The organism is Mesorhizobium sp. WSM3860 (assembly GCF_002294995.1).
Classification (GTDB): Bacteria; Pseudomonadota; Alphaproteobacteria; order Rhizobiales; family Rhizobiaceae; genus Mesorhizobium.
This window is the reverse complement of record NZ_NSGF01000002.1, coordinates 286,756-399,327: the sequence shown is the minus strand read 5'-3', so window position 1 is coordinate 399,327 and position 112,572 is coordinate 286,756. Positions and strand designations below refer to the sequence as shown.

The 112,572-nt window shown below is 64.1% G+C and carries 109 protein-coding genes, 1 tRNA gene and 2 pseudogenes (2 of these 112 cut by a window edge); 59 read left to right on the top strand and 53 right to left on the bottom strand.

Features of this window, described 5'->3' with window-relative positions:
- Together pheT and CK220_RS05825 are read left to right on the top strand one after the other, a co-directional pair.
- A protein-coding gene (pheT, locus tag CK220_RS05830; RefSeq protein WP_095810608.1) for a phenylalanine--tRNA ligase subunit beta crosses the window boundary here: on the top strand, positions 1-2,345 show its 3' portion. The gene continues 64 nt to the left of window position 1, outside the view; only the last 2,345 of its 2,409 coding nucleotides appear in the window; the start codon falls outside the window, past its left edge; its stop codon occupies positions 2,343-2,345.
- A 39-nt stretch (positions 2,346-2,384) separates the two neighbouring features.
- On the top strand, positions 2,385-2,987 hold the full coding sequence (locus tag CK220_RS05825) for a nucleotidyltransferase family protein (RefSeq protein WP_095810607.1): 603 nt from the start codon (positions 2,385-2,387) through the stop codon (positions 2,985-2,987).
- A gap of 249 nt (positions 2,988-3,236) precedes the next feature.
- Here the strand turns inward: CK220_RS05825 and CK220_RS05815 are convergent, their stop codons facing one another.
- Positions 3,237-4,232 (bottom strand): aldo/keto reductase, encoded by a 996-nt coding sequence (locus tag CK220_RS05815; protein ID WP_095810606.1) that lies wholly within the window; start codon positions 4,230-4,232, stop codon positions 3,237-3,239.
- A 96-nt stretch (positions 4,233-4,328) separates the two neighbouring features.
- On the opposite strand from CK220_RS05815, the gene CK220_RS05810 reads away from it, so the two are divergent.
- From CK220_RS05810 to CK220_RS31800, 7 genes are all read left to right on the top strand, one after another.
- Positions 4,329-5,219 (top strand): LysR family transcriptional regulator, encoded by an 891-nt coding sequence (locus CK220_RS05810; protein WP_095810605.1) that lies wholly within the window; start codon positions 4,329-4,331, stop codon positions 5,217-5,219.
- A 294-nt stretch (positions 5,220-5,513) separates the two neighbouring features.
- On the top strand, positions 5,514-6,083 hold the full coding sequence (locus tag CK220_RS05805; RefSeq protein ID WP_095810604.1) for a cytochrome b: 570 nt from the start codon (positions 5,514-5,516) through the stop codon (positions 6,081-6,083).
- Between the two features lie 67 nt (positions 6,084-6,150).
- Entirely contained in the window at positions 6,151-6,726 is a 576-nt protein-coding gene (locus tag CK220_RS05800) for a YceI family protein (protein ID WP_095810603.1), read from the top strand.
- A gap of 298 nt (positions 6,727-7,024) precedes the next feature.
- A complete protein-coding gene (locus tag CK220_RS05795) occupies positions 7,025-8,011 on the top strand; it encodes a Gfo/Idh/MocA family oxidoreductase (protein ID WP_095810602.1) in 987 nt (328 codons plus the stop codon).
- Positions 8,012-8,044: 33 nt separating this feature from the next.
- On the top strand, positions 8,045-9,703 hold the full coding sequence (locus tag CK220_RS05790) for an FAD-binding dehydrogenase (protein WP_095810601.1): 1,659 nt from the start codon (positions 8,045-8,047) through the stop codon (positions 9,701-9,703).
- Between the two features lie 171 nt (positions 9,704-9,874).
- On the top strand, positions 9,875-11,068 hold the full coding sequence (locus CK220_RS05785; protein WP_095810600.1) for a caspase domain-containing protein: 1,194 nt from the start codon (positions 9,875-9,877) through the stop codon (positions 11,066-11,068).
- Between the two features lie 55 nt (positions 11,069-11,123).
- The gene (locus CK220_RS31800; protein WP_176478997.1) at positions 11,124-11,288 is read left to right on the top strand and encodes a hypothetical protein; all 165 of its coding nucleotides are present in this window, start codon (positions 11,124-11,126) and stop codon (positions 11,286-11,288) included.
- Positions 11,289-11,304: 16 nt separating this feature from the next.
- Here the strand turns inward: CK220_RS31800 and CK220_RS32345 are convergent.
- A pseudogene (locus CK220_RS32345) lies at positions 11,305-11,400 on the bottom strand (NUDIX hydrolase); the annotation flags it as partial.
- Positions 11,401-11,830: 430 nt separating this feature from the next.
- On the opposite strand from CK220_RS32345, the gene CK220_RS05775 reads away from it, so the two are divergent.
- Positions 11,831-13,477 (top strand): ATP-dependent Clp protease adaptor ClpS, encoded by a 1,647-nt coding sequence (locus CK220_RS05775; RefSeq protein ID WP_245428982.1) that lies wholly within the window; start codon positions 11,831-11,833, stop codon positions 13,475-13,477.
- A gap of 102 nt (positions 13,478-13,579) precedes the next feature.
- Here CK220_RS05775 and CK220_RS05770 read toward each other — a convergent pair whose 3' ends face one another.
- Entirely contained in the window at positions 13,580-14,485 is a 906-nt protein-coding gene (locus tag CK220_RS05770) for a LysR substrate-binding domain-containing protein (protein WP_095810598.1), read from the bottom strand.
- A gap of 204 nt (positions 14,486-14,689) precedes the next feature.
- Here CK220_RS05770 and CK220_RS05765 point away from each other — a divergent pair, with 204 nt between their 5' ends.
- Entirely contained in the window at positions 14,690-15,988 is a 1,299-nt protein-coding gene (locus CK220_RS05765) for an FAD-binding oxidoreductase (protein ID WP_245428979.1), read from the top strand.
- A 197-nt stretch (positions 15,989-16,185) separates the two neighbouring features.
- Here CK220_RS05765 and CK220_RS05760 read toward each other — a convergent pair whose 3' ends face one another.
- From CK220_RS05760 to CK220_RS05745, 4 genes are all read right to left on the bottom strand, one after another.
- Positions 16,186-16,956, bottom strand: coding sequence for a nuclear transport factor 2 family protein (locus CK220_RS05760; protein ID WP_095810596.1), 771 nt, complete (start codon positions 16,954-16,956; stop codon positions 16,186-16,188).
- Between the two features lie 185 nt (positions 16,957-17,141).
- Positions 17,142-17,567: an Rrf2 family transcriptional regulator gene (locus CK220_RS05755; protein WP_095810595.1), complete on the bottom strand. Its 426-nt coding sequence runs from the start codon at positions 17,565-17,567 to the stop codon at positions 17,142-17,144.
- A gap of 226 nt (positions 17,568-17,793) precedes the next feature.
- A tRNA-Arg gene (locus CK220_RS05750) sits at positions 17,794-17,870 on the bottom strand.
- 199 nt (positions 17,871-18,069) lie between these two features.
- Entirely contained in the window at positions 18,070-19,563 is a 1,494-nt protein-coding gene (locus tag CK220_RS05745) for a HAMP domain-containing sensor histidine kinase (RefSeq protein ID WP_095810594.1), read from the bottom strand.
- A gap of 256 nt (positions 19,564-19,819) precedes the next feature.
- On the opposite strand from CK220_RS05745, the gene rpmH reads away from it, so the two are divergent.
- The 3 genes from rpmH to yidC are packed head-to-tail and all read left to right on the top strand — an operon-like array spanning position 19,820 to position 22,156.
- A complete protein-coding gene (rpmH, locus tag CK220_RS05740; protein ID WP_008833937.1) occupies positions 19,820-19,954 on the top strand; it encodes a 50S ribosomal protein L34 in 135 nt (44 codons plus the stop codon).
- Positions 19,955-19,970: 16 nt separating this feature from the next.
- A complete protein-coding gene (gene rnpA / locus CK220_RS05735) occupies positions 19,971-20,324 on the top strand; it encodes a ribonuclease P protein component (protein ID WP_095810593.1) in 354 nt (117 codons plus the stop codon).
- 14 nt (positions 20,325-20,338) lie between these two features.
- On the top strand, positions 20,339-22,156 hold the full coding sequence (gene yidC, locus CK220_RS05730) for a membrane protein insertase YidC (RefSeq protein WP_095810592.1): 1,818 nt from the start codon (positions 20,339-20,341) through the stop codon (positions 22,154-22,156).
- Positions 22,157-22,494: 338 nt separating this feature from the next.
- On the opposite strand, the gene CK220_RS05725 is transcribed toward yidC, so the two are convergent.
- Genes CK220_RS05725 through CK220_RS05715 form a run of 3 tightly spaced genes read right to left on the bottom strand, consistent with a single transcriptional unit; the run spans position 22,495 to position 25,614 of the window.
- On the bottom strand, positions 22,495-24,036 hold the full coding sequence (locus tag CK220_RS05725) for a DHA2 family efflux MFS transporter permease subunit (protein ID WP_095810591.1): 1,542 nt from the start codon (positions 24,034-24,036) through the stop codon (positions 22,495-22,497).
- Positions 24,033-25,325 (bottom strand): HlyD family secretion protein, encoded by a 1,293-nt coding sequence (locus CK220_RS05720; protein ID WP_095810590.1) that lies wholly within the window; start codon positions 25,323-25,325, stop codon positions 24,033-24,035. Before CK220_RS05720 ends, CK220_RS05725 begins: the two co-directional genes overlap by 4 nt.
- A complete protein-coding gene (locus tag CK220_RS05715) occupies positions 25,318-25,614 on the bottom strand; it encodes a hypothetical protein (RefSeq protein ID WP_095810746.1) in 297 nt (98 codons plus the stop codon). Before CK220_RS05715 ends, CK220_RS05720 begins: the two co-directional genes overlap by 8 nt.
- A 120-nt stretch (positions 25,615-25,734) precedes the next feature.
- Here CK220_RS05715 and CK220_RS05710 point away from each other — a divergent pair, with 120 nt between their 5' ends.
- From CK220_RS05710 to yihA, 3 genes are all read left to right on the top strand, one after another.
- Positions 25,735-26,055, top strand: coding sequence for a hypothetical protein (locus CK220_RS05710; protein WP_095810589.1), 321 nt, complete (start codon positions 25,735-25,737; stop codon positions 26,053-26,055).
- Between the two features lie 96 nt (positions 26,056-26,151).
- On the top strand, positions 26,152-26,802 hold the full coding sequence (locus tag CK220_RS05705; RefSeq protein ID WP_095810745.1) for a CatB-related O-acetyltransferase: 651 nt from the start codon (positions 26,152-26,154) through the stop codon (positions 26,800-26,802).
- 19 nt (positions 26,803-26,821) lie between these two features.
- Positions 26,822-27,457: a ribosome biogenesis GTP-binding protein YihA/YsxC gene (gene yihA / locus CK220_RS05700; protein WP_095810744.1), complete on the top strand. Its 636-nt coding sequence runs from the start codon at positions 26,822-26,824 to the stop codon at positions 27,455-27,457.
- A 74-nt stretch (positions 27,458-27,531) separates the two neighbouring features.
- Here yihA and CK220_RS05695 read toward each other — a convergent pair whose 3' ends face one another.
- Both CK220_RS05695 and CK220_RS05690 read right to left on the bottom strand, forming a co-directional pair.
- Entirely contained in the window at positions 27,532-29,982 is a 2,451-nt protein-coding gene (locus CK220_RS05695) for a DNA translocase FtsK (protein WP_095810588.1), read from the bottom strand.
- Positions 29,983-30,194: 212 nt separating this feature from the next.
- Positions 30,195-30,893, bottom strand: a complete 699-nt coding sequence (locus CK220_RS05690; protein ID WP_095810587.1) for a TetR/AcrR family transcriptional regulator — start codon at positions 30,891-30,893, stop codon at positions 30,195-30,197.
- A gap of 135 nt (positions 30,894-31,028) precedes the next feature.
- On the opposite strand from CK220_RS05690, the gene CK220_RS05685 reads away from it, so the two are divergent.
- Positions 31,029-32,213: an HlyD family secretion protein gene (locus tag CK220_RS05685; protein ID WP_095810586.1), complete on the top strand. Its 1,185-nt coding sequence runs from the start codon at positions 31,029-31,031 to the stop codon at positions 32,211-32,213.
- Positions 32,214-32,333: 120 nt separating this feature from the next.
- A complete protein-coding gene (locus CK220_RS05680) occupies positions 32,334-33,929 on the top strand; it encodes a DHA2 family efflux MFS transporter permease subunit (RefSeq protein ID WP_095810585.1) in 1,596 nt (531 codons plus the stop codon).
- A gap of 93 nt (positions 33,930-34,022) precedes the next feature.
- Here the strand turns inward: CK220_RS05680 and msrB are convergent, their stop codons facing one another.
- The 4 genes from msrB to CK220_RS05660 all read right to left on the bottom strand — a co-directional run bounded on the left by msrB (position 34,023) and on the right by CK220_RS05660 (position 36,741).
- Positions 34,023-34,520 carry a peptide-methionine (R)-S-oxide reductase MsrB gene (gene msrB / locus CK220_RS05675; protein ID WP_095810584.1) on the bottom strand — a complete coding sequence of 166 codons (498 nt, stop codon included), beginning with the start codon at positions 34,518-34,520 and terminating at the stop codon, positions 34,023-34,025.
- A gap of 195 nt (positions 34,521-34,715) precedes the next feature.
- The gene (locus tag CK220_RS05670) at positions 34,716-35,273 is read right to left on the bottom strand and encodes a fasciclin domain-containing protein (protein WP_095810583.1); all 558 of its coding nucleotides are present in this window, start codon (positions 35,271-35,273) and stop codon (positions 34,716-34,718) included.
- Between the two features lie 209 nt (positions 35,274-35,482).
- Positions 35,483-36,205 carry an anti-sigma factor gene (locus CK220_RS05665; protein ID WP_176478996.1) on the bottom strand — a complete coding sequence of 241 codons (723 nt, stop codon included), beginning with the start codon at positions 36,203-36,205 and terminating at the stop codon, positions 35,483-35,485.
- Positions 36,202-36,741 carry a sigma-70 family RNA polymerase sigma factor gene (locus CK220_RS05660; protein ID WP_095810581.1) on the bottom strand — a complete coding sequence of 180 codons (540 nt, stop codon included), beginning with the start codon at positions 36,739-36,741 and terminating at the stop codon, positions 36,202-36,204. The genes CK220_RS05665 and CK220_RS05660 overlap by 4 nt, the downstream gene beginning before the upstream one ends.
- Before the next feature lie 176 nt (positions 36,742-36,917).
- Between CK220_RS05660 and CK220_RS05655 the strand changes: the two genes are divergently transcribed.
- Positions 36,918-38,414 carry an amidase gene (locus tag CK220_RS05655; RefSeq protein WP_095810580.1) on the top strand — a complete coding sequence of 499 codons (1,497 nt, stop codon included), beginning with the start codon at positions 36,918-36,920 and terminating at the stop codon, positions 38,412-38,414.
- A gap of 204 nt (positions 38,415-38,618) precedes the next feature.
- Positions 38,619-39,512 (top strand): acetylglutamate kinase, encoded by an 894-nt coding sequence (gene argB / locus CK220_RS05650; RefSeq protein WP_095810579.1) that lies wholly within the window; start codon positions 38,619-38,621, stop codon positions 39,510-39,512.
- A gap of 6 nt (positions 39,513-39,518) precedes the next feature.
- Here the strand turns inward: argB and bchE are convergent, their stop codons facing one another.
- Complete coding sequence (gene bchE / locus CK220_RS05645; RefSeq protein WP_095810578.1) at positions 39,519-41,087, bottom strand: magnesium-protoporphyrin IX monomethyl ester anaerobic oxidative cyclase; 1,569 nt, start codon at positions 41,085-41,087, stop codon at positions 39,519-39,521.
- A gap of 324 nt (positions 41,088-41,411) precedes the next feature.
- On the opposite strand from bchE, the gene CK220_RS05640 reads away from it, so the two are divergent.
- Entirely contained in the window at positions 41,412-42,482 is a 1,071-nt protein-coding gene (locus CK220_RS05640) for a class I SAM-dependent methyltransferase (RefSeq protein ID WP_095810577.1), read from the top strand.
- A 128-nt stretch (positions 42,483-42,610) separates the two neighbouring features.
- Here the strand turns inward: CK220_RS05640 and CK220_RS05635 are convergent, their stop codons facing one another.
- Both CK220_RS05635 and CK220_RS05630 read right to left on the bottom strand, forming a co-directional pair.
- Positions 42,611-44,590 carry an EAL domain-containing protein gene (locus CK220_RS05635; RefSeq protein ID WP_095810743.1) on the bottom strand — a complete coding sequence of 660 codons (1,980 nt, stop codon included), beginning with the start codon at positions 44,588-44,590 and terminating at the stop codon, positions 42,611-42,613.
- 385 nt (positions 44,591-44,975) lie between these two features.
- Positions 44,976-45,452, bottom strand: a complete 477-nt coding sequence (locus CK220_RS05630; protein ID WP_067003023.1) for an Lrp/AsnC family transcriptional regulator — start codon at positions 45,450-45,452, stop codon at positions 44,976-44,978.
- A 141-nt stretch (positions 45,453-45,593) separates the two neighbouring features.
- Here CK220_RS05630 and phhA point away from each other — a divergent pair, with 141 nt between their 5' ends.
- Positions 45,594-46,427 carry a phenylalanine 4-monooxygenase gene (gene phhA / locus CK220_RS05625; protein WP_095810576.1) on the top strand — a complete coding sequence of 278 codons (834 nt, stop codon included), beginning with the start codon at positions 45,594-45,596 and terminating at the stop codon, positions 46,425-46,427.
- A gap of 163 nt (positions 46,428-46,590) precedes the next feature.
- On the opposite strand, the gene CK220_RS05620 is transcribed toward phhA, so the two are convergent.
- On the bottom strand, positions 46,591-47,082 hold the full coding sequence (locus tag CK220_RS05620) for a MarR family transcriptional regulator (protein ID WP_095810575.1): 492 nt from the start codon (positions 47,080-47,082) through the stop codon (positions 46,591-46,593).
- A gap of 96 nt (positions 47,083-47,178) precedes the next feature.
- Between CK220_RS05620 and CK220_RS31795 the strand changes: the two genes are divergently transcribed.
- Positions 47,179-47,346: a hypothetical protein gene (locus CK220_RS31795; protein WP_176478995.1), complete on the top strand. Its 168-nt coding sequence runs from the start codon at positions 47,179-47,181 to the stop codon at positions 47,344-47,346.
- 76 nt (positions 47,347-47,422) lie between these two features.
- Here the strand turns inward: CK220_RS31795 and CK220_RS05610 are convergent, their stop codons facing one another.
- The 3 genes from CK220_RS05610 to CK220_RS05605 all read right to left on the bottom strand — a co-directional run bounded on the left by CK220_RS05610 (position 47,423) and on the right by CK220_RS05605 (position 49,960).
- Positions 47,423-48,862 carry a GMC family oxidoreductase gene (locus CK220_RS05610; protein ID WP_095810573.1) on the bottom strand — a complete coding sequence of 480 codons (1,440 nt, stop codon included), beginning with the start codon at positions 48,860-48,862 and terminating at the stop codon, positions 47,423-47,425.
- Positions 48,859-49,032, bottom strand: coding sequence for a hypothetical protein (locus tag CK220_RS31790; RefSeq protein WP_176478994.1), 174 nt, complete (start codon positions 49,030-49,032; stop codon positions 48,859-48,861). The genes CK220_RS05610 and CK220_RS31790 overlap by 4 nt, the downstream gene beginning before the upstream one ends.
- 166 nt (positions 49,033-49,198) lie before the next feature.
- Positions 49,199-49,960, bottom strand: coding sequence for a GGDEF domain-containing protein (locus tag CK220_RS05605; RefSeq protein WP_095810572.1), 762 nt, complete (start codon positions 49,958-49,960; stop codon positions 49,199-49,201).
- Positions 49,961-50,110: 150 nt separating this feature from the next.
- On the opposite strand from CK220_RS05605, the gene CK220_RS05600 reads away from it, so the two are divergent.
- On the top strand, positions 50,111-50,818 hold the full coding sequence (locus CK220_RS05600) for a pyrimidine 5'-nucleotidase (RefSeq protein WP_067003034.1): 708 nt from the start codon (positions 50,111-50,113) through the stop codon (positions 50,816-50,818).
- A gap of 66 nt (positions 50,819-50,884) precedes the next feature.
- Here the strand turns inward: CK220_RS05600 and CK220_RS05595 are convergent, their stop codons facing one another.
- Positions 50,885-51,724 carry an LOG family protein gene (locus CK220_RS05595; protein ID WP_095810742.1) on the bottom strand — a complete coding sequence of 280 codons (840 nt, stop codon included), beginning with the start codon at positions 51,722-51,724 and terminating at the stop codon, positions 50,885-50,887.
- A 143-nt stretch (positions 51,725-51,867) separates the two neighbouring features.
- Between CK220_RS05595 and dapD the strand changes: the two genes are divergently transcribed.
- From dapD to CK220_RS05580, 3 genes are all read left to right on the top strand, one after another.
- Positions 51,868-52,722: a 2,3,4,5-tetrahydropyridine-2,6-dicarboxylate N-succinyltransferase gene (gene dapD, locus CK220_RS05590; protein ID WP_095810571.1), complete on the top strand. Its 855-nt coding sequence runs from the start codon at positions 51,868-51,870 to the stop codon at positions 52,720-52,722.
- Between the two features lie 70 nt (positions 52,723-52,792).
- On the top strand, positions 52,793-53,155 hold the full coding sequence (locus tag CK220_RS05585) for a DUF805 domain-containing protein (RefSeq protein WP_095810570.1): 363 nt from the start codon (positions 52,793-52,795) through the stop codon (positions 53,153-53,155).
- Entirely contained in the window at positions 53,148-53,525 is a 378-nt protein-coding gene (locus CK220_RS05580; protein WP_095810569.1) for a DUF805 domain-containing protein, read from the top strand. Before CK220_RS05585 ends, CK220_RS05580 begins: the two co-directional genes overlap by 8 nt.
- 94 nt (positions 53,526-53,619) lie before the next feature.
- On the opposite strand, the gene CK220_RS05575 is transcribed toward CK220_RS05580, so the two are convergent.
- Positions 53,620-54,648, bottom strand: coding sequence for a 2-dehydropantoate 2-reductase (locus CK220_RS05575; protein ID WP_095810568.1), 1,029 nt, complete (start codon positions 54,646-54,648; stop codon positions 53,620-53,622).
- 119 nt (positions 54,649-54,767) lie between these two features.
- Here CK220_RS05575 and dapE point away from each other — a divergent pair, with 119 nt between their 5' ends.
- Both dapE and CK220_RS05565 read left to right on the top strand, forming a co-directional pair.
- Positions 54,768-55,967, top strand: a complete 1,200-nt coding sequence (gene dapE / locus CK220_RS05570; RefSeq protein ID WP_095810567.1) for a succinyl-diaminopimelate desuccinylase — start codon at positions 54,768-54,770, stop codon at positions 55,965-55,967.
- 2 nt (positions 55,968-55,969) lie between these two features.
- Positions 55,970-56,575 carry a transporter gene (locus tag CK220_RS05565; protein ID WP_095810566.1) on the top strand — a complete coding sequence of 202 codons (606 nt, stop codon included), beginning with the start codon at positions 55,970-55,972 and terminating at the stop codon, positions 56,573-56,575.
- Here CK220_RS05565 and truA read toward each other — a convergent pair.
- The 4 genes from truA to def are packed head-to-tail and all read right to left on the bottom strand — an operon-like array spanning position 56,572 to position 59,359.
- Entirely contained in the window at positions 56,572-57,360 is a 789-nt protein-coding gene (gene truA / locus CK220_RS05560; protein ID WP_095810565.1) for a tRNA pseudouridine(38-40) synthase TruA, read from the bottom strand. The genes CK220_RS05565 and truA overlap by 4 nt on opposite strands.
- Before the next feature lie 24 nt (positions 57,361-57,384).
- Positions 57,385-57,891, bottom strand: coding sequence for an N-acetyltransferase (locus CK220_RS05555; protein ID WP_095810564.1), 507 nt, complete (start codon positions 57,889-57,891; stop codon positions 57,385-57,387).
- Entirely contained in the window at positions 57,888-58,823 is a 936-nt protein-coding gene (fmt, locus tag CK220_RS05550) for a methionyl-tRNA formyltransferase (RefSeq protein ID WP_095810563.1), read from the bottom strand. The genes CK220_RS05555 and fmt overlap by 4 nt, the downstream gene beginning before the upstream one ends.
- Before the next feature lie 5 nt (positions 58,824-58,828).
- Positions 58,829-59,359, bottom strand: a complete 531-nt coding sequence (gene def / locus CK220_RS05545) for a peptide deformylase (RefSeq protein ID WP_095810562.1) — start codon at positions 59,357-59,359, stop codon at positions 58,829-58,831.
- A 103-nt stretch (positions 59,360-59,462) separates the two neighbouring features.
- Here def and CK220_RS05540 point away from each other — a divergent pair, with 103 nt between their 5' ends.
- Positions 59,463-60,713, top strand: coding sequence for a DNA recombination protein RmuC (locus tag CK220_RS05540; protein ID WP_095810561.1), 1,251 nt, complete (start codon positions 59,463-59,465; stop codon positions 60,711-60,713).
- A 170-nt stretch (positions 60,714-60,883) separates the two neighbouring features.
- On the opposite strand, the gene CK220_RS05535 is transcribed toward CK220_RS05540, so the two are convergent.
- Both CK220_RS05535 and CK220_RS05530 read right to left on the bottom strand, forming a co-directional pair.
- Positions 60,884-61,288, bottom strand: coding sequence for a GFA family protein (locus CK220_RS05535; RefSeq protein WP_095810560.1), 405 nt, complete (start codon positions 61,286-61,288; stop codon positions 60,884-60,886).
- 30 nt (positions 61,289-61,318) lie between these two features.
- On the bottom strand, positions 61,319-62,278 hold the full coding sequence (locus CK220_RS05530; protein WP_095810559.1) for a cation diffusion facilitator family transporter: 960 nt from the start codon (positions 62,276-62,278) through the stop codon (positions 61,319-61,321).
- A 250-nt stretch (positions 62,279-62,528) separates the two neighbouring features.
- Here CK220_RS05530 and CK220_RS32765 point away from each other — a divergent pair, with 250 nt between their 5' ends.
- Positions 62,529-62,654 carry a hypothetical protein gene (locus CK220_RS32765; RefSeq protein WP_082953831.1) on the top strand — a complete coding sequence of 42 codons (126 nt, stop codon included), beginning with the start codon at positions 62,529-62,531 and terminating at the stop codon, positions 62,652-62,654.
- Positions 62,655-62,846: 192 nt separating this feature from the next.
- On the top strand, positions 62,847-63,161 hold the full coding sequence (gene sugE, locus CK220_RS05520) for a quaternary ammonium compound efflux SMR transporter SugE (protein ID WP_095810558.1): 315 nt from the start codon (positions 62,847-62,849) through the stop codon (positions 63,159-63,161).
- 65 nt (positions 63,162-63,226) lie between these two features.
- Here sugE and CK220_RS05515 read toward each other — a convergent pair whose 3' ends face one another.
- Positions 63,227-63,655, bottom strand: coding sequence for a DUF6481 family protein (locus CK220_RS05515; RefSeq protein ID WP_095810557.1), 429 nt, complete (start codon positions 63,653-63,655; stop codon positions 63,227-63,229).
- Between the two features lie 226 nt (positions 63,656-63,881).
- Here CK220_RS05515 and CK220_RS05510 point away from each other — a divergent pair.
- The 11 genes and pseudogenes from CK220_RS05510 (at position 63,882) to CK220_RS05465 (ending at position 74,310) form a co-directional block, all read left to right on the top strand.
- A pseudogene (locus CK220_RS05510) lies at positions 63,882-64,935 on the top strand (LLM class flavin-dependent oxidoreductase).
- 91 nt (positions 64,936-65,026) lie between these two features.
- Positions 65,027-66,196 carry an AI-2E family transporter gene (locus CK220_RS05505; RefSeq protein ID WP_095810556.1) on the top strand — a complete coding sequence of 390 codons (1,170 nt, stop codon included), beginning with the start codon at positions 65,027-65,029 and terminating at the stop codon, positions 66,194-66,196.
- A 200-nt stretch (positions 66,197-66,396) separates the two neighbouring features.
- Positions 66,397-67,233: an arylamine N-acetyltransferase gene (locus CK220_RS05500; protein WP_095810555.1), complete on the top strand. Its 837-nt coding sequence runs from the start codon at positions 66,397-66,399 to the stop codon at positions 67,231-67,233.
- A 3-nt stretch (positions 67,234-67,236) separates the two neighbouring features.
- The gene (locus tag CK220_RS05495) at positions 67,237-68,235 is read left to right on the top strand and encodes an LLM class flavin-dependent oxidoreductase (protein WP_095810554.1); all 999 of its coding nucleotides are present in this window, start codon (positions 67,237-67,239) and stop codon (positions 68,233-68,235) included.
- Between the two features lie 31 nt (positions 68,236-68,266).
- Positions 68,267-68,635, top strand: a complete 369-nt coding sequence (locus CK220_RS31305; RefSeq protein WP_141245094.1) for a hypothetical protein — start codon at positions 68,267-68,269, stop codon at positions 68,633-68,635.
- Positions 68,623-70,539 carry a molecular chaperone DnaK gene (gene dnaK / locus CK220_RS05490; protein WP_095810553.1) on the top strand — a complete coding sequence of 639 codons (1,917 nt, stop codon included), beginning with the start codon at positions 68,623-68,625 and terminating at the stop codon, positions 70,537-70,539. Before CK220_RS31305 ends, dnaK begins: the two co-directional genes overlap by 13 nt.
- A 220-nt stretch (positions 70,540-70,759) precedes the next feature.
- Complete coding sequence (gene dnaJ, locus CK220_RS05485) at positions 70,760-71,890, top strand: molecular chaperone DnaJ (protein WP_095810552.1); 1,131 nt, start codon at positions 70,760-70,762, stop codon at positions 71,888-71,890.
- 122 nt (positions 71,891-72,012) lie between these two features.
- Positions 72,013-72,618 carry a phospholipid N-methyltransferase PmtA gene (gene pmtA / locus CK220_RS05480; protein ID WP_095810551.1) on the top strand — a complete coding sequence of 202 codons (606 nt, stop codon included), beginning with the start codon at positions 72,013-72,015 and terminating at the stop codon, positions 72,616-72,618.
- A 75-nt stretch (positions 72,619-72,693) separates the two neighbouring features.
- The gene (locus tag CK220_RS05475) at positions 72,694-73,290 is read left to right on the top strand and encodes an NADPH-dependent FMN reductase (protein WP_095810550.1); all 597 of its coding nucleotides are present in this window, start codon (positions 72,694-72,696) and stop codon (positions 73,288-73,290) included.
- On the top strand, positions 73,290-73,991 hold the full coding sequence (pyrF, locus tag CK220_RS05470) for an orotidine-5'-phosphate decarboxylase (RefSeq protein WP_095810549.1): 702 nt from the start codon (positions 73,290-73,292) through the stop codon (positions 73,989-73,991). Before CK220_RS05475 ends, pyrF begins: the two co-directional genes overlap by 1 nt.
- Before the next feature lie 31 nt (positions 73,992-74,022).
- Positions 74,023-74,310, top strand: coding sequence for a DUF1330 domain-containing protein (locus CK220_RS05465; RefSeq protein WP_095810548.1), 288 nt, complete (start codon positions 74,023-74,025; stop codon positions 74,308-74,310).
- Between the two features lie 90 nt (positions 74,311-74,400).
- On the opposite strand, the gene CK220_RS05460 is transcribed toward CK220_RS05465, so the two are convergent.
- The 6 genes from CK220_RS05460 to CK220_RS05435 form a co-directional block, all read right to left on the bottom strand.
- Positions 74,401-75,465: a D-alanine:D-lactate ligase-like protein gene (locus CK220_RS05460; protein WP_095810547.1), complete on the bottom strand. Its 1,065-nt coding sequence runs from the start codon at positions 75,463-75,465 to the stop codon at positions 74,401-74,403.
- A gap of 94 nt (positions 75,466-75,559) precedes the next feature.
- A complete protein-coding gene (locus CK220_RS05455; protein ID WP_176478993.1) occupies positions 75,560-76,432 on the bottom strand; it encodes an SMP-30/gluconolactonase/LRE family protein in 873 nt (290 codons plus the stop codon).
- Positions 76,432-77,070, bottom strand: coding sequence for a 2-dehydro-3-deoxy-6-phosphogalactonate aldolase (locus tag CK220_RS05450; protein WP_095810545.1), 639 nt, complete (start codon positions 77,068-77,070; stop codon positions 76,432-76,434). Before CK220_RS05450 ends, CK220_RS05455 begins: the two co-directional genes overlap by 1 nt.
- A complete protein-coding gene (locus CK220_RS05445; RefSeq protein ID WP_095810544.1) occupies positions 77,067-78,002 on the bottom strand; it encodes a 2-dehydro-3-deoxygalactonokinase in 936 nt (311 codons plus the stop codon). Before CK220_RS05445 ends, CK220_RS05450 begins: the two co-directional genes overlap by 4 nt.
- Positions 77,999-78,766, bottom strand: a complete 768-nt coding sequence (locus CK220_RS05440) for an SDR family oxidoreductase (RefSeq protein ID WP_095810741.1) — start codon at positions 78,764-78,766, stop codon at positions 77,999-78,001. Before CK220_RS05440 ends, CK220_RS05445 begins: the two co-directional genes overlap by 4 nt.
- Before the next feature lie 154 nt (positions 78,767-78,920).
- Positions 78,921-80,270 (bottom strand): EAL domain-containing protein, encoded by a 1,350-nt coding sequence (locus CK220_RS05435; RefSeq protein ID WP_095810740.1) that lies wholly within the window; start codon positions 80,268-80,270, stop codon positions 78,921-78,923.
- A 252-nt stretch (positions 80,271-80,522) separates the two neighbouring features.
- Between CK220_RS05435 and CK220_RS05430 the strand changes: the two genes are divergently transcribed.
- The 4 genes from CK220_RS05430 (at position 80,523) to CK220_RS05415 (ending at position 84,589) form a co-directional block, all read left to right on the top strand.
- Positions 80,523-81,530: a glycosyltransferase gene (locus CK220_RS05430; RefSeq protein ID WP_095810543.1), complete on the top strand. Its 1,008-nt coding sequence runs from the start codon at positions 80,523-80,525 to the stop codon at positions 81,528-81,530.
- The gene (locus tag CK220_RS05425; RefSeq protein ID WP_095810542.1) at positions 81,530-81,904 is read left to right on the top strand and encodes a GtrA family protein; all 375 of its coding nucleotides are present in this window, start codon (positions 81,530-81,532) and stop codon (positions 81,902-81,904) included. Before CK220_RS05430 ends, CK220_RS05425 begins: the two co-directional genes overlap by 1 nt.
- A gap of 67 nt (positions 81,905-81,971) precedes the next feature.
- Positions 81,972-82,913, top strand: coding sequence for a glutathione synthase (gene gshB, locus CK220_RS05420; protein ID WP_095810541.1), 942 nt, complete (start codon positions 81,972-81,974; stop codon positions 82,911-82,913).
- A gap of 146 nt (positions 82,914-83,059) precedes the next feature.
- A complete protein-coding gene (locus CK220_RS05415) occupies positions 83,060-84,589 on the top strand; it encodes a YifB family Mg chelatase-like AAA ATPase (protein ID WP_095810540.1) in 1,530 nt (509 codons plus the stop codon).
- 59 nt (positions 84,590-84,648) lie between these two features.
- On the opposite strand, the gene CK220_RS05410 is transcribed toward CK220_RS05415, so the two are convergent.
- The 10 genes from CK220_RS05410 to lepA all read right to left on the bottom strand — a co-directional run bounded on the left by CK220_RS05410 (position 84,649) and on the right by lepA (position 96,806).
- Positions 84,649-85,077 (bottom strand): hypothetical protein, encoded by a 429-nt coding sequence (locus tag CK220_RS05410; RefSeq protein WP_095810539.1) that lies wholly within the window; start codon positions 85,075-85,077, stop codon positions 84,649-84,651.
- A gap of 201 nt (positions 85,078-85,278) precedes the next feature.
- Entirely contained in the window at positions 85,279-87,441 is a 2,163-nt protein-coding gene (locus tag CK220_RS05405; RefSeq protein ID WP_095810538.1) for a malate synthase G, read from the bottom strand.
- Positions 87,442-87,716: 275 nt separating this feature from the next.
- Positions 87,717-89,738, bottom strand: a complete 2,022-nt coding sequence (locus CK220_RS05400) for a hydantoinase/oxoprolinase family protein (protein ID WP_095810537.1) — start codon at positions 89,736-89,738, stop codon at positions 87,717-87,719.
- A gap of 469 nt (positions 89,739-90,207) precedes the next feature.
- Positions 90,208-90,555 carry a hypothetical protein gene (locus CK220_RS05395; RefSeq protein WP_095810536.1) on the bottom strand — a complete coding sequence of 116 codons (348 nt, stop codon included), beginning with the start codon at positions 90,553-90,555 and terminating at the stop codon, positions 90,208-90,210.
- 200 nt (positions 90,556-90,755) lie between these two features.
- Complete coding sequence (locus CK220_RS05390) at positions 90,756-91,265, bottom strand: hypothetical protein (RefSeq protein ID WP_095810535.1); 510 nt, start codon at positions 91,263-91,265, stop codon at positions 90,756-90,758.
- 4 nt (positions 91,266-91,269) lie between these two features.
- Positions 91,270-91,782 carry a hypothetical protein gene (locus tag CK220_RS31785; protein WP_176478992.1) on the bottom strand — a complete coding sequence of 171 codons (513 nt, stop codon included), beginning with the start codon at positions 91,780-91,782 and terminating at the stop codon, positions 91,270-91,272.
- Positions 91,783-92,216: 434 nt separating this feature from the next.
- Positions 92,217-92,708: a hypothetical protein gene (locus CK220_RS05380; RefSeq protein WP_141245092.1), complete on the bottom strand. Its 492-nt coding sequence runs from the start codon at positions 92,706-92,708 to the stop codon at positions 92,217-92,219.
- Positions 92,709-93,197: 489 nt separating this feature from the next.
- Complete coding sequence (locus CK220_RS31295) at positions 93,198-93,899, bottom strand: hypothetical protein (RefSeq protein WP_141245091.1); 702 nt, start codon at positions 93,897-93,899, stop codon at positions 93,198-93,200.
- Positions 93,900-93,909: 10 nt separating this feature from the next.
- The gene (locus CK220_RS05365) at positions 93,910-94,902 is read right to left on the bottom strand and encodes a hypothetical protein (protein WP_095810531.1); all 993 of its coding nucleotides are present in this window, start codon (positions 94,900-94,902) and stop codon (positions 93,910-93,912) included.
- A gap of 98 nt (positions 94,903-95,000) precedes the next feature.
- On the bottom strand, positions 95,001-96,806 hold the full coding sequence (gene lepA, locus CK220_RS05360) for a translation elongation factor 4 (RefSeq protein WP_095810530.1): 1,806 nt from the start codon (positions 96,804-96,806) through the stop codon (positions 95,001-95,003).
- Between the two features lie 372 nt (positions 96,807-97,178).
- Between lepA and CK220_RS05355 the strand changes: the two genes are divergently transcribed.
- The 4 genes from CK220_RS05355 to msrA all read left to right on the top strand — a co-directional run bounded on the left by CK220_RS05355 (position 97,179) and on the right by msrA (position 100,529).
- Positions 97,179-98,243, top strand: a complete 1,065-nt coding sequence (locus CK220_RS05355; protein ID WP_095810529.1) for a pilus assembly protein TadG-related protein — start codon at positions 97,179-97,181, stop codon at positions 98,241-98,243.
- Between the two features lie 250 nt (positions 98,244-98,493).
- Positions 98,494-99,186: a DUF1223 domain-containing protein gene (locus tag CK220_RS05350; RefSeq protein WP_095810528.1), complete on the top strand. Its 693-nt coding sequence runs from the start codon at positions 98,494-98,496 to the stop codon at positions 99,184-99,186.
- A 76-nt stretch (positions 99,187-99,262) separates the two neighbouring features.
- Positions 99,263-99,508: a hypothetical protein gene (locus CK220_RS05345; protein ID WP_095810527.1), complete on the top strand. Its 246-nt coding sequence runs from the start codon at positions 99,263-99,265 to the stop codon at positions 99,506-99,508.
- A gap of 295 nt (positions 99,509-99,803) precedes the next feature.
- Positions 99,804-100,529 (top strand): peptide-methionine (S)-S-oxide reductase MsrA, encoded by a 726-nt coding sequence (gene msrA, locus CK220_RS05340; RefSeq protein WP_095810526.1) that lies wholly within the window; start codon positions 99,804-99,806, stop codon positions 100,527-100,529.
- 215 nt (positions 100,530-100,744) lie between these two features.
- Here msrA and CK220_RS05335 read toward each other — a convergent pair whose 3' ends face one another.
- Together CK220_RS05335 and CK220_RS05325 are read right to left on the bottom strand one after the other, a co-directional pair.
- Complete coding sequence (locus CK220_RS05335) at positions 100,745-101,749, bottom strand: cytochrome d ubiquinol oxidase subunit II (RefSeq protein ID WP_095810525.1); 1,005 nt, start codon at positions 101,747-101,749, stop codon at positions 100,745-100,747.
- Positions 101,750-102,062: 313 nt separating this feature from the next.
- Positions 102,063-103,424: a cytochrome ubiquinol oxidase subunit I gene (locus tag CK220_RS05325; RefSeq protein ID WP_095810523.1), complete on the bottom strand. Its 1,362-nt coding sequence runs from the start codon at positions 103,422-103,424 to the stop codon at positions 102,063-102,065.
- A 261-nt stretch (positions 103,425-103,685) separates the two neighbouring features.
- On the opposite strand from CK220_RS05325, the gene CK220_RS05320 reads away from it, so the two are divergent.
- Positions 103,686-104,612: an ABC transporter ATP-binding protein gene (locus CK220_RS05320; protein WP_095810522.1), complete on the top strand. Its 927-nt coding sequence runs from the start codon at positions 103,686-103,688 to the stop codon at positions 104,610-104,612.
- A 14-nt stretch (positions 104,613-104,626) separates the two neighbouring features.
- Positions 104,627-105,388 carry an ABC transporter permease gene (locus CK220_RS05315; RefSeq protein ID WP_095810738.1) on the top strand — a complete coding sequence of 254 codons (762 nt, stop codon included), beginning with the start codon at positions 104,627-104,629 and terminating at the stop codon, positions 105,386-105,388.
- A 272-nt stretch (positions 105,389-105,660) separates the two neighbouring features.
- Here the strand turns inward: CK220_RS05315 and CK220_RS05310 are convergent, their stop codons facing one another.
- Positions 105,661-106,698, bottom strand: a complete 1,038-nt coding sequence (locus tag CK220_RS05310) for a phosphatidylglycerol lysyltransferase domain-containing protein (protein WP_095810521.1) — start codon at positions 106,696-106,698, stop codon at positions 105,661-105,663.
- A 229-nt stretch (positions 106,699-106,927) separates the two neighbouring features.
- Here CK220_RS05310 and CK220_RS05305 point away from each other — a divergent pair, with 229 nt between their 5' ends.
- From CK220_RS05305 to phnN, 5 genes are read left to right on the top strand one after another with little or no spacing between them, the layout of a single operon-like run.
- Positions 106,928-107,446: a MarR family transcriptional regulator gene (locus tag CK220_RS05305; RefSeq protein WP_095810520.1), complete on the top strand. Its 519-nt coding sequence runs from the start codon at positions 106,928-106,930 to the stop codon at positions 107,444-107,446.
- Complete coding sequence (locus CK220_RS05300; RefSeq protein WP_095810519.1) at positions 107,430-108,146, top strand: GNAT family N-acetyltransferase; 717 nt, start codon at positions 107,430-107,432, stop codon at positions 108,144-108,146. The genes CK220_RS05305 and CK220_RS05300 overlap by 17 nt, the downstream gene beginning before the upstream one ends.
- A gap of 58 nt (positions 108,147-108,204) precedes the next feature.
- Positions 108,205-108,912 carry a DUF1045 domain-containing protein gene (locus CK220_RS05295; protein ID WP_095810518.1) on the top strand — a complete coding sequence of 236 codons (708 nt, stop codon included), beginning with the start codon at positions 108,205-108,207 and terminating at the stop codon, positions 108,910-108,912.
- 32 nt (positions 108,913-108,944) lie between these two features.
- Positions 108,945-110,084, top strand: a complete 1,140-nt coding sequence (locus tag CK220_RS05290; RefSeq protein WP_095810517.1) for an alpha-D-ribose 1-methylphosphonate 5-triphosphate diphosphatase — start codon at positions 108,945-108,947, stop codon at positions 110,082-110,084.
- On the top strand, positions 110,081-110,707 hold the full coding sequence (gene phnN / locus CK220_RS05285) for a phosphonate metabolism protein/1,5-bisphosphokinase (PRPP-forming) PhnN (protein ID WP_176478990.1): 627 nt from the start codon (positions 110,081-110,083) through the stop codon (positions 110,705-110,707). The genes CK220_RS05290 and phnN overlap by 4 nt, the downstream gene beginning before the upstream one ends.
- Positions 110,708-110,768: 61 nt before the next feature.
- On the opposite strand, the gene CK220_RS05280 is transcribed toward phnN, so the two are convergent.
- Both CK220_RS05280 and CK220_RS05275 read right to left on the bottom strand, forming a co-directional pair.
- Positions 110,769-111,764 (bottom strand): ABC transporter permease, encoded by a 996-nt coding sequence (locus CK220_RS05280; protein ID WP_067323934.1) that lies wholly within the window; start codon positions 111,762-111,764, stop codon positions 110,769-110,771.
- Positions 111,761-112,572, bottom strand: partial view of a sugar ABC transporter ATP-binding protein gene (locus CK220_RS05275; protein WP_095810736.1) — the 3' portion only. The gene runs 754 nt beyond the window's last position; only the last 812 of its 1,566 coding nucleotides appear in the window; its start codon lies beyond the right edge, outside the window; its stop codon occupies positions 111,761-111,763. The genes CK220_RS05280 and CK220_RS05275 overlap by 4 nt, the downstream gene beginning before the upstream one ends.

The window sequence follows — 112,572 nt, the reverse complement described above, 5'->3', positions numbered from 1 at the left end:
TCGAGCGGCTGACGGCGATCGGCCTCGAAGTCGAACATGTCGACGACAAGGCGGGCCTAAAACCCTTCGTCATCGCCAAGGTACTGACGGCTGTACAGCATCCCGACGCCGACCGGCTGCGCGTGCTTGGCGTCGATACCGGCGACGGCAAGCCGCCGGTGCAGGTGGTGTGCGGGGCGCCCAACGCCCGCGCCGGCCTGATCGGCGCCTTTGCAGCGCCCGGGACCTATATTCCCGGCATCGACGTGACGCTATCCGTCGGCAAGATCCGCGGCGTCGAGAGCCATGGCATGATGTGCTCCGAACGCGAGCTGCAGCTTTCGGACGAGCATACCGGCATCATCGACCTGCCCGAAGACGCACCGGTCGGCACCAGCTTCGCCGCTTACGCGCTTCTCGACGATCCGGTCATCGAGATCAACCTGACGCCGAACCGCCCCGATGCCACCAGCGTCTACGGCATCGCGCGCGATCTCGCGGCGAGCGGCCTCGGCCGGCTCACCGGCGGCGCGATCATGCCGCATGCTGGCGACGGCATGTGCCCGGTGAAGGTCAAGATCGAGGCGCCGGAACTCTGCCCCGGCTTCGCGCTGACGCTGGTGAAGGGCGTCAAGAACGGCCCGTCGCCGAAATGGCTGCAGCAGCGGCTGATCGGCATCGGGCTTCGGCCGATCAGCGCCCTGGTCGACATCACCAACTACGTCACCTTCGACCGCGGCCGGCCGCTGCATGTGTTCGACGCGAAGAAGGTCACCGGCAACCTTGTGGTGCGCCGCGCCAGGGACGGCGAAAAGGTGCTGGCGCTCGACGGGCGCGAATACACGCTGACGCCGGAGATGTGCGTGATCGCCGACGACAACGGCGTCGAATCGATCGCCGGCATCATGGGCGGCGAGCATTCGGGCTGCGACGAAAACACCACCGACGTGTTGATCGAGTCGGCGCTCTGGGACCCGATCACGACGGCCCGCACCGGCCGCACGCTCGGCATCATCAGCGATGCGCGGTACCGCTTCGAGCGCGGCGTCGATCCTGAGTTCATGGTGCCCGGCGTCGAGCTGGCGACCAAGCTGGTGCTGGAATTCTGCGGCGGCACGCCGACGGAAATCGAGGTGGCGGGCTATGCCGGCCACAAGCCGAAGATCATTTCCTTCCCGCTGTCGGAAGTGAAGCGGCTGACCGGCATCGAGGTGCCGAAGGAAGAAGCGCTCGGCATCCTGACCCGCCTCGGCTTCGAGCCGCAGGGTTCAGGTGAGGTCGTCAAGGTGGAGGTGCCATCCTGGCGGCCGGATGTCGACGGCAAGGCCGACCTTGTCGAAGAGGTGATGCGCATCCACGGCGTCGACAACATCGCGCCGCAGCCGCTGACCTCGCATGACGCCGTCAACGGCAGGATCCTGACCACGCTTCAGATCCGCACCCGGTCCGCCAAGCGCGCGCTCGCCGTGCGCGGCATGATGGAGGCGGTCACCTGGTCGTTCATCCCGGCAAAGCACGCCGAGCTGTTCGGCGGCGGCCAGAACGGGCTAAAACTCGCCAATCCGATCGCCGCCGACATGTCCGACATGCGGCCTTCGCTACTGCCCGGGCTGATCAGCGCCGCCCAGCGCAATGCCGACAAGGGCATAGGCGACGTGGCGCTGTTCGAGGTATCCGGCACCTATGAGGGCGACTTGGCCGACCAGCAGCGGCGCGTCGCCGCCGGCGTGCGGCGGGGCACCGCCAAGCTCGACGGCTCGGGCCGCAGCTGGGCCGGCAATGCCGGGCCGGTCGGCGTGTTCGACGCCAAGGCGGACGCGATCGCGGCGCTCGAAGCCTGCGGCGCGCCGGTCGACCGGCTGCAGATCGAGCCCGGCGGCCCGGCCTGGTATCATCCCGGACGCTCCGGCACGATCAAGCTCGGGCCGAAGACCGTGCTCGGCACTTTCGGCGAGTTCCATCCGAAGACGCTCGAAGCGCTTGACGTTGCCGGACCGATCTGCGGCTTCGAGGTCTATGTCGATGCCGTGCCGGAGCCGAAGGCCAAGCCGACGCGCACCAAGCCGAAGCTGGAGCTTTCGCCCTTCCAGGCGGTGAAGCGCGACTTCGCCTTCGTCGTCGACAGGACGGTCGAGGCCGGCACGTTGATGCGCGCCGCTCTAGCCGCCGACAAGAAGCTGGTCACCGGCGTTTCGGTGTTCGACGTCTTCGAGGGCGCCTCGCTGGGTGCGGCCAAGAAGTCGATCGCCATCGAAGTGTCGATCCAGCCGGTCGAGAAGACGCTGACCGACGAGGATTTCGAGGCGCTGGCCAAACGCATCGTCGAGAGCGTCAACAAGCAGACGGGCGGCGTGCTCAGAACGTGAGGCATTGCGGAACGATGGCGAATCGCCCTCCAAAGGGCGATGCACCATCTCCGCTATTCGGGCCTGCCTTTCGAAGAACAACGCGCGGCCTTTCTCGAAATCGTCGCGGCGGACCCGCTGCTTGCCAAAACACTGGCGCGGGTGCGTGAACTGGCGCTGCCGGGCTGGCTGGTGGTTTCCGGCGCGCTCTACAACAGCGTCTGGAACCACCTGACGGGCAGGCCGCCGGGCTACGGCATCAAGGATGTCGACCTGTTCTATTTCGACGGCACCGATCTCTCCTACGAGGCCGAGGACGCGGTCATCCGCCGGGCGGCGCAGCATTTCGAGGGCTTGCCGCTGCCGGTCGAGGTGCGTAACCAGGCACGCGTGCATCTATGGTATCCGGCGAAGTTCGGGCAGGCATGCCCGCGCTACGCGAGCGCGAGTGAATCCGTCGGCTATTTCGCCTCGAAGACGCATGCGGTGGGAGTGCGGTTTGATGCAGACGGGGCGTTGGAGCTGGTGGCGCCGTTCGGGCTGGATGACCTTTTTTCATTCCGCATCACACCGAACCGGGTGCTGGATAATCGGCGGACGCATGAGGCGAAGGGGGCGCGTGCAAAGGAGACCTGGCCCGAGATTAGCGTGGTGCGTTGGTGAAGGATTGAAATCTCGGCGCGAGGCACCCCGCTCTGCCCTGCCGGTCATCTCCCCCGCAAGGGGGGAGGTTGGCGGCTTCGTCGGCGGCACCCGTCTTGCAGCGTTGGCGATTGGCGAAAGCAAGGGCGACATCTGATCTCCCCCCTTGCGGGGGAGATGTCCGGCAGGACAGAGGGGGGTGCCTCGCGCCTACCTCTCAACAGATGGGGCGCTGAGCGCCGGGCCGCGCCGAAGCGCCCCTTTTTTCACTCACCCGTTCACCAGCGCCAGCAATTCCTCCGGGTAGCGCTTGCCGACCACCTTGTCGGGCGACAGCGCATCACCGATCGCCGCCACTTCTGCGGCGCTGAGCTCGATCGCGGCGGCCGCCGTGTTCTGCTCCAGGTGGCGGATCTTGCGTGCGCCGGGGATCGGCACGATGAAATCGCCCTGGTGCAGCACCCAGGCGAGCGCGAGCTGCGCGGAGGTCACGCCTTTCTCGGCCGCCAGCTTCTCCAGCATGGCGATGACGGCGTTGTTGGCTTCCATGGCTTCGGCCTGGAAGCGCGGCAGAGTCAGGCGCCAGTCGCCGGCACCGAGCGCGTCGGGCTTGCCGAGCGTGCCGGTGAGCAGGCCGCGGCCGAGCGGGCTGTAGGGGACAAAGCCGATGCCGAGCTCGCGGCAGACGGCGAAGACCTCGTCCTCGGGGTCGCGGCTCCACAGCGAATATTCGCTCTGCACGGCGGCGATCGGGTGCACGGCATGCGCCCGACGCAGCGTCGCGCCGCTCACTTCCGACAGACCCAGCGCCCGCACCTTGCCCTCGCGCACCAGCTCGGCCATGGCGCCGACGGTGTCCTCGATCGGCACGTTCGGGTCGACACGGTGCTGATAATAGAGATCGATGACGTCTGTGTTCAAGCGCTTCAGCGAGGCTTCCGCCACCGCCCTGACGTGCTCGGGGCGGCTGTCGACGCCGATCATGCGGTCGATGCCCGAACCGTGCTCGGATATCTTGAAGCCGAATTTGGTGGCGATCGTCACCTTCTCACGCACAGGCTTCAGCGCCTTGCCGAGCAGGATCTCGTTCTCATAGGGGCCATAAACTTCGGCCGTGTCGAAGAAGGTGACGCCGATCTCGACGGCGCGGCGCAGCGTGGCTATCGCCTCGGCCTCCGGCTGGCCGCCATAGACAAAACTCATGCCCATGCAGCCGAGGCCGACGGGGAAGACTTCAAGTTCGGTTCCAAGCTTGCGGGTTTGCATGGCGCATCTCCTTGTTGCGATGGAGATGAAATAGCGCCTGGACCTCCGTTCGATAATCATGTCTCTTTCGCACAGCTCGCTCTATAAGATAGATCAATGAACCGGACGAACCTTTCCCAGCTGGCCGTTCTCGCCGCGGTCGCGCAAAGCGCCAGCTTTCGCGGCGCTGCCCGCGAGCTCGGCATCGCGCCATCGGCGGTCAGCCATGCGGTGGCGAGCCTGGAGGCGCGGCTCGGCGTGCGGCTTCTGGCGCGCAGCACGCGCAGTGTCGCCCCAACCGAGGAAGGGGCGCAGCTGTTGGAGCGCTTGCGGCCGGCATTGTCCGAGATCGACCTGGCGCTGGAAACGGCGGTCGAGGCGCGCGACCGGCCGGCGGGCAATCTGCGGCTGACCGTGCCGCGCACGGCCGCGCATCTGGTGCTGACGCCACGGCTCGCCGCCTTTGCCGCCGCCTATCCCGAGATCGTGCTGGAGCTCGTCATCGAGGACCGCTTCACCGACGTGGTCGAAGGCGGCTTCGACGCCGGCGTGCGGCTCGGCGAAAGCCTGCAGCGCGACATGATCGCGGTGCGCATCGGGCCGAACATCCGCGGTGCGGTGGTCGGCGCGCCGTCCTACTTCGCGACGAAGCCGAAACCGCGCCATCCGCGCGAGCTCGCCGACCATCGCTGCATCCGCTTCCGCTTCTCCAGCGGCGTCCTTTACCGCTGGGAATTCGAGAAGGAAGGCGAGGAGATCGAAATCGCCGCGCAAGGGCCGCTGATCCTCGACGAGGACCATCTGATCGCGCAGGCCGCCCTCGACGGCGCCGGGCTCGCCTTCGTCTTCGAGGACTATGTGAAGGCACCGCTCGCCGATGGCCGGCTGATCCGCGTGCTGGAGGACTGGTGCCCCACCTTCGACGGCTTCTTTGTCTACTACCCAAGCCGCCGCCAAATGCGGCCGGCGCTCAGGGCTTTTGTGGATTTCTTCAAGGTGAGCGGGTAGGGACGCGGCGGAACGTTAATAGAAAACCTATCAGACCTCGGTGCCGCCCCTCATCTGCCTGCCGGCATCTTCTCCCCGTAAGTGACGGGGAGAAGGGGCTGGCCGCGACCTCACCGCTCTCCTGCAACGATGGCGATTGGCGAAATCGTCGATGATCGAGTCTTTCTCCCCGTCACTATACGGGGAGAAATGCCCGGCAGGGCAATGAGGGGCGGCGCCGGCGTCTGGGATTGTGCCTAAAGAATAACACAGGGCGCCTCGGAAGAAAGCTGAACTCGACAGCGTTCGCCTCCCATGCAGCCCCTTACCAACACCGCCACCCGCTATGGCTGGGCGATGATCATCCTTCACTGGCTGATCGGCATCATCTTCATCGGTCAGTTCGTGCTCGGCTTCGTGATGATGCGGATCGACAGCCAGAGGATGTCCTTCGAGCTGATCCAGCTGCATAAGTCCTTCGGCGTCCTGCTGCTTGGGCTGGTCATCCTGCGCATCGCCTGGCGTGTCGGCAATGCGGCGCCAGCGCTCCCGCCTTCGGTCGGAACAGTGGAGCGCAAGGCAGCGCCGCTGGCGCATTTTGCGCTCTATGCCTTGCAGGTCGGCCTGCCGCTCTCCGGCTGGGCGCTGGTCTCGGTCTCGACGCTGGAAATCCCGACCATGCCGTTCAACCAGTTTGTCATGCCCGACCTGCCGCTCGCCGAATCCGACGCCGCGGAAAGCTTCTGGTCGGCTGCGCATTGGTATCTCGCCTACGCCGGCATGGCGCTGGTCGCTTTGCATATCCTTGCTGCGATGCGCCACCATTTCCTGCTGCGCGACAGCGTGCTCACGCGCATAATCACGCCTTCGTCAGCCCGGGAATAGGGCCGGCCGCCCGTTCGTTGGTGGCGGGAAGACAGCAATGCGCTGGCTCAGGATAGGACAGATTTCCATGCATGCGCGCATCCTCGGATTGGCGGCCTTTGCCGCTTGCCTTGCCGTGCCCGTTTACGCCGCGGTGGCGCTCAGCGACGCCGCCGGCAGCTATACGATCAGCCCGGCGGGCTCCAGCATCCGCTTCACCATCGGCAAGGCCGGCGGCGGCGGCTTCGACGGCGCCTTCGGCCGCTTCAAGGGCACGATCCGCATCGACAATGCCGATGTCGGGCGCTCGAAGGTCGACCTCACCATCTATCCCGAAAGTGTCGGCACCGGACAGGGCCGCATCGACGCCTTCCTGCGTTCCGACGCCGTGTTCGACAGCGCCAACAATCCGGAGATTCAGTTCCGCTCGACAAGCGTGACCCGCACCGGCGACACGACAGCCGTGGTCGCCGGCCGGCTGACGGCGCGCGGCAAGACGTTTTCGGAAAAGTTCACGGCCGAGCTCGATGGGCTGAAGTCAGGAACCATCAAGTTCCATGTTACCGACAAGGTGCTGAGATCGCGCTACGGCATGGATGTCGGCACGCCGATTTATTCCAACGTCGTCGACTTCGACATGACGCTGACGGGGAGAAGGGGTTGAGCACAGCCTCTTTCCTCGCCCCCGCAACGCGGGGGAGAGGTGGCTCGGGCGAAGCCCGAGACGGAGCGGGCGACGCCGTTGGCGACGGCAGAGCCCTTTGAGAGCTGGGTGCCATGAAGCGACGCCTACGGACGCTGATCGGCGAACGCCAGCTCCCTACGAAGGCCCCTCTCCGTCCCGACTTCGCCGGGCCACCTCTCCCCACTTCGTGGGGCGAGGAAAGGAGCGTATGCTTCATTGGCTTTTCCGCCGCTTTCAGGCAAACCTCATCGTCTGTAAATCGACATGGAGAAACACAATGTTCCGATGGGGTGTTCTGTCGACGGCCAAGATCGGCCGCGAGCAGCTTTTGCCGGCGATCGTGGATTCGGAAAACGGCGTGCTGTCGGCGATCGCTAGCCGCGATCTGGCGAAGGCTCGCGCCCTGGGCGAACGTTTCGGCGCGCAACATGCCTTCGGCTCCTATGAGGAACTGCTCGCTTCCAAGGAGGTCGACGGCGTCTATATTCCGCTGCCGACCTCGCAGCATGTCGAATGGACGGCAAAGGCGATCGAGGCGGGAAAACATGTGCTGGTCGAGAAGCCTCTTGCGCTCGACGCCAAGGACATCCCGCCGCTGATCAGGCTGCGCGACGAGAAGAAGGTGCTGGTCTGCGAGGCCTTCATGGTCGTCTACCACCCGCAGTGGATCAAGGTGCGCGACCTCATCGCCAGCGGCGCGATCGGCCGGCTGCGCCACGTGCAGGGCGCGTTTTCGTATTACAATGTCGACCCCACGAACATGCGCAACCAGCTCGATCTCGGCGGCGGCGCGCTGCCCGACATCGGCGTCTACCCGACCGTGTCGACGCGCTTTTCGACCGGCAAGGAACCGCTTCGCGTGCAGGCCACCATCGAGCGCGACAAGACCTTCGGCACCGACATCTATTCCTCGATCCGGGCTGATTTCGGCGACTTCGAACTGTCCTTTTACCTCTCGACGCAGATGGCGGCGCGGCAGGTGATGGTGTTCCACGGCGAGAAAGGTTTCATCGAGGTCTTTGGTCCGTTCAACGCCGGGCTCTACGACCACCACCGTATCGAACTGCACAACCAGAACCACACCGAGGCGCAGGTATTCCGCTTCCCAGGCACCCAGCAGTACCGGCTGGAATGCGAGGCCTTCGTACGCGCGGCCCAGGGCGGCAAGGACCGTGTCTTCACGCTGGAGGAGTCGGTCCTCAACCAGAAGGTCATCGACGCCGTCTTCCGCGCCGGCGACAAGGACGGCTGGGAGCCCGTCTGACACGCCGTCGGAAGGACGCTGGGGGGAACGAAGATGGCTGACGACGCGGACGTCATCGTTGTCGGCGCGGGGCTGGCAGGCCTCGTCGCCGCGGCAGAACTTGCCGACGCCGGCAAGAAAATCATCATCGTCGACCAGGAGCCCGAGCAATCGCTGGGCGGCCAGGCCTTCTGGTCGTTCGGCGGGCTTTTCCTGGTCGATTCGCCCGAGCAGCGGCGCATGCGCATCCGCGATTCCCACGATCTCGCGCTCGAGGACTGGATGGGCACCGCCGCCTTCGACCGCCCTGAGGATTTTTGGCCGCGCAAATGGGCTGAAGCCTATGTCGGCTTCGCTGCCGGCGAGAAGCGCTCCTGGCTGATCGAGCGCGGGTTGAAATTCTTCCCCGTCGTCGGCTGGGCCGAGCGCGGCGGCGGCAATGCCAGCGGCCACGGCAATTCGGTGCCGCGCTTCCACATCACCTGGGGCACCGGGCCCGGCGTGCTCGAACCCTTCGTGCTGCGCGTGCGCGAGGCGCAGAAGCGCGGACTGGTGCAGTTCAAGTTTCGCCACCGGGTCAACGAGCTGACCCGGACCGGCAAGGCGGTTACCGGCGTCAGCGGCGATATCCTGGAGGCGAGCACTGTCGAGCGCGGTCACAAGAGTTCTCGCGCCGTGGCCGGCGCCTTCCAATTCCACGCCCAGGTCGTGATCGTCGCTTCCGGCGGCATCGGCGGCAATCACGAGCTGGTGCGCAGCAACTGGCCCGAGCGTCTCGGCGCGCCGCCGAAGCGCATGATCACCGGCGTGCCGGACCATGTCGACGGCCGCATGCTGGCAATTACCGAAGCAGCGGGCGGGAGGGTCATAAACGGCGACCGCATGTGGCACTATGTCGAGGGCATCAAGAATTGGGCGCCGATCTGGACCGATCACGCCATACGTATCCTGCCGGGCCCCTCTTCGCTATGGCTCGACGCGCGCGGCAGACGGCTGCCGGTGCCGCTTTTCCCAGGCTTCGACACACTTGCCACGCTCAGCCATATCATGAGCACCGGCTTCGATTACTCCTGGTTCATCCTGACGAAGAAGATCATCCAGAAGGAGTTCGCACTGTCGGGCTCGGAGCAGAACCCGGACCTCACAGGCAAGAGCTGGCGGCAGGTGCTCGGCCGCGCCACGTCGGGCATTCCCGGCCCGGTGAAAGCCTTCATGGAAAAGGGTGAGGATTTTATTGTCGAGCCCGACCTTTCGAAGCTGGTGGCGCGGATGAACGCGCTGGCCGGCGGCGAGCGGCTGCTCGATGTGGCGCAGGTCGAACGCGAGATCCGCGCCCGCGACATGCAGCTCGACAACCCGTTCTCCAAGGACGCGCAGGTCACCGCGCTGCGCGGCGCGCGCGCCTATCTCGGCGACAGGCTGATCCGTACCGCCAAGCCGCACAAGATGCTCGATCCGGCGAACGGCCCGTTGATTGCGGTCCGGCTCAACGTGCTTACCCGCAAGACGCTGGGCGGCCTGCAGACCGATCTCGACAGCCGCGTGCTCGACGCGGAGGGCGAGCCGGTGCCGGGTCTCTACGCGGTGGGCGAGGTCGCCGGCTTCGGCGGCGGCGGCGTGCACGGCTATGCGGCGCTCGAAGGCACCTTCCTCGGCGGCTGCATCTTTTCCGGCCGCAGCGCCGGAAGGGCGGCGACGAAGGAGATTGGCTGAGCGATCGAACGGTGTTGCCCCAATGCCGGAAAAGGCGCGACGATGCGCGGAGACTCATACGAGGCGGCCTCCGGCAAGTTTGGACTCTTTCCCAAGCAAGACCGCGCCATACAATGGGTACCCACGCGCTTTAACGGATGCTAATATTCTCCGTTACTCGGGAAGGTCGCAATGTCCAAGATTTGCTTGCTGTGCGCGTGCCTTCTTTTTCTGGCCGGCTTGTCCACACCGGCTTCCTCTGAGACCCAGATCGGTCAACGCAGCCAAAGATATGCGCTTGTCATCGGCAACTCGGCCTACCGTTATGCAGCATCGCTTCCCAACGGGGTAAATGATGCGAAGGCCATCTCCCGAGTTTTGCAAGAGATGGGCTTCGACGTCACCCTTGGATTGGATGCCGACGCATCAACGTTCAGGGAACTCATCGGAAAATTCAGGCGAAACTTGCGGCCGGGCGACGTCTCCCTTTTTTACTTCGCCGGACACGGGCTCCAGGCGAACGGGGAAAACTACCTATTGCCCGTTGACGCCGCCCTTCAACGTCCGGCCGACTTGGCTCTGGAGGCTGAGCGTCTGCAAGACATTATCGCCGCGATGACGGCCGAGGAAAATACCGCAATCGTCCTTCTCGATGCCTGTCGGGACAATCCTTTCGTTAAGCAATTGAGTGGACCGGGTCAAAGTCGCGGCCTTGCCATAGCAAAGGGGCTGGGAGCCTTGGATGCTGGCAGGGGAGTCTTTATCGGCTTTGCGACACAACCCGGCAACGTGGCTCTCGATGGAGCCGTCAATCATAGCCCGTTTGCAGACTCTCTTGTGAAGCGGATAAAGACTCCTTCGATCGACATTGAAATTCTCATGCGTCGCGTCCGGTTGGACGTCATGAACGCGACTTCTGGGAAGCAGGTCCCCTGGAGCAATTCGTCCCTGGTGGAGCCGGGGTTCTCGTTCAACCCAGATGCCCCGCCTAGTCAGTCTCCGGCAGACCCCTATCAGCCAGACATCAACGCGGCGAAAGAGCTCGAATTTTGGAAATCGATCAAGGATACGTCCGATGTCTCGATGTATCGTGCGTATCTAGCGGCATTTCCGAATGGTGCATTCATCGAAATTGCAAAGAGCCGAATTGCCAAGCTCCAAGCACCTACGCCGCCACGCAAGAAGATCCTGCCGAAGAAAGTCAGTCGCAAGCCGCAAGTGTCGTTGCCTATCGATGAACCTTCCAATCGTTCGGCGGAAACGAGCGCACCAGCTAAACCGGAATCCGTGGGGCGATGCAGGGATGGCAACAAGGAGAGATGTCGCCAGAGATGCCGTGAAGGCGCAAGGCGTGCCTGTCGCAAGCTGCAACAGCTAGGGGGTTGATAACGCCGATGACTGCCTTGCGCGGCGGACCTAGGCAGCGTCGCCGCGGGCGCGATTGACGCCAGATCAGACGACAGTTGCGGACCTGTCCGCCAGCACGCAGGTGAGGCTCGCGGCCGCGGCCAGCCTGCGCAACTTCATGCAGCTTACGCCGGCGCGGCGCAGCGCCGTGATCCTGGTCGACCTGCTCAGCCGCAGCCGCATGAAACCTGCTCCGTGATAGGATTCCGCCACTCAGCCTTTTCGCGCAGCACGCGCACGGCCGCAGCCTCGAGGAACTCAACGATGCCGACAAACCCGCCCGGCAGTGCCAAGCGGTCGATATGCGGGTGCGGGGGGCGCTCTAGAGCATGATGCCGAAAAGTGTGAAGCGGTTTTCGGACGACATCATGCTCTATCTCTTTGATTTAGAGCCGGATTCAGATTTCAGGCCGATTCGACCTGAAAGCATCCGGCTCTAGAAGCAAGACGGCCGGCTGGCTTTCGTGAATGACCAGGAAGACGAGATCGACCGCGACCGAGGGGCGCTGGAACGCGCTGGGTCGTAGTCCTCGAAAAACTCGGTCTCGTTCACCCGGCCTGATCTCGAAGCTAATACACAAATTATATCCGTTCGGTGCCACCTCGGAACGCGGGGTCCCCGAATCCGGACGAAGGTGTAATCCGAACAATTCCAAGCTGTCGGTCGTTGATCTGTTAACAAATCATGCGATATGGCATTGATATTCGGTCCACAGCAGCTTGAGAAAGTAAGCCATTACGGTGCGCCACACACCCGACGAGGCATTACAACTTGTCATTCACAATGACGACCGGACTCCGTGGGCGTTTGTCGTGGAGCTCATCCGCTCGCTCTTCAGCCGATCCGAGGCGGAGGCCGAAGCCTTGACCGCGACGGTGTCGCAACAGGGAAAGGCTGTTTGCGGCAGCTATCCTTCCGCGGTTGCGAAGGCAATGCTGGACACGGCCCAGGAGCGCATCAAAGCAGCCGGCCATCCCCTTCGCATCACCGCTTTGCCTGGCGGAACTGAACACGCACCCACACCCGACCAGCCGGAGCAGGCTTCATCGAACAAAAAGTTCAAATATGCATATGAAGCAATCGGCTGGCATTTCGCGGGACTGGCCCACGACGAGATCTTCGCGACGTCCCGGCAGTTCCCCGGCCATATGCGCGCCGACGTGCAGGCAGCGCTCGACAAACTGTTCTCAATCTCGCCCATTCGGTTCTTCGGCCTCTATGAGCAACATCGCTACGAGACGTTGACCTATGCCGCGCTGACGAAAGACGGACAGTACGCGGTCACGATCTCGGCAGCGCAATACCAAGATGTCGATATCGGCGAAAGCGAGCCAATAAAGTGCCTCAACAATGGTTTGTGGCTTAATCGGGACGGGGCTCTGCCCTACGCGGTTGTGCTGTCCTTTCATCGCGAGTACGGGCGCGATGCCGGAACTTGCGTCGAGATCGCCGTGCCGGCCGGCGAGGGAGGCGTGGCCCTTGTGGACCGCTGCTTCTCGGAGCTGGAGGCAGCGATCAATGACGCGCGCTCCTATCGTGGCAAGGTTCTCTCGCTCGAAACCGAAGATGACTACAGCGGCCGCTCCAAAGGAGTGATGGTCCATCGCTTGCCGCAGGTGCAACGCGAGGCGGTCATCCTACCGCAACGGACACTGCAGCTTCTCGACCGCAACGTGATCCGGTTCATCGAGAGCCGGGAAGCGCTGAGACGTCTGGGGCAATCGACGCGCAAGGGCATCTTGCTCTACGGCCCGCCGGGCACCGGCAAGACGCACACTATTCGATATCTCGCCGCCAATCTCCCTGGCCATACGACGCTCATCATAACGGCCGGCCAGATGGGCCTGCTGTCGCACTATATGACCCTTGCGCGCCTACTGCAGCCGGCCATGGTCGTGATTGAGGATGTGGACCTCATTGCCCGCGACCGCGAGAATATGGGCAGTCCGTGCGAAGAGTCTCTCCTCAACACTTTGCTCAACGAGATGGACGGCTTAAAGGACAATGCCGACATCCTGTTCATCCTTACGACCAACCGGCCCGAACAACTTGAAGGCGCGCTCACCGGGCGGCCGGGACGTATCGACCAGGCCATCGAAGTGCCGCTGCCGGACGACGACAGCCGCGAGAAGCTGGTACGCCTTTATGGCGGCGGTCTAAAACTTTCCGACAAGATCGTGGGCGAGGCCGTGGCGCGCACGAAGGGCGTCAGCGCTGCCTTTATCAAGGAACTCATGCGCCGCGCCGCGCAAACCACTATCATGCGGGGCGACGGAGAGGCTGTGACCCCTGGGGATCTCGCGGAGGCCCTGGACGATATGCTGTTCACCGGCGGCCGGCTCAATGTCAGGCTGCTTGGCGGGGCACCCGACGAGTCGGGCTACTGACCCGATGTGGAATTGCGGGCGGGGGACGGCGGCTGTTCGTTGCTTGGCGGCATGACTGCGTTCTGATTGTCGAGCCACGGCGCAAGCGCAGGCCCGACAATCTCACAAGACGGTTCTCATCCACGCCAGGAAAGATTCGATCACCGCGGAACGCGGGCTGTGGTGCATCCAAACGACATAGAAGCTGTAGCCCGGCAAGGACAATGGATGCGCTTTGACGAGCGAACCGTTTGCCAAATCTCGGCCAACCACGACGTCACTTAAGATCGCAATGCCTTGCCCGGCGACAACCGCGTCGATCGCATGCAGCTCCTCGCGGAAGCTCAGATCCCAGGCTTTGTCCGCAATCAGGTCCGGATCGATGGACCGGGCCGTCGCCAGCCACCGGCGCCAGGTGGGAGCGTCCGGATCCCGGTTCATCCAGTCGAAATGAATCAGCGGATAACGCAGCAGATCGGCAGCGCGCTCAATCGCCCGCCCGTCGCTTGCCAGCAATCGCGGACTGCAAATGGGAAAAAAGGAATCGCGGCAGAGCTCCTGCCCGGCAAAGCCGACAGGCGGGCGTCGTGTGTAGCGGATGGCCACGTCGGCCGCGCCGGCGCGAAGGTCGAGCAGCGCGTCCGTGCCGATGATCTCCAGAGGCACGGCCGGGTTGGCCTCGCGCCATTTCGGCAGCCGGGGCACCAGCCATCGGCTGGCGAAAGCGTTCGGACTCGTCACCCGCAATGGCGCCTGAACATCCGGCTCGGCAACGGCGGCGAGGGAGCCGGCGAGAAGATCAAAGCCATTGCGCAGGACAGGGAACAGCCGCGCTCCAGCGCCCGTCAGCACGAGCGGGCGCGGCCGGCGCTGGAACAGCTTGCAACCGCATATCTCTTCCAGCAAGCGGATCTGGTGACTGATCGCCGTCGGGGTCACGCCGAGCTCGGCCGCCGCGGCCTTGAAGCTGCCGTGCCGGGCGGCCGCCTCGAAGGCGTGCAACGCGCGGAGCGGCGGGACGATCCTCATGCCGGCAGTGTAGATGAATTCTGCTCATCCAGTAGCTAAGAATTTCGCTTTTGCAGAAGGTTGGAACCTGTGGGACCGTGGTTACTGTCGGAACCGAGGGCGACTGCGATGGAGACTCCGCGACAGACCGATGCGTTGTTGGGCCGATCTCATTCTTCGGCTTTTACAATCGAACAGCTACGGCAGGGCTTACGGGGCGAAGTGGTGTTGCCGACGGACGCGGCCTACGACCGGGGGCGCGCCGTCTGGAACGGGGCGATCGACAAACGCCCCGCTGCAATTGTCTTTTGCGCCGATCCCGACGACGTCGTCCGGGCCGTGAACTATGCCAGGTCGCAAGGCTCAATCGTGGCGGTCCGCAGCGGCGGCCACAACGTCGCCGGCCTGTCCGTCTGCGACGACGGGATGGTGATCGATCTGTCCCGCATGAAGAAGATCGTCGTCGATCCCGAGCGCCGCATCGCAACGGCCGAAGCCGGTCTCAATCTCGGCGAGTTCGACGCAGCCACACAGGCCCACGGTCTTGCCACGACCATGGGCGTCAACAGCGATACCGGCATTGCCGGGCTCACGCTCGGCGGAGGCTTCGGCAAGCTCGGGCGAAAGCACGGCCTGAGCTGCGACAATCTGATAGCCGCTGAAATCGTCACGGCCGACGGGCAACTATTACGGACAAGCGCCGGCGAGCATCCCGACCTGTTCTGGGCCCTGCGCGGTGGCGGCGGCAATTTCGGCATAGTGACGGCGTTCGAATACCGGCTGCACCCGCTCGGCCCGGACCTGCTCGTGGGCTCGGTCCTTCACGCCTACGATCAGGCGCGCGAGGCCATGCGGTTTTACGACCAATTCTCCCGTGATGCACCGGACGAGGTGAGCGTCGACGCCGCGCTTGTCACGCTGCCCTCCGGCGACCGTGCCTTCAGCATCTCGGCCTGCTATGCCGGGCCACCCGAAGCCGGCGAAGCTGTCATCGCAACGCTGATGAGGTTCGGGGCTCCCATCGAAAGCCACTTGCAAGCCGTTCCTTATCTCCAGATTCAATCGGCGGGCGACAGCCTCTTCCCGCGCGGACGACGCTATTACTGGAAAGCGCAGTTCATGCGTGAGATCAGCGAGGGTGCGATCGAGGCGCTGCTCGACAGTTACGCGAGGGCTCCCAATCACGCCTCCCTGCTGGTTTTCCAGCAAGTCGGCGGAGCGATCGCGCGCGTGCCCGCGTCGCACTCGCCCTATGCCAACCGCGATGCGGCCTATGACTGCTTTCCGATCGCCATCTGGGACGATCCGGCCGATGACGATGCAAATATCCGCTGGGCGCGCGAGCTGTGGAATGCGGTCAGACCGTTTTCCACCGGCGGCGTCTATGCCAACAATCTTGGTGAGGAAGGCGACGAGCGCGTGCGCGATGCTTATGGCGCGAACTATGCGCGCCTCGCCGCCATCAAGAAGCGATACGACCCCACCAATTTCTTCCAATTGAACCAGAATATCAGGCCTGGATAGTTCGCAATCCGTCGGGGAACCATGCGCAGTCGCTTGACGACCTTGGTGCAGTATGGGCCTTCTACAATGTCGGTTTCGCCATGAGATGTCCCAAGCTGGAGACGAGCAAGGGTGCATGAAAAAACTGGCAGAACTCAAGACGCTCTGGGCACCCGATCAGGTTCCAAAGGGGCGTTGTCAGCGCCCCCTGGCCGCGCTCAGAAACCGAATTTGCCGTTCTGGTTCTTCCATTCGCTTTGCGGCGGAATCGTCTCGATCGTGTCCCAATGCTCGGCGATCATTCCATTCTCTACGCGGAACAGGTCATAGAAGGATGTGGGATTGCCGCCGAAGCTACCCTCGCTGACGGCCAGTACGAAGTTTCCCTCGCCCAGCACTTTGTGGACCGTGTCATACTTCATGGAAATGCCAGCCTTGGTCATGGACTCGAGCGCGGAGCCCAAACCCGAAAGACCATTGGCGATCTGGGGGTTGTGCTGGATATAGGTGTCGCCATCGAAATAGCCGGCAAGTTTCTCGAATCGGCCATTGACGAGGATGTCGTCGACAAACTGCGCGACCAGCGCCTTGTTCGCTTCGGTCCTGTCGAGGTCGACCGCAGCGGTTGGCCCATCCGTCATTGAGTTGCCGCTCGGATTGGCCGAGGTCGGCGTCTGCTGCAGGTTGTCCCAATGCTCGACGATCTTGCCGTTCTCGAAGCGGAAGATGTCGAAGCCGATCTTGGCACCGAAGAAATCGTAGTCCGTATGGGCGAAGACATAGTCGCCGTCTTGGAAAATGCGAACGGTGTTCACTTTGGCCGAGTTCGGCGGCAAGGCGGCAAGCAGGGCGCCAAAGCCGGAGAGCCCGTCAGCAGCGCCCAGATTGTGCTGAGTGTAGTGGTCGGGATTGATGACGGCCACCGGCTCGGGGGCGCTGGTCTCGATTGCCTTGAGTAGATCGACGACCTGTTGTTCTTGCGGGCTCATGGCTTGCTCCTGTGCGAGTGAGATTGTCGTCGGCAGAACCGCTGCTGGTAATGAGCAAGGTTGCGGCGCCGACGGCGGACAGCTTCCGGATCGTTATATGTATCCAAAATGGTTACATATGTTTGTATCTAATATGGATACACACTTTTGTAAAGGGACGCGATCATCGGGGCGTCGGCGGGGCGTCAGCCGGCCTTGTTGCGCTTGGCGATGTCGGCGGCGAGGTCGGCTATCGTGGTGGTGGCGAGCTGTGCCTGAAGGGCGCGTTCTGCGTCCATCATGCGACCCTTGAGAACCACGTCGATGCTACGGCCAACCGGACAGTTCGGGTTGGGAGCCTCGTGTATGGCAAACACCTGTTGCTCCTCGTCTATCGCGCGATAGACATCCAGCAAGCTGATGTCGCGTGGCGCGCGGGCCAGCAAGGCGCCGCCGCCGGCTCCCAATTGCGACGTGCTCAAACCCGCCTTCGCAAGCTGCGTGAGCAGACGACGAATGAACGTCGGATTGGTGTTCACGCTCGAAGCGATGAGCTCGGACGTCGCGGGCTCCCCGGCCTGATAGGCGAGGAAAGTAAGAATGTGGGTGGCAACCGCGAAGCGGGTGTTCATCGCCAAAGCTCCATGTGTACCCAAGATAGGAACACACGGGCGATCTGACAACAGGTTCAGCGAGGCTCCGAGCGCCTCGCCGATATCCCCTTTCATCGATGCTCGGATGTAGGTCCTTCGCGGTGGTTCCCCCTACCGCGCTGGCTTATCGTGCAAAACCGTTGCAGAAACCATCTCAGATCGCACAGTTGAAACGGTGCGGAGCGGATGAAGTCTTTGAGATTGTTGGCGCGCCCGAAGAGATTCGAACTCCTGACCCCCAGATTCGTAGTCTGGTGCTCTATCCAGCTGAGCTACGGGCGCGCATCAGGCCGTGTAAGACATGGCCCGCGATCCGGTCGAGACGGCCGGCCGCGATGTGGAGTGTTCCCTAACGACTGAATTTCGGAAAAGCAAGCCGGCCCGGCAAAAGTTTTGTCGCAGGCGTTTTCAGGAAGATATTTCCGACCGGGTCTTTGCTTCGCGGAACTCCGAACCGGGAACGTTCGCCGGCCTGCCGAGATCAAGCCGGGCGCCGCAGGCCGTTGCGGGCTTGGTCGAGCCGCACCGGCTGGTCGGGGATGGTGACGGCGAAGACCGTGCGGCCGCCGATCGATTCGACCAGCTCCACCGTGCCGCCATGGGCGCGGATCAGCTCATGGGCGATCGCCAGGCCAAGGCCGGTGCCGCCGCTGCGCGCCGAGCCGCGGAAGGCGGCGAACAGGTTCTCGCGAGCCTTGGGCGGGAGGCCGGGGCCGGTATCGGTGACGGTGATGCGGCTGACGCTGCCCAAGCGCTCGGCCGAGACGGCGAGCCGGCGCACCACCGCGCTCTCCGTGTCGGCGGCCATCGCCTGCACCGAGTTGCGGCAGAGATTGGTGAGCACGCGAAAGAGCTGGTCGGAATCGGCGTCGACTTCGAAGGTGAGCTCGACGGCATTGATGAATTCGATACCCTCCTCGATGTCGAGCAGGCCGTGCACGTCGTCGACCAGCTGGCGCAGCCTGAGCCTGCGGCGCGACGGTGCCGGCTCCTGTGTGCGGCCATAGGCAAGCACGCCCTCCGAATAGGCGACGGCGCGGTCGAGCGCGCGCAGAAGCTTCGGCGCGAAGGACTGAACGGTCGGATCCTTCACCTGGCGCAACCGGTCCGACATAAGCTGCGCGGAAGCCAGGATGTTGCGCATGTCATGGTTGATCTTGGACACGGCAAGCCCGAGGTTGGCGAGGTGCTTCTGCTCTGAGAGCATCTTCTGCAGCCGATCCTGCATCTGCGACAGTTCGCGCTCGGCGACGCCGATCTCGTCGGCACGCTCCGTCGGGCAAATTACGCGGCCGGGATCATCGGGTGCCTCGGAGAAGGACAGGATCGAGCGCGTCATGGTGCGGATCGGGCCGATCATGATCAGGTCGATCGCCGCATAGACGAGCATGGCGGTGAACAGCGAGATCAGCAGCGAGACGACGGCGACGTTGCGCGAATATCTGAGCATGGCGTTGCGCAGACTGTAGTCCGGCATGATCAGCTCGAATTCCTTGTCGCTGTCGCCGACCGGGCCGAACACCCGCAGCATGCGGTTGCCGCCCGCGAACAGCGTTTCCAGCGCGCCGGTCATGCCGTTGACCAGGCCGACATTGGCGATATCGATATGCTCGTCGACCTTCGGCGGCATGTCGGCCACGACCAGCAGCCGCGAGACGCCGCCGTCGCGCACCGCGATCGCCTTGGCGCCGATCGCCATCAGCACGTCATTCTGGGCGGTGTGCGACAGCGAGTTGGGCTCGCCCTGCAACAACACGATCGACACGGCGGCGGAGGTGCTCAGCCGCTCCTTCAGCCAGTTCACCCTGTAGCTGGCGATCCAAGGCAGGAAGATCAGGATTTCGGCGAGCAGCACGAAGACGATGGTGAGAAGCAGAAGCTTGGTCGACAGGCCGCGCGACAGCGGCACCCGGCGCGGCGAGCTTGCCGCCGCGGGGCGTGGCTTTTCATCCGTTGACAGGACTTCACTTGTCATGACGCGGTTTTCACGGAGGCTTGATCGAGCAAGATTATGCGATTTGCGGCTTTTTTGCCAATTTCGCCGGCAGCCGGTGAAAAAATTGGCTTTGGGCGGGCTGGATTGACTTCCAAAATCCTTCTTCCTATAAGCCCGCTCACGCTCGGGCCTTCCGTCCCGGCGCGGTTTTGATCGCGCCTAAAACCGGCCTGGCAAAGCTCCTGTTACAGAGTGACAGAATCAAGAAGGGCCGCACGCCGCGGTATTAAAACAAATGAAGCGTACCTACCAACCGTCCAAACTCGTCCGCAAGCGCCGGCACGGTTTCCGTGCCCGCATGGCCACCAAGGGTGGCCGCGGCGTCGTAGCAGCCCGCCGCAACCGCGGCCGCAAGCGGCTCAGCGCCTGAACGAAAGACGAGATCGTTGCCCGCAACCGGCAAGCCAAAGGGGAAAACTCCCGGGCGGCTTCTGAAACGCGCGGATTTCCTGGCTGTGCGCGGCGGCGAGAAACGCCGCGGACGGCTTTTTCTCGTCGAGGTTCTCGACCGGGGCGACGATTATGCGCCACGCGTCGGCTACACCGTGACCAAGAAGGTCGGCAACGCCGTGGTGCGCAACCGCGTTCGGCGGCGGCTGAGAGAAGCCGTGCGAACGCATGCCGCCGATGACATGGCGCCCGGCAATGACTATGTCATCGTCGGGCGCGAAGACGTGCTTGCCATTCCGTTCGGTCAGTTGAAGGCCGAGCTTTCCCGCCGGCTGCGCGGAACACGATAGGCCAAGGGCTTTCGATGGAAAACAACCGCAATTTCTTCATCACCATCGCGCTGTCGGTGCTGATCCTGACGCTCTGGCAGGTGTTCTACATGAACCCCAAGATGGAGCAGCAGCGCGAGCAGGCCCGCATCGAGCAGCAGCGCGTCGAGGCGCAGCAGAAGGAAGCGCAGGGGACCAATCCGGGCGCGGCCGGGACGCCGGCACCGGCTCCGGGCGCCATCCCGACCGCACCTGGCGGCGAGGCAGTCACTGTCGAGAGCCGTGACCAGGCTGTTGCCGCGAGCAAGCGCGTCAAGATCGACACTCCGAGCCTCGAGGGCTCGATCAACCTCACCGGCGCTCGCTTGGACGACCTCAAGCTCAAGCACTACACCGAGACGGTCGACAAGAATTCGCCCGAGATCCAGCTGCTCAATCCGCAGGCGCTACCGACCGGCTATTTCGCCGAGATCGGGTTCGTCGGCACCGACAAGACCGGCGCGGTGCCGAGTTCCGACACGGTGTGGAGCGTCGAGGGCAATCCGACGCTGACCCCGTCGACGCCGGTGACGCTGACCTACACCAACGACAAGGGCCTGACCTTCAAGCGCACCATCTCGGTCGACAACGATTATATGTTTACGGTCTCCGATACCGTGCAGAATTCGGGCAGCGCCCCCGTGTCGCTGTTCAACTACGGCCGTGTCACGCGCTACGACAAGCCGGCGGTCGCCAGCACTTATGTGCTGCATGAAGGCCTGATCGGCGTTACTGGCACCGAAGGGCTGACGGAGTACAAATACGCAGCCATCGAAAAGGACAAGGAAGTCAAGCCGAGCAAATCGACCGACGGCTGGCTCGGCATCACGGACAAGTACTGGGCCGTCACCATGGTGCCGACCGAGAAGCAGCCCTTCCAGCCGCGCTACGGCTATTTCGAGGACGGGCGCCACCGGTATCAATCCGACTTCCTCACCGATGCAATCAATGTCGATGCCGGCCAGTCCGCGACTGTCGAGACGGAGATTTTCGCCGGCGCCAAGGAAGTCGCCAAGATCAACGCCTATGAGGCTGACCGCCACATTCGCCAGTTCAACCTGCTGATCGACTGGGGCTGGTTCTATTTTATCACCAAGCCGATGTTCTGGCTGATCGACACGCTTTACAAGTTCTTCGGCAATTTCGGCCTGGCGATCCTGGCCACGACCGTCATCGTCAAGGCCATCTTCTTCCCGCTGGCGAACAAGTCCTACGCGTCGATGGCGAACATGAAGAAGGTGCAGCCGAAGATGCTGGAAATCCGCGAGAAATACGCGGACGACAAGATGAAGCAACAGCAGGCGATGATGGAGCTCTACAAGACCGAGAAGATCAATCCGCTGGCCGGCTGCTGGCCCGTGGCGCTGCAGATCCCGGTCTTCTTCTCGCTCTACAAGGTGCTCTACATCACCATCGAGATGCGGCACGCTCCGTTCTTCGGCTGGGTCCACGACCTTGCCGCGCCCGATCCGACCTCGGTGTTCAACCTGTTCGGCCTGCTTCCCTTCGCGCCGCCGGCCTTCCTGCCGCATATGGGCGCCTGGGCGGTGGTGATGGGCATCACCATGTTCCTGCAGATGCGCATGAACCCGGCGCCGCCGGATCCGACGCAGGCCGCGATCTTCACTTGGATGCCGGTCCTCTTCACCTTTATGATGGGCAGCTTCCCCGCCGGCCTCGTCATCTACTGGGCATGGAACAACCTGCTCTCGATCCTGCAGCAGGGCGTGATCATGAAGCGCCAGGGCGCCAAGATCGAATTGTGGGACAATCTGGCGGCGCTGTTCCGCAAGAAACCCTCGCCGGCGGAATAGACGACGCCCCGACCTAACGTCAAAAACCCCGGCACGACCGGGGTTTTTCGTGGCGGCTTGCGCTACGGCCTATCCGGACAGCACTTCGCGCAGCCGTTCTTCGGAATTTGCCTGCCCCGCGAAACTGCGGCATGGCCTGCCTCGTAGCTTCCCTGGTCCTCCCCAAAAGCCGTGACGGCTTCCGGCGCAGCGACGCCGGTGTTGGGAGGCCGTCGGGCAGGCCGGGGTCCCGCGGGGGGACCCCGGTTTTCCTCCTAAAGCGCGCCGCGCTTTAGGACTTTTTTTATGCATGTCGTTTTCCCAAAACCGCTCCACGCTTTTGGGCGACATGCACCAACTCACTCCATGACGGCGCTGTGGTCGACCCTGGCCGGCGTGCCAGGCTTGCGCAGCAAAAGCACCAGCGGGATGGCGGCGAGCGAGAGAATCATCATCAGCTTGAAGTCGTCGACATAGCTGATGATCGTTGCCTGCAGCGTGACCAGCCCGTCGAGCGCGGCGCGGCCGGCGGCGGTGTAAGGGCTCAGCGCCTGCGCGATCGCCGGATCGCCGAACGCCGGATTATAGGGCGTCACATAGTCGGCGATGTTGGCATGGTTGATCTGCTGGTTCTGCGTCAGAAGCGCGGTGACGACCGAGATGCCGACGCTGGAGCCGATGTTGCGCGACAGATTGTAGAGGCCGGTGCCTTCCGCGCGCCGTTCCGGCGCCAGCGTGGCGAAGGTGATGGTGGTGAGCGGCACGAACAGGAAGCCCAAGCCGGCGCCCTGGATGAAGCCGGTGCGGATGATCGTCCATTGCGAGACGTCCGGGGTCCAGCCGGTCATGTCGTACATCGCCCAGGCGGTGATCGCGAGGCCGGTGAACAGCAGCCAGCGCGTGTCGACCTTGCCGACCAGCCGACCGACAAGGAACATGCAGGCCATGGTGCCTAGGCCGCGTGGCCCCATGACGATGCCGGCGGTCACCACCGGGTAGCCCATCAGCGTTTGCAGGTAGGGCGTCATCAGCGCCAGCGAGGCGAGATAGGTGATGCCGATGATGAAGATGAACACCATGCCGACCGCGAAATTCCGGTCGAGGAACAGCCGCGGGTTCACGAAGGTGTCGCGGGCGGTGAAGGTGTGGACGATGAAGATATAGAAGGCCGACGCGCAGACCAGCGCCTCGACGATGATCTCGGACGAGGAGAACCAGCTGAGCTGCTCGCCGCGGTCGAGGAACATCTGCAGCGAAGCGATGGCGACGCTGAGCATGCCGAAACCCAGCCAGTCGAGCCTCGCCTTGAGATCGAGCTTGGTCTCCTGCACGAACATCGAGACGCCGGCGAAAGCCAGCGCGCCGATCGGCACGTTGATGTAGAAGACCCAGCGCCAGGAAACATTCTCGGTCAGCCAGCCGCCGATGACGGGCCCAAGAACCGGGCCGACCATCACCGAGACGCCGAACAGAGCCATGGCCGAACCGCGCTCCTCGACGCTGTAGATGTCGAGCAGGATGCTCTGCGACAGCGGTACAAGGGCGGCGCCGAACAGGCCTTGCAGCAGGCGGAAGCCGACGATCTGCGGCAGCGACTGGGCGAAGCCGCACAGCACCGAGGCGACGACGAAGCCGGTGATGGCGACCAGCAGGATGCGCTTGCGGCCGAAGCGGTTGGCAAGATAGCCCGAAGGCGGCGTCATCACCGCCGCGGCGACGATATAGGAGGTGAGCACCCAATTGATCTGGTCGGCGCTCGCCGACACGCTGCCCTGGATGTAGGGCAGCGCCACATTGGCGATGGTGGTGTCCAGCGCCTGCATGATCACCGCCAGGATCACGCAGGCGGTGATGGCGCCGCGATTGGCGACCGCAGGCGTGCCCGTGGCGACGGTGCTCATGACTTTTGCTCAAACCGCTTGAAGAGGTCGGTCACGAAATCGGGCAGGCCGCGGGCATGGCCGGTGTCGATGCTGACGACCGCGCTCATGCCGCCGCGCAGCGGCGGCTTGCCTTGCGGGTCATCGATCGTCACCCGCATCGGGATGCGCTGCACGACCTTCACCCAATTGCCGCTGGTGTTCTGCGCCGGAAGCAGCGAGAAGCTCGACGACGAGGCCGGGCTGATGCTGCCGACCTCGCCATGCCAGACCTCGCCCGGATAGCCGTCGATGCTGATCGTCGCCTTCTGCCCCGGCCGGACATAAGTGAGCTCGGTTTCCTTAGGCTCGGCGGCGATCCAGATGTCGGTCGACGAGACCAGGCTGAAGGCCGGCTGCGAGGCGGGCAGGTACTTGCCGACCTGCAGCGCATCGACATTGGTGACGACGCCGTCGAACGGCGCCTTGACGACGGCATCGCCGAGATTGCGCTGGGCATCGTCCACCGCCGATTGGGCCTGCAGGTAGAAAGGGTTCTTCTCGACCGGCTGGTCGGCGTCGCCGCCGAGCTGGGCGAGCGTTGCCTGTGCCTGCGCCTTGGCAACGGTGACTTTCTGCCGGGCGGCGATGAGATCGTGCTGGGCGCTGTCGAAAGTCGCCTTCGAGGCGGTGGAGGTCTTGAGCAGGTCCTGCTGACGCTGGAAGGCGGATTCGTAATAGGGGATGTCGGCCTCGGCCTGGGCGATCTGCGCCAGCGACTGCTGGTAGCTCGCCTGCAAGGTCAGCACCTGGTTGCGCACCGTGCCGAGCTGCGCCTGAGCGCCGGCCAGCGCGGTCTCGAACGGGGCCGGCCGCAAGCGGAAGAGCACCTGGCCCTTCTTGACCGCCTCGTTGTCATGCACGTCGATCTCCTGCACTGTGCCGGAGACATCGGTGGAGACGCCGAGCGACTGCGCCTGGATATAGGCATTGTCGGTGGTCATGACCTGACCGCCGACGACGTAGTAATAGCCGCCGACCGCCAGCGCCACCGGAAGCAGCGCAAACAGGACCGGCCGGGTCAGGCTGCGCCGCGGCTTGGCCGGGGCTGGCGAGGCTATCGTGACGGCGGCCGGCTTCGGCTGCGCCGAAGGGGCTTCGAGGGCAGCTGGTTCCGGCGCGACAGGGGCTTCCAGCTCAGCGTTTTCGATCGCCGGATTGGCGCCACGCCTTTGCTCGCGCTGGCTGTCCAAGCGAATGACCTGGTCGCTGCTTCTGTCGCCGCCATTGTCGCTTTCGGCGGGCTTGCGTGGTGAGGCTGGTTCAGACATGGACTTTCTCCCGGTCGACGGCCGGCTGGGCGCAGGCCTCGAGCAGATTGGATTTGATCAGGCAAAGGGTTTGCAGCTGCTGCTGCGCGTCCGCAGAAAGGTGAATGACTTCCTGTCGCGACAGATAGGCGAGCACCTGCCATTGCGCGCGAGGAGGCTCCGAGCTGCGCGAATGCTGCTCGAACCGGTTCCTGAGCAGGCGCGCGACGTTGTGCAGCACGAAGCCGATATTGGGCGAGGAGGGGCATGGGAGGAGTCGGAGGTCGGTGGATAAGGCTTTCGTAAGCATGCTTATTATCATCATGCACATAATCCTGCTGGACGCGGTGCGCAAGACCGGCTAAGCCGCCTGGAGCAAATGTCGCGTCGGCGTGGCGCAACTGAAGGCCGGCAGAGGCACACACGAAAAATGAAGACGAACCGGCTCAAGCTCGCGACCGCGGCTGCCCTGTTGACATGCGCGTTTCCGGCCGCCGCCGAGGAAGCGGTGAGCTGCGGCGGCGCGGCTATGCTGGGCGGCGCGCAGCTCAACTGCAGCCACGTGCAACCCGAGGCGCCGCTGCAGTTCTGCACCTATAGCTGGGCCTTGCACACCGCCGCCGGCGACCAGAAAGTCGTCGATGGCAGTTTCACGCTGCCGCCCGGCGCCTCCAACGTCCAGGTCTATCAGGGCAGCGGTTTCGACAGCGCGCTTTCCAACCCGATCGTGATCTGTCGCGGCCGCCGCTGAGCGCGGGTTGGTGCTGCAGCCGGATCACGTTAGTTTGATTGGAAGCCAGTGTCGCCAGCGCGTCGCCTCGTGCCTGCCAACTACGGACTGATCCCGATGAGCGGACCCAATCCCAACATCAAGCATCCCATTGCGATGCATCCGCGCGTCGGCTTCCTGAAGCCGCTGGTCAGCGCGCCGAACATCGAGATCGGCGACTTCACCTACTATGACGATCCCGATGGACCGGACAAATTCGCCGAAAAATGCGTGCTGCATCACTATCCCTTCATCGGCGACAGGCTGGTGATCGGCAAGTTCTGCGCCATCGCCGAGGGCGCGCGCTTCATCATGAACGGCGCCAATCACGCTATGTCCGGCTTCTCCACCTATCCGTTCAACATTTTTGGCCATGGCTGGGAGGAGGGTTTCGACCCCGAGACCTGGTCGAAAGAGATCCGCGGCGACACGATCGTCGGCAATGACGTGTGGATCGGCATGGACGCGGTGATCATGCCCGGCGTGCAAATCGGCCATGGCGCGATCGTCGCGGCGAAATCGGTTGTCACGCACGACGTGCCGCCCTATGCGATCGTCGCCGGCAACGCGGCCAAGGTGGTGAAGATGCGCTTCGACGAGTTCACGGTGCGACGGCTTTTGAAAGCGGCCTGGTGGGATTGGCCGATCGACAAGATCGGCCGCAACCTCAACGCCATTCGTGGCGCTGACATTTCCAGCTGGAGGCCGCCGTTTGAACGCGCCGGGTAAAACCACGAGCGAAGCTGCGATAAGTCCGGAGCTTTTCACCCGCGCGTGGATCTTCATCCGCGGCGTGCCGTCGATGAAATTCCTGCCGCCGGAAGGGCCGCCGGAGATCGCCTTTGCCGGCCGCTCCAATGTCGGCAAGTCGTCGCTGATCAACGCGCTGGTCGGCCAGAAGGGACTGGCGCGCACCTCCAACACGCCGGGACGGACGCAAGAGCTGAACTATTTCGTGCCGGACGGGTTCTCCGGCGAAGGCGCCGACCTGCCGCCGATGGCGCTGGTCGACATGCCGGGCTACGGCTACGCCAGCGCGCCGAAGGACAAGGTCGATGCCTGGACGAAGCTGATCTTCGAATATCTGCAGGGCCGCGTCACGCTGAAGCGCGTCTATGTGCTGATCGACGCCCGCCACGGCATCAAGCCCAAGGATGAGGAGGTGCTGTCGCTGCTCGACAAGGCGGCGGTGTCCTACCAGATCGTGCTGACCAAGACCGATAAGATCAAGGCGGCCGGCGTGCCGAAGCTGATCGAGGAGACGCTGGTCAAGATCAAGAAGCGGCCGGCGGCGTTTCCGGCGGTGCTCGCGACATCGTCGGAAAAGGCCTCAGGGCTCGACGAGCTGCGCGCGGCGATCGCCTTGGTGGCGAACGGCGGCTGATGCCGTGAAAGAAATCTGGCCGGACGGGGCAGGCGAACAGGCCGGCCTGTCTCCGCCCAGATCCAGCGCTGCGCTCAATCGGTCTCGTCGCGTTCCGGCGCATGGTCGCGCCGGCCGGTCAGGATTTCGCGCTTGCCGACATGGTTGGGCGCGCCGACCAGGCCTTCCTTCTCCATGCGTTCGACCAGCGAGGCGGCGCGGTTATAGCCGATGCCGAGGCGGCGCTGGATGTAGGAGGTCGAGCATTTCTTGTCGCGCTTGACCACCTTGACCGCCTCCTCGTAGAGGGCGTCGCCATCCTCGGTGTCGATCGAGCCCTTGTCGAAGACTGGACCCGTGTCGGCCTGATCTTCTTCCTCTTCCTCGCCGGCGGTGACCGTGTCGAGATATTCCGGGCGGCCTTGCGCCTTCAGATGCGCCACGACGTGCTCAACCTCGAGATCGGAGACGAAGGGGCCGTGCACACGCACGATGCGGCCGCCGCCGGCCATGTGCAGCATGTCGCCCTGGCCGAGCAGCTGCTCGGCACCCTGCTCGCCAAGGATCGTGCGGCTGTCGATCTTGGACGTCACCTGGAAGGAGATACGGGTGGGGAAGTTGGCCTTGATGGTGCCGGTGATGACGTCGACCGACGGGCGCTGCGTGGCCATGATCAGGTGGATGCCGGCGGCGCGCGCCATCTGCGCAAGCCGCTGGATGGCGCCTTCGATCTCCTTGCCTGCCACCATCATCAGGTCGGCCATCTCGTCGACGATGATGACGATGTAGGGCATCGGCGCGAGGTCGATCTCCTGCTCCTCGAACAGCGGCTCGCCGGTGCCCTTCTCGAAGCCGACCTGCACCTGCATGACCACGACCTCCCCCTTGTCGCGGGCGGCGGCGGCACGCTGGTTGTAGCCGTCGATGTTGCGCACGCCGAGGCGCGCCATCTTGCGGTAACGCTCCTCCATCTCGCGCACCGCCCATTTCAGCGCGGTGACCGCTTTCTTGGAATCGGTGACGACGGGCGTGAGCAGATGCGGGATGCCGTCATAGACGGACAGTTCCAGCATTTTGGGATCGACCATGATGAGGCGGCACTCCTCCGGCTTCATCCGGTAGAGCAGCGACAGGATCATGGTGTTGATGGCGACCGACTTGCCCGAGCCGGTGGTGCCGGCGACCAGCAAATGCGGCATCTTGGCGAGGTCGGCGATCACCGGCTCGCCGCCGATCGTCTTGCCCAGCCCCAGCGCCAGCTTGCACGACGTGTTGCGGAAGCCGGCCGACTCGATCAGCTCGCGGAAATAGACCGTCTCGCGCGTTTCGTTGGGCAGTTCGATGCCGATGACGTTGCGGCCGGGCACGACGGCGACGCGCGCCGAAATGGCCGACATGGAGCGGGCGATATCGTCGGCCAGGCCGATGACGCGGCTGGACTTCACGCCCGGCGCCGGCTCGAACTCGTAGAGCGTGACGACCGGACCCGGCCGGACATGGATGATCTCGCCCTTGACGCCGAAATCCTCCAGCACGCTTTCGAGCAGGTCCGCGTTCTGTTCCATCCGCTCCTGCGACATGTAGAAGCCCTGGCCTTCCGGCGGCATCTGCAGCAGGTCCTCGGACGGAAGCTCGTAGTCGGCCGAAGCGGCCGGCGGCGCGACCTTGCCGGTGACGGGCAGGGACGGCGCGGCTCTCGCGGTCCGGGCGCTCTTTGCTACGGGACGCGGCGCGGCGGACTCGGCTGCGGGCGCCAGGGATTCGATTTCCACAGGGGAGGGCGCGGGCAGATCGACCGGCGCCGTCAGCGGAGCCAGGCTGGCGGCCGGCCCGTTCGAGCGCCATTCGATGACGCGGTAGAACGACGTCGCCTCGCCGATCGCGATGGGGCGGGACGGGCTTGGCTGCGCCGGTGTAGGCCTTGCCGGAGCAGGGGCGACGAGTGGCTGCGCCGGATCGTTCAGCCGTGCCCGAGCCAGGCGCTCGGCGAGCAAAGGCAGGCTGAACTCGAAGAACGCATCGTCGGACAGATAGGACCAACGAAATTTCGGCGGTTGCGGCCTTGGCGCCGGGGTGGCTACCGCCCGCGTCGGCGGCGCGGCGCTGGCCTGCTGCGGCTTGACGAAGGTGTGCGGCGGCTTGGCCGGAGCGGTGGCGGCCGCGGCGGGAATTGGCCGGACCGGATTGGCCGGCTGGGGCGCCGGCGGCGTCGGGCGGATGGAAAGCCCGCGGGAAGGCACCGCTTGGGCCGGCGCTTCATCAACTGGCTCCGGTACAGGCCGCTTGTCGGAATCCGGCGTGCGAGTGAAGCGCACATTGGGCGCTAGGAAGAAATATTGCTGCCAGGCCTGACCGCCGAACTCGTCGCCGCCAGCCGAATCGGCGGCGTGCGATTCGCCGTCAGCGGCGGCTCGCAGCGTGACGACCTGCCCCGTTTGCCGCTGCGGCGGCACGGCAGCGCAATGGTGCCGCGCGTCTTCCGAGCGGCTGTCGTCGTTGTCGCCGTGCGCGGAAGCGCCGGAAGGATTGGCACGGGTAAAACGCATGGATGTCACACTCGAGATTTGTCGAACAAACGTGTCCCGAGACATAGGAACCGATGGTTAACAAGCTCTTCCGGAAGGCTCCGCGAAAGTGCCGGTCGCCGGTTCGAGTTGGGCTGCAAGAAGGACGTGACCGGTGGCATCGAAGTCGGCGGCGGCGGCGTAGTGTCACCAAAGCGCCTCGCGATCCTTCTCAATCGCTGCGCCGCGCGGGTTCACGCCGAGAGCGAGGCCTGCTCCTCGGCCGCGAGCTTCTCGGTGCCGTAGGCCTTCAGAAAGACGTTCACGCCGGAGCGAACGACATGCTCGATCTCGGCCTGGCTCGGTGCCTTGGTGCGGTAGGAAAAGATGCACTGGCGGAAGAGGCCGGCGAGGCAGAGCTCGGTGAACTGATAGGCGGCGAGATCGACATCGTCGATCTTCAGCAGGCCGCGTTCGACGGCTTCATTGAGGAAGATCATCACCTTGTCGTGGCCACGCTTGGGCCCGCGCTCGTAGAAGCGGGCGCCAAGCTCGGGAATCCTGTCGGAAGCGCCGACCACCGTGCGCTGCGCCTGGATGACTTTGGCCGAGGTGATCTTGGCGGAGAGCACCGTGCCGAACTTCACCAGCGTCTTGCGCAAGTCGTCGAAATGGTCGAGCACCTCATACATATTTTTGAAGATGGTGCCGCGCTCTTCCTCGATGAGAGCCTCGAACAGCTCTTCCTTGTTGGCGAAATAGACATAGATCGTGCCCTTGGAGACGCCGGCCTCGCGCGTGATGTCGTTCATCGACGCGGCTTCGAAGCCCTTGTCGATGAAGACGCGGCGCGCGCCCTCGATGATCTGGGCCCGTTTGATCGGATCCTGCCCGGCCGCGGGACGGCCTTTGCGCAGGTCGAGCAGATCGCTATCGGCTGTCGTTTCGACCATCGAAGTCAAACCTCACGAAATATTTCGAACCAACCGGTTCGATTTGCTCTTGATATGGGCCTCTTTCCGCGCTATGTCAATCACCAATTCGAACCGAACGGTTCAGTCTGACTGACTTGTCCCAGAGAGATTATCATGTCCTCGAACGCGCCCGCTACCGCCGAAGTCCGCAATTTCCCCAACGCCAAAGTCCAGCCGTCGACCGAAGCTCCGGAAGCGCCTGTACTGCCCGCTTCTCCCGCGCCTAGCGAAGCGCCGGCCAAGAAGAAGCGCTCCATCCGTTCGCTGCTGTTGCCGATCATCGGGCTTGGCCTCCTTGGCGCCGGCTCCTGGTACGGCTACAATTATTGGACCGACGGCCGGTTCATGATCTCCACCGACGACGCCTATGTCCAGGCCGACATGTCGTTCGTGTCGCCGAAAATCTCCGGCTATGTGGACAAGGTGCTGGTGAGCGAGAACCAGAGGGTCAAGGCCGGCGATCCGCTGTTCGTCATCGATGACGGCGACTACAAAATCGCGGTCGGCCAGGCCGAGGCGCAGATCGCCACGCTGGCGAAGACGCTCGACCGCATCGACGCGCAGACCAAGGCGGCGCAGGCCTCGCTGGCGCAAGCACAGGCGCAGAAGATCGCCGACCAGGCGGCGGCCGACAATGCGGCGCGCGCCCAGGCCCGCGCGGCGCAGCTGCTCAAGACGCATGTCGGCACGCAGGCGCAGCTCGACGACGCCCAGACGGCGCTCGACCAGGCCAAGGCCGCCCTTGCCGGCGCCGACGCGCAGATCACCGCCGCACAGGCCAATATCGGCGTGCTCGAAGCCCAGCGCGCAGAATCGGCGAGCACGCTCGCCTCGCTGCAGCTAACCCGCGACAAGGCGCAGCGCGACCTTTCCTTCACCGTGCTCAAGGCGCCCTATGACGGCGTCGTCGGCAATCGCTCGGTCGAACAGGGCGACCTCGTCACCCCCGGCCAGAAGCTCGCCGTCGTCGTGCCGATGGACAAGCTCTACATCGTCGGCAACTTCAAGGAGACGCAGCTTGGCCGGCTGGTGCCGGGCGAGAAGGTCCGCATCACAGTCGACGCCATCGACGGCCAGACCTTCGAGGGCACGGTGTCGTCGCTGGCGCCGGCCTCGGGCGCGGTGTTCTCGCTGCTGCCGCCGGAAAACGCCACGGGTAACTTCACCAAGGTCGTGCAGCGCGTGCCGGTCCGCATCGACGTGCCGGCCGACGTGCTGAAGACCCGCAAGCTGCGCGCCGGCCTGAGCGTCATCGTCGCCGCCGACAGCCGCACCGCGCCTGCCGCGACGACCAACTGAGCAGTTTGGGGGGCGGCCCGGTGGCCAATTGAGCGCCGAGCCGCCCAGCCTGTTTTGACGCAGTTCCGGGCGGAAACCGCCGCGCACCGTTCCGTGGAATTGCCGTAGGGAGGCCATGAGATGGCAACCGCAACCATTACCGCAGGGGCAGGGCCGGCAGCCGCCGCACCCGCCGACCATATGCCTGTGCGCCGCGTCATCGCCTTCCTGGCGATGGTGTTCGGCATGTTCATGGCGATCCTCGACATCCAGATCGTCTCGGCATCGCTGGCCGAGATCCAGGCCGGCCTCAGCGCCAGCTCCGACGAGATTCCGTGGGTGCAGACCGCGTATCTGATCGCGGAAGTGGTGATGATCCCGCTGTCGGGCTTCCTCAGCCGCATGCTGTCGACCCGCGTGCTGTTCACGACCGCGGCCGCCGGCTTCACAGCAGCCAGCGCGCTTGCCGCGACCGCCACCAACATCGACCAGATGATCGTCTACCGCGCCATCCAGGGCTTTATCGGCGGCGGCATGATTCCGAGCGTGTTCGCTGCCGCCTTCACCATCTTCCCGCCGTCGCGCCGCGCCGTCGTCTCGCCGATGATCGGCCTGGTGGCGACGCTGGCGCCGACCATCGGCCCGACGGTGGGCGGCTATATCAGCCACGCCATGTCCTGGCACTGGCTGTTCCTGATCAATGTCGTGCCGGGCATACTGGTGGCGACGGCTGCCTGGTCGCTGATCGATTTCGACAAGCCGAATCTCAAGTTGTTCTCCAAGTTCGACTGGTGGGGCCTGATCGGCATGGCCGCCTTCCTCGGCTGCATGGAATACGTGCTGGAGGAAGGCCCGAACCATGACTGGCTGCAGGAGCCGGCCGTCTTTGCCTGCGCCATCCTCATGACCATCGGCGGTATCATCTTCTTCTGGCGCGTCTTCACCGCTGAGGAGCCGATCGTCGATCTCCGCGCCTTCAGCAACGTCAATTTCGCCTTCGGCTCGCTGTTTTCCTTCGTCGTCGGCATCGGCCTTTACGGATTGACCTACCTCTATCCGGTGTTCCTCGGCCGCATCCGCGGTTACGATTCGATGATGATCGGCGAGGCGCTGTTCGTCAGCGGCCTGGCGATGTTCTTCACCGCGCCCGTTGCCGGCATCCTGTCGAACAAGATCGATCTCAGGCTGATGATGATGATCGGCTTCATCGGCTTCGCCACCGGCACATGGTGGATGACGCATCTCACCGCCGACTGGGATTTTTATGAGCTCTTGATCCCGCAGATCCTGCGCGGCTGCTCGATGATGCTGTGCATGGTGCCGATCAACAACATCGCGCTCGGCACGCTGCCGCCGGAGCGGCTGAAGAATGCGTCGGGCCTGTTCAACCTGACTCGCAATCTCGGCGGTGCCGTCGGCCTGGCAGTCATCAACACGGTGCTGATCGACCGCAATGCCTTCCACTATGCAAGGCTTTCCGAGCATGTGCAGTGGGGCAGCGAGGCGGCGCAGGCCAAGCTGCAGAACATGACGCTGAACTTCCAGCAAAACGCCGGCCTCGATGCCACGACCGCGGCCATTTCGAAGCTGTCCGGCATGGTGCAGCAGCAGGCGGCGCTGCTGTCCTTCATGGACGTGTTCATGATGCTGACCGTGCTGTTCGCCTCGCTCGGATTTTTCGTGCTGTTCATCAACAAGCCGGCCCAGCAAGGCGGCGGTGGCGGTGGAGGCCATTGAGGAGCCGGAACCCCCGCCTGGCGTCCTCAACGCGTGACCCCGGAAATCGTCGCCGATTTCCGGGGTCATTTCTTTGGACAGATCGCAGTCCGCTCAAGCCGCGGCGGGCTTGAAGGTCAGCGCCACGCCGTTGATGCAGTGGCGCAGGCCGGTTGGCGGCGGGCCGTCGTCGAAGACATGGCCGAGATGACCGCCGCAGCGGCGGCAATGCACCTCGGTCCGCGTCATGCCGAGCGAACGGTCTTCGGTCTTGCCGATGGCATTGGGGATCTCCTGCCAGAAGCTCGGCCAGCCGGTGCCGGAATCGAACTTCGTTTCCGACGGATAGACCGGCAGGTCGCAGCCGGCGCAGGCGAAGATGCCCTTGCGGTGTTCGTTGAGCAGCGGGCTGGTGCCCGGATATTCGGTGCCTTCTCTGCGCAGCACGTCGAAGGCGGCATCCGAAAGGATGGCGTGCCATTCGGCATCGGTCTTGGTGACCTCGAAGGTCTCGCCGGCCAGAGCCGGCTTCGCGCCGCCCATGCGCAACGCCGCTCCGGTTCCGATTGCGAGGGCAGTGGCACCGCTCCAGAGAAAGTCGCGACGGTTCATGGCCTTTCCTCCTGACGTGATCTTACAAACTAGGACGCCGCCGGAAAAGCAAAAGCCGGTGACGATGCGCGCGCCACCTCGCGTCGACCCAAGCCCTGGCGATGCGGAGCGGAGCTTGACGGCAGCACTGATCGTCGGAGGAAGACCGTGCGGCCGGCGCGGACATACCTCACTTCGCCGGCCGCACGCGCTTTGTTACATCTTCGGCAGAAGAACCTTGTCGACGACGTGGATGACGCCGTTCGACTGGCGCACGTCGGCGATCGTGACATGGGCGACGTTGCCGTTCTCGTCGGTCACCGTGACCTTGCCCTCCTCCGACTTCAGCGTCAGGGCGCAGCCGCCGACGGTCTTGACCTCATGCGCACCGCCATCGGCCTTAGCCATCTTGGCGACGTCGGCGGCCAGCGCCTTGGCGGCAATGACATGGCAGGTGAGTATCTTGGTCAGCTTGTCCTTGTTCTCGGGCTTGAGCAGCGTCTCGACGGTGCCGGCCGGAAGTGCAGCGAAGGCCTCGTTGGTCGGGGCAAAGACGGTGAAGGGACCGGGGGTCTGCAGCGTGTCGACGAGACCGGCGGCCTTGACGGCGGCGACCAGCGTGGTGTGGTCCTTCGAATTGACGGCATTCTCGATGATGTTCTTCTTGGCATACATCGGCGCGCCGCCGACCATCGGATTGGCGGCATTGGCAACGGCGCCAAACGCGGAAAGGCCGATTGTAGAGGCAAGCAGAAGGGTGGCGAGTTTACGCATTTTGTCAATCTCCTCGGGTTGTTTTTCCCCATCGTTGGGAACGCGAGGAGATACGAGGCATCAAAAACTTAGTTTCGCGAACCTCGAAGATTTTTTATTCGTTGGCCTGGACGCAATCGCATCGCGTCTAAGCGCATGAAAGCACTGCTGCCGACACATGTCGGGGTAGATAGACTTCGGCTAGTCTACAATACTTTTCCGAATGTCGGTCAGATGCCCTTCAGATCGCCCGCGGCGACGACGGGGCCGGTCGGCTGGCCGGTCGGCGAACCGCCGGCCGGCTCGAGACTGACGGCGAGCACGGCGCCTTGCGCCAGCTTCTCCTGCACGGCCGGCGTGACGGCCATGCGCGCGGTCTGACCGGCCGGGATGACGCCCATCGATACCGGCGCATTCTTGCCCTCGATCATCCACAGCTCGAAATCCTTGCCGGCGCCGCGTTCGCCGGAAACCAGCGAGAGGCCGACCTCCTGGCGGGCCGCGTCATAGATAGCGAGGTATTTGACGTTGCTGTTGTCGGCGGCGAGCGAGGCGACCAGCCTGGTCTCGGGCTGCGGCAACGGCGGATTGACGAGAGGCAGGGCGACAAAGACGGCCAAAGCGGCAAGCGCGGCGGCGGCAAGCCCGCGCCAGAAGGCGAGGCTCCCCAGCAGGCCGGTGCTGGGCGCGGCGGGGGTGGCCACTGATGAGGCAAACAGCCGCCGGTCGATCGCCGCCTTGACCGAAGCCGGCGGCTCGACCGCAGCGTAGGCGGCCGCCATCGGCGCGAAATGGGCTTCCCAGGCATCGACCAGGCGGGCAAAACCCGCCTCGGTATCGATGCGGCGGGAGGCGATCTGGCGTTCGTCGGCTGCCAGAACGCCGAGAGCGTATTCGGCGGCGAGCAGGTCGTCGCCTCCACGTTCCGGTCCGTTGTCTTCCGCCAGCGTCATCTTTCCAGGCATTCTCTCAGTTTGAGCAAGCTTCGCCGCAGCCAGGTCCGCATCGTGTTCAGCGGAACCTTGTGCCGCTCCGCCAGCTCGGCATAGCTTTCGCCGTTGAGATAGGCGCCCCGGACCGCCGCCGCCCGGTCTTTCTCCAATTCGTCGAGGCAATGGTAGATGCGTTCGGTCTCGCCGCCCGCGACAGCCATGGCCTCAGGCCCCGGCGCCGGATCGGCGATCTCGAGGGCTGCATCGATGTTGGCGGAAGGACCGCGCCGCGTCCTGATGCGGTCGATCGCATGGTTGCGCGCAATGGCCACCAGCCAGGAAATCGGGCTGAGATCGGAAACCGCGAAACGATCGGCCTTGGTCCAGATCTTGACGAAGACCTCCTGCAGCGCTTCTTCCGCCTCGCTCCTGTCCCTCAATACACGAAGGCAGACGCCGAAAAGTTTCCCGCTGGTCTGCTTGTAGAGCAGATCGAACGCAGCCCGGTCCTTCATCGAAGTCCGGACGATCAGCTTGCTGATGTCCTGAGGCCCCATGCAGGCAAATTAGAAGATTGCGATCTATTTGCAACGGCGCGGGCGGTGTTGTCCACCCAAGGCTGCCGCGGCGTCAGTACGTGAAGTGATCTTCCCCGATGCGAGATGAACAACGCAAATCCGGATTTCGATTTGCGGCTTCATGCGATAGCCTTCGCCAAAACAGGGGAGCGGCGATGTCGATCGAACGCGTGCTTTGGGAACAGGATGCGACCGGACTTGCCGAGCTCGTCCACAAGGGGGAAGTCTCGCCGCAGGAGCTGGTCGACGCCGCGATCGCCCGCGCCGAGGCGACAGGACCCGACATCAACGCCATAGCCACGCCGCTCTATGAAGCCGCCAGGGCGCGGGCGAAGGCGGTCGATCGCAAGCTGCCGCTCGCCGGCGTGCCCTTCGCGCTGAAGGATCTCGGCATCGGCATCAAGGGCGTGCCGATCCATGGCGGCAGCCGCATTGCGGCCTTCACGGCCGATTTCAACTCGGTGATGGTCGAGCGCTATCTGGCCGCGGGCCTGATCCCGATCGCCACCAGCACCTCGCCCGAGCATGGGCTGCGGCTGATGACCGAATCGGCCCGCTTCGGCATCACCCGCAACCCCTGGAACACCGGTCACACCACCGGCGGCTCGTCCGGCGGTTCGGCGGCGCTCGTCGCGGCCGGCGTGGTGCCGGCGGCGCACGCTTCGGACGGCGGCGGCTCGATCCGGGTGCCTTCGGCCTGCAGCGGCTTGGTCGGGCTCAAGACCTCGCGCGGCCGGGTGCCGCTGACGCCGCTCACCAGCGAGAGCTGGTACGGCATGGTCGTCGACCATGCGGTCAGCCGCTCGGTGCGCGACACAGCCCTCCTGCTCGACCTGACGCACGGCGCCGATCCGCTGTCGCCTTATGCGGCGCGGGAGCCCAAGGGCGCCTTCGCCGCCGCAGCGGCGCGCGATCCTGGCAAGCTCAGCCTCGCGGTCTACCGCAAATCGCCGCTCGGCCTGCCGATCTCGGGTGAGACGATCGAAGCGCTGGACACCGCGGTGGCGCTGGCGCGCGAGGGCGGGCACACGGTGGAAGAGATCGACCTGCCCTATGTCGGTCGCGACTTCATCGCCGATTTCTGCAAGAGCGTCGCCTCGGCCGTCGCAGGCATGATGCGTGCCGAGGCGAAGCGCGTCGGCCGTCCGGTGACCGGCGAGGTCGAACGTGCGACGCGCGTGCTCGGCCGCCTCGGCGAAATGCTGTCCGCCGGCGAGGTCTATGACGCCGTGCAGCGGCTCAACGCCACCGCGCGGCAGATGATTGAAGACACCGCGCGCTTCGATGCCGTGCTGATGCCGATCATTGCGCACCCGCCGCTCGCCTGCGGCGCGATGGACCCGAACGGCGCCGACGAGCTCGTCGAGAACCTCCTCGACAAATTGCATCTTACCGGGCTGCTCAGGATCAGATCGTTTTTCGGCCAGCTGATGGACAAGAGCCTGTGGTTCACTCCCTGGCCGGCGATCCACAATGTCAGCGGCCAGCCCTCGATCGCGCTGCCGGTGCATGTCACCGCCGACGGCCTGCCGCTCGGCATCCAGGCCGCGGGGCGGCCCGGCGATGAGGAGACGCTTTTATCGCTCGCCGCGCAGATGGAGAAGATTTCGGGATGGCTGAAGCGCCGCGCACCGCTCAAGGTGCCAGCTTAGAAACCCATGCACGATTTCGTTATTGCGACCGCAAAGCCGTTTGCGGCCTACGGCATTTCCCGCTAAGAGGCCGCCACATAAAGCGCGTCGCGAGGAAACGGATTCAAGCGACCCGCTTTAGTCCTTGTTTTGATGCATGTCGTTCAGCCAAAACCGCTGCGCGCTTTTGAGCGACCTGCATTGACCAGCTGGGGAAAAGCACCGATGACGGACATCGCCGCCAACGCCGAAATGCAGGCCGCGCTGCTTTCCAGAGCGCTGCCCTATATGCAGCGCTACGAGAACAAGACCGTGGTGGTGAAGTATGGCGGCCATGCCATGGGCGACAACGATCTCGGCAAGGCCTTTGCCCGCGACATCGCGCTGCTCAAACAGTCCGGCGTCAATCCGATCGTCGTTCACGGCGGCGGCCCGCAGATCGGCGCGATGCTCAACAAGATGGGCATCGAATCCAAGTTCGAGGGCGGCCTGCGCGTCACCGACCAGAAGACAGTCGAGATCGTCGAGATGGTGCTGGCCGGCTCGATCAACAAGGAAATCGTGGCGCTGATCAACGCCGAAGGCGAATGGGCGATCGGGCTCTGCGGCAAAGACGGCAACATGGTCTTTGCCGAAAAGGCGCGCAAGACCATGATCGACCCGGATTCCAATATCGAGCGGGTGCTGGATCTCGGTTTTGTCGGCGAGCCGGTCGAGGTCGACCGCACGCTGCTCGACCTGCTGGCCCGTTCCGAGATGATCCCGGTGCTGGCGCCGGTGGCGCCCGGCCGCGACGGCCATACCTACAACATCAACGCCGATACTTTTGCCGGCGCCATCGCCGGCGCCTGCCGCGCCTCGCGCCTCTTGTTCCTGACCGACGTGCCCGGCGTGCTCGACAAGAACAAGCAGCTGATCGACGAGCTGACGGTCGCCGAGGCCAAGGCGCTGATCAAGGACGGCACGATATCGGGCGGCATGATCCCGAAGGTCGAGACCTGCATCGAGGCGATCGAGCGCGGCGTCGAAGGCGTCGTCATCCTCAACGGCAAGACGCCGCATTCGGTGCTGCTCGAGCTGTTCACCGAGCACGGGGCCGGCACGCTGATCGTGCCGTAGCAATTATTAGCCGGCTGGCCTTCTGCTTTCCGCGATCCGCCGATCTTCCATGACGAACATGGCCGGCTTGCGCGCCGGGCGCTGAAAGGCCATCGACTCCTCCTCGGCGTCCTGCGGCGCGCCCCAGAATTCGGCAAGCGTCGGGCCGTCCGCCACGCGGCGATCGCGGACCAGAAAGCCCCAGACCTCGCGGAACCAGACGCGGCGGCCCATCCTGGTATACCAGCGCATCGAATGCCGCTGCTCCGGGTCCGGATGGAAAAGGATCCGCGCCAGCGCTTTCGGCCGTGACTGCACGGCAAGCTCGATCAGCTTGACGGCGAAGAACAGCATCCACGGTTGCAGCCGGGTCATATGCAGCACCTGGTGCTTGTAGTCCCAGAGCCGGACGTCCTTCTGGATCACCTTGCGACCCTTGGCGATGCGGAAGAACGGCGTCCAGCGATGCGGCGTCACATAGAGCGCCTGGATCTGGTCGGGATCATAGGCGATGAGCTGGCGAAAGCCGCGCCAGAGATCGCGAAAACCCTCATCCTCGAAGCCGGCGACCCAGGTCGCCATGGACAATATGCCGTGCCGGCGAAGCAGCCGGATCGCCTCGCGGTCGGACTTGGTGCTGCCGCCCTTGCGGATCAGCGACAGTGTGGCCTCGTCGGTGTTCTCCATGCCGAGCAGCCAGCGGATGACGCCGGCCTTGCGATAAAGGTGCAGGATATCGGCATCGCGCACGATATCGTCGGCGCGCGTCGAGCCGACGATCAGCACCGGCACGTTCTCGCCGATCATGGCATCGAGAAAGGCGCGCCAGGCCTTCTTCGAGGAGGTCGGGTTCTCGTCGGCCAGATTGACCAGCTCGACGCCGTGCTCGCGGTGCAGCCAGGCGATCTCCTTGGCGAAGCTGACGGGATCGCGATGCCGCCAGCGGGTCCAGAAGCCGCGCTGGCCGCAATAGTTGCACAGATGCGGACAGCCGCGCGAGAACTGCATGACCACGGCGCGCTTGCCGCCCCAATAGCTGTAGCGGCCATGGTCGATCAGCTCCCAGCCGACGCGACAGGCGTCGAGATCGGTAATCGTCATTGCCGGCGGTGTCGCAAAGGGTCGGCCGCAATCGTCGCGGTAGGCGATGCCGGCGACACCCGACACCGGTCGGCGCTTTTCCAGCGCCTCGACCAGCGCCAGCGCGGTCGCCTCGCCCTCGCCGCGCACGATGAAGTCGAAGACCTCGGTTGCGGCGAGCACGTCGCGCCAGTGATAGGTCGGGAAAACGCCGCCATAGAGGATGATGACCCCGGGCGCGCGGGCCTTGATCATTTCCGCGATCCGCAGCGCGGTCGGATGCGCCGAGGTCGAGCCGGAATGGCCGATGAGGACGAAATCCGGATTGTCGCTCAGCGCCTCATCGACGAGCGTGGAAAGCGGCATCGGCCCAAACTCCGCATCGACCAGGCGCACCCGATGGCCCGCATCGAGCAGCGGACCGCCGACCGCCAGCAGACCCAAAGGCGGCAGGTGATCGTCGGGCACGCGGCTGCCGATGGCTGTATGCGGCGGGTTGACCAGCACGATGTTCATGGCGGACCTCCGTTGCGTCGGTCCGCCGGTCGTATTCGGCGATGCCGAAGCCGCCTTGGCGCGCCTCAGCAGTTTCGATGCAGCTTTCCCACAGATTTGATGGGCACACCCGAAACGCCGCGCAGGCCGGGAGACGCGTCAGCCCAGTGCATAACAAAAGGTTAAGGTCATACGTGTTGCGCACGTCGATCGAGCTCTGGCTTTCGGCGCTTCAAACCTTCGGAAGGGTGCGCATTAGCAATAACTAATGCAGTTGCCCCTAAACTTTTATTAAAACTCTATGCATTTATAATTGTCGGTGGGGGACCACAAGGAAATGCCCATATGGCGCTGAATTCCGATCTGAAAATCGATGAGGCGAGCCTCATCACATCGACGTTGATCAAGAAGCACAAGGCGGCGTCCGCGGAGACGGTCGACGCCGCCGAGCTCAAGGCGCGGGCGGCCCAGCTCGCCTTGGTGCTGGACCTCGCTCATCAGGCTTTCTCGCGCCAGGAGCCCGCAGGGCAAATCGTCGAACGCCTGGCGGGTCGATTGCATGAACTGCGCCGGGAGGTCGCTCCGGCTCTCTGGCAGGAATTGATTCCGCTCGCTCAGCAGCACCGCGTGGCGGCCTACCTGAAACAGGATCCGTTCACGCGCTGGTCGTTCGAAAAGCCGCGCGGCTATTCGGGCGACGCGACGCTGCTGGACATCTACTACAAGCACCCGAGCGCCGACGAGATCGTGGCATCGTCGAGTGAACTCGGCCGCGAGATCTTTGCCTATACGAGCGAAGCCGCAAGCTCGGTGGCGGGGCGCGAGCGCCGCGAAATACTGGCCAAAACGGTCGACGAAACGGCCGCCCGGGTAGAAAACGCGGAGGTGCTGGCAATCGCCTGCGGCCATTTGCGGGAAGCCGAACTCTCAAAGGCGCTCGCCGAGAAAAGATTAAGGCGCTGGATCGGCCTCGACCAGGATCCGGTGAGCGTCGGCACGGTCAATCGCGACCTCGCCGGTACCGGAGTGGAAGCCGTGGACGGGTCCGTGCGCGGTCTTCTACGGCGCGCCTACCCGCTCGGCACATTCGATCTCGTCTATGCCTCCGGGCTGTATGACTACCTGCCGCTTCCGGTCGGCGCACGCCTGCTGCAGCGCGCCATGGAACTGGTCAAGCCGGACGGCGAGTTCCTGTTCGCCAATTTCAGCGACGAGATCACGACCGACGGGTACATGGAGACGTTCATGGACTGGCCGCTCATCCTGCGGTCGGCCGGCGACATGTGGGACATCATCAATGCCGCCGTGGACAAGAACCGCGTCGAAGCCGAGGTCTATTACGGATCGAATAGGAACATCGTCTACGGCAGGATCCGCAAACGCGTGGATTTCGCGGCGCCCGGCATAGAGCGGTAGCGGAGCCGCTTCACAGTCCATTCGACTTCAAGTCGGGCCGTGCAGCGGCCCGGCTTTCTGATGCAGCGCGCGGCGTCCTCGTTTCGCCGAGATAGCGCCGCCCTGTGTTCCTGCCGGACTGCTTCAAGTTAAGCGACGAGGTCCTGCCTGGCCTGCCTGATGTCTTCGATCGGAACGGGACGTCCGGTCAGGAAGCCCTGGATAGACTGAATCCCCATGTGCTGCAGCAAATTCTGCTGCTCTTTCGTCTCGACGCCCTCGACAAGGACCGTATGGCCCAGATTGCGCAGCAGCCTGACCATGTCCTGCAACAGGCTCAGGCCTCGAACCGTCTGGCAGTCGTGCAAGAAACTCCGATCGATCTTGACGACGTCGAATTTGAAACGACGGAGCCAAGCCAGACCCGCAAATCCGGTTCCGAAATCATCGAGCCAGATCTGGACGCCCAGGTTTCGAAGCTGCTCGATACTTCTGGCGGCCTGCGCCTCCAGGGAAATATCGCTGCCCTCTGTGACCTCGAGCGCCAGCTTCTGGGGGGCCATGCCATGCCGGCCAAGGATCTCGGTGACGTGAAGCGGGAAATTCGGTGCCTTGAGTTGGACGACCGAGACGTTCACGGACACGACCGATCCCAATCCGTGCTCGACCATGTCGCCGCAAGCCCGATCGATCACCCACATCCCGAGTTCCTCGATCCCGCCGGTCTGCTCGGCGACGGGTATGAACACGGACGGGCTGATCGCGCTGCCGTCGAAGTCGCGCAGCCGCATCAACGACTCATGGCCAAGCACCTTGCCGGATATCGCATCGCAGATCGGCTGATAGACGACGGAGACGAGTCCCTCCGAAACGGCTTGCTTGAGCAGTTCCGAAAGATTTTGGCTGGCGCGCTTCTGGTCGATGGCCTGCGCATCATAGATGGTGAAGGTCGCGCGACCCGAAAACTTGGAGGCATAAAGCGCGCGATCGGCCTCCTGCAACAGGATCCGAAGCTCGATGCTTTGATCCGCGCGCGTCAACGAGGCGCCAGCGCTGATGGTGACGATGTTGAGTTTATCGTCCCGATCGGGATGGGAGATTTTCAAATCCTCGACGGCCCGGCAGAATTGATGGGCGACCTCGCGCAGATGATCCGGTCCGGCGACCTTGCAGAGCACGACGAATTCCTCGCCGCCGTACCGTCCCGCGATGGCGTGATTGGACGCCGCCGTCTCGTCGAAGGCACGGGCAAGCTCGATCAGGCAGTCGTCGCCGGCCTGATGGCCGAGCCGGTCGTTGAACCGCTTGAAGTAGTCCACGTCCATGAGAATGACGCCTATTTCGTCATTGTCCCTGGCCCATTCCTTGCACAACTCCGCGAATTCCCGCGTGATCGCCCTGCGGTTCTTAAGCCCGGTAAGCGGGTCCGTGTCCGCGATCTCGATGAGCTTTTGACCATTTTCGATGGCGACCTGCTCCTGGATCTGCGCCTGAAGGGCGTGCAGGAAGGTCTGGTAGCGCTCCATGCTGAGGCGCCATGAAAGATAGAGCGACAAAACAAGGCAATTCACGAAATAGGTTGCGAGCACCAGACGGGTGGCAAGATCGGCTTGAAGCAAGAACAGCGTGGCGCCGAGGAAAGCTATTGTCACGGTCGCGGACGACAGCGCCGAGAGCCATAGCCGGAAGTTGAAGAAAAGGTTGGCGCCGAGAATGAACACCGTGCCGAAGATGAGGAAATGGGACAGCGCCTCCTGATGCGCCGTTCCGAGCGCCGACAGCAGCCATCCGATCGCGCCGGCCACGATCGCCAGAGCGGCAACGTAGTGCAGCGTGGTGACGGCAAAATCGCGTCGAGCAACGAGTTCGACAAGCACCAGGAAGGTTAATCCCAACGTCAGGCGCGTCAGAATCAGACGGTCGGCGATGTCTGGGAAAAGAAACCAGTCGAAGGCACCGTAGCATATGTAGCTCAGCACGGCCGCCGCTATGCCCCAGCGCACGACCTTGCGATTCTGATCCGCGTTCTTCTGCAGCAGCATCGCAAAAAGCGTCGGATCGGCGGATTTCCACGGGGGGCGTGAAATCGCTTCAGTGACCCTCTGAGCCACGTCCTCCGTCAGTTGCATGCAACGCTCCTTTGCGATCATCCTCCGCATGAACGGGTTCGAGCAAGCGAAGTCCGTCAAGTCCTCACGGAAGGACGAAGGCAAGCCTGGTTCATTATAAGACACTAATGTTGCTAACCGCCGGTAAACGGATCATGCGATTGCACCGGCCTAGCGACCCGCCAAGGATTCCATGCAACAATCATGAGTTACCGAATTATGCATGATCACACTTTCTCCAGATCGCAAGAGAAGACGCACCCAACATTGCGTAAATCTCCGAGCGGGTCCTTACTTAAGATTCGTGTAACCTTAATTTCAGTTGATATCGGGGAAATCGTCCCGAAATAGATTCGCTCCGACAAATTTGTCGGGCCGCTTGCGCAGCGCCCGTTTCGCGCACGATTTACCGCCGCAAATGGCTGAGCGGCACGTGGCCTGGCCCCTTGATGTTCTGCAGCACAAGCTGGGTGTGGACGTCGCGGACGCCGGGCAGCCGCATCAGCCGGTGCATGACGAAAGCATTGAGATCGTCCACCGACGGGACCATTACATGCAGCAGGAAATCGTGGTCGCCGGTCATCGTCCAGCAGGACGAAACCTCGTCCATCCGCTGCACGGCGGCGATGAAGCTTTCCGGCGAGCCGTCGCTGTGGCTCACCAGGCGGACCTGGATGAACACCTCGACCGTCAGCCCAAGGGCGCGTCGGCTGAGCACGGCGGCAAAGCCCTTGATGATGCCGGCGCCTTGGAGCGCCTCGAAGCGCCGCGCGCAGGGCGTGGTCGACAGGCCGATCTCCTGCGCGAGCTCCGACACGGCCTTGCGCCCGTCGCGCTGCAGGGTGTCGAGCATCCTTATTTCGAACTCGTCCAGCTGAGGCATTTTCCCTCCTAAACATTCAAATTTGAGCGAAGTTTACCTCACAATCCGTCGCGTGGCTACAAACAAGGCTGATTTGCCTCACGAGCCGCGGCTACGATGACGCCACCATCCGGGAATTGACGATTTTTTCAGGAGGAAGAAATGACGATCAGCGTTGCCGATTATGCCCGCGAGTGCGCGGCGCAAGGCCTCCGCGGCGACTATTCGGTGTGCCGCGCCGACTTCACAGTGGCTCAGGGTTACGACTATTCCGCCGACGAGCAGGCAGTGTGGCGCACGCTCTGCGATCGCCAGACGAAGCTGACGCAGAGGCTGGCGCACCGTTCCTATCTCGACGGCGTGGCGGCGCTGGGGCTACTCGACAAGATTCCGGATTTCGACGCCATCAGCGAGAAATTGCGCAAGCTCACGGGCTGGGAAATCGTGGCGGTCCCCGGCCTGATCCCCGCCGGCCCCTTCTTCGACCATCTCGCCAACCGCCGTTTTCCGGTCACCAACTGGCTGCGGACCAGGCAGGAACTCGACTACATCGTCGAGCCGGACATGTTCCATGACTTCTTCGGCCATGTGCCCATCTTGACGCAGCCGGTGTTCGCCGACTTCATGCAGATGTACGGCGACAAGGCCGAGGACATGATCGCGCTGGGCGGCGACGAGATGATCACCCGGCTCTACTGGTACAGCGCGGAATACGGCCTCATCCAGGAAGCCGGCCAGCCGCTAAAGGCTTTCGGCGCAGGACTGATGTCGTCTTTCACCGAGCTGCAATTCGCGGTCGAAGGCAAGGACGCCCACCATGTGCCGTTCGACCTCGAGACGGTGATGCGCACCGGCTACGAGATCGACAAGTTCCAGCGCGCCTACTTCGTGCTGCCATCCTTCGACGCGTTGCGCGATGCATTCGCCGGCGGCGACCTCGCCGGGATCGTCACGCGGTTCAAGGGTCAGCCGGCGCTCGACCCGGCCACTGTGTAGGTACTGAAACAAATGCGCGGCGCCCCAAAACCGGTCGGTGCGGCGCGCTTCGAAGTCCGGCTTTCGCCCAGCCGGCCGTCAGAGCGGTTCAGTGGCCTGAAGGCGACTGAGCCGCTCTGGGTTCCGGAAGCAAGCCGCCGGGTTTTCTTCGGTCGCTCGGGCATCAGCCGGCCGAGGCCGGCTCGGCCTTGAGCCTCGCCAACTGCTTGCTCTGCAGGTCGAGCGCGGCATTGATGAAGCGCAGCACGGTCGCCAACTCGGCGTCGCTGAAGTCCGCCACCACTTTCTCGCCCTCGCGCGCGATGGCGCCATAGTAGCGCTCCGACAATTCTCTGGTCAGCTCGGTTGCCTCGATCACCACCTTGCGCCTGTCTTCCAGGCTGCGGGTTCTGGTAACGAGCCCGCGCGCCTCCAGGCGGTCGATCAAGGCCGTCACCGCTGCCGGCGTCAATCCCGTCGCCGCCGCCACGGCGCCCGCCGACTGCGGCCCCGCATAGAGCAAGCCCAGACAATGCCGCTCGGCGGCGATCAGCCCAAGCCGCTCGCCGACCGCCTCGTCATAGGCTTGCGTCGCGTCCTGCCAGCGCATAACGGCGCGGCTGAGGGCCGCCGTCATTTCAGCACGTTTCACGCTTGACGAATTTATTTCGATCATCTAACTATCAAATTGCCTAACATTCAAACTATCGTATCAATATGCGGCGCCACCCTTGCGAGGCAAGGGCAAAAGTCGCCGACAGGAGTGAACAAAATGAGCTCGATTCAACAGCGCCCCCCTCTTTCGCATGATGAGGAGTACAGATACGCCAAGCTGGCTATGGAATGGTATGGCTGGGGCTCGCCCATCGGCCTCGGCATTCTGCTGGTGGCACTTGCCGCCGCGGCCGTGCTGGTGCGCGTCGCCGTTTACGGACTGTAGACTCGACCCCCAAAGGCGCGCCAGGGCGGCGCAGTTTGCCGGTTCCAGGCGCCGGCGCCGCCTGCTTTTCGGGAGTTCAGACTGTGATCACCTTGCTGAGGTGATCGCCCAGCCGGCAGGCGAGCGCGGTGATGGTCGTCGTCGGGTTGCACTGCCCGGAGGTGCAGAACACCGAGGAGCCGCCGACATAGAGGTTGTCCATGCCGTGCACCTTGCAGTTGGCATCGACGACGCTCTTCAAGACATCGGTACCCATGCGGGTGCCGCCCATATGATGGTGGCCCGCCGTCTCCTCATTCGTCGGATAATCGCCGCCATTGCCGATCCAGTCGGCGATGCGCACGCGGCCGAGATTCTTCTGCGCCATGGTCGTGCCGAAGAGCCGCAGGCCTTCCAGCAAGGTGCGACGCTCGAGCGGCGACTTCTTCCAGTGCAGCTCGACGCGCGGCACGCCGGCGTGGTCGACATCGGTCTTCGACAGCTCGATCTGGTTCGAGGCGAGCGGCGCCTGTTCCCAGGCGACGTAGAGCTGGGCGGCGCAGCGCAGGCGCTGGCTGAGCTGGTCGGACATCCACTCCGCCATAGTGGGCGCGGTGCAGGCCAGGTCCGCGATCAGCCGTTTGACGTTCGGGTAAGGCATCTCGATCAGCCTGATGCCGAAATTCAGGATCTGCAGCCGCTCCATCGCGGCGGGCGTGGGCGAGAAGAAAGCTTCGTTCGAGGCGTCGACCTCAAACTCGCTGTAATTGGTTAGGATGGCATTGCCGCCCTCGAAAGTCGGGTGCTCCATCCAATAGCGGCCGAGCGCGGCAGCGTTCGGCACCACGCCGCCATTCGAGCGCTGATTCGACCACAGAAGAAGCTTGGAGTTCTCCAGCCCGCCGGTGCAAGTGATGAAGTAATCCGCCGTGATGGTGCCGGCGCCCTCGCCGTTCGACCACAATTTGGCGCCGGTCACGCGCCTGCCGTCGCCGGCAAGCTCCGTTGCGTAGGTGTTGAGCACGACGGCGATGTTCTTGCTGCGGTCGAGCTCGTCAGCGAACTTCTCGCCAAAGCGCACGGCGCCGCTCTTGATCAGCTGCACCCACCGGATGTCGTCCGAGATTGGAACATCGGGCCGGAAGTCGGGAAGCTCGAGAATGTCGCGGACCTCGGGCAGATAAGGTTCGATGTCGGCGCGGCTTATCGGCCAGCCGGTATCCGGCGCCCAGGCCTTGGGCTCGAAATCCTGGCTGTCGAGCACACGGCACCAGCCGGCCCAATGGTTGGAAGAGCCGCCCATGAAGCGCAGCCTGGTGATGTCGAGGTCGAAATAGTCATCGCCGACCGTGGCGCCGCGATAGAAGTCCTGCGATTCGTCGCTGAATTCGCGCGAGCCGGCCTCCAGTACGACCACTGGGATGCCGGCGGCGCCCAGTTTCCTGGCAATGGTGGTGCCGGCCGGGCCGGAGCCGAGAAGGCAGACTTTGGGCTTGAAGCTCGCCTGCTTGTAAGCCTCGTAGCTGTCGAAGATCATGCAAGATCGCTCCGCCTGAGGATCCAACCATTGACCTCCACGATCTCGTCAGGGTCGATCCCGTTTGGGTCGGAGACGGCGGGCTGGTTGCGGAACAGCGACAGCGCGGGCAGCGCGATCAGCGCCTGCATGATCGTGCGGCGCGAGATCTTCTTTATGAAGTTGCTCATGACACGTCTTTCGATGCGGACTCGATACGCATGCCGTTCCTGGACGGCACACATGCCGCCGCCGAAGCCAATTCCGTGCCAAGTCCAGATGAAAGCCGCGTTACAACCGGCGGATCGCCGCGGTTGAATTTGGTAAGGGTGAGGAATTTGCTAACGGCACCCAACCTCAGGCGGCCTCCGAAAGGTCGCGATCGAGAACGGACAGGTTGCGGCCGCGATGCTTGGCCTCGTAGAGCCTGCGGTCGGCGGCGCGCATCAGTTCCGACACGGTGGCGCTCTCGCCGCAGGTGATGCCGCCGATCGAGACCGTCAACGGCACGGTCCGCTCGTCGATAGGGCGAAAGCGGATCAGTTCGACCTCGCGGCGGATGCGCTCGGCCACGCGCCTTGCTTCCGATTCGGTGGCGCCGACCAGGAAGGCGGCGAACTCCTCGCCGCCGATTCGGCCGAGCACATCGCCGCTGCGGACACCGCGCTCGATGGCGCCGGCGATCAGAAGCAGCGCATCGTCGCCGGTCAGGTGACCGTAATTGTCGTTGATGGTCTTGAAGTGGTCGGCATCGATGATCAGCAGGGCGCCGCGATCGGCCTTGCGCCGGGAACCGTCGAGCGCGGCGAAGAAGGTCTCGCGGTTGAGCATGCCGGTCATGTCGTCGCGGCTTGCCTTCTCCGACAGGCGCCTGTGGGCGGCGGCGAGCTGGGCATGCGCGCGGGCAAGCTCGCGATGCGCATTTTTCAGGCGGTGGCTTTGCCAGAAGGTGCCGACGCTGGCGATCCAGGCGAGAATCAAAGGGCAAACCGTGGCCGTCAGCCAGACGGTGCGGCTGATCGTAAAGCCCATGGCCGGGACCACAACCAGCGTCAACAAGAGCGAGACAGCGACCGAAGCGAACGCGACGACTGCGGACTTCAAGATTATGCGACTCATCGCTGTCTCCCAACGGAATGCCTCTGTGCCAGCAAGCGCTGAAGGTGACCTTTCTTGGACGATTAAAATTTGAAGCGAGGCGCCATTTTCACGACGCAAGACGCGCAGAAGTTGTGGATAAACTCCGCGTCCGCGTGCCATAAGGAAGCCATGACGACGACACCCGAGCCCGCCCGCTTTGCCCATGTCACGGATTGGGTGTTCGACCTCGACAACACGCTCTATCCGCATCACTCGAATCTGTTCGCGCAGATCGACGTGAAGATGACCGCCTATGTCGGCGAGCTGCTGACGCTCTCGCGCGAGGAGGCGCGAAAGCTGCAGAAAGAGCTCTACCTGGAGTACGGCACGACGCTGAACGGGCTGATGGCGCGCCACGGCATCGACCCCGACGACTTCCTCGAGAAGGTGCACGACATCGACTATTCCTGGCTGGTGCCCGATCCGGTGCTCGGTGCCGCGATCCGCCAATTGCCTGGCCGCAAGTTCATTTTCACCAATGGCGACCGCAAGCATGCCGAGCGGGCCGCGCGCCAGCTCGGCGTATTGGACCATTTCGACGACATCTTCGACATTGTCGCGGCGGGCCTCAATCCAAAGCCGGCCCGCCAGACCTATGAGCGGTTCGCCGAGCTGCATTCCGTCACCGGCCACAACGCGGTGATGTTCGAGGACCTGGCGCGCAACCTCTCGGTGCCGAAATCGCTCGGCATGACGACGGTGCTGGTTGTGCCGCGCAATTTCGAGCCGACTTTCTCCGAGATCTGGGAGCGCGACCCGGCGAATGAGGACGACGTCGATTTCGTCACCGACGACCTCGCCGGCTTCCTGACGGCAATCGTCGAAGTCCCGGGCTGAACCAACTCCAGATTGCCGGGCCGCCGTCAGAACTCCCGCGTCATTGCGGCAACGACGAGCGCGCCCTCAGAGGCTGTAGAAGCGGCGAACGATGTCCCAGGCTTCGTCGGCGGTGTCGACGAAATCGATGATGTCCTGGTCGCCGGGCGAGATCGTGCCTTGCTCGGCAAGGAAGTCGAGGTCGATCGCCCGTTGCCAGAACGCCTTGCCGAACAGGATCACCGGCACGCGCTCCATGCGCCCGGTCTGGATCAGCGTCAACGTCTCGAAGAATTCGTCCATGGTGCCGAAGCCGCCCGGAAACACGGCGACCGCCTTGGCTCGCATGACGAAATGCATCTTGCGGATGGCGAAGTAGTGGAAATTGAAGCAGAGCTCGGGCGTCACGTAGGCGTTCGGCGCCTGCTCGTGCGGCAGCACGATATTCAAGCCGATCGATGGCGCGCCGACATCGTCGGCGCCGCGATTCCCTGCCTCCATGACTCCCGGTCCGCCGCCGGTGACGACGACGAATTCGCGATAATAGGACGTGGCCGATTGCTGCGAGCACAGCCGGGCGAACTTGCGCGCCTCTTCGTAATATTTGCTGTTCAGCTCGAGGTTCTTCTTCTGCGTCTCGTTCTTGGCCGCCCAGGCGTCGCCGCCCGGCTCGGGAAGCCGCGCACCGCCGAACAGGATGACGGTCGAGCGGATGCCGCGTTCGGCAAGGATCATCTCCGGCTTCAAGAGCTCGAGCTGCAAGCGCACCGGACGCAATTCGCGCCGCGTCATGAAGTCGGGATCGTTCCAGGCCAGGCGATAGGTTTCAGCCCGCGTCTGCGGCGTGTCCGGCACGCTTTTCGACCGCTCCAGATCCTCGTCCGAATGCGGCAGCGGCGTCCAGCCCGCCTTTTCCATGGGTGTCATCGAATCCACCGTCCTATTTCCTTTACTTGCGCCGTCCCGTGACGCAGTCGCGATTGACCCCCATTAAGGCTTCACATAGGGTCCGCGCGATTTCAAAACAGGTTAAGGCGCAGCCCTTAACAGCTTTGTAATGGAGCAAATTCATGTCGAAGCCCGATCTGGCGAGCCTCGAAAAGACCATCGAAAAGGCCTTCGAGGAGCGCGATACGATTTCGACCGCGACCCGCGGCGAAACGCGCGACGCCATCCAGTCGGCGCTCGACCTGCTCGACCGCGGCGTCCTTCGCGTCGCCGAGCGCCAGGACGACGGCAAGTGGCTCGTCAACCAGTGGCTGAAGAAGGCGGTACTGCTCTCCTTCCGGCTGAACCCGATGGAGATCATCAAGGGCGGTCCCGGCCAGGCGGTATGGTGGGACAAGGTGCCGTCGAAGTTCGACGGCTGGGGCGCGGTCGATTTCGAGAAGGCCGGCTTCCGCGCAGTGCCGTCCTCGGTCGTGCGCCGCTCGGCCTATGTGGCGCCGGGCGCGGTGCTGATGCCGTCCTTCGTCAATGTCGGCGCCTATGTCGATACCGGCACCATGGTCGACACCTGGGCCTCGGTCGGCTCTTGCGCCCAGATCGGCAAGAACGTGCATCTCTCCGGCGGCGTCGGCATCGGCGGCGTGCTGGAGCCGATGCAGGCCGGTCCGACCATCATCGAGGACAATTGCTTCATCGGCGCGCGCTCCGAAGTGGTCGAAGGCTGCATCGTGCGCGAAGGCTCGGTGCTCGGCATGGGCGTGTTCATCGGCCAGTCGACCAAGATCGTCGACCGCGCCACAGGCGAAGTCTTCTACGGCGAGGTGCCGGCGAATTCGGTGGTCGTCGCCGGCTCGCTGCCGGGCAAGCCGCTGCCCAATGGCGAGCCGGGGCCGAGCCTGTACTGCGCCGTCATCGTCAAGCGCGTCGACGCCAGGACCCGCTCCAAGACGTCGATCAACGAATTGCTGCGCGATTGATCTTTTCCGGAAACGGACGCACCTTCCGCCGGCGCGACATTCCGTCGCGCTGGTTCAACGGAGGGGCGTCATGGACTGGAAGTATCTGCTGACGAGTTTCGACGGCCGCATCAACCGCGCCAAGTTCTGGGCCGGCATCGGCATATTCATCGTCATCGCCATCCTTGCGTTCATTCTCGACTCGATCCTTGGCACGACGTTCACCACCGCCAGCGGCGACCAGATCGGCATCCTCGGCATCCTGGTCGCGCTGGCATCGATCCATTTCGCGATTGCTCTCTATGCCAAACGCTGGCACGACCGTAACAAGTCGGGCTGGTGGACACTGATCGGCCTTATACCCATCATCGGCGGCATCTGGCTGCTCATCGAACTGGGCATCCTCGAAGGCACCAGGGGCGCCAATCAATACGGACCGGACCCGCTTGCCTGAAAAAGCAGACTTCATCTGGCTCTTCTTCAAAACCTCGGGCCGCGTCAGCCGCGCGGCCTATTTTCTCGGCGGATTGCTGGTTGCTATCGTCCAGGCCTTTCCGCTCTACCGCTTCACGCTGGTGCCGGAAGGCTCGGCCGAGAGCAACATGTGGTCGTTCGTCTTCTTCCTCGCCTTCCTCGCCTCGTTGTGGTCGAACGTCGTGCTGGCAGTGAAGCGGTTGCACGACCTCGACAAACCGGGCATCGCGGCGCTGGTGCTGTTCGTTCCCGTCGTGTCGATCGTTGCCTTCCTGGTGCTCTGCCTGTTTCCGGGACAAGCCGGATCCAATCGCTATGGCAGCCGCACCAATGCGCCGGGCGACGGCTAGAGCCGGATGATCTTAGGTCGAATCGCCCTCAAATCTGGATCCGGCTCCAAATCAAAGAGATACCTGTCGCGCAAAATCTGGCAGAAGATCACGCTTATCGAGGACCGCCGCTGACCTCGTCGGGCGTCAATCCGGGCGGACCGCGCCTGTCCGCTTCCGCCTGACGCACCAGCGCCAGGATACGCTTTGTCACAGGCGCCGGCACGCCGGTCTTTTGCGCGAGCCGCAGGATCGCGCCCTGCAATTCGTCGACCTCGGTCGGCCGACCACGCTGGAGATCGTCCCACATCGAGGATCGCGCCTTGGGGTCGATCGACAGTAGCCGCCGGGCCAGGATTCCGAACAGCCAGTCCGGAAGCCGCAGCACTTTCGGCAGCAGCCAGGGGGGTGGCCCGGCGATGCGCGCCGGCTCGATACGGCAAGCTTTCATTGTGGCCAGCGCCTCGTCGATCTGATCTGCCAGAATGGCGCGCCAGCCGCGGTCCGCCAATTCGGTCGCCAGCGGCAGGTCGGAGAGCGCGACCAGCGCATTGTTGAGGTTCATCAACAGTTTGCTCCACTGCACGGCCTTCATGTCGGCGTGGGTTTCGACCCCAAGTCCTTCGACATTGAGCAGTGCTGCAAGGCCGGGCACAGCATTCTCGATGATGACAATGCCGTCGCTGGCGCGGCGGACACTGAACGGCGTCTCGCCGTCCGGCGGTTGCACGACATTGAACGCGACCATACCGGCAAGCACGCGATGCGCTGGAAGCGCTCCGCGCAGTTTGTCCGGATTGTCGACGCCATTCTGCAGGCTGACCACAATGGCATCGGGGCCGGCATGAGCCGCAACAAGCGTCGCCATCTCCTCGGTCGCGCCGCTCTTTACGGTGACCAGAACGATATCCGCCCTGCGCAGCGCCAGCGCCGGATCCTCGGTGACCGCCAGCGCCTCTGGCCCGATGCGACGGTCGCGGCCGTCGAGGTCGCTGATCCGCAGCCCGTCCTTGCGCAGCGCCTCGAGGATGCGGCCGCGGCCAAGGAAGACGACCTTGCGCCCGGCGAGCGCCAGGCAGCCACCGACATAGCAGCCGATGCTGCCGGCGCCTGCTATCGCGATCGTCTTTCCTTCATTGGCCATGCGATCATCCCGTCCTGTCCCGCGCGACTATACGACAACGACAACCATATTGTCGGCGGCTTGCTCGGCAATCATCTGCCACCGTGACAGGCCTGCCGCTTTCGACTATCGCTTTGCCCATGAAATTGCCGACCGACCCCGCCCAGAACCTTGCCGCCCTGATCCGCTGTCCTTCCGTGACGCCCGCCGAAGGCGGCGCGCTGCAGACGTTGGAGGACATGCTGAAGCCGCTTGGCTTCTCGGTCGAGCGGCCGAGATTCTCGGAGGATGGCACGCCGGACATCGAAAATCTCTATGCGCGCCGCTCCGGCAACGGCCCGCATCTGATGTTTGCCGGCCATACCGACGTGGTGCCGGTCGGCGACGAGGCGGCCTGGACGCATCCGCCCTTTGCCGCCGAGATCGCCAATGGCGAGATGTATGGCCGCGGTGCCGTCGACATGAAGGGCGGCATCGCCTGCTTCATCGCCGCGGTGGCGCGCCACATCGAAAACAATGGCGGCCCGAAAGGCTCGGTCTCGCTGCTGATCACCGGGGACGAGGAAGGGCCGGCCATCAACGGCACGGTGAAGCTGCTCGACTGGGCGGCTGCCAAGGGCGAGAAATGGGACGCCTCGATCGTCGGTGAGCCGACCAATCCGGACGCGCTCGGCGATATGATCAAGATCGGCCGGCGCGGTTCGCTCTCCGGCAGCGTCATCGTCAATGGCCGCCAGGGCCATGCCGCCTATCCGCAACTTGCCGACAATCCGGTGCGCGGGCTTATGAGCCTTGTCGACGCGCTGCTCCATCCGGTGTTCGACAGGGGAACGAAGGATTTCCAGCCGACCAATCTGGAAGTGACGTCGATCGACGTCGGCAACCCGGCGACCAATGTCATCCCGGCCAAGGCCACCGCCACGTTCAACATCCGCTTCAACGACACTTGGGATGCCGAGACCGTCCAGTCCGAGATCCACAACCGGCTCGACCAGGCCGCGGGCCGCAAGAAATATCGGCCGGGCAAGAAGACCGCGGTCGACTACGAGCTTGTCTGGCGCGACCGGCCGAGCCATGTCTTCCTTACCCGCGACGAAAAGCTGATCGACACGCTGAGGGGCTCCGTTGCCGCGGTGGTCGGCAAGACGCCTTCGCTCTCCACTTCCGGCGGCACGTCGGATGCGCGTTTCATCAAGGATTTTTGCCCGGTGGTCGAGTTCGGGCTGGTCGGCAAGACCATGCACATGGTGGACGAGCGCGTGGCGGTCGCCGATCTCGAGACGCTGACACGGATATACGAGCGCTTTATCGAGGACTGGTTCGGACAAGGTCTGACGTGACCATGCTCTCAACGGACGAAACCTTTGCTTCGCTGGCCGGCGCCTGGCGGCTGATGCTCGGCAAGGCCGACGGCCTGCGCATGCTCGATCTGTCTGCGGACGGTTTCTGGAATTCCTTCTTCGCCATCGTCGTTGCGGCGCCGGCGCTGATCGTGGGCTGGGTCGGGATCGCCAATGAGATAGGCGATCCGAATGCGTTCGCCGGGCGGCTCGGCATGCTGCTCCGGCTGGCAACGGTCGACATCGGTTCCTGGGTGCTGCCGCTGGTGGCGCTCGCGCTGGTCGCGCCGCGCGCCGGTATCGGCGGCCGCTTCGTCCACTACGTCGTCGCCTCCAACTGGGCCTCCGCGATCATCGCCTGGCTGATGCTGCCGTCGGCGCTGCTGAGGTTGTTCCTGCCGTCGACCGACGAAGTCAGCGGCCTGGTCTCGCTGCTTCTGTTCGCGCTGTCGATGGTGCTGACCTGGCGCATGACCAATGCGACGATCGGCAAGGGCGCGGCTGTCGGCACGGGGGTATTCGTCGGCATGTTCGTCGCCTCGCTGCTCGTCTTGTTCGGGCTGCAGGCGCTGCTCGGCATCGACATTCCGGACGGCGCGAGGGGCTAGCTCTCCGCGTCCTCTGCCACGGCGGGTTTGTCAGCCGTCGCCGGATAATCGACCCCGACCAGGAACAGGCCGTCAGGCGGGGCTACCTGTCCGCAGGCGGCGCGGTCGCGCGCTTCGAGCGCCGCCTTGAGATCGGCGGCACCCCAGGAGCCATCGCCGACCCGCCGCAGTGATCCAACCATCGAGCGCACCTGGTTGTGCAGGAAGGAGCGCGCCGAGGTTCGCACCTCGATGACATCTCCGGCGCGGGACACATCGAGACGGTCAAGCGTACGCACCGGGCTTTCGGCCTGGCACTGGGTGGAGCGGAAGGTGGTGAAATCGTGCCGCCCGAGCAGCACCCTCGCCGCCTCGTGCATGGCCTCGGCATCGAGCCGTTTCGGCACCCACCAGACCTTGCCCTTTTCCAGCGCCGATGGGGCACGGCGGTTGAGGATGCGATAGAGATAATGGCGGCCGGTGGCCGAAAACCGCGCGTCGAAATCGTCGGCGACGACGGCAGCCTTGAGGATGGCGATGCGCGCGCCGGCAGCCTGCAAATGCGCGTTGACGGCATCGCGCACCTTGTCGCCCGCCCAGTCCCTGGCCAGATCGACATGGGCCACCTGGGCGGTCGCGTGCACGCCGGCATCGGTGCGGCCGGCGGCACGTATTCTCACCTCTTCGCCGCAGAACTTTTCGATCGCCTGCTCGATCGCCTGCTGCACCGAAAGCTGGTCCGCCTGATGCTGCCAGCCGGCGAATTGGCCGCCGTCATATTCGATATCGAGCCGAAAACGCGGCATGCCAGCTCTGCGTTTGGCGCTTGCCTAGGCGGCCAGCGCGGTGAAGGCCGAAGCGTATACCAGGCTGCCGGTCTCGGGCGCATCGCCCCAGGCCAGCGCCTGCAGCGCCTCGCCCTGGTATTCGCTCTCGAATTTCTCGGCGCGGGCGTGGCTGTAGCCGAAGCGGCCGTAATAGGCCGGATCGCCGAGCACCACCGCCAGCGTCTCGCCGGCTTCCTTCAGGCGGACATGCGCCTCGCGGATCAGCGCGCCACCGATGCCGGTGCCGTGGAAGGACGGCTCGACCGCCAGCGGCGCCAGCGCCACGGCCGCGAAGCGTTTGCCGCCGTTTTGCACAAAAAGCCTGGAAAACAGGATGTGGCCGACGACCTGGCCATCTTCTTCCGCAACCAGCTCGACGACGGCGTCGCCGCCGGTGACCAGCGCATCGACCAGGCCGGCCTCCGCCTGCTGGCCGAAGGCATGCTCTTCGACGAGGCGGATCGCCTCGCGATCCCGCGGCGTCGCCGCGCGTATCGACATCATGCTCATTGGAGTTTCGTTCCTTTTTCGATCTTGGCCCCGCGCAGAAACTCCTGCGCGGCGGCGGGCCTTCCACCCGCCCGTTGAACTTCGACCAGCCGCACCGCGCCTGACCCGCAGGCGACCGTCAGCCGGTCATCGAGAATACCTCCCGACTCGCCGACGCCGTTGGAAAGCGTCGAGCGAAGCAGTTTCAGCCGCTCCACGCGGCCACCAATTTCGACCTCGCACCACGCGCCCGGAACGGGCGAGAGGCCGCGAATGTGATTGTGGACTTCGCCGGCAGGCCGCGTCCAGTCTACGCGTGTCTCCGATTTATCGATCTTTCGGGCATAGGTCACGCCCTCCGTCGCCTGCGGGGCAAATGTCAGACAATTTATCCCCAACTGTGCGAGTGCCTCCACCATCAGCGACGCGCCTCGAGCCATCAAACGGTCATGCAGTTCGCCGGCGGTGATATCGGGTCCGATGGCGCATTTTTCAACCAATGCCACCGGGCCGGTGTCCAGTCCCTCTTCCATGCGCATCACCATCATGCCGGTTTCGGCATCGCCGGCCATGATGGCGCGCTGGATGGGAGCAGCACCGCGCCAACGCGGCAAAAGTGAGGCATGGCCGTTTAGGCAGCCGAGCCTGGTTGCTTCGAGAACCGGTTTCGGCAGGAGCAGGCCATAGGCGACGACCACGGCGACATCGGCCCGCAAACCGGCAAAGGCCCGTTGCTCGGCCTCGCCCTTGAGCGACGGCGGCGTGCGCACTTCGAGCCCGAGCCGTTCCGCCTCGCGCTGCACCGGCGACGCCGTCAATTCCAACCCGCGCCGGCCGGCGGCGCGCGGCGGCTGCGTATAGACGGCGGCAATCTCGTGGCCGGCCTCGGCGATAGCGCTGAGCGTCGGCACCGAAAAATCCGGTGTGCCCATGAAGATGACGCGGAGGGGCATGACCCCTAGCCCACCATCTTGCCCGGCGCCTTGTCCCTGGCGAGCTTCTTGAATTTCTTCACCACCATGTCGCGCTTCAGCTTCGAGATGTGGTCGATGAACAGCACGCCGTTGAGATGGTCGATCTCGTGCTGCAGGCAGGTCGCCATCAGGCCTTCCGCCTGGATTTCCTGCAGCTTGCCGTCGCGATCGAGATATTTCACCCGCACGGAAGCCGGGCGCTCGACTTCGGCGTAGTAATCGGGGATCGACAGGCAGCCTTCCTCATAGACCGAGCGCTCGTCGGAGCTTTCGAGGATTTCCGGATTGATGAAGACATGCGGCGCCGGCGGCTCGCCTTCCTTGGCGAGGTCGATGACCAGCAAACGCCGCGGCTCGCCGACCTGGATCGCCGCCAGCCCGATTCCCGGCGCGTCATACATGGTTTCCAGCATGTCGTCGGCGAGCTTGCGCAAATCACCGTCGACGCGCTCGACCGGTTTGGAAACCTGGCGCAGGATCGGATCGGGAAGGATGATGAGCGGCTTGATCGACATGGCGTCTCACCTAAGACGTCGATGGAAAAGCGTCAACCGGGGCGGCTTTGACTTGTTCACGTTTTGATCTGTGCCAGCAGAGCGAATCGGCTATGCTGCCCAAATGAACGACATGACCTCGATCCTTTCGCAACCCGTCGCGCGGCTCGGCGCCACCACGATCAGGCTCGGCGAGGCGCTTGGCTTCGGAGCGTTGCTGCTGCTGGTGCTGTTCCTGGCGCTCGTCATCGCGTTGTGGCGCGCTGCCGGGGCACGCGCTGCGGCGGCGGCCGAAGCCGCCGACCATGCCCGCGATACCGAAGCGCGCATGGCTGACATCATGCAGGCGCAGGCAGAGATGCAGGGGCGCATGGGCGCGATCGCCGAGGTATTCGGCGCCAGGCAAGCCGAGCTCACCCAGTCGCTTGGACAACGGCTCGACGCCATGACCGGCCGCCTCGGCCAGACCATGGCCGAACAGACAAGGTCGACGCATGAGAGCCTGGCCAAGCTGCAAGAGCGGCTGGCGGTCATCGACACGGCGCAGGGCAACATCCAGTCTTTAGCCGGTCAGGTCGTGCAGTTGCAGGCGATCCTCTCGAACAAGCAGACGCGCGGCGCTTTCGGCCAGTCGCGCATGGAGGCGATCATTGCCGACGGCCTGCCGCACGGCGCCTATGAGTTTCAGGCGAGCCTTTCCAACGGCAGCCGGCCCGACTGCCTGGTGCGGATGCCGAACGGCGCGCCGATGCTCGCCATCGACGCCAAGTTTCCGCTGGAGGCCTGGAACGCCATTCGTGCCGCCGAAGGCGCCGACTTGCAGAAGACGGCGGCGCAGGCGTTCCGGCGCGACATCGAGGTGCATATCCGCGATATCGCGGAAAAATACCTGATCCAGGGCGAGACGCAGGACACCGCCTTCATGTTCGTGCCCGCGGAATCGGTGTTCGCCGAGATTCACGAGAATTTCGAGGCCGTGGTGCAGAAGGCGCACCGCGCCCGCGTCGTCATCGTCTCGCCGTCATTGCTGATGCTGTCGATCCAGGTCATCCAGGCGATCCTGAAGGACGCGCGCATGCGCGAGCAAGCGCACCTGATCCAGGGCGAGGTCATCCGCCTGATGGAGGACGTGGCGCGAGTCGACGAGCGCGTGCGCCGGCTGCAGACGCATTTCGGCCAGGCGGCCAGGGATATCGACGACATTCTCGTCTCGACGACGAAGGTCACCAAGCGCGGCCAGAAAATCGAGGCGCTGGAGTTCGCCGAGGGCGAACCCGAACCGCCGCGCGGTCCTGCCAAGGTGGAGGCCGGCGCTCGCGTGGCAGACTCCAAGACGGGCCAATTGCGGCTGAGGGTCGTCGAAGACGGCGAGTAACTACGTTGGAAAGAGCGCTTCTTTCATTCGCTGGTGGTCGCATACCTTGAGGATTGGCCAGAACGCCAATCGCTTCGTGATTCTAGGGCGGAGCAAGGAGCGAAGCGACGCGCGCAGACCCGAGAATGACGAAGGTGAGGGGGCTTCTCCCAATCGCCAAGGCTTCGCCTCTACTGCTCCTCGATGGTCGTTATGCCTTCGAATTCAGGCAGCCAGTGCAATGCCGAGCGGTGCCAGACCTGTCTTCTCGGGACGAGGTCCTCGCGCTGACGCGCTGTGCCGACCCGGATGCCGTAGATTTTCGGCCCGTCGCCCACCGACGTGGCATAGAGATGCGATCCGCATTCGCCGCAAAACCCCTGCGCGCGCTTGGCGCCGCTGGATCCGGTCTTGATATAGACCTTCGGTGTGCCCTTGGTAATCCGGTATCGGTCTTCTGGCGCGCCAACTGTCACGCGAAAGGCTGTTCCGGTGAGCTGCTGGCAATCAGTACAGTGGCAGATACCGGTCTTTTCCGGATCGACCTCCGCCTCATATTTGATGGCGCCGCAATGGCATCCGCCGTCGATCTTCATCAGCGTTTCTCCTCAGTTCGCCACGCCAGGCTAATCCTCTTCGGAGGCCCCGGCGATGGCCTTACGCCTGCGCTCCCATGTGCCAGTCGCCTGCGGCTTGACGAACAGCCTGGTGATTTCGGGCATGTCCTTTTTCAGTCGCGCCTCCAGGCGTTCAACGCAGGCTTCGATCTCGGGCGCGGTGAGATGATCCTCGAATTCTATGCTTAGGCCTGCAACGATCTCCTCGGGGCCGATATGGACGCTCAGTATGCCGTTCGCCCGCTGCACGGCAGGATCCTCCTGAGCGATAACCAGAACCTTCTTCTGGACCTCCGGGGACGCAGGCTCGCCGAGCAGCAGGCCCTTGCTCTCGCGCGCCAGGAAGATCGCGGTCGCGCCCAGGATGACCGCGATGCCAATCGAGCCGACGCCGTCGAGCTCGGGAATCGCCAGAAGTTCAGACGTAAGGATGCCCGCGAAGGCGACGACGAGGCCGAGCAGCGCGGCGCTATCCTCGAACAACACCGTGTAGATGCTGGGATCCTTGCTCATCCGGACCGCCTCGAACCAACCCAGCCTTCCCTTCTGTTCCCGGAACGCCTTCAGCGCCACCAGCCAGGAGCTCCCTTCGAACAGAAAGGACAGGCCGAGCACGATGTAATTGACCTTGGCGTTGACGACCGGTTCAGGCGCCATGATGTGGATGACGCCCTCGTAGAAGGAAACGCCGGCGCCAAGCGCGAACACCAGAAGGGCTACGATAAAGCTCCAGAAATAGAGTTCGCGTCCGTGTCCCAGCGGATGCGTGCGGTCGGGCGGGCGCGCGGCACGGCGCATGCCGTATAGCAGAAGCGCGCCATTGCCGGTGTCGACCAGCGAATGCACGCCCTCCGAAAGCATGGCTGAAGAGCCTGTGAAGAACGCTGCGGCGAATTTGGTCAGCGCGATCGCAAGGTTGCCGGCGAGCGCGGCGTAGATCACTCTTTTCGAGCCGCTATGCCCTGCCATGCGCTTCCGATCCTCATCCAAGTGCCGAGCTCAGCGGCCTGCCGGCCAAAGCTCCACCGACAATGCGCCAGCCGCTCCGAGGTTCAAGATGCCGGGATGCATTTCTGTTGCCTAATCAATCCCGAGGTCGCGGGATCAAGGGAAAACGGTTGACATCGCGGAAGCCGGGTTTCGAAGCGGCAAGCGGCCTCTTGCGGTCGGGCGCTTCTCTTGTTTCACTTGTGTCGTCCACAAATCGGAGGAGCGAATCATGGCGAAAGGTGCGATGAAGGCGGGCAAGGAACCCCGCAAGCCGAAGAAGGACGCCAAGAAACCGGCCGCGGCCCCGGCTCCGAAGGCGCCGCCGGTCAAGGCGATGCGCATCAAGGAGAAGTAGGCCGCCAGCGGCCAATCCGTCTCGATGCGGATTTGAACCGGCGGCATGCCGAATGCTGCCGGTGTTTTGTTGATCGGGGCAGAACTCCTATATCAGTGCCGCGAGGACGACCTCGCTTCCCCGAAACCCGGCCGGGACGACCCGCCACCTCAAGCGTCGAGCATTCGATGCTCGATCGATGGAGCGTTCGCGATGTCCTGGATTTTTCTCTTCTTCGCCGGCCTGTTCGAGATCGGATGGGCGATCGGCCTCAAATATACCGATGGTTTCTCGAAGCCGCTCCCGACCGTGCTCACAATCGTCTCGATGATCGTCAGCCTTGGCCTGCTCGGGCTTGCGTTGAAGACATTGCCCGTCGGCACGGCCTATGCGGTGTGGACCGGCATAGGCACTGTCGGCACGGCCTTGCTCGGCATCTGGCTGATCGGCGAGCCGGCGACCGCGGTGCGGCTTGCCTGCATCGGCCTGATCGTCTGCGGCATCGTCGGGCTGAAGCTCGTCGCCTGATGCAGCACGAACGCGTTCAGGGCCACTCCTGGCGACCCTGATTCATTTTTCGAACGAACTCGAACCTAGCGGGCCGAGAAGCCCGGAGGCGTGCGACCGACGCGCGCCTTGCGAGCGGCGTAGCGCGCATCGCGCTTGGCCTTGCGTTCGGCCTCTTCGGCGAGCACGCGGGCGATGCGTTCGGTTTCCTCGGCTTCGCGGATCTTGGCCTCGGCAGCCGCTGCCTCTTCGGCAGCAAGACGGGCCGCTTCGGCCGCTGCCTCGCGTTCAGCCTTCTCGGCCGCTTCGCGCGCCAGCTTTTCCTGCTTCAATCGGGCCTTCTCGGCCTCGCGGATAGCACGCGCCTCGAGGATCGCCTTGCGTTCCGCCTGACGCGCCAGAACCGCTGGGTCGTCCGCCGCCGGCTTAGACTTGAAGCGCTCCAGGAGCGCCTTCTTTGCCTCGTTCGCGGCGTTGCGCCGCTCGAATATGTCTTTTTCCCTGTAAATAGCCAAGTCCACTTCCCTGAAGTCAATTCGCGACGCTTACATACGCGCGAAAGCGGTGAGTTCAAGCGCCAAAACGGTATGCCAGCCATGAAAATCTGGGCTGTTGCCGTCGGGATACGTCGCCGCGGCGCGATGCACTGTTCACAAATCGCGCCTCTGGCGGCTCTGGGGGCCGGTCGCTACCTCTAGCGCCAACAATCAACGCCCAAGCGGCGCATCAGGATGCATGAAAATGGAACTTGGCCTCTACACTTTCGCGGATGTCAGCCCGGAGCCGGGCCCCGGCGCCATCGGCCCGCACGAACGGCTGCGCAACCTGATCGAGGAGATCGAGCTGGCCGACCAGGTCGGTCTCGACGTGTTCGGCCTCGGCGAACACCATCGCCCCGACTATGCGGCCTCGGCGCCGGTCGTGGCGCTGGCCGCGGCTGCAGAGCGGACGAAGCGCATCAAGCTCACCAGCGCGGTCACCGTGCTTTCTTCCGACGATCCGGTGCGGGTCTTCCAGCAGTTCGCGACGCTCGACCTTCTGTCCAGCGGCCGCGCCGAGATCATGGCCGGGCGCGGCTCCTTCATCGAGTCGTTTCCGCTGTTCGGCTACGACCTCGAGGACTATGACGAGCTCTTCGCCGAGAAGCTCGATCTTCCTGCTTGCCATCCGCGACCAGGTAAAGGTGACGTGGCAGGGCAAGCTGCGCGCGCCGATCAATGGCCGCGGCGTCTATCCTCGACCTTTCCGGGACAAGCTGCCGATCTGGATCGCCATTGGCGGGACGCCGCAGTCCGCCGCCCGCGCCGGCGCGCTCGGCCTGCCGCTGGCCCTTGCCATCATCGGCGGCGAGCCGGCCCGCTTCGCGCCGCTGTTCGAGATCTATCGCGAGGCGGCAAGGCGCGCCGGCAACGATCCCGCCTCGCTCGCGACCAGCTTGAACGTGCATGGCTTCGTCGGCGAGACGACCGAGAAGGCGGCCGACGATTTCTACGCACCGCAGGCCGAGGTGATGAACCGCATCGGCCGCGAGCGCGGCTGGGGGCCGACCTCGCGGGCGCATTTCGATCAGGCGCGCGGGCCGAACGGCGCGCTGTTCGTCGGCAATCCCGAACAGGTGGCGGAAAAGATCGTCGCCCAGCACAAGATCTTCGGCAACGACCGCTTCCTGTTGCAGATGGCGATCGGCACCATGCCGCATGCCAAGATCATGAAGGCGATCGAGCTCTACGGTACCAAGGTGGCGCCGGTCGTGCGCAAGGAAACGGCGAAGGCCGCGCCGGCGCCCGTCGCCTGAGGACGCCTGCCCAGCAAGATGCGCCCTCACCGCCGGCTAAGGAACCTTGGCGGCGGCGCGTACGTTTCCTCGGCGATCGCGAGGGGAACCGATGAAGGTCGAAACGAGCGCTTCGGGTTCGAACGTTGGCGAAAGCCCGGACGAGCGTGACAGCGCCCGCGCCGAATTGCGGCTGATTCGATTGCTGCTGGTCGGCATCTTCGTCCTGATAACGATAGCCGCGCTTTATTTCGCCCGCGCCTTCTTCATGCCGGTGATCCTCGCCTTCCTGCTGGCGCTGACGCTGACCCCGATTGTGCGCTTCCTGCGCAAGCGAGGCATCCCCGAGGTGGCCTCCGCGACGCTGCTGGTGCTGCTCTCCCTCTTCGTCTTCGCCAGCGCCGGTTACCTGCTTAGCGGCCCCGTCATCGATCTTATCAACAACAGCTATTCGATCGGCGAGAAACTCACGGAGCGGCTGGCGCCGTTCAAGCGTCCGCTCGAGAGGGTCATGGATCTGTCGCGTCAACTGGAGGCCCTGACCGAGACATCGCAGGAACCGGGTGTGCAGAAGGTCGCGGTGGCACCGTCCGGCATCCTGTCGACGGCGGCCAGCAACATTCTGGGAGCCGGCACCAGCATCACCATCGTCTTCGTGCTGTCGCTGTTCCTGCTCGCCTCCGGCACCTTGTTTTACGAAAAGATCGTCCAGTCCTTCGCCCACCTCAGCGACAAGAAGCGCGCGCTGCGCATCGTCTATGACGTCGAGCACGAGATTTCCCATTACCTGCTTACCGTGGCGGCCATCAACGCCGGCCTCGGCACGGGGATCGGGCTAGGCCTTTGGGGACTGGGGATGCCGAACCCGCAGGTGTGGGGCGCGGCCGCGGCCCTGCTCAATTTCCTGCCCTATGTCGGCGGGCTGATCACCTTCCTGCTGGTCACGATCATCGCGCTGATCAGCTTCGATACGATCCCCTACGCGCTGCTGGCACCGGCCTTCGTTTTGTTGTGCGACATCGTCGAAGGCCAGTTCGTGACCCCGACGGTGGTCGGCCGGCGGCTCGAGATAAACGCGGTGGCGATCTTAATCGCCATCGCCTTCTGGTCCTGGCTGTGGGGTTTCGTCGGCGCGCTGATGGCGGTGCCGCTGCTGGTGGTCATCAAGGTGTTCTGCGACCATTTCGATGGCCTCAGCCATGTCGGCAATTTTCTCGCCGCGCAGCAGACCATGGCGATCGACGACGAGGCCGGCGAAAACAACCACAAATCCGCCGCGTGACGCCTGGGCCAATCTGCATGTCCGGCCGGTTGTTTGCGGGGCCCATGGCGAGTGCCTATATCGGACCGGTCTAGAGCATGATGCCGAAAAGTGTGAAGCGGTTTTCGGGACGACATCATGCTCTATCTCCTTGATTTAGAGCCGGATGATTTCAGGCCGATTCGACCTGAAATCATCCGGCTCTAGCCGGACCCGCCTGCATGAATGACTTCGATCTCGATGGCTATTTCGCCCGCATCGGCTATGGCGGGGCGACAGATTCTTCGCTCGCGACGCTGCGGTCGCTGCATCTGGCACATCCGCAGGCGATCCCGTTCGAGAACATCGATGCGCTGATGGGCGTTTCGGTCGGGCTCGATCCAGCATCCCTGCAGAACAAGGTCCTTGCCCAAGGCCGCGGCGGCTATTGCTTCGAGCACAATCTGATCTTCATGCATGCGCTTAAAGCGCTGGGATTCAGCGTCAGCGGGCTCGCCGCGCGCGTGCTGTGGGGCCAGCCGGACGACGCCATCACCGCGCGCAGCCACATGCTGCTGCGCGTCGAGGTCGATGGAAAAACCTTTATCGCCGATGTCGGCTTCGGCGGCCTGACGCTGACGGCGCCGCTGCTGCTGGAGCCGGATATCGAACAGCAGACACCGCATGAGACGTTCCGCATCGCTCAAACCGGCGACCATTTTCGCCTGCAGGCCAATATCGGCGGCGCCAACGTCGGCGGCGCTTGGCGCACGCTCTATCGCTTCGACATGCAGCGGACCTACGAGATCGATTACCAGGTGAGCAGCCATTTCCTGTCGACGCATCCGAGCTCGCATTTCCTGTCCACCCTTGTCTGCGCGCGCGCTTTGTCCGACCGGCGTTACGCGCTGCGGAACAACCGCCTGTCTATCCATCATCTCGGCGGCCGCAGCGAGCAGCGGGAAATCGCCTCGGCGACCGAACTCGCCGACGTGCTGGAAGGCCAGCTCGGCATCGTCATTCCCGACCGCGCCGCCTTCGAGGCCAGGTTGCGGCAGAAGCAAATCGTGGAGACCTGACCAATGACGGCCCTTTCGGTTCTCGACCTGTCGCCGATCACGCAAGGCAGCAATGCCTCGCAGTCGCTGGCCAATTCGCTCGACCTTGCCCGCCATGCCGAGCGGCTTGGCTACAAGCGCTACTGGCTCGCCGAGCACCACAATATGCCGGGCATCGCCAGTGCGGCGACGTCGGTTGTCATCGCCCATGTCGCCGGCGGCACCAAGGCCATCCGCGTCGGCGCCGGCGGCATCATGCTTCCCAACCATGCGCCGCTGGTGATTGCCGAGCAGTTCGGCACGCTGGCAGCACTTTTCCCCGGCCGCATCGATCTCGGCCTCGGCCGCGCGCCGGGCACCGATATGATGACGGCGCGGGCGCTTCGCCGCAATCTGCAGGCCAGCGACAACTTCCCCCAGGACGTGGTCGAGCTGATGGGCTATTTCCAGCCGGCCGAGGAAGGTCAGCGCATCCGCGCGGTGCCGGGCGAAGGCCAGGACGTGCCGGTCTGGATCTTGGGCTCCAGCCTTTATGGCGCGCAGCTCGCGGCGATGCTTGGCCTGCCCTATGCTTTCGCCTCGCATTTCGCGCCGGCCGAACTCGACCACGCGCTGGAGGTCTATCGCACCCGTTTCCAGCCGTCGGCGCAGTTTGACAAGCCTTATGTGATGCTCGGCCTCAATGTCTTTGCGGCGCCCACCGATGCCGAGGCGAAGCTTTTGTTCACCTCGCTGCAGCAGGCCTTCGTCAATCTGCGCAGCGGCCGGCCCGGCCAGCTGCCGCCGCCGGTCGAAAACCACGACCGCGACCTCGATCCGGTCGCCAGGACCATGCTGGCCCAGGCCTTGTCCTGCGCCGTCGTCGGCGCGCCGGAAACGGTCCGCCAGGGCATCGACGCCTTCGTGCGCCGCACCGGCGCCGACGAATTGATGGTGACGGCGCAGATGTTCGACCACACCGCGCGGGTGCGCTCCTTCGAGATCCTCGCAGACGTGCACAGATCGATGACGCAAGCGGCCTGACCGCTGAGCCGCCTATCCGCCGGGGAGGCAATTGATCGCCGGCGGAAAACACATCTTTCTGAAGCTCCACGCGACTCTGTTCGCAGGCATTCACGAACCGATCGTGACGACTGCGACGTTTTTGCCCGCGCCCGATCTACCGCTGTCCGGCCTTGTCGGGCCGCAAATCGGCCGCAAATTGGCGATTCAGCGCTGTTCGCGGCAGCGGATCGGCTTGGTGGATGCGTTGCGCAGGATGCTTGCGCCTCGTGCCGCCTGTTCTTATATACGCGCCAACCGCCCGGCCTTGAAAACCCGGGACCGTGGCGGAATTTCTTGTGAACAGGGGCTTTCGTCGGAACGCCTTATCAGGGTCCTGAGAGCCTGCTTAGAGGAGAGACTAGAACAATGGCAAAAGTAATCGGTATCGACCTCGGAACCACCAACTCCTGCATCGCCATCATGGACGGCAAGGAGCCAAAGGTTATCGAGAATGCGGAAGGCGCGCGCACGACCCCTTCCATCGTCGCCATCAACAGCGACGGCGAACGCCTCGTCGGCCAGCCGGCCAAGCGCCAGGCGGTCACCAATCCTGAAAACACCATCTTCGCGGTCAAGCGCCTGATCGGCCGCCGCTATGACGATCCGGTGACGGAGAAGGACAAGAAGCTTGTCCCCTACAAGATCGTCAAGGGCGACAATGGCGATGCCTGGGTCGAGGCCGGCGGCAAGAAGCTGTCGCCCAGCCAGATCTCGGCCATGATCCTGCAGAAGATGAAGGAAACGGCGGAAGCCTATCTCGGCGAGAAGGTCGAGAAGGCGGTCATCACCGTTCCGGCCTATTTCAACGACGCCCAGCGCCAGGCGACCAAGGACGCCGGCAAGATCGCCGGCCTGGAAGTGCTGCGCATCATCAACGAGCCGACTGCTGCCGCACTTGCCTATGGTCTGGAGAAGAAGGACGGCAAGACCATCGCCGTCTATGACCTTGGCGGCGGCACGTTCGACATTTCGGTGCTCGAGATCGGCGACGGCGTCTTCGAGGTGAAGTCGACCAATGGCGACACCTTCCTCGGCGGCGAGGACTTCGACATGCGCCTGGTCGAGTACCTGGCGGCCGAGTTCAAGAAGGAGCAGGGCATCGACCTCAAGGCCGACAAGCTCGCCCTGCAGCGCCTGAAGGAAGCGGCCGAGAAGGCCAAGATCGAGCTGTCGTCGACGACCCAGACCGAGATCAACCTGCCCTTCATCACCGCCGACGCCACCGGGCCGAAGCACCTGACGATGAAGCTCACCCGGGCGAAGTTCGAAAGCCTGGTCGAGGACCTCGTGCAGCGCACCATCGACCCCTGCAAGGCGGCGCTCAAGGATGCCGGCCTGAAGGCGGGCGAGATCGACGAAGTGGTGCTGGTCGGCGGCATGACCCGCATGCCCAAGATCCAGGAGATCGTGAAGCAGTTCTTCGGCAAGGAGCCGCACAAGGGCGTCAACCCGGATGAGGTCGTCGCGCTCGGCGCCGCCATCCAGGCCGGCGTGCTGCAGGGCGACGTCAAGGACGTGCTGCTCCTCGATGTGACGCCGCTGTCGCTCGGCATCGAGACGCTGGGCGGCGTGTTCACCAGGCTGATCGAACGCAACACCACGATCCCGACCAAGAAGGGCCAGGTGTTCTCGACGGCCGAGGATTCGCAGTCGGCGGTAACCATCCGCGTCTTCCAGGGCGAGCGCGAGATGGCGGCCGACAACAAGCTGCTCGGCCAGTTCGACTTGGTCGGCATCCCACCGGCCCCGCGCGGCGTGCCGCAGATCGAGGTCACCTTCGACATCGACGCCAACGGCATCGTCAACGTCTCGGCCAAGGACAAGGGCACCGGCAAGGAGCACCAGATACGCATTCAGGCTTCTGGTGGTCTGTCCGACGCCGACATCGAGAAGATGGTGAAGGACGCCGAGGCCAATGCCGACGCCGACAAGAAGCGCCGCGCCCTCGTCGAGGCCCGCAACCAGGCCGAATCCCTGGTGCACTCGTCCGAGAAGTCACTGAAGGACTATGGCGACAAGGTCTCGGAGGCCGACCGCACCGCGATCGCCGACGCGATTGCGGCGCTGAAGTCCGCCGCCGAAGGCGATGACGTGGCCGATATCGAGGCCAAGTCGCAGTCGCTCGCCGAAGCTTCGATGAAGCTTGGCCAGGCCATGTACGAGGCCTCGCAGAAGGAAGCGGCCGAAGCCGACGCCAAGGCGGACGCCGCCAAGGATTCGGACGTGGTCGACGCCGACTTCGAGGAAATCGACGAAGACGACGACAAGAAGAAGTCGGCCTGAGCCGGCTGACGGCCAAATAATGCGAAAAGCCCGGCGCAAGGCCGGGCTTTTTTGCAACCTTGGCTGAAAAAGTGCGGACCCGGCCTAAAAATTGACGGAAAAACACCGGCGAGCCCGCCTCGGCTCTGGCATCCGGGCAACATCGCTCCTAAATCGAACAACGTGCCGGCGACGACGCAACAATGCTTGAAGACATTGAGCATCCGGACAGCGGGAAAAAATGAAAGCTGATTTCTACGAAACGCTGGGCGTGCAAAAAGGCGCCGACGACAAGGAGCTGAAGAGCGCTTTCCGCAAGCTCGCCATGCAGTTCCATCCCGACCGCAACCCCGGCGACCATGCCTGCGAGCACAAGTTCAAGGAAATCAACGAAGCCTACGAGACGCTGAAGGACCCGCAGAAGCGCGCGGCCTATGACCGTTTCGGCCACGCCGCCTTCGAGCAGGGCGGCATGAACGGCGCCGCCCACGGCTTCGGCGCCGGCGGCTTCGCGGACATCTTCGAAGACATTTTCGGCGACATGATGGGTGGCCGCCAGCGCCGCTCGTCGGGAGGCCGCGAGCGCGGCGCTGACCTGCGCTACAACATGGAGATCACGCTGGAGGAGGCATTCTCCGGCAAGACGGCGCAGATCCGCGTGCCGGCCTCCATTTCCTGCTCCGAATGCTCCGGCAGCGGCGCCAAGCCCGGCACCCAGCCGGTCACCTGCGCCATGTGCCATGGCCACGGCAAGGTGCGGGCAACGCAAGGCTTTTTCTCGATCGAGCGCACCTGCCCGCAATGCCAGGGGCGAGGCCAGACGATCAAGGATCCCTGCCCGAAATGCGCCGGCCAGGGCCGCGTCACCGAGGAGCGTTCGCTGTCGGTCAACATCCCCGCCGGCATCGAGGACGGAACCCGCATCCGGCTCGCCAATGAGGGCGAGGCCGGCCTGCGCGGCGGCCCTTCGGGCGATCTCTACATCTTCCTGGCGGTCAAGCCGCACGAGTTCTTCCAGCGCGACGGTGCCGACCTCTATTGCAAGGTGCCGATCTCGATGACGACAGCGGCTCTTGGCGGGTCGTTCGAGGTCACCACGCTCGACGGCACGCAGACCAAGGTGAAGGTGCCGGAAGGCACGCAGAACGGCCGCCAGTTCCGTCTGAAGGGCAAAGGCATGCCGGTGCTGCGGCAGCCCAATGTCGGCGATCTCTACATCCAGACGGCGGTCGAGACGCCGCAGAACCTGTCGCGCCGACAGCGCGAGCTTTTGGAAGAGTTCGAGCAACTCTCCTCGAAGGACAATTCGCCCCAGTCGAGCGGCTTCTTCGCCCGCATGAAGGACTTTTTCGAATCCTTCGGCGAACCCTGAGTGGCGTGCGGCAGGGGTTGACGCGCTGCCTCAACGTCATCAACATCTTATGCCAGATCTTGCCTTGCCTTGTTCCACCTAGCTGCTAAGTAGCGGGTCGGGGAGCGTTGAGGAGAGCTCGCATGGCACGTGGTCCCGGGTTGCGCAAAGCGCTGGCGGAAAAATTCGACGACGAGCTGAAGTTCTTCAAAGGCTGGATCGACAAGCCGAAAGCTGTCGGCTCGATCGTTCCCACCAGTTCCGTCACCGCCCGTAAGATGGCCTCGATCGTCAACCCGAAATCGGGCCTGCCGGTGCTGGAGGTCGGCCCCGGCACCGGCGTCATCACCCGCGCCATCCTGGCCCAGGGCGTGAGGCCGGAGAACCTCTACGCTATCGAATACTCGACCGACTTCGTGCGCCATCTGCGCCGGCTCTATCCGCGCGTCAACGTGATCGAGGGTGACGCCTTCAACCTCGACGCCACGCTCGGCGACAGGCGCGACATGGTGTTCGATTCGGTCGTCTCCGGCGTGCCGCTGCTCAATTTCCCGGTCGCCCAGCGCATCGCCTACATCGAAAGCCTGCTCGACCGCATCCCCGCCGGCCGGCCGATCGTGCAGCTGACCTACGGCCCGCTGTCGCCGATCCCGCCCGGCCGCGGCGACTACACGGTCAAGCATTTCGATTTCATCATCCGCAACATTCCGCCGACGCAGCTGTGGATCTACCGGCGCAAGGCATGTTGACTGAAAGCGCTTGGCGATTGAAAGCGCTTGGGAATTGATCGCCATTCGGCCTATACGTCTCTCGACAGGTGGCCGATGGCAGTAATCCCAAGAATCCTCGTCTTCGCAGGCTCGATCCGCACTGGCGCTTTCAGCGGCCAGACGGCCGATGTGGCGCAGAAGGAACTCGCCATGCAGGGTGCGGAGGTGACCCGCATCTCGCTCGGCGACTATCCGCTGCCGATCATGGACGAGGATCTTGAGAAGGACAAAGGCATTCCCGAGAATGCCGTGAAGCTCGGCCATCAGATTTCCGCCCATGACGGGCTGCTGATCGCGACGCCTGAATACAACGGCTCGATCCCGCCGCTCTTGAAGAATTCGATCGACTGGGTGAGCCGGCTCCGGCGCGACGGCAGCCGCTCGTTCAGACCGCTTTACGGCAAGCCCGTTGCGCTCTGCTCCTCCTCCGAGGGCAAATTTGCCGGCATACGCTGCATCAACCATCTGCGCGCGGTGCTGGTGCGCTGCCAGATGGAAGTGATCACGCCGGAATGCTCGGTTTCCGGCGCCAATGAAGCCTTCGGCGAGGACGGACAATTCCGCGACGCCAAACTGCACCAATCGATGGAGCGCCTATGCCGCACACTGATCGAAACCTCGCGCATGCTGTCCGTGAGGATCGAGGTCTGATGCATCCGGTCGAGACCATGCGCGACAGGCTGATCGTCGGCCTCGACGTGCCGACGCTGAAGGAAGCCGAAAAGACGGTGCGCGAGCTCGAAGGCGCCGTTTCTTTCTACAAGATCGGCTACCAGCTCGCCTTCGCCGGCGGGCTCGATTTCGCGCGCGAGCTGGTGAGCGGCGGCACCAAGGTCTTCCTCGACATGAAGCTGCTCGACATCGACAACACGGTGGCCAAGGGGGTCGAGAATATCGTCAGGATGGGGGTCTCGATGCTGACGCTGCATGCCTATCCCAAGGCTATGCAGGCGGCAGTGGAAGCAGCCAAAGGCAGCGAGCTCTGCCTGCTCGCGGTGACCGTGCTGACCTCGATGGACGAGCAGGACATGATCGATGCCGGCTATGAATACGATCCGCACACGCTGGTGCTGAGGCGCTCCGAACAGGCGCTGCATGCCGGCATGGGCGGCATCGTCTGCTCGGCCGAGGAGGCCGAAGCCGTGCGCCGGATCGTCGGTCCCGACATGGCCGTGGTCACGCCGGGTATACGGCCGAGCGGCAGCGACCATGGCGACCAGAAGCGCGTGGTGACGCCGGCGCAAGCGATCCGCAACGGCTCCAGCCACCTTGTCGTCGGCCGGCCGATCGTCAAGGCGCCGGATCGGCGGGCGGCGGCCGAGGCTATCTTGGCCGAAATGTGCTCGGCATAAAGCCGTTTGCGAACCGAAACAGGAGAAAAGAATGCCAAAGGGATATTGGATTGCCCGCGTCGATGTGCGCGACCCCGAGGGCTACAAGGACTATGTCGCCGCCGCCAAGGTCGCCTTCGATCGCTTCGGCGCGAAATTCCTGGCGCGCGGCGGCGAGCATGAGAAGGCCGAGGGGCCGGGCCGCGCGCGCAACGTGATCATCGAGTTCGAATCGTTCGCGGCGGCGCATGACTGCTACCACTCGCCGGAATATCAGCGCGCCGTCGCCATCCGCCAGCAAGTGGCCGACGGCGAGATCGTGCTGGTCGAGGGCGTTTAGTTCGTCGAAGCAGCGCCTTGGCACGTTGGAGATTGGCCGAAACGCCCATCTTGTCGCCCCGGAATGACGAAGTTTCTGGGTCTTAGCCAATCATGAAGGTCGCGACATCAGCCTATTGGCCGCGGTCTCGGCCATCGCATCGGCAAGGCTCATGCCCCATTGCCTGCGGCAGTAGTCGCGAAAATCGAAGCAGGGCAGGCCGGGGCAGACCTCGAACTCGATGAGGTGGATGGTGTCGTCGGCCTCGACCCTGAAGTCGACCGAGAACACGTCTTTCAGGCCGAGCCCGGTGGTCAGCTTTTGCGCGATGGCCCGGATCCCGCGATCGGCCGCCGGCTGGCTGGCGGCAACCTGCTCCAGCTCCGGCTCGGCATAAGTGCCTGCGTCCCTGGCGGCCTGGCCGGTATCGCCATAGAGCGCCATAGAGTCGGCCATGGTCTGGAAGTCGCCGCCGGATTCGACGAAAGCGACGCCGAGTGCCTCGACACCGGTATCCGGCTTCATGCCGAGGAAGCTTGCCCGCACATTGCGGCCGGCGACATAAGGCTGAACGACGACATCGTCGCGGTAATGGGCAAAGGCACGCCGGCTAAGCTCCAGCGCATGGCCAAGATCGGTGATGCGCGAATCCGGCCAGATGCCGATCTTGGCGCCTAGCCGGTTGGGTTTGACGAACCAGCCGGCGGGCGAGGCCGGCGGCTCGACCAGCCATTTCCCATTTCGGGCCAGCCCGGCCGGCGGCGCCGGCAGGCCAAGCGCCCCCAGCACGGCGCCGGAGCGGAATTTGTCCTGGCAGAGCGCGAACAGCGAATCGGCGCCGATCGTCTTGAGGCCGTTCAGCCTCGCCAGCGCCGGTGAAGCGCTGCCACGGAAATAGGCGACGCCGTCGGTCAGCGTCCAGACCAGGGTTTTGGCGGGATCGGCCTTCGCCAACACGGCCGCGGCGTCGTCCAGCTCGACCGCCATGAAGGTGAGGCCGCGCGTTTCGCAAGCGGCGGCGAGCTGGCCGAATTCGGGCGCGAGGTCGGTCGACTGCGCCAGATAGGACGAGATCTCGGTGGCGCGCTCCGTCGGATAGCCGTCGGCGACCAGCCGGTCGAAGCAAGCCTTCTCCGGCTCATGGACAAGGATCAGCATCGGCCCGTTGCGCGGCATGGAAGCTCCCAGAACAGTCAGGTGCTACCATCGCATGGCGGTTGCAATCGGCTTTCAGGAAACCGACCTGAGCGAGCGATAATCCGCAAGCCGCTCAGGCGATCAGCACGCGCGGCTCGAAGCGGCCGCTGACCGGAATGTCGAGCAGGAAGGTCATGCCGGCCTGAGGATCGAGCTTGCGCTGCTTGTCGTCCGTGCCCTTCCAGGCCGATGTCACCGCGATGCGATCGGCCTTCTGGCCGACGAAAGCCGGGCAGGAGGGCTGGGTCACCGGCATCGGGACTTCGCGCAGCAGCGTGCCGTCCGGCGAATAAGCCTTCACCGCCTTACCTCCCCAGACGGCGTTCCACAGCACGCCGTCGCGGTCGACCACCGAGCCGTCGACATAGCCTTTTTGCGAACGATGATCGACGAAGACGTTCGGCTCGCCCGTCGGCAGGCCGGTTGCCGGATCGCAGGCAACGCGCATCAGAAGCCCGGTCGCGGTGTCGGTGTAATAGGCGATCGCCCCGTCCTCGGAAAAGCAGATCGAGTTGGAGACGGTGATGTCGGAGAACAGCCGGCGAAGCTCGCCCTTGAAGAACCAGTAGATCGCGCCGGCGCCCTTCCCCTCGTCCTTGCCCATCGTGCCGGTCCACAATGCGCCGCAGGGGTGGACGCGGGAATCGTTGGAGCGGGTCAGCGGATTGTCGGCCTCGATCGGCGTGTGCAGCGTCAGCTTGCCGGTCGCCACATCGCGGACCTGCAGGCCGATTTCGGTGGCGATCAGCTGGCGGGCATCGTCGATGACGGCGATGGCGCTGGCCATCACTCCGAGATCATGGATTTTCAGCGCGCCGGCCAGCGGTTTTTCCAAAAGCTTGCCATCGACGATGTCGAACCAGAAGAGCGTGTCGGTGCCGGGATCGTAGCTCGGTCCCTCCCCCAACTGGCAGATGTGATCGCTGAAGACCGAAACGCTGTCCATCAAATCCCTCCGAAGGCTTCGTCCCAGGCCGCGACCGCGGCGCGGGCCCGCTCAGCCACGTCATCCACGCTGGCGCCCGGCTTATAGAGGCTCGACCCCAAGCCGAAGACGCTGACGCCGACGGCTTTGTAGCCGGCAAAATCCTTGTCCGAAACGCCGCCGACGGCGCCGATCAATGTCGCCGCCGGCAGGACGGCGCGGATTGCCGAAATGCCGCCGGCGCCGAGCACGCTCGCCGGGAAGAATTTCAGCGCCGAGGCGCCGAGCCGGATCGCCTGGAAGGCTTCGGTGGGCGTGAAGACGCCGGGCATCGTCACCATGCCGTACCGCATGGCACGGCCCATGACCTCGGCATCGATGTTGGGGCTGACCAGCAGCCGCCCGCCGGCCTTGTGCAAGGCATCGACATCGTCCGCCGTCAGCACCGTGCCGGCGCCGACCAGCGCGGTTTTGGGGAGGACTTCGGCGATCCTGGTGATCGACGAAAACGGTTCCGGCGAATTGAGCGGCACCTCGATCGCCTCGATGCCGGCGTCGAAGATCGCCTGGCCTATTGAGATCGCCTCGGTCGGCTTGAGGCCACGCAGAATGGCGACCAGCCCGCGTTTCAATTTGGGAAAGGGTGCTGTCTGCGTCACGCGTCGCCTCCGATCATGCGGTTCTCGCGCGCGGCTTCGACAAGACCGGCGCGCACCGCTTCATCCGCGTCGACGACCCGAATAGCAAGACCGGCGAAGCCAAGAGCGGCGCCATAGAGCGTAGCCAGCGCGCCGGAAGCGATCAGCACCACCGGTGCTTCGCAAAAGCCGTAGCGGCGTTTGGCCGATGCGATCTCGCTGCCGATCAGCAGCCCCGACAGGCACGCCGCCGCCTCCTCGGACTTCAAATCCTGCAGCAGCCCGGCGGCGCGGATCGCAAACAGTCTTGCGGTAACGTCGCCGCCTTCGCCCAGCGCCCGCTCGCACCACTGGCGGAAAAACGGACTCTCCGCCGCGACCGGTGCCGGATGCTCGCCCAGCGAATGTTTCAGGATCGAATGCGCGGACAGCACCGAAAACAATTCGCCGGTCGGCCAGGTGCCGAAGCCGGCGACCGCGCCGTCCTCGACCACGACCCATTTCGAATGCGTGCCCGGCATGCAGACGAGATGACGCCCCTTTGCCGGCAAATTCGCGCCGGCAAGCTGGGTTTCCTCGCCGCGCATGACATCCGGGGCGTCGGCGAGGCGCTGGGCGAGGCCGGGCACGATACGGATGTCGCGGCGCTCGCCTTCGATGCGGGCGGCGCCTGCTAAGATGGCGCCGATCGGCGCAGGCACGGTGACGTAGGGCGCCTCGATCCAGCCCTGGCGGGAACCCGCCATGCCGCAGATGATGACGGGCAGGGCCTCCGGCGCGCCCAGGGCGGCGAGATGGCCTTCCAGCACCGTCGCAAAACCTTTTTCGCGCGCGGTGATCAGGCCGTCGTCGCCGCGCCGCTCGGCCAGCACCTGACCCGCGCCGTCGAGCAGCCAGGCCCTAAGCCTGGTCGTGCCCCAGTCGAGGGCGGCGACCGCAGGCGCGCCGCTCACAGCACGCCTCCGTCGACGATCAGCATTTGCGCCGTCAGCATGCGCGAGGCGTCCGACGCCAGGAACAGCACCGTGCCGACAATGTCGTCGGGCTGCATGGCCTCCTTGATGCATTGCTTGGCAACATGGGCGGCAAGCGCCTCCTCGGTGACCCAAAGCTCGCGCTGGCGTTCGGTGATCACCCAGCCGGGCGCGACCGCGTTGACGCGGATGCCGTCGGCGCCGAGCTTGCCGGCAAGGCCTTTGGTGAGGCCGAGGATACCGGCCTTGGCGGCGGTGTAAGCCGGCAGGTCGGGATGGTTGATGAGATAGGACGTGGAGCTGAAGTTGATGATCGAGCCGCGACCGGCGCGCTTCATGCCCGGCGCCACCGCCTGGGCGGTGAAGAAATGCGGCCGCAGGTTTATGGCCAGGTTGTTGTCCCAGAACTCGACCGTGACGTCCTTCACCTCATGGCGATCGTCGAGCGCGGCGTTGTTGACAAGCGCCGTGACATCGCCATGCGCTTTTGCCGCCTTCGCTGCCGCGGCGCGCAGCGCCTCGACGTCGCGCAGATCGGTCTTGAGATAGAGCGGACGCCGGCCAAGCTCCTTTTCCAGACGGTCGGCCAGCGCCGTGCTGGGCTTGTCGGCGATGTCGACGAAGGCGACCTTGGCGCCTTGGCTCATGAAACCCTCGGTCAGCGCCGCGCCGATACCGGACCCGCCGCCGGTGATCAGCACCGAGGCGCCGTCGAGGTCGGCGAAACGCGCCGATGGCATCATGATTTCCGTCTCCCTTTGGCCGGCGCGCATCCTAGCCATGCCGGCCCTGGGAGCAAGGGTGAAAAGGCGATTTCGGCGGCAATATGTCTGACAAAATAGCAGCCGCGCTTCCGCAACGCGCAGACGGGTCGGCTTGGATCGCGGGTCGCTTCGATCAGATCGCCTTGGCGCGCAGCGCGCCGCGATAGGAATCGCGCAGATAGCCAAGCGTGGCGTCGGCATCGACGGGCTTGCCGAACAAGTACCCCTGGCCACCGGCGCAGCCGAACTGGACGAGGCGGTCGGCCTGCGCTTCCTCCTCGATGCCTTCGGCCACAACGTCCATGCCGAGCCCTTCGCACATGGCGAGGATGGCGCGGATGATGTGCTCCGAGGGCCGGTCGTCGAGGATCGAGGAAACGAAGGCGCGATCGATCTTCAGCTTGTCGAAATGGAATTCGCGCAGGCGCCCGAGCGAGGACTGGCCGGTGCCGAAATCGTCGAGCGAGACGCGGATGCCGACCCGGCGCAAATCCTCGACGATCTTCTCGGCCGAAGCCGGATCGGTCATCAGGCCGGTTTCGGTGATCTCGATCTCGAGCCGGCGCGGATCGAAACCGGTGCGGTCGAGGATCGCCAGGATATGCAGCCCGGTGTTCTGGTCGACAAGCTGCGATGGTGACAGGTTGAAGGACAGGAACAGGTCCTTCGGCCAGTTGCGCGCCGCCTCGGTCGCCTTGCGCAGCACCAGCTGCGAGAGCGGGCCGATGATGCCGCGCTCCTCGGCGATTGGAATGAACACGCTCGGCGGCACCATGCCGAGATCGCGGTCGGTCCAACGCGCCAGCGTCTCGAAGCCGATGGTGCGGCGGCTGTTGAGGGCGACGATCGGCTGGAAATGCGGCTCGACCTCGCCGGCCGAGACGGCGCGGCGCAGCGCCTGCTCGATACGGGTGACGCGCTTGGCGGCGTCCTCCATCTCGCGGGTGTAGACGACGACGCGGCCGCGGCCCGAGCGCTTGGCGTGGTAGAGCGCGGTCTCGGCCTTGTTGATCAGGATCTCGGTGGTCTCGTCGCCGGAATAGAACAGCGAGCAGCCGACCGAAGCCGACAGTCTCGCGGTGCGCTCGCCGACATCATAGGGCGCCGACAGGATCTCGATCAGCATGCGCGACTTCTCGGCCGCCTGCTCCTCGCTGAACACCATCGGGTAGAGGAAGGCGAATTCGTCGGCGCCGATGCGACAGACGGTGGAATAGCCGTCCATCGAGGCGCGCAAGCGCATTGCCACCTGGATCAGGATGTCGTCGCCGGCCTTGTGGCCGAACAGGTCGTTGATCGGCTTGAAGCCGTCGAGGTCGAGGATGCCGACGGTGAAGGGCGCGGGATCGTCGGCGCGGTCGCTGATCAAGCGATCGACCTTGTCGAAGAAGCGACGATGGTTGCCAAGACCGGTCAGCGGATCGGTGAAGGCCAGATCCGCATTTTCCCTGCCTGGCTGCCCGGTGCCAAACGTCGTTTGCATCATGTCCCTGTTGTGATGGGGGAATTTGTTACCAGACTGGCAGCAAAGCGTTTAGGAAAGGTATCGGAAAATCGATTTTCTGAAGATCCGAAAAAGGGGTTGGCGCCAAGCCTCGCCGTCGAGGTCCTTTGGAGGTGGAGGCTTAAACCTGGCCTTAACGGCTTCAATAAATAGTAAAGAGGCCCGGAGACGCCGGCATTGGGGCCGGCATTGGCGCGGCCGCAGGCACGCGCCGGGCACCGGAGACACGTAATGTCGCACGAGGTCCGCAACGAGCCGGCGATTGCCGTGCTCCTGCCCTGCTACAATGAGGAGCTGACGATCGGTGAGGTCGTGCGGCGCTTCTGCGAGACACTGCCCTCCGCAACGATCTATGTCTACGACAACAATTCGAAAGACCTGACCGCGCTCAGGGCCCGCGCGGCCGGCGCCATCGTCGTGCGCGAACCGCGGCAGGGCAAGGGCAATGTGGTGCGGCGCATGTTCGCCGATATCGACGCCGACATCTATGTGATGGCCGACGGCGACGGCACCTATGCGCCGGAAGATGCGCCGCAGCTGATCAACACGCTTTTGACCGAGCGCTCGGACATGGTGGTGGGCACCCGGCGGGGCGTGACCGATGACGCCGGCCGCTCCGGCCACGCCCTCGGCAACCGCATCTTCAACCGGCTCTACAAGGGCCTGTTCGGCGCCGATTTCACCGATATCTTTTCCGGCTACCGGGTCTTTTCGCGGCGCTTCGTCAAGAGCTTCCCGGCGGTTTCCGGGGGCTTCGAGATCGAGACCGAGATGTCGGTGCATGCCTCGCAGCTCAAGCTGCCGGTGAACGAGATGGCGCTCGACTACGGCCGCCGCCCGGACGGCTCGTCGTCGAAGCTGTCGACGTTCAGAGACGGCGCCAGGATCCTCTGGATGTTTGCCATGCTGGTCAAGGAGACGCAGCCGCTGCGTTTCTTCGGCACGTTTGCCCTGTTCTTCCTGGCGGCCAGCATCGGGCTGATGATCCCGGTGCTGATCGAGTTCGCCGAGACCGGACTTGTGCCGCGCATGCCGACCTGGGTGCTGTCGATTGGCCTGCTCCTCTTGTCCATGCTGGCGATGGTCACCGGGCTGATCCTCGATTCGGTGTCGCGCGGCCGGGCCGAGCAGAAGCGCATCTTCTATCTTTCCATCCCTGCCGGCCGCATCGGGCGCGCGGGCTTCACCGGCGAGGCGTCCCCGAAGAGGGACCCGGGCAAGGCCTCGCGAGCCGCCTGATGGTCCGGCTTGCCCGCTTCGTCCTTGCCGGCGGCGTCGGCTTCGTCGCCGATGCGGCCGCGCTCTGGCTACTGCTTTCCGTCACGCCGCTCGGACCGCTGGCGGCGCGCGTGCTGTCGATCGGCTTCGCGCTCACCGTCACCTGGCAGATCAACCGGCATTTGACCTTTTCGCCGTCGAGCCGAGGCATCGCGCAGGAGGGCGCGCGTTACGGCGGCGTCGGCGTCGCCACCAGCATCGTCAATTATCTCGTCTATTGTGCCCTTCTGTTCGCGCTGCCCTCGCTGCAGCCGCTGGCGGCGCTGACGGTCGCCTCGGTCGTCGCGATGGCGCTGTCCTTCCTGGGCTATTCCCGGCTGGTCTTCGACCGATAATCTCTGGCCGATTGGCAGAAGCCGCCGATTTCCTTATATCGGCGACAGAGATTGCCGGAGACCCGAGATGCCGTTGAAAATCGCCGTCCAGATGGACCATGTCTCGACGGTGTCGATCGCCGGCGACACCACCTTCGCGCTGTCGTTGGAGGCGCAGCGGCGCGGCCACAAGCTTTTCCACTACACGCCCGACCGGCTGTCGATGCGGGACGGCAAGGTGTTCGCGCGCGCCGAGGAGATGCAGGTGCGCGACGAGAAGGGCAGCCACTATTCGCTGGGCGAACCGGTGCGCACCGATCTCTCGGAGATGGACGTGGTGCTGCTCAGGCAGGACCCGCCCTTCGACATGAACTACATCACCACCACCCACATTTTGGAACGCATCCATCCGAAGACGCTGGTGGTCAACGACCCGGCCTGGGTGCGCAACAGCCCGGAAAAGATCTTCGTCACCGAATTCCCGGACCTGATGCCGGAAACGCTGGTCACCAAGGACCCCCAGGAGGTGGCCGCCTTCCGCAAGGAGTTCGGCGACATCATCGTCAAGCCGCTCTACGGCAATGGCGGGGCGGGCATCTTCCATCTGCACGAGGCCGACCGCAACCTCGCCTCGCTGCTCGAAATGTTCGGCCAGCTGTTCCGCGAGCCCTATATCGTGCAGCGCTATCTCAAGGACGTGCGCAAGGGCGACAAGCGCATCATCCTGATCGACGGCGAGCCGGTGGGCGCCATCAACCGGGTGCCGGCCGAGCACGATTCGCGCTCCAACATGCATGTCGGCGGCCGCGCCGAGAAGACCGAGCTGACGGAGCGCGAACGCGAGATCTGCGCCCGGATCGGGCCGGCGCTAAGGGAACGCGGCTTCATCCTCGTCGGCATCGATGTGATCGGCGACTACATGACCGAGATCAACGTCACCTCGCCGACCGGCGTGCGCGAGGTGCGGCGCTTCGGCGGGGCGGATATTGCTGCCCTGTTCTGGGACTGCGTCGAGGCGAAGCGGGGGTAGCTTCCCGCAGCTGCTCGGTGAGCGGGACCGTATGTTCCCGTAATGTTCTTGCTTAAGCCGCAAATCTGTGGTTGTCTAAACCAAACCCGCTCGCCGCCTGATCGCAGGACCGGCGAGCGAGCGGGTATCCGGGGGCTTGAGACAAGATGGTAGCGCGGGTTCGCACGGTGGCTTTCCAGGGCATCGAGGCCGTGCCGGTCGATGTCCAGGTGATGATCGCGCCGGGCAAGGTCGGCATGCAGATCGTCGGCCTGCCTGACAAGGCGGTGGCCGAGAGCCGCGAGCGTGTGCAGGCCGCGCTTCATGCGTCCGGCCTGTCGATGCCGTCGAAGAAGGTGACGGTGAACCTCGCGCCGGCGGATCTGCCCAAGGAGGGCAGCCACTACGACCTGCCGATCGCGCTCGGATTGATGGCCGCGCTCGGCGCCATTCCGGGCGATATGCTGGCCGGCTACGTCGTGCTGGGCGAATTGTCGCTCGACGGCACCATTGCCGCTGTCGCCGGCGCGTTGCCGGCGGCGATCGGCGCCAACGCCGAAGGCAAAGGGCTGATCTGCCCGTTCGCCTGCGGGCCCGAGGCAGCCTGGGCCGGCAAGGATTTCGATATCCTGGCGCCGCGCAGCCTGATCGCCGTCGCCAACCACTTCCGCGGCACGCAGGTGCTGTCGCGGCCCGAGGCCGGCATCCAGGTCGCCGCGCGCGACCTGCCGGACCTTGCCGACATCAAGGGCCAGGAGAGCGCCAAGCGGGCGGTGGAAGTGGCGGCGGCCGGCGGCCACAATCTCCTGATGGTCGGACCGCCGGGCTCGGGCAAGTCGATGCTGGCGCAGCGGCTGCCCTCGATCCTGCCGCCGCTGGCGCCGAAGGAGCTGCTAGAAGTCTCGATGATCGCGTCCGTCGCGGGCGAGCTCGGCGAAGGCAAGCTCACCGACCGGCGGCCGTTCCGCGCCCCGCATCATTCGGCCTCGATGGCGGCGATGGTGGGCGGCGGCTTGCGCGTGCGGCCGGGCGAAGTGTCGCTTGCGCATCACGGCGTGCTGTTCCTCGACGAGTTCCCGGAATTCACGCCGCAGACATTGGACGCGCTGCGCCAGCCGCTCGAGACCGGCGACTGCGTGATCGCGCGCGCCAACCACCGCGTCACCTATCCGGCGCGCATCCAGCTGGTGGCGGCGATGAACCCGTGCCGCTGCGGCATGTCGGGCGAGCCGGGCTATCGCTGCCTGCGCGGCGAGCGCTGCCGCACCGAATACCAGGCGCGCATTTCCGGCCCGCTGCTCGACCGCATCGATCTCAGGATCGAAGTGCCGGCGGTCTCGGCGAGCGACCTGATCCGGCCGGACAAGGCCGAGACGAGTGCCGCGGTGGCGCAGCGCGTGGCACGCGCCCGGGCCATGCAGCGCGAGCGGCTCGAAGGGCTGGGTGCTGCGGCCACCACCAACGCGCATTGCCCGCCTTCCGTCATCGAGGCGATCGCCCGGCCCGACGCCGCCGGGCTGACGCTGCTCAAGGACGCCAGCGAAAAGCTCGCCTTCTCGGCGCGGGCCTATCACCGCGTGCTGAAAGTGGCGCGGACGCTCGCCGATCTCGACGCCAGCGAAACCGTCGGCCGCATCCACCTCGCCGAAGCGATCTCTTATCGGATGAGCGCGGAGCGCATGGCGCAGGCGGCTTGAGCCGCCGAATGGCGCGCGACCGCGGGGTCAAGGGACGCGCTCACGCGCCTTAAGCCCGGCTACCTGACGGTCAGATAGATCGTGGTGTACTTTCCATTGCCGGCCGGGTCGATCGCGTAGAAAACGGCCTCGTCCTTGCCCTTGTATCCGGCGCTAGAGCGATAGAATGCCTTAACTCCAGTCGACACCTTGCGGGCGCATTTGGATTGCGGCAGCAATTTGCTGTAAGTATTTTCAACCGCCCCCTCCGAAAGCTCCAGGGTGCCGTGCTCTGGGTATGTGGTTACTTTCGCTTTGATGTGGGCGACCGCGCAGTCCTCGTAGAGCTCGTCGTTCTTGTATATGTAAGTATTCACGCCAGACTTTACATCCTTGTGATACATACTCCTGAAAATATGACCAGCCTCTGCAGGCGTATATGCAAATGCGACCACCATCAGGGTAGCAATGCGCCAGCGGATGTCTTTGCTGATAAGCATCCAGCTCATTCTTGTTACCCCTCGCCAAGCATTGGCTAACAGCTATCACGGGATTCTTGGCGGGGATACCGGCTTAGCGTGCCGTTCAGGCCTTGTAACTGCGATTCTCATCAAAACACCGTGAAACGGCGGGTCGACGAGGCCCATGGCAGGCTGAAAGATCGGCGCCGCCACAGTATCGCAACAATAACGGCTGGCTGCTGCGAATCCTTAGCTTGCCTTCAGCTCCAGCCTGCGCGCATGCAGCACCGGCTCGGTGTAGCCGTTGGGCTGACTCGTGCCCTTGAACACCAGGTCGCAAGCGGCCTGGAAGGCGATCGACTTGTCGAAGTCCGGCGCCATCGGCCGATAGAACGGGTCGCCGACATTCTGGCGGTCGACGATCGCCGCCATGCGCTGCAGCGAATCCCTGACCTGGATCTCCGAGCACACCTTGTGGCGCAGCCAGTTGGCGATGTGCTGCGAGGAGATGCGCAGCGTGGCGCGGTCCTCCATCAGGCCGACATCGTTGATATCCGGGACCTTCGAGCAACCGACGCCCTGGTCGATCCAGCGCACGACATAGCCGAGGATGCCTTGCGCGTTGTTGTCGAGCTCGCGCTGGATCTCGTCCGGCGTCCAGTTCGGCCGCACCGCCACCGGCACCGAAAGAATGTCGTCGAGCCTGGCCTTCGGCCGGCTCTTCAGCGCCGCCTGCACGGCGTGCACATCAACCTTATGATAGTGCGTGGCATGCAGCGTCGCTGCGGTCGGCGAGGGCACCCAGGCGGTGTTGGCGCCGGCCTTGGGGTGCGCGATCTTTTGCTCGAGCATCGCCGCCATCAGATCCGGCATCGCCCACATGCCCTTGCCGATCTGGGCATGGCCGGCGAGCCCGCATTCCAGGCCGGTATCGACATTCCACGCCTCATAGGCGGAAATCCAGGCGGCCTGCTTCATGTCGCCCTTGCGGATCATCGGGCCGGCTTCCATCGAGGTGTGGATCTCGTCGCCGGTGCGGTCGAGGAAGCCGGTGTTGATGAAGACCACGCGTTCCTTCGCGGCGCGGATCGCTTCCTTGAGGTTGACGGTGGTGCGCCGCTCCTCGTCCATGATGCCCATCTTGATGGTGTTCTTGGCCATGCCGAGCAGGGCTTCGACGCGGTCGAAGATTTCGACGGCGAAGGCGACTTCTTCCGGCCCATGCATCTTGGGCTTCACCACATACATCGAGCCGGCACGGGAATTGGCGCGCCGGCCGTTTTCGCCGACATCGTGCAGCGCGATCAGCGCGGTGAGCGCCGCGTCCATGATGCCTTCCGGCACCTCGTTGCCGTCGCGGTCGAGGATCGCCGGATTGGTCATCAAGTGGCCGACATTGCGCACCAACATCAGCGAGCGTCCGGGCAGCAGCAGCTGGCCGCCGTTCGGCGCCGTGTAGCGGCGGCCCGGGTTGAGCTTGCGGACAAAGCTCTTGCCGGCCTTGGTGATCTCTTCCGCCAGGTCGCCCTTCATCAGGCCGAGCCAGTTGCGGTAGACGACGACCTTGTCCTCGGCATCGACCGCGGCGACCGAATCCTCGCAGTCCTGAATGGTGGTCAAGGCGGCCTCGAGGATGACGTCGGCAATGCCGGCCGCATCGGTCTTGCCGATCTGACTGGCATGGTCGACGACGATCTCGATATGCAGGCCGTTCTTGACCAAAAGCACGGCTTCCGGCGTGGCGGCGTCGCCACGATAGCCGACGAACTGCCTTGGGTCGGCAAGGGTGGTGGCGCCGGCGCCTTCGCCGACCTTCAGGGCGCCGCTCGCCACCGACAGTCCGTTGACGCCGGCCCATTTGCCGGTGGTGAGCGGCACGGACTGGTCGAGGAAATCCCTGGCCCAGGCGATGACCTTGGCGCCGCGCCTGGGATTGAAAGCTTTGCCCCTTTCGGCGCCGCCCGTCTCGGCAATGGCGTCGGTGCCGTAGAGCGCATCATAAAGCGAGCCCCAGCGCGCATTGGCGGCGTTGAGCGCATAGCGCGCGTTCATCACCGGCACGACCAACTGCGGCCCGGCGACGACGGCGATTTCCGGATCGACATTTTGGGTCGAGACGCTGAAAGCCGGGCCTTCCGGCACCAGGTAGCCGATCTCCTTGAGGAAAGCCTTGTACACCTCCATGTCGACCGGCGCGCCGTTGGCGCGGTACCAATCGTCCAGCTTCTCCTGCATGGCGTCGCGCCTGGCGAGCAGCGCGCGGTTCTTCGGCGCGAGGTCATGGACGATCTCTGAAAAGCCGGTCCAGAATTGTTCGACGTCGATGCCGGTGCCGACTGCTGCCTCCCCGGCGACGAAATCATGGAGCTCCCGGGCAATCTGCAACCCGGCGATCTCGATGCGGTCGGTCATCAGGGGCTTCTCCAACTAATAGGCTTTGGCCTTGTTAGCGGGGGCCTTTGGCATGTTTGGGGTTGCGGGGTCAATTCGGCTTAGGGTTTAGGCGGATTTGGCGGTTAGCGAATCTCCCCCCTTGAGGGGGAGATGGCCGGCAGGCCAGAGGGGGTCGCCTCGCATGGAGCGCCGATGTCGTTTCGGCGCAGCGGGCGTTGACGCTTCACGCGCGGCGACCCGCTCTGTCGCCTTCGGCGACATCTCCCCCTCGAGGGGGGAGATTACGCTCTTCCTCACACCGCAATCCGCGGTCGCCCTGACGCCACCGCCACCACATGCGCCTCGATGAACATGCGCTGGTTCTCCACCGTCGAGACCTTGAACTCGGTGGACACATCGATTTCGGCGCTATCGGTGCCGGCATTTTTCGCGCGTTCGGCGACGATCGCACGCACGTCGGCTTCCGCCGCGGCGATCGCCTTCTCCTCTTCGGTGAAGTCGCGCACCGTCTGGCCGGAGGCAAGCCGGAAAAGCCCTTCCCTTGGCTGGCTGACGCGGGCTTCGGCCGAGACGCGGACCTGACCGACGACGGCGCCAAGCGCATTGGCGACATCGGTGTCTTCCGGCACGATGCAGCCATTGCCGATCAGCGGCGGCAGGCCGGCATAATGCAGCGGGGCGGAGGCGCCGAGGCCGATCACCGGACGGTCGAGCGCGACATTGAAGCGGGCGATGCCGGGGTGGGCGTCGACGGCGCGCTGCACCAGCGCGTGCGCGACGGTGGCGGCGCCGTCCAGCCCGTCCTCGGCGAAGGCGGTTTCGAGGATGTATTCGGCCGACCAGCGGGTCAGCGTGACGAGCACGCGCGCGGCGAGCACTTCCGGCGTCGCCGCGATCGGCTGGCCGCGGCCGTCGCGGCGGCGGGAAAACAGCTCGGCGCCGAGACGCGCGGCGGCGGGATCCCAATTGGCCTGCTTGCCGAGGACATGCGCGGCGTCCGACGGCGTGAAGCCGCAGATGTGGACCAGGCCGCGCGCCACCAGCCGGTTGAGCGTAGCGTTCTGGGCGTTGGAGCTGAGCAGCCGGTCGAGCGCCAGCGGCGTGGCGCCGATCGCCTCGTAGAGTTTCGCTTCCGGCCCCGTGAGGCCGGCGGCGAGCCGGTCCGGCACGCCGGTGCGCACGGCAAAACGCCCGTCCATGCGGCCGGGATTGGGCGCGCGCAGCTGCCGCTCCAGCTCGGCGGTGACCGCTTCGCCATGCGCCAGGCCGGCCAGCGCCAGCGGCACCAGGCGGCGCGGTCCGAGCAGGATCTTCGGGTCGAGCGCGCCGTCCTCCAGCGCCACTTCGGAGTCGCCGCCAAGGCCGAAGGTGCGCATGGCGACCGCTTCCACCATGGTGCGGAAGCCGCCGACGGTGGCGCCTTCCGGATCGAGGCGCGGGCGGCCGCCATCCAGCACCGCAACGTCGGTGGTGGTGCCGCCGATGTCCGAGACCATGGCGTCGTCGAGCCCGGTCATGTGGCGGGCGCCGACCAGGCTGGCGGCCGGGCCGGACAAAATCGTCTCGATCGGCCGCTGGCGGGCGAAGGCGGCCGACACCAGCGCGCCGTCGCCGCGCACCACCATCAAGGGTGCGGCGATGCCGCGACGGCCAAGAAAGCCTTCGGTCGCCGCGACCAGCCGGTCGATCATCGAGATCAGCCGGGCGTTGAGCAAAGTGGTGAGCGCACGGCGCGGGCCGCCGAGCTTGGCCGAAAGCTCGTGGCTGGCGGTGACCGGCAGGCCGGTCTTTTCGCGGATCAGGTCGCGGGCGGCGAGCTCATGCGCGGGATTGCGGGTGGCAAAATAGGCGCAGACGGCAAAGCCCGACACCGAACGCCCAAGCTCCGGCAATGCCGCCTCGAGCCCGGAAAGGTCGAGCTTGGCGGCATTGCCGTGCACGTCATGGCCGCCGGGGCAGAACACCACCGGATCGCTGCCCAACGCCGTCTTCAACCCGTCGCGGGCAAGGTCGGCCTCGGAAAAGCCGATCATCACCAGCGCCACGCGCCCGCCCTGGCCCTCGACCAGCGCGTTGGTGGCAAGCGTGGTCGACATCGAGACCAGCTTGATCGCGGCCGGGTCGGTGCCGGATTTTTCCAGCACCGCGTCGACCGCGCCGGAAATGCCGACGGCGAGGTCGTGGCGCGTGGTCAGCGCCTTCGCCTTGGCGAGCACCTTGCCCTTCGGGCTGCCTTCCTCCGCCCACAGAACGGCGTCCGTGTAGGTGCCGCCGGTGTCGATGCCGAGGAAGAGGGGGTGAGGCTTGGCGGTCATTGTTGGCGGCAGTCCGGGCAAAAGGTTCGGTGCCTGCCCTTAGCCGATACGCGGTTGCGGATAAAGACGGGAGGGATGGGCCAAGGGGTGGGGAGCGTAGTCTCCCCCCTCGAGGGGGAGATGGCCGGCAGGCCAGAGGGGGTCATCTCGCATGGAGCGCCAACCTCGTTCAGCAGCAGAGGGTGAGCCCGGTCGCGCCGACCCCCTCTGTCGCCTTTGGCGACATCTCCCCCTCGAGGGGGGAGATTGGCAGTTCTGACGCCGGCGCTATTCCTGCAACGTCGGCGATTGGCGAAAGCCTGCGCGACATCTGATCTCCCCCCTTGCGGGGGAGATGGCCGGCAGGCCAGAGGGGGTCATCTCGCTTGGAGCGCCAACCTCGTTCAGCAGCAGAGGGTGAGCCCGGTCGCGCCGACCCCCTCTGTCGCCTTTGGCGACATCTCCCCCTCGAGGGGGAGATTCCCGCCGCTCACTCCGCCAGATCGACCGTCTCCGTCGAGTGCTCCACGCAGATGAAGCAGCAGGTGTCGCAGGGCTGGTCGTTGTCGGGGCCGACGCCGGCGGCGACGGAATCGTTGCCGACCACCCAGACGCCCCAGCAGATGTGCTCGCCGGGCTCGCAGGAGATCGGCACGGATTTCTTCGCCTGCGGGCGGATGAGGAAGACCTTGTCGCCGCCCGGCCAGACCTTTCCGCTGTCGCGGCTGAACAGCTCCAGCGCGACGCCGTCCGAGCGCTGGTTGCGGACGAAGACCGACATGTCGGCGGCGAAGGCCGGCGCGGTAAGGAGAAGAGCGGCGAGCAGAGCGCGAATCATGGCGAGGTCCCCGATGGGAGTAGAGCACGTGTGGCGCTGCTAATCTTCCCCCTCGAGGGGGAGATGGCCGCGAAGCGGTCAGAGGGGGTCCTTGCGCGTAGAACGCCGACCTCATCTCGTACCGCAGGGCGTCGGGCGCTCCACGCGCGGCGAACCCCCCTCTGTCGCCTTTGGCGACATCTCCCCCTCGAGAGGGGAGATCAGCGCCTCACCACCACATGCGGCGCGAATTTCTTCACCGCCTCGATCATGTCCTGGCCGTGGATGTCGAGCGAGGAGATCTCCATGTGCACGGTGGTCTTGCCGAAGGGCATCAGGCCGAAGGCGTTGGCGGCGGCGTATTTGATCGCGTCGGGCGGCTCCTCGGTGAGCTCGAAATTGAGCATCGCCGCTCCCTTGCCGCCGGAGGCGAGGCTCACGCTCCGCACCTTGTTCCACGGCACCAGCGCGTCGCCGGCGCGAGCATCGCGGAAGCCTTGGCTGTCGAGCGTGACCTTGACCGACGTGTCGAAGGCGCCGCGTGAAATGAAGAGGCCGAGCGCCAGGAAGGCGACACCGAGCAGCGCGATCCACAGCACATTGCCGCCGGATGCCCCCGAGGCCACGCCCTGCAGCGCGCCGAAGCCAAAAATGCCGCCGATCAGGAACGGGCCTACCGCCGGCAGAATCTTGCCCGAGGCGCTGTTGCGGATTTCAAGCGGCGCGGCCATCCGCTCACCGTTCCGATTTCAGCAGTGTCCAGATCCAGCCGATGAAGGTGAGGACCAGGAACGGATAGCCGAGCGCCGGCAGCGGCGACGAGGTGGGCAGCAAGGGCATGCCCCACAGTGCGGCAAACACCGAGACGGCGAAGAGAGCGGCGGCGATGAAGCCGGTGAGCCGCATCCAGAGCGCAAAGGTTCTCGGCGCGCTGATCAGCACCAGGGCCGCCGCCCAGAGCGAGATGCCGCCGAGATAGCTGGGCACGCTCGCCTCCAGCCCCGCCGCATTGCCGGCCAGAAGCAGGCTTTCGCCGGCGACGAAAGTGAGGAAGCCGGCCGCGACGCAGTCATTGCCCAGACGCTGGTATTTCAGGGTGAGCAGCGCGGCGGCGACGACGAGGGCGACGCCATCGATCGCCCACAGCGTTTCGCGCAGCGCGTCGTTGGCAACGAAGGTGCCCGCCATGCCCAACGCGCCGCCGATGGCGAGGCCGATCGCGGCGACGGTATCCGAGGTGGAGCGCATGTGATGTCTCCCCAAGCCGAGGAGAGGATACGCCAAGGCGGGGGGATCTCAAGGGTTAGTCCAGTAGCGGCAACCAAACTTTGATGGCAGCATCTCCAGATCGAAGGGCACCTGTGCTTCTCCGCTTCTTGAACAGCCATCTCAGAAATCATGGCAACGACGAGACGTTTCAGATAACGTGAAACGGGCGACGTCATTCAGCGGGCGAGATGGTCTTGAAAGAGCTGGCCTCAGAAATCTATGCTGCTGTTCAATCCGGACGATTGGCAGAGCCATTCACCGCCGCAGCTGTTCGAATCGCCTGCCCTGGGTGGGCGTCTAACACCTATCCTGTATTCCTGCCCAAGCACGCCGTCGGCAACGGGTCCACGACGGAGCTCTTTCTGAGAGTCGGGCGAGGGAAATATTGCACATGCCCTGTGAGCTAGCCCGGCTTATGCCAATATTTCGAGCAATGCACTCCAGCTTACAGTTCGGACTCGAAATTGTGCTACGTACTGCGGTATCGTTTGGGCCTCATCTCCCTTAACATAGATGGATTGCTTTTTGTGCGCAGAGGCTGACACAATGGCATTGTTTATATGTGAATGATCGTCGCTTTTGTTTGAGAACAGAATTACCAAGGCTGCACTAGCAGCTTTCTTGTCTACGGCTGCATCTCCTTCCGTCGAGATGTCGAAGGGTCGCTTCTTTAGCGCTTCTGATTTCTTAATGCGGTCCTGTAACTCATTCTGATCGGCTGAGTTGCAAACAAATAGGATAGAGCGCTCCTCTTTGAATGCGCTTTGAATTCGCTCGTTAGCTGCCGCCGTGATCGCGTCTATGTTGATTGGCGTGTAAGAACCACCAGAACCACCACCCATATCAAACCTCCTCGTATTCTTTGCACGCAATGCATTCACCGCATGGGGGAACTGTTCCTGCATGGCAGGAATAATACGACTTTACACCGAGTTGAGACGCCAATCGCAGAACATCACTCTTTCTATAATCGCGCAGTGGAGTGAGGATATCCATCCTCACTCCCAGGGCTGCTTCGATCGCTACGCCAGCTGCGTTCAAGAACTTGTCGCTCTGATCCGGAAAAATGATCGTCTCTTCGCTAAGCAACCCAATTACGATTTTGTTTATGCCTCGCGAACTAGCTACTGCGGCAGCCGAAACAATGAAAAAGAGGTTGCGACATGGCGTAAAAGCGTCTTTCGAGATGTGCAGTGATCGGTCCGTGAGCCCTGACTTCACATGGTGACCAAAGCTCGAGAAATCCATTCTCATCGGTTCCCCTAGGCTTAGGTCGCCGCAAGCCTTGTTGAGCGACTGGAATTCCCTCTCCGCATTTATCTGACCATAATCGATAAACAGCGGCAGCGGTTCAAGGCCATGCTGCTTTAGGAGATAGAGGCACGTGTTTGAATCTAGCCCCCCAGAGGCAAGACATACTGCATCCCGCAACCCTTGATCCTCTTCATTTTTCGGAATTCACGAACGCTCGCCCAAATTAATTGGTCCAATGCGTTCATTCCTACACCTATTTTGTCGCTAAAAGACTTCAGATAATCCTCAAGAAGAAGATAGTTTTTCTTACTTAAACTGGCAACTTTCACGCTTTCCACGTTCTCAAGGAACCACACAATGTGAATATCGATTACGGCGAGATCATGCGCAACTCCGATGTCTCGGAGAAACATACTTGACTGTTTGTACCCGAGCCCGGGGAAGTTGGTTGAAACGAATTCCCTAGCTAGCCTTGCTGATTCAAACTTCGCGAAGAAATCAACCACGGACTCTTGCATCTCGTCAATGGCTGAAAGAGAAGCTCTTAGCTGTCGAGCTTTGGATTTAGGAAACCGATGTCGAACTTGGCGGCTGCGGAGAAGTGATTCTATGGTTTCCTCGTCAGCAAGAGTGTCGACGCTATCTCGAAACTCCCTGAGGACAATGTCCGCAGCTTCGATTGCCTTCTCATAAGTCCAGGTGCTTGAAAGTATACAAGTGACTAGAGTTTTTTCAATTGACCTCTGATCGAGATTTCGCGTGAAATGTTCGTCAATTGTTCCAAAATTTCCGGCTTTGTATTCATCGATGAGAGTGTCAAATATATGAACGAATGTAACCACCACACCTGTCTTATCTTAAGAGCTGCGCAGCCTGCTTTCCGAAATTCCGCTCAAGAAAGTCAGGCAACTCGCCGTCTTCCATCGAATCTATGACCTGCTTCACAAAGCCCTGCAGAGCGTGCAAATTTCTTGCCAGTGTCAGCGTGAGGTAGTGTTGACTCTTTTCGCGAATCACCTCTGCGGTAGGGTTATACACATCGAATTCGGGCTCTGGAAACAGCCCTCCATGCTGAAAGTGGTGCAAATGAAAATTTGGACCCACAAGGGTGCGGCACCACTCTAGGCCATCGGCCATTGCAATGCCCGCCTCGGCCAAGATTGCGAATGAAAGCGGGTTCCCGCATCCCAAGACGTGTAGACCAGCCCGGCGACCTTTTTTGGCCAGGGTCGAAGTGATTTTCTTGGTCAAGTCGCGCTTTGCAGCAAGCCCGTCTCCGAGTTCTCGTTCGGGGATGGCGATAAAGCTGGGGTCAATTTCGGCTGCAATTCGATCAATCAGATCCACAGCTTCATCGTGGTTCAATGAGGGCGTCCCCGAAAAATTATGGAGGTGGACGACCGGTACTATTTTGCCTTTTTGTATGAAGCCATGTTCATGGGCGAGAAAGTCACAGAGCCGTAATTGAAAATCCTGGGGTGTCTCATTGTCGTTTATGAACAAGTCAAAGCTTGCTGCGAGATCGTGCTCGCAGGTGTCAATCACCGATTTATAGTCGCCTATTGTCCAGCTTTCCCTGTACCCTTGGACGTGCCTACCGATGCGGGATGCTTCGTAGCCCCCGCTATCGATGAAAACCACACCGCCTCTATCTCGAAAGTGAGAAATCTGACTTTTGAGTTCGGATTGTCTTGCAATGTCGTGAGCTGAAAGAAGCGTGATCGGTTCGCTCAGTGCGTCCTGCAGAGGCAACGCGTCCGTCAATTTGCCCTGCGTCTCGAAAATCGAAATGGACGGGATGAGGACTGGCCCCGGAAGCGTAATTTTGCCTATTGTTAGTTCCACGTAAGCCCCTCCCCAAATCCCGGGTCTATGTTAGGGGAGCTACGGCAAATATCAATACTATATCGCGGCCATGCTCACGTTGCAGGATACCGCTATTCTCAATCCCCCATCTTCAAGGCCTGGATAAACGCCTCCTGCGGGATATCCACCTTCCCAAACTGCCTCATCCGCTTCTTGCCCTCTTTCTGCTTGTCGAGCAGCTTGCGCTTGCGGGTCACGTCGCCGCCGTAGCATTTGGCGGTGACGTCCTTGCGGAGCGCCGAGACGGTCTCGCGGGCGATGATGCGGCCGCCGATGGCCGCCTGGATCGGGATCTTGAACAGGTGCTGCGGGATCAGCTCCTTCAGCTTCTCGCACATGGCGCGGCCGCGCTTTTCGGCGGCCGAGCGGTGCACCAGCATGGATAGAGCGTCGACCGGCTCGTCATTGACCAGGATCGACATCTTCACCAGGTCGCCCTCGCGATAGTTGGTCAGGTGATAGTCGAAGGAGGCGTAGCCCTTGGAGATCGATTTCAGCCGGTCGTAGAAATCGAACACGACCTCGTTGAGCGGCAAATCGTAGGTCAGCATGGCGCGTTTGCCGACATAGGAGAGATCGGCCTGGATGCCACGCCTGTCCTGGCAGAGTTTCAGGATGCCGCCGAGATAGTCGTCGGGGGTCAGGATGGTGGCGCGGATCCACGGCTCCTCGATCGAGGCGATCTTGACCACGTCGGGCATGTCGGCCGGGTTGTGCAGCTCCTTGGTCGTGCCGTCGATGAGGTTCATGCGGTAGACGACGCTAGGCGCAGTGGCGATGAGGTCGAGGTTGAACTCGCGCTCCAGCCGCTCCTGGATGATCTCCAGGTGCAACAGGCCGAGGAAGCCGCAGCGGAAGCCGAAGCCGAGCGCGGCCGAGGTCTCCATTTCATAGGAGAAGGAGGCATCGTTGAGGCGCAGCTTGCCGACGGCGGCGCGCAGATCCTCGAAATCGGCGGCGTCGACCGGGAACAGGCCGCAGAACACCACCGGCTGCGCCGGCTTGAAGCCGGGCAGCGCCTTTTGCGTCGGGCGGCGGTCCTCGGTGATGGTGTCGCCGACGCGGGTGTCGGCCACTTCCTTGATCGAGCCGGTGAAGAAGCCGAACTCGCCGGGGCCGAGCTCGTCGACATTGACGCGGGCCGGCTTGAAGACGCCGGTGCGCTCGACGAGATATTTGGCGCCGGTGCCCATCATGCGGATGGTCTGGCCCTTCTTCATCACGCCGTCGATGATGCGCACCAGCACAATGACGCCGAGATAGGCGTCGTACCAGCTGTCGACCAGCATCGCCTTCAAGGGTGCTGCGATGTCGCCCTCGCGCGGCGGCGGCAGCTGGTGGACGATCGCCTCCAGCACGTCCGGCACGCCGAGGCCGGTCTTGGCCGAGATCAGCACGGCATTGGAAGCGTCGAGGCCGATGACCTCCTCGACCTGCTCGCGGATGCGCTCGGGCTCGGCGGCGGGAAGGTCGACCTTGTTCAGCACCACGACGATCTCGTGGTTGTTGTCGATGGCCTGGTAGACATTGGCGAGCGTCTGCGCCTCGACGCCTTGGCTAGCGTCCACCACCAGCAGCGAGCCCTCGCAGGCGGCAAGCGAACGCGACACCTCGTAGGCGAAGTCGACATGGCCGGGCGTGTCGATGAGGTTCAGCACATAATCCTCGCCGTTTTTGGCGCGGTAGTTCAGCCGAACTGTCTGGGCCTTGATGGTGATGCCGCGCTCGCGCTCGATGTCCATCGAGTCCAGCACCTGCTCCTTCATGTCGCGCTCGTCCAGCGCGCCGGTGAGCTGGATCAGCCGGTCGGCAAGCGTGGATTTGCCATGGTCGATATGGGCGACGATGGAGAAATTTCTGATGTGGTCGAGCGGCGTCGTCATGCGGCGCGCTTTAGCAGGGGCGGGTTTAAGGGGCAAGCGGGGCAGGGAGTTCGGTCACGGCGCAGCAACTGCCGATCTCCCCCCTCGCGGGGGAGATGGCCGGCGGGCCAGAGGGGGGTGTGACGGATCGCCTGCGTCGATCCTACTTCTTTCAAGCTATCAACCTGCCCAAGTTATTTGAACTCGGGCGCCTGTTCTGGCTGAGAGGTCCGGCGGAACAGCACCCCCCTGCTGCCGTGCATCTCCCCCGCAAGGGGGGAGATCGGCTGTGCCTGCCACCAAATCCGCTTAAACTTTCATGCACCCATTTCGGGCATATCTCCACTTGGGGTGGCAGGCAGGTTGCATTGCCGGTGTGTTTGGGGTTGGAGCATGTTCTCGTCGGCAAGAGATTTCGTTCGATCGCAAAGCGGCTCGATGCTGCCGATGATGGCGCTGCTGGCGATTCCGCTCTTGCTCGCGGTCGGCTTTTCCGTCGACTACACCTCGGCGGTGACGACCAGGAGCAACATGCAGCAGGCGCTGGACGCCGCAATCCTGTCGATCACCACGCTGCCGACCACGACGTCGAAGGCCGACCGCCAGACGGCGCTGCAGCAGGCCTATGTCGCCAATAGCGGGTTGGGCGACGCGACGCTCACCGCCGTCAACGTCGCCGCCGACGGCACGGCGACGTTCAGCGCCACGGCGGCCTATCCGATGCCGACCAGTTTCATGCAGATCGCCAGGATCGATTCGGTGGATGTCGGCGTCGGCTCTTCGGTGCGCAAGACGCCGGCGCTGGTGCAGTCCACCTTCAAGGTGACGAAGGTGTCGGGCTACTGGAACAAGACGATGACGCTCTACGGCACCCAGTTCGGCCAGACCAAGGCCAAACCGCTGATGACGATCAGCTATAGTTACAACGGCTATGGCGATCCGAAGGGCTACGGCACAACCACGGTGAGCACCATCAACGGGTCGACGACGACAGTGGTGCAGAAACAGGTCTGCACGACCTCGACGGTCAACAATTTCAACAACCTGCCGAGCGGGGCGATCACCCAGACCAGCGGCAGCAACAAGTACGTCACGACCTGCGCCGATACCTTCTATCCGGCCAATGGCGCCGGCGCGGTGATCGACGTCAGCCAGATGAACCAGCTCTATCTGCAAATGGACGTTCCCTCGGGCAACCCGAAGGTGCTGAAGTCGAACGATCCCAACACCTCGAACCGGCTCTATATCGGCACCAGCGCCACCGATATGCCCGAGGTCGCGACCGGCCAGAAGGTCGACATCTTCACCTCGGTGCCCTGCGGCCAGACCGGCTACCAGGCTTGGGAAGACGGCGGCAACGCTGTGCCGGCGCCGGTTTCCAATGCCGACTTCTTCTACACCGTGACCGGCAAATGCGCCTTCAACCAGCGGCCCTCCGAGACGGTGCTGACGCAGTGACAGCTGATCTCCCCCCTCGTGGGGGAGATGTCGCCAAAGGCGACAGAGGGGGTCGTCTCAGCTGGCACGACCTTGTCTGTAGCGAAGAAGGCATTGGCGCTCCATGCGCAATGACCCCCTCTGGCCGCTTTGCGGCCATCTCCCCCTCAAGGGGGGAGATCGGCGCCTCAATCACAAACCGGTGAAGCTGTAACGAAGTCCTCCGCGGCGGCGAAATGGGAGCATTGCCCCGCTATGGAGACTGCTTCCCATGACCGGATTGACGACGAGAATCGGCCTGCTTGCCGGCGCAATTTTTGCCACCGCGGCCGGCGCCGCCGCCGCACAACCGCTCACCGTGGTCGAGCTGTTCACCAGCCAGGGCTGCTCGTCCTGCCCGCCGGCCAATGCCAATCTGATCAAGGTCAAGGACCGGCCGGGCGTGCTGGCGCTGTCCTTCAACGTCACCTACTGGGACTATCTCGGCTGGAAGGATATTTTCGGCTGGCAGGAATTCACCCAGCGCCAGGTCGCCTACGAGCCGCCGCTCGGCCATGATGGGCCGTTCACGCCGCAGGTGGTGGTGAACGGCAGCGCCGACGCCGTCGGTGCTGCGCCCGGCGAGATCGAGCGGCTGATCTCGACAAGCCCGCACGCCAAGGGTCCGGCGCTCTCGCTCGGCGACGGCAAGGTGAGCATCGGCGCCGGCACGGCACCCGGCGGGGCGGCCGATGTCTGGCTGGTGCGCTACGCACGCGGCGTCGTCGAAGTGCCGGTGGCACGCGGCGAGAACACCGGACGCACGCTGCCGCATGCCAATGTCGTGCATTCGCTTGAGAGGCTCGGCCGCTGGAACGGCCAGGCGACGACACTGCCGCTGCCTGCGGCACCCGGGGGCTTGAGCACGGCAGTGCTGGTGCAGACGCCGGACGGCGGGCCGATCCTGGCCGCCGCGGCAAACTGATTTTTCGCGCGGGGCCGCGGCAAGCGGCAGCGCACCACCGGCCCGCATCCGCGCGCCACAACCCAAGGAGACTACCATGACCAGATTCCTGACGGCGCTCGCGCTTGCGCTCGCAACCACGGCCTTCGCCGCCGGCGCCCGCGCCGACGATGCGACCAACGCCATGAAGCCAGCCAACGCAATGGCGACCGACGCCATGAAGCCGGCGACGGAGGCGATGAAACCGGCAGATAAAATGAAGCCCGATGCGATGGCGACCCAGGCGATGAAACCCGCCACGGATGCCATGAAGCCCGCGGATGCGATGGCGCCGGCGCAGTAAGTCAGGCGGCTCCGGCCTCGGCGAACAATGGCAAAGGCCGTCCCCCGCTCCGTCTCGGCGCTGCGCGCCGATCCACCTCTCCCCCGCTTCCGCGGGGGCGAGGAACCCAAGCTTGCGAAGGCGGCGACTTTGGCGGTTGGCGTTTCCTCACCCCCATGAAATGGGGGAGAGGTGGCTCGGCAAAGCCGAGACGGACAGGGGGAGCGCCGTCGGCCATAAGCCGCCGCACGGCAAAGTGAGAAACCTGCAGCGGCCTGCTTCGTATATAGTGGAACAACGAACAAGGAGATCCGACATGAACGGCATCGACAAAAAGGCGCGGCGCTCGCTGGCCCCGCTTGCAGCACTGGTGCTGACGGCAGCCGCGGCCGCCTTCTGGCAGACGCCGGCGCGTTCGGCCGAGGACGCGGTGGTGATCCCGCCGCCGGTTTTGGATGAAAAGGCTTCGAGCGGCACGGAGAAAGCCATCTTCGCCGGCGGCTGCTTCTGGGGCGTGCAGGGCGTCTTCCAGCACGTCAAGGGCGTCAGCAAGGCCGTTTCCGGCTACACGGGCGGCAGCGCCGAGAACGCCGTCTACGAGGTCGTCGGCTCCGGGCGTACCGGCCATGCGGAATCGGTCGAGATCACCTACGATCCCTCGAAGGTGACCTATGGCCAGCTTCTGCAGGTCTATTTCTCGGTCGCGCACAATCCGACGCAGCTCAACTACCAGGGGCCGGACCAGGGCACGCAGTACCGCTCGACGATCTTTGCCGAGAACGACGAGCAGAAGAAGATCGCCGAGAGCTACATCGCCCAGCTCGACAAGGCCAAGGTGTTTGCGAAGCCGATCGTGACCACGCTGGAGACCGGCAAGACCTTCTATCCGGCCGAGGACTATCATCAGGATTTTCTGACGCTGAACCCGACCTATCCCTATATCGTCTACAACGACCTCCCGAAGGTGGCGAACCTGAAGGCGCTGTTTCCAAAACTCTATAGCGAGAAGCCGGTGCTGGTGCAGGCAAGCAGCAAGAGCTGAAAAAAGCTTAGGTCGGCGGGACAGCACCCCCCTCTGGCCTGCCGGCCATCTCCCCCGCAAGGGGGGAGATTGAATGTCGCCACGGCCTTCGCCAATCACCAACGTTGCAGAAAACGCACCTACGCCCCAGCTGCCGATCTCCCCCCTTGCGGGGGAGATGCCCGGCAGGGCAGAGGGGGGTGTGAAGGAACGCTGACGCCTACCCGCTGGTGCCCTCAATCATAGGTCAGATCCGTCGCCTTCCCCCCGAACACGCGGTAGGCATAGAACGAATAGAAAATGATGATCGGCAGCACGACGACGGTGCCGACCAGGATGAAGGCCAGGCTTTCCGGCGCCGAGGCGGCCTGCCAGATCGTCAGCCTGTCGGGCACGACATAGGGATAGAACGACCAGGCGAGCCCGGCGAAGCCGAGCGCGAAGATTGCGGCCAGGGTCAGGAAGGGCCGCAGCGCATGCCGGTCGTCGGGCTTGGGCAGATGAAAGGTCTGCCGCCACAGCCACAGGAACAAGAGCGCCGATACGATCGGCAGCGGCGAGAGATAGACGATCTCCGGCCAGACGAACCATCTGTCGAAGATGCGCGGGCTGGCGAAGGGCGTCGCCAAAGAGACCGCGACCATGCCGAGCGCGGTCAGGACCAGCGTGGTGCGCAGCCAGCGCACCGCCTTTCGTTGCAGATCGCCCTCGGTCTTGTAGATCAGCCAGGCCGAGCCCATGGCGGCGTAGGCCGCAGAGAGGCAGAGCGCGACCAGCGCGCCGAAGGCCATGCCGCCAAGGCCGACATCGAGGCCGAGCACATAGACGCCGAGCATATAGCCCTGCGCCAGCGAGGCCATCGCGGAGCCGAGAAAGAAGATGCGGTTCCAGCGGTGCTTCTTGCCGGCCGGTACCTTGGCGCGGAAATCGAAGGCGACGCCGCGCAGGATCAAGCCGACCAGGAGCAGGAAGACCGGGATATAGAGGGCGGTGAGGATGGTGCCGTGCGCCATCGGGAAGGCGACCAGCAAGAGCCCGACCGCCAGCACCAGCCAGGTCTCGTTGGCGTCCCAGAACGGGCCGATCGCCGCGATCATCGTGTCCTGCTCGGCATCTTCGGCAGCTGCGAACAGGATGCCGATGCCGAGGTCGAAACCGTCGAGGATGACGTAGATCAGGATCGCAAGGCCCATCAGGCCGGCAAAGATCAGCGGCAGCGCGGTCGGCCAATCGAAGGTCATCGTTTTTCCTCCAACCGTGATAGGCCGGTCATGCTCGAAGCGGCCGTTTCAGATCGATTGTGGAGGTTGGCGCCGCCCCTCATCGCCCTGCCGGGCACTTCTCCCCGTATAGTGACGGGGAGAAGGGGCCTGGCCACAACGCCGGCTTCCGTCTTGCAGCAACGCAAGCGATCGGCGAAACCGGCGATGATAGCGCCCCTCTCCCCGTCACTATACGGGGAGAGGATGCCGGTAGGCAGGTGAGGGGCGGCGCCGGCCTCCCGTGCAAGCTCCGTATCGAACCGACCACGCAACCTGTCTTGCCCCTCCATGCTCACTCCTCGGCGGCAGGTTGCGAAAGCGCCGCGTTCATGACGCCGGGCAGCGGCGAGGTGTCGCCTTCCTTGGCCGCCTTCAGCGCCAGATGCACCAGCACGCCGAGATAGGCGATCAAGAGCAGCACATAGAGGATGAGATAGACTGCCAGGGTCAGCGCGACATGGCTGCCGGCGACCGGGCCGACGGCATGGGCCGTCTTCAATATGCCGGTGACCAGCCAGGGCTGGCGGCCGATCTCGGTCGTGTACCAGCCGGCCAGCGTCGCCAGCCAGCCGGACAGCGCCATCGGCACCATGATGAGGGCCAGCGGCTTCGGCAGGCTGTGGCGGCGCTTGAGGAAGAAGGCCGCCGACCAGGAGACGACGAGCATCAGGATGCCGGTGCCGACCATGACGCGGAACCCCCAGAACACCGGCAAGACCGGCGGGTGGTTGCCCGGATAGTCGTTCAATCCCGGCACGACGCCGCTTATGCTGTGGCGCAGGATGAGACTGGCGCCGTCGGGAATGGCGAGCTCGAACCTGTTTTCCTTGGCCGCCTCGTCGGGCAGCGCGAACAGCACCAGCGGCACGTTGGCGCCGGTGTTCCAGTTGGCTTCCATGGCGGCGATTTTCTGCGGCTGGTGCTCGAGCGTGTTCAAGCCGTGCTGGTCGCCGGCAAAGATCTGGATCGGGATCAGGATTGCGGCGGCGAAGACGCCGGTGCGCAGCGCCTTCCACATCGATTCCGAGCGGTCGCCATAAAGGTAGCGCAGCGCCGAGAAGCCGGCGATCAGGAAGGAGACCGTGAGCCCCGAGGCGAGCAGCATGTGGACCAGCCGGTAGGGCATCGAGGGATTGAAGATGACCGCCCACCAGTCGAGGGCATGCGCCTTGCCGTCGATCATCTCGAAGCCGGCCGGCGTCTGCATCCAGGAATTCAGCGCAATGATCCAGAAGGCTGAAACCGTGGTGCCGCCCGCCACCAGCACGGTCGCCAGCGTGTGGATGCGGTTCGAAACGCGGCGGAAGCCGAACAGCATGATGCCGAGGAAGGCCGCCTCGAGGAAGAAGGCGGTCAGCACCTCGTAGGCAAGCAGCGGGCCGGCGATGTTGCCGACCGTTTCCATATAGCCCGGCCAGTTGGTGCCGAACTGGAAACTCATGGTGACGCCGGACACCACCCCTATGGCGAAGGACAGCGCGAACACCTTCACCCAGGTGAAATAAGCGCGCATCCAGGCCGAGTCGCCGGTGGCGTTGTAGCGAAGCTTGAAGAAGAGAAGCACCCAGCCAAGTGCAATGGTGATCGCCGGAAACAGGATATGGAACGAGATATTCGCGCCGAACTGGATACGCGACAGGATGAGCGGGTCCATGCTGGGCTCCGGCTGCAATTTATGCTTGAAGGATAGGCTTCGAACACGCATCGGTCAAAGCGGCGCGGCGTCACGCGAGGCGCGTTGTCGCAGCGCCGGGCGGCATGGCCAGACGCATCGCGTGACAGCTTGCCAACGTCGTTCGACGCCGCGAATGGCGGCGACTGTCGAGAACTGTCAGCAGCACGGTCGATTGCCGGTTTGAATAAAGCGACATTCGACCTATATCAGGTCACGTTTTCCAGCCGGCCATATTTCAGCATGTCATCCATCATCTCGATCTCCGGTGTCACGAAAACCTATGCCACCGGTTTCAAGGCGCTGAAGGAAATCAATCTCGACATCGAGCGCGGCGAGATCTTCGCCCTGCTCGGGCCGAACGGCGCCGGCAAGACGACGCTGATCTCGATCGTCTGCGGCATCGTCAACCGCTCGTCGGGCAGCGTCACCGTCGATGGTCACGATATCGGCAGGGACTACCGCGCCGCGCGCAGCCTGATCGGGCTGGTGCCGCAGGAGCTGACCATCGACGCCTTCGAGACGGTCTGGGCGACGGTGAACTACAGCCGCGGCCTGTTCGGCAAGGCGCCTGACAAGGCTTTCGTCGAGAAGGTGCTGCGCGATCTCTCGCTGTGGGACAAGAAGGACGCCAAGGCGATCACGCTTTCGGGCGGCATGAAGCGCCGGCTGATGATCGCCAAGGCGCTGTCGCACGAGCCGCGCGTGCTCTTCCTCGACGAGCCGACGGCGGGCGTCGACGTCGAGCTGCGCCAGGACATGTGGGCGATGGTGCGGCGGCTGCGCGAGGACGGCGTCACCATCATTCTGACGACGCACTACATCGAGGAGGCCGAGGCGATGGCCGACCGCGTCGGCGTCATCAACCGCGGCGAGATCATCCTGGTCGAAGGCAAGGCCGAGCTGATGCGCAAGCTCGGCCGCAAGCAGATGACGCTGGAGCTGCGCGCGCCGCTCGCCGCCTTGCCGGACGGCCTGGCGCGCTATGCGCTGGAGCTGTCCGCAGACGGCAACGCACTCACCTATACCTATGACAGCCAGAGCGACCGGCCGGGCGTCGCCTCGCTGATCCGCGATCTCGAGGCGGCAGGCATTCAGTTCCACGATCTCGATACCAAGAACAGCACGCTCGAAGAGATCTTCGTCAATCTGCTGAGGCAAGAACCATGAACCCCCGCGCGGCCATGAACTTTCGTGCAGTGTGGGCGATCTACCGGATGGAGATGGCGCGTGCTTTCCGCACGGTGCTGCAGAGCATCGTCTCGCCGGTGATCTCGACATCGCTCTATTTCGTCGTCTTCGGCTCGGCGATCGGCTCGCGCATCACCGAGATCGACGGCATCAGCTACGGTGCCTTCATCGTGCCGGGGCTGATGATGCTTTCGCTCTTGACGCAGTCGATCTCGAACGCGTCCTTCGCCATCTATTTCCCGAAATTCGTCGGCTCGATCTACGAGCTTTTGTCGGCGCCGGTCTCCTATCTCGAGATCATCATCGCCTATGTCGGGGGCGCGGCGACCAAATCGATCATGCTCGGGCTGATCATCTTGGCGACCGCGGCGCTGTTCGTGCCGCTCAGGATCGAGCACCCGTTCTGGATGATCGCCTTCCTCGTGCTGACGGCGGTGACCTTCAGCCTGTTCGGCTTCATCATCGGCATCTGGGCCAAGACCTTCGAGCAGCTGCAGCTGGTACCACTGCTGATCGTCACGCCGCTCACCTTCCTCGGCGGCAGCTTCTATTCGATCCATATGCTTCCCGGCATCTGGAAGACGATCACGCTGTTCAACCCGGTCGTCTACCTGATCAGCGGGTTCCGCTGGAGTTTCTACGGCAAGGCCGACGTCTCCGTCGGCGTCAGCCTTGGCATGACGCTGGTGTTCCTGGCCGCCTGCATCGCGATCGTGGCGTGGATCTTCAGGACCGGGTATCGACTTAGGAACTGACAGACGCCGTGTTCCGATCTGGAGCTGGCGCAAGCCTTCGTGATTGGCCGGAACCCCCAGTCCCGTCGTCATCCTCGGGCTTGACCGGGCTTGACCCGAGGATCCATGCCGTGACGACCGCCGAAGAACACGGCGGAACAGAATTCTGCACCGTCGCGACGCTCGAATGTAACGGCATGGATCCTAGGGTCTGCGCGCGTCGCTTCGCTCCTTGCTCCGCCCTAGGATGACGAAGCTGCGAGGCTTTGGCCAAGCGCGAAGGTTGATGATTCCTAAATCGCCTTGATCAGCCGCAGCAGGCCTAGCATCTCCATCAGCGTCCCCTTGCGGAAGGCGATGTAGGTCGGCTCCTCCAGCCCGTGGAAGCGGCGCTTGAAGGCGGCCTGGCCCTGCAGGTTGAAACGCGAGCGGTTGACCCAGTGCGACTCGTAGGCGCGCTGGAAGGTGCTGCGCCAGAAGCTCGATTCGGCAAAGCCGCTCGGTTCGACGTCGAGCAGCGGCGACAGGCCAAGCGTGACCACCGAAACGCTCTCCTCGCGAAAGCGGTCGACGGCGAATTTGGTCAGGCCGATCTCGGCATGCGGTGTGGCGTCGACCTGTTTGCGCTTGAACGCGGTGGTGTAGCCGATGACCTTGCCGTCGCTGAACAGCGGATCGAAATCGAGGATGGCGACGAGCTCGCCCTGCGGGCCGTGGAGGACGAAGCGGCGCATGTCGGCGCCGAGATGGTCGGCGAAGGGACGGTTGAGGAAGCCCATCTCCCAGCGCTTGACGATGCGCTCGCCGCGCCAATTCTCGGACAGCCGCGAAACCTCGTCGAGCAGCATGTTGGCCCTGTCCTCGGCGAAGGTGAAACCCTTCTTCGCCAGCCAGCGCTCCGAATAGCGCACGGTCTCGTTGCGCTTGCCCGAGAAATCATGCGTCGGCAGCTGCAGCCTTGTGTCTACGCCCAGCCGATTGATCTGATAGCCGAGCCCGGCCAGCACCTTTGCCGTGGCGGCGCTTATCTGAACGAACCACGGGCCGCCGGCTGCCTCGACGAAGCGCTTGATGTAGCCCGGCCGGTCCGGCGGATCGACGACCGGATCGCCAAGCGCGAAATGGTGCTTCATCTTGGTGCCGAATGCGATGTAGCCGTCGCCTTCGCTGAAATAGGACAGCTTCTGCTGCACGGCGGTGGAATAGGCGAGCGAGAAGTCGCCATGGTGCCGCACCAGCGCCAGGCGCTCGAGATGCGTCAGCTCGCGGCGCGGCACCTTGGGCGCCGCGCCGTCAAGAAACCTGTCGATATGGATGCGCAGGGAAGGCATCAAGCGTCCGCATGCCGATGAAGAAAGACCGGAGCCCACGGGCCCGAATCAGTCGCCTTGGCGCGACGGATCGGTCATGTCGCGCCAAGGCCATATAGGATGCTATCGGCGGCGAATGAAGAGGGAATGTCTACCGGCCAAAGCCGGCGCTATCCGGCTGCATCGCCGGCCATTGCCAGTTTCCATGCAATGTTATATATCAAGTTATCGTTTTCATTCCGGTTCGACGATGGAAGACATTCTGCGGTCCCTCGGCTTTCTCTGCCTCGGCAGCAGGCTGAAGCGCATTGGCGAGCAGTTGCAGGCCGACACGCAGCGCGTGCTCGATCGCCTGGATGTGCGGATCCAGTCGAGCCAGTATCCCCTGCTCGCCGCGCTCGACAGGCTGGGGCCGCTGCCGGTCGGCGAACTGGCGCAGTCGCTCGGCATCGCGCAGCCGGGCGTGACGCGGGCCGTATCGCTGCTCACCGACGTCGGCCTGGTCGAGGTCGCACAATCGGATGACGACCAGCGACGCAGGATCGTCTCCCTCTCAGCGGACGGCCAGCGACTGGTCGATACTGCGAAGCGGGATGTCTGGCCACGCATCGAGCATGCGGTCGCGGAATTGTGCACGGACCTCTCGGGGCCGCTGCTTGGCCAGCTCGCCGCCATCGAGGATCGACTGGCCGCGACCCCGCTCGACCGCCGGGCGGAAAAGGCCAAGGCCGTCGCGCCAAGGCCGTCGCGCCATGAAACATGTCCTTGACCGTCCGATCTGGAGCGCGCTTGCGACGCGCCATCAGGCCTTCGCGGAAGGCGATATCCTCGCCCGGCGCTACCGGCCGTCGATCGTTCCCTTCGCCGCCACCGCGGCGGACGATGCGGAAAGCCTGCAAGCTCTGGGCAAGCTTCTCCCGCCGCATGAAAGCGCCATCCTGGTTCAGACGGATCCGATCGCCCTGCCTTCCGAGCTTTCCGCGGTTTCGACCGCGTCCCTGGTGCAGATGGTTGCCGAGCAGCCAGTCGGGGCCGTCTCCGACGAGCGCGTGCAGCGGCTGACGCGGGACGATGCGGCCGAGATGCTCGCTCTGGCATCGCTCACCAAGCCCGGCCCGTTCACGCTGGAAGCCTTGAGCCTCGGCGAGTTCTGGGGCGTGAAGATCGACGGCAGGCTCGCCGCGATGGCCGGCGAGCGCATGAAGCAGCCCGGTTATTCCGAGCTCAGCGGCGTGTGCACGCATCCGGATTTCCGCGGCGGCGGCTTTGCCAGGCTGCTGTCGCTGTTCGTTGCGAACCGGATCATGGCGCGGGGCGAGGTTCCCTATCTCCACGCCTATGACAGTAACGCTCTGGCCATCGGCCTCTACGAGGCCATCGGCTTCCGGTTGAGAACCACCCTGAACATGGCCGTGGTTCGACGTCGGCTAAGGACCGCCGGAGCCTGCGTTGCCTTCGAAAACCCATGAAAGCTTCGTCAATCCGTCATGGAAATCACCTATGGCAGCGGTCTGACGAGGATTTTCGATGCGCTATGCAATTTACTACACCCCGAGGCAGGATGAGCCGCTGGCGCGGATCGCCGCCAACTGGCTGGGGCGCGACCCGTTCGGCGCGGCGACGCGGCCGGTCGAGGGTGTGGGCGACCTGTCGGCGGCGGAAGTTGCCTTCCACACCGCCTCGGCAAGGCGCTATGGCTTCCACGCGACGCTGAAGGCGCCGTTCCGGCTGGCGCCTAGCGAAACGGAAGCCTCGCTGCGGGCGGCGCTCGACGATTTCGCCGAAGCCACGGCACCAGTCGTCATCCCGCGTCTGGTCGTCGGCCAGATCGACGGCTTTTACGCGCTGGTGCCGGAAACTCCATTCGAGTCGCTCAACAGTTTCGCCGGCGAGGTCGTGCGCGCCTTCGACCGTTTCCGCGCGCCGTTGACCGAGGCCGAGATCGAGCGGCGCAGCCCCGACTCGCTGAAGCCGGATGAGTTCCGCAACCTCTGCCAATGGGGTTATCCTTACGTCTTCGAGACGTTCCGCTTCCACATGACGCTCTCCGGACGCGTCGGGCCACAGGAAAGCCCGCGCCTTCGCGCTGCAATCGACAGCCTGTTCGCCGATGTGCTGCAGCGTCCGGTGCCGATGGATGCGCTGACGCTGTTCGTCGAAACCGAACCGGGCGCGCCCTTCATGGTGCTCTCGCACCACGTGCTTGGACGCCGCCCGGCCAGAAAGACCGCCTGATTGTCCGCCCGCCTGAGAATAGGACTGCTGAAATGACCGCCGAGACCGTTTTGAACAATGCCCGCATCGTGCTGCCCGACGAGATCGTCGCGGGCTCGCTGCTGCTGCGCGATGGCCTGATCGCCGCGATCGAGCCGGGTGCGGCCCGCACCGGCGAGGACATGGGCGGCGACTACATCATCCCGGGCCTCGTCGAATTGCACACCGATCACCTCGAAGGCCATTACGCGCCGCGCCCGAAAGTGCGCTGGAACCCGATCGCCGCCGTGCTCGCCCACGATGCGCAGGTGGCGACCGCCGGCATCACCACGGTGCTTGACGCCTTGCGCGTCGGCATGGACGAGGATGCCGACCTGAAGTCCGACGACGTTCGCAAGCTCGCCGACGCAATCGAGGACAGCGTCAGGCAGGATCGGCTCAGGGCCGACCATTTCATCCATCTGCGCTGCGAGGTCTCGGCGCCGGACTGCCTCGAGGCCTTTGCCAATTTCGAAACCGACGACAGGGTGAAGCTCGCCTCGCTGATGGACCATGCGCCGGGCCAGCGTCAGTTCGTCAATCTCGAGACCTACGCCTACTACTACCAGCGCAAGCTGAAGCTGACCGACCGCGACTTCCAGAAATTCTGCGAGAAGCGTATGGCCGAATCGGCCAAGAATTCCGGGCCGAACCGCCTCTTCATTTCCGCCGCCTGCCAGGAGCGCGGCATCGTGCTCGCCAGCCACGACGATGCGACGGCCGGCCATGTCGACGAGGCGATTGCGCAGGGCGTGCGCGTTGCCGAATTCCCGACCACGGAGGAGGCGGCGAGGGCCTCGAAAGCGGCAGGGCTCGGCGTGCTGATGGGCGCGCCCAACGTCATGCGCGGCTCCTCGCATTCGGGCAACGTTTCGGCGCGTTCGCTTGCCGGCGACGGTTTGCTCGACATCCTGTCGTCCGACTACATCCCGTTCAGCCTGATCCAGTCCGCCTTCTTCCTCGGCGATGTCGTGGAAGGCATTTCGCTGCCGCAGGCGGTCGCCATGGTCTCGAAGAACCCGGCTGAAGCGGTCGGGCTTAGCGATCGTGGTGTCATCGAGCCCGGCCGGCGCGCCGACCTTGTGCGCGTGCGCGTCGACCAGCATGTGCCGGTCGTGCGCAACGTCTGGCGCCAGGGCAGGCGCGTCGCATGATGGTTTCCGCGCTGATCGAACGCGAGCTCACCGAGACGCTTCCCATCCGCAACGGCGTCTTCGTCGCGGTGGTCGGGCCGAGCGGCGCCGGCAAGGACACGGTGATCGGCTACGCCAAGGCGCATTTTGCCGGCGAGACGCGGCTGGAGTTCGTGCGCCGCGTCATCACCCGTCCGAGCGACTCCGCCAGCGAGGATCACGACACGCTGGCCGACGCCGCCTTCGCCGAGGCCGAAGCCGACGGTGCCTTCGCCATCTGCTGGGACGCGCATGGCCTGCGTTATGGCTTGCCGGCCGATGTCGATTGGGCGATCGCCAATGGTCATGTCGCGGTTGCCAACGTCTCCCGTGCCGTCATCCCGGCGCTGCGTGAGCGCTATGCCAACCTGGCGGTGGTCGAGATCACCGCGGCGCCGGAGATCCTCGCCGAGCGGCTGGCGGCGCGCGGCCGTGAATCGCGCGGCGAGGTGCTGGCGCGTCTGGCGCGCAGCACCAGCGTGACGCTTTCCGGGCCGGACGTCACCTCCATCGACAACAGCGGCGCCAGGGAGATCGCCGGCGAGCGCTTCGCCGAGGTGCTGCGCAAGGCGATGGCGTTCTCGGACCTTTCGGACATGATCTGATTTACCCTCCCCCTTGTGGGGAGGGTCGGACCACAGGTCCGGGGTGGGGGTGCGCTCGAAGCTACTCGGCCGGCGCGCCGGCGACATTCCGGCGCGACGCCTCCATCATCCGGCGCCGGGCGCGGAACACGCCCCACTGCTGGTCGACCAGAACGCCGATCAGGATCACGCCGCCCATCACCGCGAAGTTCAGCGAGGACGGGATGCCGAGCAGGTTGACGAGGTTCTGCAGTTCCTGCAGCAGCACGGTGCCGAGGATGACGCCTACCAGCGAGCCCTCGCCGCCGCGCAGCGAGAAGCCGCCGAGCACCGCCGCGGCGATGGCGTAGAGCTCATAGAATTGGCCGTGGCTCGCCGGCGAGATCGAGCGCGTGTACATGGCGAAGTAGATCGCCGACAGCGCCGTAAGCACACCGCAGATGACATAGGCCGCGATGACGACGCGCCCGGTGCGGATGCCCGAATATTTCGCCGCTTCCTCGTTCTTGCCGATGGCATAGAGATAGCGCCCGAACACCGAGCGGTGCAGCACCACCCACATGACGATGGCGATCACGATCAGCGCGATAAAGGAGTTCGGCAAGCCGCCGGAGCGGCCGGCGGTCAGGAATTCCAGGTCCGGGAAATTCTGGCCGAAGGCGAAGCCCGCCGTGCCGTCGGCGGTGTAGAAACGGGCGACGCCGCGGTAGATCAGCAGGCCGCAGAGCGTCACCACGAAAGGCTGCATCTTGAGCCGCGTGATCAGCCAGCCATGCACGAAGCCGATGATGGCGCCGAGCACGATGATCAGCACGAAGGCCAGCGGCCAGTCCATCTCCCGCACGGCGATGAAGTCGATGAACAGCGTGCCGAGCAGCGCGATCAGCGAACCGACCGAAAGCTCGATGCCGCCGGTGATGATGACGAAGGCCTGGCCGATCGAAAGGATGCCGAACAGCGCGACCAGGTTGGAGGTGTTGGCGAGATTGATCGTCGACAGGAAGCGCGGATTGATAGCCGTGACCACCGCGCCGACCACCAGGATCAGCACCAGCAGGCCGAGGTCTTTCTTGCTCATTGCGCTCCTCCCGCGGCTTGCGCCAGCTTCGGCTTCTTGCCCACCGCCAGCAAAAGCACGTTCTCCTGGCTGAAATCGTCCCGGTCGAGAATCCCGGAGATCTGCCCCTCATGCATGACCGCGATGCGGTCCGAGACGCCGATCACCTCTTCCATGTCGCTGGAGATCATCAGCACCGCGACGCCGGCATCGGCCAGCGCCCGCATCAGCGCGTAGATCTCGGCCTTGGCGCCGATGTCGATGCCGCGCGTCGGCTCGTCGAGGATCATCACCTTGGGGTTCATCGCCAGCCATTTGGCCAGCACCACCTTCTGCTGGTTGCCGCCGGACAGCGTGCCGGTGCGGGTCAGGACCGATGGTGCCTTGATGCCGAGATCCTTCTTCTGCTTCTCGGCGGTGGCGAGCTCCGCCCTGGTTGACACCAGCGAGCGCTTCGCATGCTCCGGCAGATTGGGCAGCGAAATGTTCTGCGCGATCGAGAGATCGAGCAGGATGCCGGTCAGCTTGCGGTCTTCCGGCACCAGGAAGATGCCGCTCGCCACCGCATCGGCGGCCGATCCGACATTGAGCGCCTTGCCGTCCAGCGCGACACTGCCGCCGAGCCGCTCGTCGATGCCGAACAGGACGCGCGCGAGTTCCGTGCGGCCGGAGCCGACCAGCCCGGCAAGGCCGAGGATTTCGCCGCGCCGAAGCTCCAGGTCGACCGGGTGGTCGGGATAGGCGCTGGTGCGCACCGCTGTTGCCGCGAGCGCGACGCCGCCCGGCGCGCGCCCGGCTTCCGCGGCCTTCTCGCGCTCCTTCAGCATGC

Coding starts and splice junctions, on each gene's coding strand:
- CK220_RS05825 (WP_095810607.1), top strand. CDS start 2,385: ATGCACCATCTCCGCTATTCGGGCCTGCCTTTCGAAGAACAACGCGCG.
- CK220_RS05815 (WP_095810606.1), bottom strand. CDS start 4,232: ATGCAAACCCGCAAGCTTGGAACCGAACTTGAAGTCTTCCCCGTCGGC.
- CK220_RS05810 (WP_095810605.1), top strand. CDS start 4,329: ATGAACCGGACGAACCTTTCCCAGCTGGCCGTTCTCGCCGCGGTCGCG.
- CK220_RS05805 (WP_095810604.1), top strand. CDS start 5,514: ATGCAGCCCCTTACCAACACCGCCACCCGCTATGGCTGGGCGATGATC.
- CK220_RS05800 (WP_095810603.1), top strand. CDS start 6,151: ATGCATGCGCGCATCCTCGGATTGGCGGCCTTTGCCGCTTGCCTTGCC.
- CK220_RS05795 (WP_095810602.1), top strand. CDS start 7,025: ATGTTCCGATGGGGTGTTCTGTCGACGGCCAAGATCGGCCGCGAGCAG.
- CK220_RS05790 (WP_095810601.1), top strand. CDS start 8,045: ATGGCTGACGACGCGGACGTCATCGTTGTCGGCGCGGGGCTGGCAGGC.
- CK220_RS05785 (WP_095810600.1), top strand. CDS start 9,875: ATGTCCAAGATTTGCTTGCTGTGCGCGTGCCTTCTTTTTCTGGCCGGC.
- CK220_RS05770 (WP_095810598.1), bottom strand. CDS start 14,485: ATGAGGATCGTCCCGCCGCTCCGCGCGTTGCACGCCTTCGAGGCGGCC.
- CK220_RS05760 (WP_095810596.1), bottom strand. CDS start 16,956: ATGAGCCCGCAAGAACAACAGGTCGTCGATCTACTCAAGGCAATCGAG.
- CK220_RS05755 (WP_095810595.1), bottom strand. CDS start 17,567: ATGAACACCCGCTTCGCGGTTGCCACCCACATTCTTACTTTCCTCGCC.
- CK220_RS05745 (WP_095810594.1), bottom strand. CDS start 19,563: ATGACAAGTGAAGTCCTGTCAACGGATGAAAAGCCACGCCCCGCGGCG.
- rpmH (WP_008833937.1), top strand. CDS start 19,820: ATGAAGCGTACCTACCAACCGTCCAAACTCGTCCGCAAGCGCCGGCAC.
- yidC (WP_095810592.1), top strand. CDS start 20,339: ATGGAAAACAACCGCAATTTCTTCATCACCATCGCGCTGTCGGTGCTG.
- CK220_RS05725 (WP_095810591.1), bottom strand. CDS start 24,036: ATGAGCACCGTCGCCACGGGCACGCCTGCGGTCGCCAATCGCGGCGCC.
- CK220_RS05720 (WP_095810590.1), bottom strand. CDS start 25,325: ATGTCTGAACCAGCCTCACCACGCAAGCCCGCCGAAAGCGACAATGGC.
- CK220_RS05715 (WP_095810746.1), bottom strand. CDS start 25,614: ATGCTTACGAAAGCCTTATCCACCGACCTCCGACTCCTCCCATGCCCC.
- CK220_RS05710 (WP_095810589.1), top strand. CDS start 25,735: ATGAAGACGAACCGGCTCAAGCTCGCGACCGCGGCTGCCCTGTTGACA.
- CK220_RS05705 (WP_095810745.1), top strand. CDS start 26,152: ATGAGCGGACCCAATCCCAACATCAAGCATCCCATTGCGATGCATCCG.
- CK220_RS05695 (WP_095810588.1), bottom strand. CDS start 29,982: ATGCGTTTTACCCGTGCCAATCCTTCCGGCGCTTCCGCGCACGGCGAC.
- CK220_RS05690 (WP_095810587.1), bottom strand. CDS start 30,893: ATGGTCGAAACGACAGCCGATAGCGATCTGCTCGACCTGCGCAAAGGC.
- CK220_RS05685 (WP_095810586.1), top strand. CDS start 31,029: ATGTCCTCGAACGCGCCCGCTACCGCCGAAGTCCGCAATTTCCCCAAC.
- CK220_RS05680 (WP_095810585.1), top strand. CDS start 32,334: ATGGCAACCGCAACCATTACCGCAGGGGCAGGGCCGGCAGCCGCCGCA.
- msrB (WP_095810584.1), bottom strand. CDS start 34,520: ATGAACCGTCGCGACTTTCTCTGGAGCGGTGCCACTGCCCTCGCAATC.
- CK220_RS05670 (WP_095810583.1), bottom strand. CDS start 35,273: ATGCGTAAACTCGCCACCCTTCTGCTTGCCTCTACAATCGGCCTTTCC.
- CK220_RS05665 (WP_176478996.1), bottom strand. CDS start 36,205: ATGACGCTGGCGGAAGACAACGGACCGGAACGTGGAGGCGACGACCTG.
- CK220_RS05660 (WP_095810581.1), bottom strand. CDS start 36,741: ATGGGGCCTCAGGACATCAGCAAGCTGATCGTCCGGACTTCGATGAAG.
- CK220_RS05655 (WP_095810580.1), top strand. CDS start 36,918: ATGTCGATCGAACGCGTGCTTTGGGAACAGGATGCGACCGGACTTGCC.
- argB (WP_095810579.1), top strand. CDS start 38,619: ATGACGGACATCGCCGCCAACGCCGAAATGCAGGCCGCGCTGCTTTCC.
- bchE (WP_095810578.1), bottom strand. CDS start 41,087: ATGAACATCGTGCTGGTCAACCCGCCGCATACAGCCATCGGCAGCCGC.
- CK220_RS05640 (WP_095810577.1), top strand. CDS start 41,412: ATGGCGCTGAATTCCGATCTGAAAATCGATGAGGCGAGCCTCATCACA.
- CK220_RS05635 (WP_095810743.1), bottom strand. CDS start 44,590: ATGCAACTGACGGAGGACGTGGCTCAGAGGGTCACTGAAGCGATTTCA.
- CK220_RS05630 (WP_067003023.1), bottom strand. CDS start 45,452: ATGCCTCAGCTGGACGAGTTCGAAATAAGGATGCTCGACACCCTGCAG.
- phhA (WP_095810576.1), top strand. CDS start 45,594: ATGACGATCAGCGTTGCCGATTATGCCCGCGAGTGCGCGGCGCAAGGC.
- CK220_RS05620 (WP_095810575.1), bottom strand. CDS start 47,082: ATGATCGAAATAAATTCGTCAAGCGTGAAACGTGCTGAAATGACGGCG.
- CK220_RS31795 (WP_176478995.1), top strand. CDS start 47,179: ATGAGCTCGATTCAACAGCGCCCCCCTCTTTCGCATGATGAGGAGTAC.
- CK220_RS05610 (WP_095810573.1), bottom strand. CDS start 48,862: ATGATCTTCGACAGCTACGAGGCTTACAAGCAGGCGAGCTTCAAGCCC.
- CK220_RS31790 (WP_176478994.1), bottom strand. CDS start 49,032: ATGAGCAACTTCATAAAGAAGATCTCGCGCCGCACGATCATGCAGGCG.
- CK220_RS05605 (WP_095810572.1), bottom strand. CDS start 49,960: ATGAGTCGCATAATCTTGAAGTCCGCAGTCGTCGCGTTCGCTTCGGTC.
- CK220_RS05600 (WP_067003034.1), top strand. CDS start 50,111: ATGACGACGACACCCGAGCCCGCCCGCTTTGCCCATGTCACGGATTGG.
- CK220_RS05595 (WP_095810742.1), bottom strand. CDS start 51,724: ATGACACCCATGGAAAAGGCGGGCTGGACGCCGCTGCCGCATTCGGAC.
- dapD (WP_095810571.1), top strand. CDS start 51,868: ATGTCGAAGCCCGATCTGGCGAGCCTCGAAAAGACCATCGAAAAGGCC.
- CK220_RS05585 (WP_095810570.1), top strand. CDS start 52,793: ATGGACTGGAAGTATCTGCTGACGAGTTTCGACGGCCGCATCAACCGC.
- CK220_RS05575 (WP_095810568.1), bottom strand. CDS start 54,648: ATGGCCAATGAAGGAAAGACGATCGCGATAGCAGGCGCCGGCAGCATC.
- dapE (WP_095810567.1), top strand. CDS start 54,768: ATGAAATTGCCGACCGACCCCGCCCAGAACCTTGCCGCCCTGATCCGC.
- CK220_RS05565 (WP_095810566.1), top strand. CDS start 55,970: ATGCTCTCAACGGACGAAACCTTTGCTTCGCTGGCCGGCGCCTGGCGG.
- truA (WP_095810565.1), bottom strand. CDS start 57,360: ATGCCGCGTTTTCGGCTCGATATCGAATATGACGGCGGCCAATTCGCC.
- CK220_RS05555 (WP_095810564.1), bottom strand. CDS start 57,891: ATGAGCATGATGTCGATACGCGCGGCGACGCCGCGGGATCGCGAGGCG.
- fmt (WP_095810563.1), bottom strand. CDS start 58,823: ATGCCCCTCCGCGTCATCTTCATGGGCACACCGGATTTTTCGGTGCCG.
- def (WP_095810562.1), bottom strand. CDS start 59,359: ATGTCGATCAAGCCGCTCATCATCCTTCCCGATCCGATCCTGCGCCAG.
- CK220_RS05540 (WP_095810561.1), top strand. CDS start 59,463: ATGAACGACATGACCTCGATCCTTTCGCAACCCGTCGCGCGGCTCGGC.
- CK220_RS05535 (WP_095810560.1), bottom strand. CDS start 61,288: ATGAAGATCGACGGCGGATGCCATTGCGGCGCCATCAAATATGAGGCG.
- CK220_RS05530 (WP_095810559.1), bottom strand. CDS start 62,278: ATGGCAGGGCATAGCGGCTCGAAAAGAGTGATCTACGCCGCGCTCGCC.
- CK220_RS32765 (WP_082953831.1), top strand. CDS start 62,529: ATGGCGAAAGGTGCGATGAAGGCGGGCAAGGAACCCCGCAAGCCGAAG.
- sugE (WP_095810558.1), top strand. CDS start 62,847: ATGTCCTGGATTTTTCTCTTCTTCGCCGGCCTGTTCGAGATCGGATGG.
- CK220_RS05505 (WP_095810556.1), top strand. CDS start 65,027: ATGAAGGTCGAAACGAGCGCTTCGGGTTCGAACGTTGGCGAAAGCCCG.
- CK220_RS05500 (WP_095810555.1), top strand. CDS start 66,397: ATGAATGACTTCGATCTCGATGGCTATTTCGCCCGCATCGGCTATGGC.
- CK220_RS05495 (WP_095810554.1), top strand. CDS start 67,237: ATGACGGCCCTTTCGGTTCTCGACCTGTCGCCGATCACGCAAGGCAGC.
- dnaK (WP_095810553.1), top strand. CDS start 68,623: ATGGCAAAAGTAATCGGTATCGACCTCGGAACCACCAACTCCTGCATC.
- dnaJ (WP_095810552.1), top strand. CDS start 70,760: ATGAAAGCTGATTTCTACGAAACGCTGGGCGTGCAAAAAGGCGCCGAC.
- pmtA (WP_095810551.1), top strand. CDS start 72,013: ATGGCACGTGGTCCCGGGTTGCGCAAAGCGCTGGCGGAAAAATTCGAC.
- CK220_RS05475 (WP_095810550.1), top strand. CDS start 72,694: ATGGCAGTAATCCCAAGAATCCTCGTCTTCGCAGGCTCGATCCGCACT.
- pyrF (WP_095810549.1), top strand. CDS start 73,290: ATGCATCCGGTCGAGACCATGCGCGACAGGCTGATCGTCGGCCTCGAC.
- CK220_RS05465 (WP_095810548.1), top strand. CDS start 74,023: ATGCCAAAGGGATATTGGATTGCCCGCGTCGATGTGCGCGACCCCGAG.
- CK220_RS05460 (WP_095810547.1), bottom strand. CDS start 75,465: ATGCCGCGCAACGGGCCGATGCTGATCCTTGTCCATGAGCCGGAGAAG.
- CK220_RS05455 (WP_176478993.1), bottom strand. CDS start 76,432: ATGGACAGCGTTTCGGTCTTCAGCGATCACATCTGCCAGTTGGGGGAG.
- CK220_RS05440 (WP_095810741.1), bottom strand. CDS start 78,766: ATGATGCCATCGGCGCGTTTCGCCGACCTCGACGGCGCCTCGGTGCTG.
- CK220_RS05435 (WP_095810740.1), bottom strand. CDS start 80,270: ATGCAAACGACGTTTGGCACCGGGCAGCCAGGCAGGGAAAATGCGGAT.
- CK220_RS05430 (WP_095810543.1), top strand. CDS start 80,523: ATGTCGCACGAGGTCCGCAACGAGCCGGCGATTGCCGTGCTCCTGCCC.
- CK220_RS05425 (WP_095810542.1), top strand. CDS start 81,530: ATGGTCCGGCTTGCCCGCTTCGTCCTTGCCGGCGGCGTCGGCTTCGTC.
- gshB (WP_095810541.1), top strand. CDS start 81,972: ATGCCGTTGAAAATCGCCGTCCAGATGGACCATGTCTCGACGGTGTCG.
- CK220_RS05415 (WP_095810540.1), top strand. CDS start 83,060: ATGGTAGCGCGGGTTCGCACGGTGGCTTTCCAGGGCATCGAGGCCGTG.
- CK220_RS05410 (WP_095810539.1), bottom strand. CDS start 85,077: ATGAGCTGGATGCTTATCAGCAAAGACATCCGCTGGCGCATTGCTACC.
- CK220_RS05405 (WP_095810538.1), bottom strand. CDS start 87,441: ATGACCGACCGCATCGAGATCGCCGGGTTGCAGATTGCCCGGGAGCTC.
- CK220_RS05400 (WP_095810537.1), bottom strand. CDS start 89,738: ATGACCGCCAAGCCTCACCCCCTCTTCCTCGGCATCGACACCGGCGGC.
- CK220_RS05395 (WP_095810536.1), bottom strand. CDS start 90,555: ATGATTCGCGCTCTGCTCGCCGCTCTTCTCCTTACCGCGCCGGCCTTC.
- CK220_RS05390 (WP_095810535.1), bottom strand. CDS start 91,265: ATGGCCGCGCCGCTTGAAATCCGCAACAGCGCCTCGGGCAAGATTCTG.
- CK220_RS31785 (WP_176478992.1), bottom strand. CDS start 91,782: ATGCGCTCCACCTCGGATACCGTCGCCGCGATCGGCCTCGCCATCGGC.
- CK220_RS05380 (WP_141245092.1), bottom strand. CDS start 92,708: ATGCAGGAACAGTTCCCCCATGCGGTGAATGCATTGCGTGCAAAGAAT.
- lepA (WP_095810530.1), bottom strand. CDS start 96,806: ATGACGACGCCGCTCGACCACATCAGAAATTTCTCCATCGTCGCCCAT.
- CK220_RS05355 (WP_095810529.1), top strand. CDS start 97,179: ATGTTCTCGTCGGCAAGAGATTTCGTTCGATCGCAAAGCGGCTCGATG.
- CK220_RS05350 (WP_095810528.1), top strand. CDS start 98,494: ATGACCGGATTGACGACGAGAATCGGCCTGCTTGCCGGCGCAATTTTT.
- CK220_RS05345 (WP_095810527.1), top strand. CDS start 99,263: ATGACCAGATTCCTGACGGCGCTCGCGCTTGCGCTCGCAACCACGGCC.
- msrA (WP_095810526.1), top strand. CDS start 99,804: ATGAACGGCATCGACAAAAAGGCGCGGCGCTCGCTGGCCCCGCTTGCA.
- CK220_RS05335 (WP_095810525.1), bottom strand. CDS start 101,749: ATGACCTTCGATTGGCCGACCGCGCTGCCGCTGATCTTTGCCGGCCTG.
- CK220_RS05325 (WP_095810523.1), bottom strand. CDS start 103,424: ATGGACCCGCTCATCCTGTCGCGTATCCAGTTCGGCGCGAATATCTCG.
- CK220_RS05320 (WP_095810522.1), top strand. CDS start 103,686: ATGTCATCCATCATCTCGATCTCCGGTGTCACGAAAACCTATGCCACC.
- CK220_RS05315 (WP_095810738.1), top strand. CDS start 104,627: ATGAACTTTCGTGCAGTGTGGGCGATCTACCGGATGGAGATGGCGCGT.
- CK220_RS05310 (WP_095810521.1), bottom strand. CDS start 106,698: ATGCCTTCCCTGCGCATCCATATCGACAGGTTTCTTGACGGCGCGGCG.
- CK220_RS05305 (WP_095810520.1), top strand. CDS start 106,928: ATGGAAGACATTCTGCGGTCCCTCGGCTTTCTCTGCCTCGGCAGCAGG.
- CK220_RS05300 (WP_095810519.1), top strand. CDS start 107,430: ATGAAACATGTCCTTGACCGTCCGATCTGGAGCGCGCTTGCGACGCGC.
- CK220_RS05295 (WP_095810518.1), top strand. CDS start 108,205: ATGCGCTATGCAATTTACTACACCCCGAGGCAGGATGAGCCGCTGGCG.
- CK220_RS05290 (WP_095810517.1), top strand. CDS start 108,945: ATGACCGCCGAGACCGTTTTGAACAATGCCCGCATCGTGCTGCCCGAC.
- phnN (WP_176478990.1), top strand. CDS start 110,081: ATGATGGTTTCCGCGCTGATCGAACGCGAGCTCACCGAGACGCTTCCC.
- CK220_RS05280 (WP_067323934.1), bottom strand. CDS start 111,764: ATGAGCAAGAAAGACCTCGGCCTGCTGGTGCTGATCCTGGTGGTCGGC.